This window comes from Peteryoungia ipomoeae (assembly GCF_004912165.1).
GTDB classification, from domain to species: domain Bacteria; phylum Pseudomonadota; class Alphaproteobacteria; order Rhizobiales; family Rhizobiaceae; genus Allorhizobium; species Allorhizobium ipomoeae.
This window is the reverse complement of the sequence record NZ_STGV01000001.1, coordinates 457,965-570,908: the sequence shown is the minus strand read 5'-3', so window position 1 is coordinate 570,908 and position 112,944 is coordinate 457,965. Positions and strand designations below refer to the sequence as shown.

General features: G+C 60.7%; 112 protein-coding genes, 1 tRNA gene and 2 pseudogenes (2 of these 115 running past the window's edge). 50 read left to right on the top strand and 65 right to left on the bottom strand.

Annotated features, from left to right (window positions below; genetic code table 11):
• A protein-coding gene (locus tag FAA97_RS02725) for a trimethylamine methyltransferase family protein (protein WP_136596984.1) crosses the window boundary here: on the bottom strand, positions 1–360 show its beginning. It extends 1,206 nt beyond the left edge of the window; the window shows 360 of its 1,566 coding nt (coding positions 1–360); it begins with the start codon at positions 358–360; its stop codon lies beyond the left edge, outside the window.
• Between the two features lie 274 nt (positions 361–634).
• Here FAA97_RS02725 and FAA97_RS02720 point away from each other — a divergent pair, with 274 nt between their 5' ends.
• Positions 635–1,336 carry a corrinoid protein gene (locus tag FAA97_RS02720; protein WP_136596983.1) on the top strand — a complete coding sequence of 234 codons (702 nt, stop codon included), beginning with the start codon at positions 635–637 and terminating at the stop codon, positions 1,334–1,336.
• Between the two features lie 205 nt (positions 1,337–1,541).
• Here the strand turns inward: FAA97_RS02720 and FAA97_RS02715 are convergent, their stop codons facing one another.
• On the bottom strand, positions 1,542–1,703 hold the full coding sequence (locus FAA97_RS02715) for an entericidin domain-containing protein (RefSeq protein WP_136596982.1): 162 nt from the start codon (positions 1,701–1,703) through the stop codon (positions 1,542–1,544).
• Positions 1,704–1,742: 39 nt separating this feature from the next.
• Here FAA97_RS02715 and FAA97_RS02710 point away from each other — a divergent pair, with 39 nt between their 5' ends.
• On the top strand, positions 1,743–2,360 hold the full coding sequence (locus tag FAA97_RS02710; protein ID WP_136596981.1) for a DUF1638 domain-containing protein: 618 nt from the start codon (positions 1,743–1,745) through the stop codon (positions 2,358–2,360).
• Between the two features lie 18 nt (positions 2,361–2,378).
• Here FAA97_RS02710 and FAA97_RS02705 read toward each other — a convergent pair whose 3' ends face one another.
• On the bottom strand, positions 2,379–2,537 hold the full coding sequence (locus FAA97_RS02705; protein ID WP_136596980.1) for an entericidin domain-containing protein: 159 nt from the start codon (positions 2,535–2,537) through the stop codon (positions 2,379–2,381).
• Positions 2,538–2,756: 219 nt separating this feature from the next.
• Between FAA97_RS02705 and FAA97_RS02700 the strand changes: the two genes are divergently transcribed.
• The 9 genes from FAA97_RS02700 (at position 2,757) to FAA97_RS02660 (ending at position 10,026) form a co-directional block, all read left to right on the top strand.
• Positions 2,757–3,404, top strand: coding sequence for an exopolysaccharide biosynthesis protein (locus FAA97_RS02700; protein ID WP_136596979.1), 648 nt, complete (start codon positions 2,757–2,759; stop codon positions 3,402–3,404).
• A 5-nt stretch (positions 3,405–3,409) separates the two neighbouring features.
• Positions 3,410–4,192 carry a formyltransferase family protein gene (locus tag FAA97_RS02695; protein WP_136596978.1) on the top strand — a complete coding sequence of 261 codons (783 nt, stop codon included), beginning with the start codon at positions 3,410–3,412 and terminating at the stop codon, positions 4,190–4,192.
• 108 nt (positions 4,193–4,300) lie between these two features.
• Positions 4,301–4,603 (top strand): virulence factor, encoded by a 303-nt coding sequence (locus tag FAA97_RS02690; protein ID WP_136596977.1) that lies wholly within the window; start codon positions 4,301–4,303, stop codon positions 4,601–4,603.
• Positions 4,596–5,192: a methylenetetrahydrofolate reductase C-terminal domain-containing protein gene (locus FAA97_RS02685; RefSeq protein WP_136596976.1), complete on the top strand. Its 597-nt coding sequence runs from the start codon at positions 4,596–4,598 to the stop codon at positions 5,190–5,192. The genes FAA97_RS02690 and FAA97_RS02685 overlap by 8 nt, the downstream gene beginning before the upstream one ends.
• A 2-nt stretch (positions 5,193–5,194) precedes the next feature.
• Positions 5,195–6,292: a methylenetetrahydrofolate reductase gene (locus FAA97_RS02680; RefSeq protein ID WP_136596975.1), complete on the top strand. Its 1,098-nt coding sequence runs from the start codon at positions 5,195–5,197 to the stop codon at positions 6,290–6,292.
• An 82-nt stretch (positions 6,293–6,374) separates the two neighbouring features.
• Complete coding sequence (locus tag FAA97_RS02675) at positions 6,375–7,349, top strand: methyltetrahydrofolate cobalamin methyltransferase (RefSeq protein ID WP_136596974.1); 975 nt, start codon at positions 6,375–6,377, stop codon at positions 7,347–7,349.
• A gap of 54 nt (positions 7,350–7,403) precedes the next feature.
• The gene (locus FAA97_RS02670) at positions 7,404–7,691 is read left to right on the top strand and encodes a BrnT family toxin (RefSeq protein ID WP_136596973.1); all 288 of its coding nucleotides are present in this window, start codon (positions 7,404–7,406) and stop codon (positions 7,689–7,691) included.
• A complete protein-coding gene (locus FAA97_RS02665) occupies positions 7,678–7,938 on the top strand; it encodes a CopG family antitoxin (protein WP_136596972.1) in 261 nt (86 codons plus the stop codon). Before FAA97_RS02670 ends, FAA97_RS02665 begins: the two co-directional genes overlap by 14 nt.
• Before the next feature lie 54 nt (positions 7,939–7,992).
• Positions 7,993–10,026, top strand: coding sequence for an ASKHA domain-containing protein (locus tag FAA97_RS02660; protein WP_136596971.1), 2,034 nt, complete (start codon positions 7,993–7,995; stop codon positions 10,024–10,026).
• Between the two features lie 4 nt (positions 10,027–10,030).
• Here FAA97_RS02660 and FAA97_RS02655 read toward each other — a convergent pair whose 3' ends face one another.
• Positions 10,031–10,627, bottom strand: coding sequence for an NAD(P)H-dependent oxidoreductase (locus FAA97_RS02655; RefSeq protein ID WP_136596970.1), 597 nt, complete (start codon positions 10,625–10,627; stop codon positions 10,031–10,033).
• A 101-nt stretch (positions 10,628–10,728) separates the two neighbouring features.
• On the opposite strand from FAA97_RS02655, the gene FAA97_RS02650 reads away from it, so the two are divergent.
• Together FAA97_RS02650 and FAA97_RS02645 are read left to right on the top strand one after the other, a co-directional pair.
• A complete protein-coding gene (locus tag FAA97_RS02650; RefSeq protein WP_136596969.1) occupies positions 10,729–11,331 on the top strand; it encodes a TetR/AcrR family transcriptional regulator in 603 nt (200 codons plus the stop codon).
• A 166-nt stretch (positions 11,332–11,497) separates the two neighbouring features.
• The gene (locus FAA97_RS02645; protein ID WP_246041321.1) at positions 11,498–13,201 is read left to right on the top strand and encodes a methyl-accepting chemotaxis protein; all 1,704 of its coding nucleotides are present in this window, start codon (positions 11,498–11,500) and stop codon (positions 13,199–13,201) included.
• Between the two features lie 23 nt (positions 13,202–13,224).
• On the opposite strand, the gene pdxR is transcribed toward FAA97_RS02645, so the two are convergent.
• Positions 13,225–14,640, bottom strand: a complete 1,416-nt coding sequence (pdxR, locus tag FAA97_RS02640) for a MocR-like pyridoxine biosynthesis transcription factor PdxR (protein ID WP_136596967.1) — start codon at positions 14,638–14,640, stop codon at positions 13,225–13,227.
• Positions 14,641–14,704: 64 nt separating this feature from the next.
• On the opposite strand from pdxR, the gene FAA97_RS02635 reads away from it, so the two are divergent.
• Positions 14,705–15,433, top strand: a complete 729-nt coding sequence (locus tag FAA97_RS02635; RefSeq protein ID WP_168800898.1) for a pyridoxamine 5'-phosphate oxidase family protein — start codon at positions 14,705–14,707, stop codon at positions 15,431–15,433.
• 49 nt (positions 15,434–15,482) lie between these two features.
• On the top strand, positions 15,483–16,106 hold the full coding sequence (locus tag FAA97_RS02630; protein ID WP_136596965.1) for a histidine phosphatase family protein: 624 nt from the start codon (positions 15,483–15,485) through the stop codon (positions 16,104–16,106).
• A 3-nt stretch (positions 16,107–16,109) separates the two neighbouring features.
• Here the strand turns inward: FAA97_RS02630 and FAA97_RS02625 are convergent, their stop codons facing one another.
• Both FAA97_RS02625 and FAA97_RS02620 read right to left on the bottom strand, forming a co-directional pair.
• Complete coding sequence (locus FAA97_RS02625; RefSeq protein WP_136596964.1) at positions 16,110–16,541, bottom strand: acyl-CoA thioesterase; 432 nt, start codon at positions 16,539–16,541, stop codon at positions 16,110–16,112.
• A 55-nt stretch (positions 16,542–16,596) separates the two neighbouring features.
• The gene (locus FAA97_RS02620) at positions 16,597–17,493 is read right to left on the bottom strand and encodes a LysR family transcriptional regulator (protein ID WP_136596963.1); all 897 of its coding nucleotides are present in this window, start codon (positions 17,491–17,493) and stop codon (positions 16,597–16,599) included.
• Positions 17,494–17,612: 119 nt separating this feature from the next.
• Between FAA97_RS02620 and FAA97_RS02615 the strand changes: the two genes are divergently transcribed.
• The 3 genes from FAA97_RS02615 (at position 17,613) to FAA97_RS02605 (ending at position 19,460) form a co-directional block, all read left to right on the top strand.
• Positions 17,613–17,846, top strand: coding sequence for a hypothetical protein (locus tag FAA97_RS02615; protein ID WP_136596962.1), 234 nt, complete (start codon positions 17,613–17,615; stop codon positions 17,844–17,846).
• Positions 17,847–17,884: 38 nt separating this feature from the next.
• Positions 17,885–18,112 (top strand): hypothetical protein, encoded by a 228-nt coding sequence (locus tag FAA97_RS02610; protein WP_136596961.1) that lies wholly within the window; start codon positions 17,885–17,887, stop codon positions 18,110–18,112.
• Positions 18,113–18,431: 319 nt separating this feature from the next.
• The gene (locus tag FAA97_RS02605; protein WP_136596960.1) at positions 18,432–19,460 is read left to right on the top strand and encodes a GlxA family transcriptional regulator; all 1,029 of its coding nucleotides are present in this window, start codon (positions 18,432–18,434) and stop codon (positions 19,458–19,460) included.
• Positions 19,461–19,769: 309 nt separating this feature from the next.
• On the opposite strand, the gene FAA97_RS02600 is transcribed toward FAA97_RS02605, so the two are convergent.
• The 3 genes from FAA97_RS02600 to FAA97_RS02590 form a co-directional block, all read right to left on the bottom strand.
• Positions 19,770–20,591, bottom strand: a complete 822-nt coding sequence (locus FAA97_RS02600) for a sulfite exporter TauE/SafE family protein (RefSeq protein ID WP_136596959.1) — start codon at positions 20,589–20,591, stop codon at positions 19,770–19,772.
• A gap of 198 nt (positions 20,592–20,789) precedes the next feature.
• Positions 20,790–21,527 (bottom strand): hypothetical protein, encoded by a 738-nt coding sequence (locus FAA97_RS02595; RefSeq protein WP_136596958.1) that lies wholly within the window; start codon positions 21,525–21,527, stop codon positions 20,790–20,792.
• A 170-nt stretch (positions 21,528–21,697) separates the two neighbouring features.
• Positions 21,698–23,509: a methyl-accepting chemotaxis protein gene (locus FAA97_RS02590; protein WP_136596957.1), complete on the bottom strand. Its 1,812-nt coding sequence runs from the start codon at positions 23,507–23,509 to the stop codon at positions 21,698–21,700.
• Positions 23,510–23,647: 138 nt separating this feature from the next.
• Here FAA97_RS02590 and FAA97_RS02585 point away from each other — a divergent pair, with 138 nt between their 5' ends.
• On the top strand, positions 23,648–24,034 hold the full coding sequence (locus FAA97_RS02585; RefSeq protein ID WP_136596956.1) for an acyl-CoA thioesterase: 387 nt from the start codon (positions 23,648–23,650) through the stop codon (positions 24,032–24,034).
• 41 nt (positions 24,035–24,075) lie between these two features.
• Here the strand turns inward: FAA97_RS02585 and FAA97_RS02580 are convergent, their stop codons facing one another.
• Positions 24,076–24,855, bottom strand: coding sequence for a helix-turn-helix transcriptional regulator (locus FAA97_RS02580; RefSeq protein ID WP_136596955.1), 780 nt, complete (start codon positions 24,853–24,855; stop codon positions 24,076–24,078).
• 123 nt (positions 24,856–24,978) lie between these two features.
• Here FAA97_RS02580 and FAA97_RS02575 point away from each other — a divergent pair, with 123 nt between their 5' ends.
• On the top strand, positions 24,979–25,416 hold the full coding sequence (locus tag FAA97_RS02575) for a hypothetical protein (protein ID WP_136596954.1): 438 nt from the start codon (positions 24,979–24,981) through the stop codon (positions 25,414–25,416).
• A gap of 61 nt (positions 25,417–25,477) precedes the next feature.
• Here FAA97_RS02575 and FAA97_RS02570 read toward each other — a convergent pair whose 3' ends face one another.
• Complete coding sequence (locus tag FAA97_RS02570) at positions 25,478–25,828, bottom strand: DMT family protein (RefSeq protein WP_136596953.1); 351 nt, start codon at positions 25,826–25,828, stop codon at positions 25,478–25,480.
• Positions 25,829–26,153: 325 nt separating this feature from the next.
• Here FAA97_RS02570 and FAA97_RS02565 point away from each other — a divergent pair, with 325 nt between their 5' ends.
• From FAA97_RS02565 to uvrB, 5 genes are all read left to right on the top strand, one after another.
• Positions 26,154–28,178, top strand: a complete 2,025-nt coding sequence (locus tag FAA97_RS02565; RefSeq protein ID WP_246041320.1) for a putative bifunctional diguanylate cyclase/phosphodiesterase — start codon at positions 26,154–26,156, stop codon at positions 28,176–28,178.
• Between the two features lie 235 nt (positions 28,179–28,413).
• The gene (locus FAA97_RS02560; protein WP_136596952.1) at positions 28,414–31,560 is read left to right on the top strand and encodes an autotransporter domain-containing protein; all 3,147 of its coding nucleotides are present in this window, start codon (positions 28,414–28,416) and stop codon (positions 31,558–31,560) included.
• 157 nt (positions 31,561–31,717) lie between these two features.
• A complete protein-coding gene (locus tag FAA97_RS02555; protein WP_246041319.1) occupies positions 31,718–32,494 on the top strand; it encodes a DeoR/GlpR family DNA-binding transcription regulator in 777 nt (258 codons plus the stop codon).
• 117 nt (positions 32,495–32,611) lie between these two features.
• A complete protein-coding gene (locus FAA97_RS02550) occupies positions 32,612–33,544 on the top strand; it encodes an HNH endonuclease (protein ID WP_136596951.1) in 933 nt (310 codons plus the stop codon).
• A 181-nt stretch (positions 33,545–33,725) separates the two neighbouring features.
• The gene (gene uvrB / locus FAA97_RS02545) at positions 33,726–36,932 is read left to right on the top strand and encodes an excinuclease ABC subunit UvrB (protein WP_136596950.1); all 3,207 of its coding nucleotides are present in this window, start codon (positions 33,726–33,728) and stop codon (positions 36,930–36,932) included.
• A 138-nt stretch (positions 36,933–37,070) separates the two neighbouring features.
• Here uvrB and FAA97_RS02540 read toward each other — a convergent pair whose 3' ends face one another.
• Positions 37,071–38,453, bottom strand: coding sequence for an ATP-binding protein (locus tag FAA97_RS02540; RefSeq protein ID WP_136596949.1), 1,383 nt, complete (start codon positions 38,451–38,453; stop codon positions 37,071–37,073).
• Positions 38,454–39,631: 1,178 nt separating this feature from the next.
• Here FAA97_RS02540 and FAA97_RS02535 point away from each other — a divergent pair.
• Positions 39,632–40,126: a hypothetical protein gene (locus tag FAA97_RS02535; protein WP_136596948.1), complete on the top strand. Its 495-nt coding sequence runs from the start codon at positions 39,632–39,634 to the stop codon at positions 40,124–40,126.
• A 26-nt stretch (positions 40,127–40,152) separates the two neighbouring features.
• Here the strand turns inward: FAA97_RS02535 and FAA97_RS02530 are convergent, their stop codons facing one another.
• Entirely contained in the window at positions 40,153–40,782 is a 630-nt protein-coding gene (locus FAA97_RS02530) for a J domain-containing protein (RefSeq protein WP_206109941.1), read from the bottom strand.
• 434 nt (positions 40,783–41,216) lie between these two features.
• On the opposite strand from FAA97_RS02530, the gene FAA97_RS02525 reads away from it, so the two are divergent.
• A complete protein-coding gene (locus FAA97_RS02525) occupies positions 41,217–41,429 on the top strand; it encodes a cold-shock protein (RefSeq protein WP_136596947.1) in 213 nt (70 codons plus the stop codon).
• A 132-nt stretch (positions 41,430–41,561) separates the two neighbouring features.
• On the opposite strand, the gene dusA is transcribed toward FAA97_RS02525, so the two are convergent.
• From dusA to FAA97_RS02505, 4 genes are all read right to left on the bottom strand, one after another.
• On the bottom strand, positions 41,562–42,629 hold the full coding sequence (dusA, locus tag FAA97_RS02520) for a tRNA dihydrouridine(20/20a) synthase DusA (RefSeq protein ID WP_136596946.1): 1,068 nt from the start codon (positions 42,627–42,629) through the stop codon (positions 41,562–41,564).
• A 72-nt stretch (positions 42,630–42,701) separates the two neighbouring features.
• Positions 42,702–43,433, bottom strand: a complete 732-nt coding sequence (locus tag FAA97_RS02515; RefSeq protein WP_136596945.1) for a hypothetical protein — start codon at positions 43,431–43,433, stop codon at positions 42,702–42,704.
• Positions 43,434–43,798: 365 nt separating this feature from the next.
• Positions 43,799–44,236: a DUF1489 family protein gene (locus FAA97_RS02510; RefSeq protein ID WP_136596944.1), complete on the bottom strand. Its 438-nt coding sequence runs from the start codon at positions 44,234–44,236 to the stop codon at positions 43,799–43,801.
• Between the two features lie 167 nt (positions 44,237–44,403).
• Positions 44,404–45,804 carry an L-serine ammonia-lyase gene (locus FAA97_RS02505; protein WP_136596943.1) on the bottom strand — a complete coding sequence of 467 codons (1,401 nt, stop codon included), beginning with the start codon at positions 45,802–45,804 and terminating at the stop codon, positions 44,404–44,406.
• Positions 45,805–46,418: 614 nt separating this feature from the next.
• Between FAA97_RS02505 and FAA97_RS02500 the strand changes: the two genes are divergently transcribed.
• The 3 genes from FAA97_RS02500 (at position 46,419) to FAA97_RS02490 (ending at position 48,687) form a co-directional block, all read left to right on the top strand.
• On the top strand, positions 46,419–47,111 hold the full coding sequence (locus tag FAA97_RS02500; protein WP_136596942.1) for a DUF599 domain-containing protein: 693 nt from the start codon (positions 46,419–46,421) through the stop codon (positions 47,109–47,111).
• 118 nt (positions 47,112–47,229) lie between these two features.
• Complete coding sequence (locus tag FAA97_RS02495) at positions 47,230–48,201, top strand: acetyltransferase domain-containing protein (protein WP_246041318.1); 972 nt, start codon at positions 47,230–47,232, stop codon at positions 48,199–48,201.
• Between the two features lie 12 nt (positions 48,202–48,213).
• Positions 48,214–48,687, top strand: coding sequence for a methyltransferase family protein (locus FAA97_RS02490; RefSeq protein WP_136596940.1), 474 nt, complete (start codon positions 48,214–48,216; stop codon positions 48,685–48,687).
• A gap of 45 nt (positions 48,688–48,732) precedes the next feature.
• Here the strand turns inward: FAA97_RS02490 and FAA97_RS02485 are convergent, their stop codons facing one another.
• On the bottom strand, positions 48,733–49,119 hold the full coding sequence (locus FAA97_RS02485) for a MerR family transcriptional regulator (RefSeq protein ID WP_136596939.1): 387 nt from the start codon (positions 49,117–49,119) through the stop codon (positions 48,733–48,735).
• 68 nt (positions 49,120–49,187) lie between these two features.
• Positions 49,188–50,600, bottom strand: coding sequence for a magnesium transporter (gene mgtE, locus FAA97_RS02480; protein WP_168800897.1), 1,413 nt, complete (start codon positions 50,598–50,600; stop codon positions 49,188–49,190).
• Positions 50,601–50,780: 180 nt separating this feature from the next.
• Here mgtE and FAA97_RS02475 point away from each other — a divergent pair, with 180 nt between their 5' ends.
• Positions 50,781–51,275, top strand: a complete 495-nt coding sequence (locus FAA97_RS02475) for a peptide deformylase (RefSeq protein ID WP_136596937.1) — start codon at positions 50,781–50,783, stop codon at positions 51,273–51,275.
• 69 nt (positions 51,276–51,344) lie between these two features.
• Positions 51,345–51,836 carry a BON domain-containing protein gene (locus tag FAA97_RS02470; RefSeq protein WP_136596936.1) on the top strand — a complete coding sequence of 164 codons (492 nt, stop codon included), beginning with the start codon at positions 51,345–51,347 and terminating at the stop codon, positions 51,834–51,836.
• 168 nt (positions 51,837–52,004) lie between these two features.
• Here FAA97_RS02470 and FAA97_RS02465 read toward each other — a convergent pair whose 3' ends face one another.
• From FAA97_RS02465 to FAA97_RS02440, 6 genes are all read right to left on the bottom strand, one after another.
• A complete protein-coding gene (locus FAA97_RS02465) occupies positions 52,005–52,643 on the bottom strand; it encodes a hypothetical protein (protein WP_136596935.1) in 639 nt (212 codons plus the stop codon).
• Complete coding sequence (locus tag FAA97_RS02460; RefSeq protein ID WP_136596934.1) at positions 52,610–53,221, bottom strand: hypothetical protein; 612 nt, start codon at positions 53,219–53,221, stop codon at positions 52,610–52,612. The genes FAA97_RS02465 and FAA97_RS02460 overlap by 34 nt, the downstream gene beginning before the upstream one ends.
• Entirely contained in the window at positions 53,214–54,155 is a 942-nt protein-coding gene (locus FAA97_RS02455; protein ID WP_136596933.1) for a CBASS oligonucleotide cyclase, read from the bottom strand. The genes FAA97_RS02460 and FAA97_RS02455 overlap by 8 nt, the downstream gene beginning before the upstream one ends.
• A gap of 1 nt (position 54,156) precedes the next feature.
• Positions 54,157–55,125, bottom strand: a complete 969-nt coding sequence (locus FAA97_RS02450; protein WP_136596932.1) for a hypothetical protein — start codon at positions 55,123–55,125, stop codon at positions 54,157–54,159.
• On the bottom strand, positions 55,125–55,667 hold the full coding sequence (locus FAA97_RS02445) for a 7-cyano-7-deazaguanine synthase (protein ID WP_168800896.1): 543 nt from the start codon (positions 55,665–55,667) through the stop codon (positions 55,125–55,127). The genes FAA97_RS02450 and FAA97_RS02445 overlap by 1 nt, the downstream gene beginning before the upstream one ends.
• A gap of 277 nt (positions 55,668–55,944) precedes the next feature.
• Entirely contained in the window at positions 55,945–56,583 is a 639-nt protein-coding gene (locus FAA97_RS02440) for a recombinase family protein (RefSeq protein WP_136596930.1), read from the bottom strand.
• A 416-nt stretch (positions 56,584–56,999) separates the two neighbouring features.
• Here FAA97_RS02440 and FAA97_RS02435 point away from each other — a divergent pair, with 416 nt between their 5' ends.
• Both FAA97_RS02435 and FAA97_RS20995 read left to right on the top strand, forming a co-directional pair.
• Positions 57,000–57,209 carry a hypothetical protein gene (locus FAA97_RS02435; RefSeq protein ID WP_136596929.1) on the top strand — a complete coding sequence of 70 codons (210 nt, stop codon included), beginning with the start codon at positions 57,000–57,002 and terminating at the stop codon, positions 57,207–57,209.
• 343 nt (positions 57,210–57,552) lie between these two features.
• Positions 57,553–57,789 (top strand): hypothetical protein, encoded by a 237-nt coding sequence (locus tag FAA97_RS20995; RefSeq protein ID WP_168800895.1) that lies wholly within the window; start codon positions 57,553–57,555, stop codon positions 57,787–57,789.
• 161 nt (positions 57,790–57,950) lie between these two features.
• Here the strand turns inward: FAA97_RS20995 and FAA97_RS02425 are convergent, their stop codons facing one another.
• The 7 genes and pseudogenes from FAA97_RS02425 to FAA97_RS02395 form a co-directional block, all read right to left on the bottom strand.
• A complete protein-coding gene (locus tag FAA97_RS02425) occupies positions 57,951–58,484 on the bottom strand; it encodes a Rha family transcriptional regulator (protein ID WP_136597687.1) in 534 nt (177 codons plus the stop codon).
• A 216-nt stretch (positions 58,485–58,700) separates the two neighbouring features.
• Positions 58,701–59,003 (bottom strand): annotated as a pseudogene (locus FAA97_RS02420) (Rha family transcriptional regulator); the annotation flags it as partial.
• Between the two features lie 360 nt (positions 59,004–59,363).
• Positions 59,364–61,646 carry a hypothetical protein gene (locus FAA97_RS02415; RefSeq protein WP_136596927.1) on the bottom strand — a complete coding sequence of 761 codons (2,283 nt, stop codon included), beginning with the start codon at positions 61,644–61,646 and terminating at the stop codon, positions 59,364–59,366.
• 256 nt (positions 61,647–61,902) lie between these two features.
• Positions 61,903–62,106, bottom strand: a complete 204-nt coding sequence (locus tag FAA97_RS02410; RefSeq protein ID WP_136596926.1) for a hypothetical protein — start codon at positions 62,104–62,106, stop codon at positions 61,903–61,905.
• Between the two features lie 121 nt (positions 62,107–62,227).
• A complete protein-coding gene (locus FAA97_RS02405) occupies positions 62,228–62,500 on the bottom strand; it encodes a hypothetical protein (protein ID WP_136596925.1) in 273 nt (90 codons plus the stop codon).
• A gap of 151 nt (positions 62,501–62,651) precedes the next feature.
• Positions 62,652–64,265 carry a tyrosine-type recombinase/integrase gene (locus tag FAA97_RS02400; protein ID WP_136596924.1) on the bottom strand — a complete coding sequence of 538 codons (1,614 nt, stop codon included), beginning with the start codon at positions 64,263–64,265 and terminating at the stop codon, positions 62,652–62,654.
• A gap of 85 nt (positions 64,266–64,350) precedes the next feature.
• Positions 64,351–64,435: transfer RNA gene (locus FAA97_RS02395), tRNA-Leu, on the bottom strand.
• Positions 64,436–64,668: 233 nt separating this feature from the next.
• Between FAA97_RS02395 and lipB the strand changes: the two genes are divergently transcribed.
• On the top strand, positions 64,669–65,388 hold the full coding sequence (lipB, locus tag FAA97_RS02390) for a lipoyl(octanoyl) transferase LipB (RefSeq protein WP_136596923.1): 720 nt from the start codon (positions 64,669–64,671) through the stop codon (positions 65,386–65,388).
• Positions 65,389–65,406: 18 nt separating this feature from the next.
• Here the strand turns inward: lipB and FAA97_RS02385 are convergent, their stop codons facing one another.
• On the bottom strand, positions 65,407–65,862 hold the full coding sequence (locus tag FAA97_RS02385; protein ID WP_136596922.1) for a helix-turn-helix domain-containing protein: 456 nt from the start codon (positions 65,860–65,862) through the stop codon (positions 65,407–65,409).
• Between the two features lie 242 nt (positions 65,863–66,104).
• On the opposite strand from FAA97_RS02385, the gene FAA97_RS02380 reads away from it, so the two are divergent.
• The 11 genes and pseudogenes from FAA97_RS02380 (at position 66,105) to FAA97_RS02330 (ending at position 73,716) form a co-directional block, all read left to right on the top strand.
• Positions 66,105–67,034, top strand: a complete 930-nt coding sequence (locus FAA97_RS02380) for a DMT family transporter (RefSeq protein ID WP_136596921.1) — start codon at positions 66,105–66,107, stop codon at positions 67,032–67,034.
• Between the two features lie 159 nt (positions 67,035–67,193).
• Entirely contained in the window at positions 67,194–68,459 is a 1,266-nt protein-coding gene (locus tag FAA97_RS02375) for an SRPBCC family protein (protein WP_136596920.1), read from the top strand.
• Between the two features lie 63 nt (positions 68,460–68,522).
• Complete coding sequence (locus FAA97_RS02370; RefSeq protein ID WP_136596919.1) at positions 68,523–69,137, top strand: GNAT family N-acetyltransferase; 615 nt, start codon at positions 68,523–68,525, stop codon at positions 69,135–69,137.
• Between the two features lie 103 nt (positions 69,138–69,240).
• Entirely contained in the window at positions 69,241–70,368 is a 1,128-nt protein-coding gene (locus FAA97_RS02365) for an S-(hydroxymethyl)glutathione dehydrogenase/class III alcohol dehydrogenase (protein ID WP_136596918.1), read from the top strand.
• On the top strand, positions 70,365–70,823 hold the full coding sequence (locus FAA97_RS02360; RefSeq protein WP_246041317.1) for a GNAT family N-acetyltransferase: 459 nt from the start codon (positions 70,365–70,367) through the stop codon (positions 70,821–70,823). The genes FAA97_RS02365 and FAA97_RS02360 overlap by 4 nt, the downstream gene beginning before the upstream one ends.
• A gap of 101 nt (positions 70,824–70,924) precedes the next feature.
• A pseudogene (locus FAA97_RS21410) lies at positions 70,925–71,188 on the top strand (BrnT family toxin); the annotation flags it as partial.
• Positions 71,154–71,411 carry a BrnA antitoxin family protein gene (locus FAA97_RS02350; protein WP_136596917.1) on the top strand — a complete coding sequence of 86 codons (258 nt, stop codon included), beginning with the start codon at positions 71,154–71,156 and terminating at the stop codon, positions 71,409–71,411. The pseudogene FAA97_RS21410 and the gene FAA97_RS02350, both read left to right, overlap by 35 nt.
• 4 nt (positions 71,412–71,415) lie before the next feature.
• Entirely contained in the window at positions 71,416–71,862 is a 447-nt protein-coding gene (locus FAA97_RS02345) for a YaiI/YqxD family protein (RefSeq protein ID WP_136596916.1), read from the top strand.
• 46 nt (positions 71,863–71,908) lie between these two features.
• The gene (locus tag FAA97_RS02340; protein ID WP_136596915.1) at positions 71,909–72,553 is read left to right on the top strand and encodes a DUF1345 domain-containing protein; all 645 of its coding nucleotides are present in this window, start codon (positions 71,909–71,911) and stop codon (positions 72,551–72,553) included.
• Between the two features lie 24 nt (positions 72,554–72,577).
• Positions 72,578–73,411, top strand: coding sequence for an S-formylglutathione hydrolase (fghA, locus tag FAA97_RS02335; protein WP_136596914.1), 834 nt, complete (start codon positions 72,578–72,580; stop codon positions 73,409–73,411).
• 41 nt (positions 73,412–73,452) lie between these two features.
• Positions 73,453–73,716 (top strand): hypothetical protein, encoded by a 264-nt coding sequence (locus FAA97_RS02330; RefSeq protein ID WP_136596913.1) that lies wholly within the window; start codon positions 73,453–73,455, stop codon positions 73,714–73,716.
• A 137-nt stretch (positions 73,717–73,853) separates the two neighbouring features.
• Here the strand turns inward: FAA97_RS02330 and FAA97_RS02325 are convergent, their stop codons facing one another.
• The 9 genes from FAA97_RS02325 to FAA97_RS02285 all read right to left on the bottom strand — a co-directional run bounded on the left by FAA97_RS02325 (position 73,854) and on the right by FAA97_RS02285 (position 85,744).
• Positions 73,854–75,461 carry a glycoside hydrolase family 43 protein gene (locus FAA97_RS02325; protein ID WP_136596912.1) on the bottom strand — a complete coding sequence of 536 codons (1,608 nt, stop codon included), beginning with the start codon at positions 75,459–75,461 and terminating at the stop codon, positions 73,854–73,856.
• Positions 75,462–75,648: 187 nt separating this feature from the next.
• Positions 75,649–76,701, bottom strand: a complete 1,053-nt coding sequence (gene mgrA, locus FAA97_RS02320; RefSeq protein ID WP_136596911.1) for an L-glyceraldehyde 3-phosphate reductase — start codon at positions 76,699–76,701, stop codon at positions 75,649–75,651.
• Positions 76,702–76,902: 201 nt separating this feature from the next.
• Positions 76,903–78,036: a Gfo/Idh/MocA family protein gene (locus FAA97_RS02315; RefSeq protein ID WP_136596910.1), complete on the bottom strand. Its 1,134-nt coding sequence runs from the start codon at positions 78,034–78,036 to the stop codon at positions 76,903–76,905.
• Between the two features lie 28 nt (positions 78,037–78,064).
• Complete coding sequence (locus FAA97_RS02310; protein ID WP_136596909.1) at positions 78,065–78,826, bottom strand: sugar phosphate isomerase/epimerase family protein; 762 nt, start codon at positions 78,824–78,826, stop codon at positions 78,065–78,067.
• 60 nt (positions 78,827–78,886) lie between these two features.
• On the bottom strand, positions 78,887–81,346 hold the full coding sequence (locus FAA97_RS02305; RefSeq protein ID WP_136596908.1) for a beta-mannosidase: 2,460 nt from the start codon (positions 81,344–81,346) through the stop codon (positions 78,887–78,889).
• Positions 81,347–81,417: 71 nt separating this feature from the next.
• A complete protein-coding gene (locus tag FAA97_RS02300; RefSeq protein ID WP_136596907.1) occupies positions 81,418–82,506 on the bottom strand; it encodes an ABC transporter ATP-binding protein in 1,089 nt (362 codons plus the stop codon).
• A gap of 4 nt (positions 82,507–82,510) precedes the next feature.
• Positions 82,511–83,455, bottom strand: a complete 945-nt coding sequence (locus tag FAA97_RS02295) for a carbohydrate ABC transporter permease (protein WP_136596906.1) — start codon at positions 83,453–83,455, stop codon at positions 82,511–82,513.
• On the bottom strand, positions 83,448–84,350 hold the full coding sequence (locus FAA97_RS02290; RefSeq protein ID WP_136596905.1) for a carbohydrate ABC transporter permease: 903 nt from the start codon (positions 84,348–84,350) through the stop codon (positions 83,448–83,450). Before FAA97_RS02290 ends, FAA97_RS02295 begins: the two co-directional genes overlap by 8 nt.
• A 158-nt stretch (positions 84,351–84,508) precedes the next feature.
• Positions 84,509–85,744: an ABC transporter substrate-binding protein gene (locus FAA97_RS02285; protein ID WP_136596904.1), complete on the bottom strand. Its 1,236-nt coding sequence runs from the start codon at positions 85,742–85,744 to the stop codon at positions 84,509–84,511.
• 422 nt (positions 85,745–86,166) lie between these two features.
• On the opposite strand from FAA97_RS02285, the gene FAA97_RS02280 reads away from it, so the two are divergent.
• Positions 86,167–87,195: a LacI family transcriptional regulator gene (locus tag FAA97_RS02280; protein ID WP_136596903.1), complete on the top strand. Its 1,029-nt coding sequence runs from the start codon at positions 86,167–86,169 to the stop codon at positions 87,193–87,195.
• Between the two features lie 16 nt (positions 87,196–87,211).
• Here the strand turns inward: FAA97_RS02280 and FAA97_RS02275 are convergent, their stop codons facing one another.
• The 10 genes from FAA97_RS02275 to ccoN form a co-directional block, all read right to left on the bottom strand.
• Positions 87,212–88,186 (bottom strand): GGDEF domain-containing protein, encoded by a 975-nt coding sequence (locus FAA97_RS02275; protein WP_168800893.1) that lies wholly within the window; start codon positions 88,184–88,186, stop codon positions 87,212–87,214.
• A 459-nt stretch (positions 88,187–88,645) separates the two neighbouring features.
• On the bottom strand, positions 88,646–90,067 hold the full coding sequence (gene gndA, locus FAA97_RS02270; protein WP_136596901.1) for an NADP-dependent phosphogluconate dehydrogenase: 1,422 nt from the start codon (positions 90,065–90,067) through the stop codon (positions 88,646–88,648).
• 94 nt (positions 90,068–90,161) lie between these two features.
• The gene (gene ccoS / locus FAA97_RS02265; protein WP_136596900.1) at positions 90,162–90,317 is read right to left on the bottom strand and encodes a cbb3-type cytochrome oxidase assembly protein CcoS; all 156 of its coding nucleotides are present in this window, start codon (positions 90,315–90,317) and stop codon (positions 90,162–90,164) included.
• On the bottom strand, positions 90,314–92,629 hold the full coding sequence (locus FAA97_RS02260; RefSeq protein WP_136596899.1) for a cation-translocating P-type ATPase: 2,316 nt from the start codon (positions 92,627–92,629) through the stop codon (positions 90,314–90,316). The genes ccoS and FAA97_RS02260 overlap by 4 nt, the downstream gene beginning before the upstream one ends.
• On the bottom strand, positions 92,626–93,120 hold the full coding sequence (locus FAA97_RS02255) for a FixH family protein (protein ID WP_136596898.1): 495 nt from the start codon (positions 93,118–93,120) through the stop codon (positions 92,626–92,628). Before FAA97_RS02255 ends, FAA97_RS02260 begins: the two co-directional genes overlap by 4 nt.
• Positions 93,117–94,706, bottom strand: a complete 1,590-nt coding sequence (gene ccoG / locus FAA97_RS02250) for a cytochrome c oxidase accessory protein CcoG (protein WP_136596897.1) — start codon at positions 94,704–94,706, stop codon at positions 93,117–93,119. Before ccoG ends, FAA97_RS02255 begins: the two co-directional genes overlap by 4 nt.
• A gap of 164 nt (positions 94,707–94,870) precedes the next feature.
• On the bottom strand, positions 94,871–95,737 hold the full coding sequence (ccoP, locus tag FAA97_RS02245) for a cytochrome-c oxidase, cbb3-type subunit III (protein ID WP_136596896.1): 867 nt from the start codon (positions 95,735–95,737) through the stop codon (positions 94,871–94,873).
• 2 nt (positions 95,738–95,739) lie between these two features.
• Positions 95,740–95,892 (bottom strand): cbb3-type cytochrome c oxidase subunit 3, encoded by a 153-nt coding sequence (locus tag FAA97_RS02240; RefSeq protein ID WP_136596895.1) that lies wholly within the window; start codon positions 95,890–95,892, stop codon positions 95,740–95,742.
• A 9-nt stretch (positions 95,893–95,901) separates the two neighbouring features.
• Positions 95,902–96,633 (bottom strand): cytochrome-c oxidase, cbb3-type subunit II, encoded by a 732-nt coding sequence (gene ccoO, locus FAA97_RS02235; RefSeq protein ID WP_136596894.1) that lies wholly within the window; start codon positions 96,631–96,633, stop codon positions 95,902–95,904.
• Between the two features lie 14 nt (positions 96,634–96,647).
• Positions 96,648–98,288 (bottom strand): cytochrome-c oxidase, cbb3-type subunit I, encoded by a 1,641-nt coding sequence (gene ccoN, locus FAA97_RS02230; RefSeq protein WP_136596893.1) that lies wholly within the window; start codon positions 98,286–98,288, stop codon positions 96,648–96,650.
• 258 nt (positions 98,289–98,546) lie between these two features.
• Between ccoN and FAA97_RS02225 the strand changes: the two genes are divergently transcribed.
• Positions 98,547–99,050, top strand: a complete 504-nt coding sequence (locus FAA97_RS02225; RefSeq protein WP_136596892.1) for a hemerythrin domain-containing protein — start codon at positions 98,547–98,549, stop codon at positions 99,048–99,050.
• Positions 99,051–99,084: 34 nt separating this feature from the next.
• Here the strand turns inward: FAA97_RS02225 and FAA97_RS02220 are convergent, their stop codons facing one another.
• From FAA97_RS02220 to hemN, 8 genes are all read right to left on the bottom strand, one after another.
• Entirely contained in the window at positions 99,085–99,990 is a 906-nt protein-coding gene (locus FAA97_RS02220; protein ID WP_246041316.1) for a PAS domain-containing protein, read from the bottom strand.
• Between the two features lie 19 nt (positions 99,991–100,009).
• Entirely contained in the window at positions 100,010–100,939 is a 930-nt protein-coding gene (locus FAA97_RS02215) for a lipid A biosynthesis lauroyl acyltransferase (RefSeq protein WP_136596890.1), read from the bottom strand.
• A gap of 5 nt (positions 100,940–100,944) precedes the next feature.
• Positions 100,945–101,973, bottom strand: coding sequence for a zinc-binding dehydrogenase (locus FAA97_RS02210; RefSeq protein ID WP_136596889.1), 1,029 nt, complete (start codon positions 101,971–101,973; stop codon positions 100,945–100,947).
• 158 nt (positions 101,974–102,131) lie between these two features.
• Positions 102,132–103,421: a beta-ketoacyl-ACP synthase gene (locus FAA97_RS02205; protein WP_136596888.1), complete on the bottom strand. Its 1,290-nt coding sequence runs from the start codon at positions 103,419–103,421 to the stop codon at positions 102,132–102,134.
• Between the two features lie 14 nt (positions 103,422–103,435).
• Positions 103,436–104,638, bottom strand: coding sequence for a beta-ketoacyl-ACP synthase (locus tag FAA97_RS02200; protein ID WP_136596887.1), 1,203 nt, complete (start codon positions 104,636–104,638; stop codon positions 103,436–103,438).
• A 103-nt stretch (positions 104,639–104,741) separates the two neighbouring features.
• The gene (locus FAA97_RS02195) at positions 104,742–105,215 is read right to left on the bottom strand and encodes a 3-hydroxyacyl-ACP dehydratase FabZ family protein (RefSeq protein WP_136596886.1); all 474 of its coding nucleotides are present in this window, start codon (positions 105,213–105,215) and stop codon (positions 104,742–104,744) included.
• A 24-nt stretch (positions 105,216–105,239) separates the two neighbouring features.
• Positions 105,240–105,518, bottom strand: a complete 279-nt coding sequence (locus FAA97_RS02190; RefSeq protein WP_007760287.1) for an acyl carrier protein — start codon at positions 105,516–105,518, stop codon at positions 105,240–105,242.
• 106 nt (positions 105,519–105,624) lie between these two features.
• Positions 105,625–106,974: an oxygen-independent coproporphyrinogen III oxidase gene (gene hemN / locus FAA97_RS02185; protein WP_136596885.1), complete on the bottom strand. Its 1,350-nt coding sequence runs from the start codon at positions 106,972–106,974 to the stop codon at positions 105,625–105,627.
• A 188-nt stretch (positions 106,975–107,162) separates the two neighbouring features.
• Between hemN and FAA97_RS02180 the strand changes: the two genes are divergently transcribed.
• Complete coding sequence (locus FAA97_RS02180; RefSeq protein ID WP_136596884.1) at positions 107,163–107,897, top strand: Crp/Fnr family transcriptional regulator; 735 nt, start codon at positions 107,163–107,165, stop codon at positions 107,895–107,897.
• A gap of 27 nt (positions 107,898–107,924) precedes the next feature.
• Here the strand turns inward: FAA97_RS02180 and cbiB are convergent, their stop codons facing one another.
• Genes cbiB through cobA form a run of 4 tightly spaced genes read right to left on the bottom strand, consistent with a single transcriptional unit; the run spans position 107,925 to position 112,033 of the window.
• Positions 107,925–108,893: an adenosylcobinamide-phosphate synthase CbiB gene (gene cbiB / locus FAA97_RS02175; protein WP_136596883.1), complete on the bottom strand. Its 969-nt coding sequence runs from the start codon at positions 108,891–108,893 to the stop codon at positions 107,925–107,927.
• A gap of 3 nt (positions 108,894–108,896) precedes the next feature.
• Positions 108,897–109,892, bottom strand: coding sequence for a threonine-phosphate decarboxylase CobD (gene cobD, locus FAA97_RS02170; protein WP_136596882.1), 996 nt, complete (start codon positions 109,890–109,892; stop codon positions 108,897–108,899).
• Positions 109,893–111,185, bottom strand: a complete 1,293-nt coding sequence (locus FAA97_RS02165; RefSeq protein WP_136596881.1) for a cobyrinic acid a,c-diamide synthase CobB — start codon at positions 111,183–111,185, stop codon at positions 109,893–109,895.
• The gene (gene cobA / locus FAA97_RS02160; protein WP_425467403.1) at positions 111,182–112,033 is read right to left on the bottom strand and encodes a uroporphyrinogen-III C-methyltransferase; all 852 of its coding nucleotides are present in this window, start codon (positions 112,031–112,033) and stop codon (positions 111,182–111,184) included. Before cobA ends, FAA97_RS02165 begins: the two co-directional genes overlap by 4 nt.
• Before the next feature lie 102 nt (positions 112,034–112,135).
• Between cobA and FAA97_RS02155 the strand changes: the two genes are divergently transcribed.
• Positions 112,136–112,944: the 5' portion of a cobalt-precorrin-5B (C(1))-methyltransferase gene (locus FAA97_RS02155; protein ID WP_136596879.1), read on the top strand. 325 nt of this gene lie beyond the right edge of the window; only the first 809 of its 1,134 coding nucleotides appear in the window; it begins with the start codon at positions 112,136–112,138; its stop codon lies off the right edge, out of view.

Genomic DNA, 112,944 nt, shown 5'->3' with positions numbered 1-112,944 from the left:
CGGGTTGCGCGCATGCCAGGTGAATTCGGAAGGGGCGGTCTTCAGCAGTTCGCGGCAAAGCCCCTTGGGGAAATGTACCCGCTGCCCACGCACATCGGCGCCCGCTTCTTTCCAGAGCTCCAGCGCCTCGGCGTCGTCGCGGAACTCGATGCCGATCTCTTCAAGCACCGTGTCGGCATTGGCCTCGATCAGCGACAGGCCTTCTTCGTCCAGCACCTCATAGGTGTTGATCTTGCGGGTGATGTACGGCATCGACGGTCCGGCACCAGCGCCGCTGCGCGATGCGCGCCGTGCGGCAGCACCGCGTCCTTCTCCTCGCGTACGGCGGCCTGCGCCCTGATCTGCCGGTGTCTCATCCATGGTCTGTTTCCTCGCTCAAGCGCTGATCCGCGCTGTTCTCTTCCACCATTATGCTATTCCAATCCATCAGCGAAATCATTCTCTATGCGCCAACCGCTTGCGTTCCACAGACATCGTGTTTTGCTCCACTGGTCTGTCACCGTCGCTTTTCACCTTTGCGACGTCGCTATCGAAAAGAGTTTTTCGCCACGTTGCGGTTTTACTCATCGTCAGGCAGTCTCATGCCGGTTCGCGATTTGAATCGCGAAAGAAAATCCTAGCGGGAAGCACCACCATGGCCGATGACGACATCATTCTTTCCGAACTCTCCGACGAAGAGCTCGTGCAGCAGATGCACGACGACCTCTATGACGGCCTGAAGGAAGAAATCGAGGAAGCGACGCAGATCCTTCTCGACCGCGGCTGGGCACCCTATGACGTGCTGACACAGGCGCTTGTCGAAGGCATGCGCATCGTCGGCATCGACTTCCGCGACGGCATCCTCTTCGTGCCGGAAGTTCTGCTCTCCGCCAATGCAATGAAGGCCGGCATGACGATCCTGCGGCCCTTGCTCGCGGCAACTGGCGCACCGAAGCAGGGCAAGATGGTCATCGGCACCGTCAAGGGCGACATCCACGACATCGGCAAGAACCTCGTCGGCATGATGATGGAAGGGGCTGGCTTCGACGTCGTCGACATCGGCATCAACAATCCGGTTGAGAACTATCTGGAAGCCATGGAACGCGAGAAGCCCGATATTCTCGGCATGTCGGCGCTGCTGACCACCACAATGCCCTATATGAAGGTCGTTATCGACACGATGAAGGAAAAGGGCATCCGCGACGATTACGTCGTGCTCGTCGGCGGAGCGCCGCTCAACGAGGAATTCGGCAAGGCTGTCGGCGCCGATGCCTATTGTCGCGATGCGGCCGTCGCCGTCGAAACCGCCAAGGATTTCATCGCCCGCAAGCACAACAGCATGGGCGCCCGCGCCTGACGCCTGCTCGATTGAGCGGTGACGAAAAAGCCGGCCTTGCGGCCGGCTTTCAAGCAACTGGGGGAGATCCGGTTGACGGTCAGAATTGCTGATAGGCGAGATGGCCCATGGCAAAAACGACGACCGTCATCATGTAGATGGCACTGATCTTGGCGATGTGTTCGAGCGTCATGCTCTTATCCCCCTGTTGAAACCTCTTTTTGCCTTAGCGCGCAGCTGCGCCTTCGACGGTCCGGCCAGCGTCCTGCGTGGCGTTCACGGTGTTGGCCGCATCCTGGCCGACACCGCGGATGGTGTTGCCGCAAGAAGCAAGAGCAAGAACGGTCAATACGAGTGCTGCGCCGGTGGTCAGTTTTTTCGCCATCATGATGATCTACCTTTGTGTCTCTGTGACGGGTGAAATGCGATGGAACAACGCGCCAAAATCGAAAAAGTTCACGTGATTGCGTGCGGTGCGATCGGACGCGAGATTTTGGCCGTCAAGGCCCTCAATCAGCTTGAGCATTTGACGCTGGAATGCCTGCCGGCGCTCTGGCACGTGTACCCGCAAAAAATTGCACCGGCGCTGCGCGAAAAGATCGCCGAAGCGCGACGACAGGGGCACGAAAACATCTTCCTTGGCTATGCCGAATGCGGCACGCAGGGCGAGATCGATCGGATCTGCAGCGAAGAAGGCATCGAACGCTTGTCAGGCCCGCATTGCTACGCTTTCTTCACCGGCACTGAGAAGTTTCTCGCCGAATGCGAAACCGAATTCACGGCCTTTTACCTGACGGATCTCATCACCCGCCAGTTCGAGGCCTTCGTCATAGAACCCTTGAAGCTCGATCGCCATCCCGAACTGCGCGACATGGTCTTCGGCAATTACACAAAGCTCGTCTATCTGGCGCAAACAGAAGATGCAGACTTGCAGGCCAAGGCCAAATGGGCCGCGGATTATCTGAAGCTCGAGTATGAATATCGCTTCACCGGCTACGGCGACCTCGCGCCGGAGCTCGTCGCTGCGGCGAAAAAGGCCTCCTGACCGCGATATTCGGCCTGGTCAGCGTGCAGAGCGTGCCACGCTGCGGCCCGCATCCTGCGTGGCATCGATGACATTGCCCACATCATTGCCGACACCGCGAATCGTGTTGCCGCAGGCGGTAAGCGCGACCAGTGCTAGAAGCGTGACGGACAGGGAAGCGATGCGGGTGACGGTCATGGTTTTCCTCCGGTTCAACGAGATCGATATCCGCCCTTACAACCAACCGCGGTAAAATCAAGGCATCGCGATAGCCCGGTGGCCAACCGGCGCCGAAGAGCATTCATGCCCTCTTCACCATCCTTTAAAATCAGGGGGAAAATCTCACCGCTTTAATCACGCTGTAATCTGCAAATGCCAATCTCGCCTGAGGTCGACAAACAAACATGAGAAGCAAGCATGACCGACGGGGCGCAGACTTGGGTGATAGGGCGGGACACCGCCACAGAGCAGAGTAACCCGGAGCCACTTTCCGATATCTTGGTCCGCCTGGCCCGGACGAGAGACCGCAAGGTCACCATCCGCGACATCGCGATTGCCCTGCAGGATCGCTCCTTCGGTGCCTTTCTTCTGGTTTTCTGCCTGCCGAACCTTGTGCCCCTGCCACCCGGTGCCACCTTCATTTTGGGTCTGCCGCTGATCTTTATTGCCTGGCAGATGGCCGCCTCGCCCGGCGGTAGGGTGTATTTTCCCGCGATGGTTTCCAATTACGGCGTTCAGCCCGAAACCTTTGATGCCATCGTCGCGCGCCTGGTGCCGTGGATGCGCTGGGCCGAGAAACTGGTTATCCCGCGCTACTGGATTTTCGGCAGCCGCATGGTCGAACGGGTCATCGGTGTCTTTGCCCTCATCCTCGCCATCGTCGTCTTCCTGCCGATCCCGCTCGGCAACTGGCCGCCCGCCTTTGCCCTTGCCGTCCTTGGTTTTGCCCATTCGCAGCGGGACGGCTTTGGTGTCATCGTCGGCTGCCTCATCGGCGCCCTCTCGCTCGCCGTGGTCGCCTTTGTCATCTACACCGCCGTCGCGATCGTATCGCTCGCCTTTTGATAAACATGGACGGAGTGAACGCCAGACAGGGGCCGGTGGTGGTGATGACCGCGGGCGGCCTTAACCCCAGCATTGTTGTCCAACACCTCGTACGGGCGGGCATCGACGTCCGGGTCATCCTTGAGAACCCCGAGAGCAAAGGCGAGATTGTTCGCCGCCGCGCCCGCCGCCTCGGTTGGATCAACGCGCTTGGCCAGCTCGGCACGATGATCGCCGCTCGTGCACTGCGCCGCACCGCCGAGCGCCGCGTCGCAGACCTGCTCGACCGGCACGGCTTCGACCGCGCACTGCCGGACAGCGTCCCCATCCACCCCGTCACCTCGATAAACGCCCCGCAAACGGCAGCGCGCGTCGATGAACTCAAGCCCGGCGCCATCCTGCTCGTCTCCACCCGTCTGATGTCGGCCCGTCAGCTTGCAGCAATGCCCTGCCCGGTCATCAACCTGCATGCCGGCATCAATCCCAACTATCGCGGCCAGATGGGCGGTTACTGGTCGCTTCGGGAAAACGATGCTGAGAATTTCGGCGCCACCCTGCATCTCGTCGATGCGGGCACGGATACAGGCGCCACGCTTTACGAAGTCCGTACCCGGCCTGAGCGCACCGACTTCATCTCCACCTATCCGCTTTTGCTGACCCTTGCAGCCCTCGATATAACGCGCCAATCCATCGAAGATGCGCTGACTGGCCGCCTCGCACCAAAAGCGACCGGCGGCCCCTCCGCGCTCCGTTTCCCGCCCACCCTCTGGTCGTGGATCTGGTGCGGCCTGACGCGCCGGATCTGGTAAAAACAACCGGACTCATGGCAGCGTCGTTTTTGGCGACAAGCGACGTCGTGAAGAGCGCAGTCCGGCGAATGCCCCCCGTGCATTCTGGCCCCAAAGGGAGTGAGTGGCATGGCAGACAAGATCGTCGTTTACTGGCGGGATATCCCGGCTCAGGTGATCGTCAAGCAGGGACGCAAATCGGCAAAACGCGAGCTTTCGTTGCGCTTCACCGAAGCGATCGACATGGCGGCGATGCGCTCGGGTGCTGCCGAAACCGACGCCTATCTTGCCGACTGGCGCAAGGCCGATCCGGTGCCGGTTGGTGACGATCTGGAACAAGAAGCCGACACTGCTGCCGCTGAAATCGAGGCCGAATACGACAAGGCACGCCTCGTTGCCCTCGTCCATGCAGGAGGCCGCGACAATGGCTGAACCTGTTCTCGTCGATCCCGGTCCGCCGAAAAAAGGCAATGCCGCCCCTGGCGCAAAGGCCGCCACCGGCGCCTTTACGCCGGCAGGAGTCTCGCCCAACCGCCGCGCCCGCCGCTCCTATACGATCCGGCTGTGGGCCGTGCGCAATTCGCGCTTCCTCGAATGGTTCTATCGCAATTTCGCCAATGCCTTTCTCTTTCTCCACCCGGTCTGGAAGAAGCTCGGCTATAGCAGAGTGGAAAAGCCGGTTACCTTTGTCGAACGCAATGTGAAGGGCCTGCTCTTCGACTGTCGGATGTGCGGCCAGTGCGTGCTGTCGTCGACCGGCATGTCCTGCCCGATGAACTGTCCGAAGCAGCTGCGCAATGGTCCCTGCGGCGGCGTGCGCGCCAATGGCCATTGCGAGGTCGAACCCGACATGCCCTGCGTCTGGGTCCAGGCCTGGAACGGCTCGCGCAACATGGTCGCAGGCGATGCGATCCTGAAGGTGCAGAAGCCGGTCAACCAGTCGCTGCGCGAAACATCCTCCTGGCTGCGTGTGACCGCTGAATCGGCCGCGGAGCGGGAAAAAACGGCGAAGGAAGCCTGAGTATGGCCCATATCGATGAAAATCCGCTCGGAGCCCATCTGCCGCTCGATCCCCTGCCCGGCCACTCCTCCCTCGGCCGCCTGGAGCGTGTGCTGCGGCGTGGCGAATTCGCGGTCACCGCCGAGCTCAACCCGCCCGACAGCGCCGACCCGGAAGACGTCTACGAGCGTGCCAAGGTTTTTGACGGCTGGGTCGATGGCATCAATGCCGTCGATGCATCCGGAGCCAATTGCCACATGTCCTCGGTCGGCATCTGCGCGCTCCTGACCCGCATGGGTTACGCGCCGATCATGCAGATCGCCTGCCGCGACAAGAACCGCATCGCCATCCAGGGCGACGTGTTGGGAGCCGCCGCCATGGGCGTGCAGAACATCATGTGCCTGACCGGCGACGGCGTGCAGGCCGGCGACCAGCCGGGCGCAAAGCCGGTCTTCGACCTCGACTGCATGTCGCTGCTCGAAACAGTCCGCACCATGCGCGACGAATCGAAATTCCTCTCCGGCCGCAAGCTGACGAGCCCGCCCAAGGTCTTCCTCGGTGCAGCCATCAATCCCTTTGCACCGCCCTATGACTTCCGCCCCTATCGGCTCGGCAAGAAGATCGAGGCCGGCGCCCAGTTCGTCCAGAGCCAGTACTGTTTCGATGTGCCAATGTTCCGCGAATACATGAAGAAGGTGCGCGACCTCGGCTTTCACGAGAAGTGCTACATCCTCGTCGGAGTCGGGCCACTCGCATCCGCCAAGACCGCAAAGTGGATCCGTTCCAACGTGCCGGGCATCCATATCCCTGACCATGTAATCGCCCGCCTGGAAGGCGCTGCCGACCAGAAAAAGGAAGGCAAGCAGCTCTGCATCGATATCATCAACGAGGTGAAGGAGATCGAGGGTGTCTCTGGCGTGCATGTCATGGCCTATCGGCAGGAGGAATTTGTCGCCGAAATCGTGCATGAGTCCGGCATCCTGAAGGGCCGCAAACCCTGGAAGCGCGAGCATGCCCGCGCTGACGACATCGCTGCCGAGCGCATGCGCGAGATCGGCGCGGATCCCGTGCAGGATCAGCAGGAACTTGCCGCCCGCGCCGCCCACGCGCAGCAACATTGAACAACCGCATTGCCTTTGTCCGGCATATGCCGGCACATCCCATTTCCGCCGTGCGCGAGCCGGCACCGACCGGAGGACTGAAATGACCCGCACCATCGTCGCATCCGCCACCAAGGAAATCATCGTTGGTTTCGACCAGCCCTTCTGCGTGATCGGCGAGCGCATCAATCCGACCGGCCGCAAGAAGCTCGCTGCTGAAATGCAGGCCGGCAATTTCGACACCGTCATCAAGGATGCGCTGGAACAGGTCGCCGCCGGCGCCACCATGCTCGACGTCAATGCCGGCGTCACCTCCGTCAACCCGAACGAAACCGAGCCCGGGCTCCTCGTGCAGACCATGGAAATCGTCCAGGGCCTTGTCGACGTGCCACTGGCGATCGACAGTTCCGTCACCGCCGCCATCGAGGCGGCACTCAAGGTCGCCAAGGGCCGCCCGCTGGTCAATTCGGTCACAGGCGAGGAAGAAAAGCTCGAAGCCATCCTGCCGCTTTGCGCCAAGTACAATGTGCCCGTCGTTGCCATCTCGAACGACGAGACCGGCATCAGCCAGGATCCGGACGTGCGCTTTGCTGTCGCCAAGAAGATCGTCGAGCGTGCCATGGACTATGGCATCAAGCCGCATGACATCGTTGTCGACCCTCTGGTCATGCCGATCGGTGCCATCGGCTCGGCCGGCCTGCAGGTCTTCGCCCTCATCCGGCGGCTGCGCGAAGAGCTGAAGGTCAACACGACCTGCGGCCTCTCCAACATCTCCTTCGGCCTGCCGCATCGTCACGGCATCAATGCCGGCTTCATCCCGATGGTCATCGGCGCCGGTATGACCTCCGCCATCATGAACCCCTGCCGCCCGCAGGAAATGGAAGCCGTGCGCGCTGCCAACGTGCTCAATGGCACCGACGAGAATTGCTACAACTGGATCAAGACCTACCGTGACTACAAGCCCGCCGAAGGCGGCGCTCACGCAGCCCCCGCCGCAGCGCCTGCGTCTGCAGCCGCCGGCGGCGGACGTCGCGGTGGCCGCGCCGCGCGTGTCGGCGGCGGTGCTGCGACGGAGTAACGCCAGAACCCCGACCGTTTTACATTTGCCTATACAAACGTGTAGTATGGAGAGATGAAGCGATCGATTTACGGCTTTGATTGGGACCGCGGCAACTGGCCGAAATGTGCGAAGCATGGCCTGACGAAACCGGAGATCGAGCAGGTGTTCATGAGGACGCCATCGGTCTATCCCGACCCAACGGTTGGTGAAGACCGAAAGCGTGCGATCGGAACCACTGCGGAAGGCCGGTACGTCTTCGTCGTCTTCACCTTGCGCGAAAGCGAGCTCGGAATTTTGATCCGACCGATCAGCGCACGTTACATGCACGAACGGGAGATCACGCGATATGAGCAACGGTAAGGCTAAGCAGATGCCGGTATTGCATTCTGACGAGGAGGCTGAAGCCTTCGTCGAAAATGCGGACCTCTCGGAATACGACCTGTCCGGCTTTAAGCCCGTCCAGTTCGAGTTCGAGAAGAAGTCGGCACAACTGAATATGAGGCTGCCGGAAGCGCTGCTTTCGGCGATCAAGGCAAAGGCTCAGGAAAGGGGGATTCCCTACACCCGCCTGATCCGGGAAGCACTCGAAAAGACGGTGGCCAATTAAGGCCGCACCAGACAGCCATACCCCGGGGCGCGCCCCCGATTTCGAAAGACCAGAATGACCGACGCCGCTGATCCCCTCGTCCTCTTCATGCCCTCTGGCAAACGCGGCCGTTTCCCCGTCGGAACCACCGTTCTGGAGGCCGCACGCTCACTCGGCGTCTATGTCGAGAGCGTCTGCGGGGGGCGCGCCACCTGCGGGCGCTGCCAGATCGAGGTTCAGGAAGGCCAGTTCGCCAAGCACGGCATCACCTCGTCCAACGACCATATTTCGCCTGTTGGTCCGAAGGAAAAGCGCTACGCCGAAGTCCGCACCATTCCAGAGGGTCGCCGCCTCTCCTGCTCGGCCACGATCCTTGGCGATCTCGTCGTCGACGTGCCGCCGGACACCGTCGTCAACGCCCAGGTCATCCGCAAGGCCGCGACCGACCGCACCTTCCCGCGCAACCCGGCGATCCAGCTCTGTTATGTCGAGGTCGACGAACCCGACATGCACAAGCCGCTCGGCGATCTCGACCGGCTGAACCTGATGCTGGAAAAGGACTGGGGTTTCCAGGACATCCTCGTTGCCCAGCACCTGCTTCCCGATGTTCAGAAGACGCTCCGCAAGGGCAATTGGGGCGTCACCGCCGCCATTCACCGCGATCTCGATACCTCTCGCCCCAACATGATCGCGCTCTGGCCCGGCCTGCACAACGAGGCCTATGGCATCGCCTGCGACATCGGCTCGACGACGATCGCGATGCATCTCGTGTCGCTGCTGTCAGGCCGCGTCATCGCCTCCTCCGGCACCTCGAACCCGCAGATCCGCTTCGGCGAAGACCTGATGAGTCGCGTCTCCTATGTCATGATGAACCCGGACGGACGCGAGGCAATGACCAAGGCGGTCCGCCAGGCGATCAACGAGCTCACGGTCAAGGTCTGCAAGGAAGCCGGCGTCAACCCCGACGACATCCTCGACGCCGTCTTCGTCGCCAACCCGATCATGCACCACCTCTTCCTCGGCATCGACCCGACGGAACTCGGCCAGGCACCCTTTGCGCTCGCCGTCTCAGGCCCGGTCCACACCTGGTCGCGCGAGATCGATCTCGCCATCAACCACGGTGCCCGCATTTACTGCCTGCCCTGCATCGCCGGCCATGTCGGGGCTGACGCCGCCGGCGCCACGCTGTCGGAAGGCCCGCATCGGCAGGACAAGATGATGCTGCTCGTCGATGTCGGCACCAATGCCGAGATCGTCCTTGGTAACCGCGAGCGCACCGTTGCCGCCTCCTCCCCGACAGGCCCCGCCTTCGAAGGCGCTGAAATCTCCTGCGGCCAGCGCGCCGCCCCCGGCGCCATCGAGCGTGTCCGCATCGATCCGGAAACGCTGGAACCCCGTTTCAAGGTCATCGGCGTCGAGCAATGGTCGGATGAGGACGGCTTTGCCGAAGCTGCGGAAAAAACCGGCATCACCGGCATTTGCGGCTCGGCGATCATCGAAGTCGTCGCAGAAATGTACCTCTCGGGCGTCATCTCCGCCGACGGCGTGGTCGATGGCGCGATGGCGGCCAAAAGTCCTCGCATTCTCGAAAACGGCCGCACCTTCTCCTACCTCCTGCATGACGGCGCGCAGAAGATCACGGTGACGCAAAACGACGTGCGCGCCATCCAGCTCGCCAAGGCAGCACTCTATGCCGGCATCAAGCTCTTGATGGAAAAGCTTGGTATCGACACCGTCGACACCATCCGCTTTGCCGGCGCCTTCGGCTCCTTCATCGATCCGAAATACGCCATGGTGCTCGGCCTTATCCCCGATTGCGAACTCTCGGAAGTGAAAGCCGTCGGCAACGCCGCCGGCACCGGCGCGTTGATGGCGCTCCTCAACCGCGACTATCGCCGCGAAATCGAGGACACCGTCACCCGCATCGAGAAGATCGAGACCGCGCTTGAGCCCAACTTCCAGCAGCTCTTCATCGATGCCATGGCGCTGCCCAACAAGGTCGATCCCTTCCCCAAACTCGCAAGCGTCGTGACGCTGCCGGAGCGCAAGGTCTTGGCCGAGGGCGAGGGTGAAGGTGGCGGGCGCAGACGGCGCCGCAGCCGGGAGTGACCTATCAATCGAGAATGGCGGGCGCCCGATCGACATAGCCCTTCAAACGTTCGGGCGTTGCCCCGCGAACGGGCGCGCAATACATGACTTTCAAATCCTTGAAGCCGCAGAAAGCCAGGATCTGCCGCCTGAGCACCTTCACCCAGCCATTGCCATAGACCCATTTCAGGAAGACCGTCGGCGTGTCCGAGGTGATCACCACCCGCGCCTTGCGACCGCTTAAAAGCGGCTTCGGCAACGCCTTTCCCTCAATATATTCGAAGCCGAAACCCGGCATCAGCACCCGGTCGAAGAGACCCTTCAGCCGGGCCGGCGCCGAACCCCACCAGAGGGGGTGCACGATCACCAGCCGATCGCACCAGGTCAGGCTCTCCGCAACCGCTTGCAGATCCGGCTCCCAGTCCATCCGCTGCCGATAGCCTTCCTTGAGGTTTGCATCGAAGGTCAGCGCGCTCAGATGCACCAGCCGCACGCTATGCCCGCCTGCCCTGGCGCGCTCGGCAATACGCTCAGCCATGGCGGCACAGAGCGTCTGCGTGCCGGGATTGCCATTCAAAATCAGGAGCCGCGAAGGTGACCCCGCCGTATCGAGAAATGCCATGGAAGACTCCGCTTAAAAATTGACCGCGGTCAAAATATGAGCTACAATTTGACCGCGGTCAAGAGTTTCTGGCATAGTCCCAGTCAATCCAGGAATCGCAGATGAAACTGAGCCAGGAACGCAGCCGCCAGACCCGTGAGCAGATCCTTGACGCCGCGCGCGCACTCTTTGCCCAGCAGGGCTTCGAGGCGACGAGCATTGAACAGGTTGCAGGCCAGGCAGGCGTGGCCAAGGCCAGCATCTTCGCCCATTTCGGCGACAAGACGAACCTGCTTGCAGCCCTGGGGATCGAACGGATCGAAACATTGCTCGAGACAAGCCGAGCCTATGCGACCGTGCCCGGCCTGCCGGTGACGGCAGATGAAATCATGGCGATCTTCGAGCCATGGCTTGCCTATTTCGGCGACGATCCGGACTTTGCCCGTCTTTATCTCAGCCAGTCCGGATTGACCGGCGGCGCCTGGACAGAACGGTTCCTCGCCGTCTGCCGCGACCTCGAATCCGTGGTCGCCGATTTTCTGTCGTCGGGTCTCCCGGCCTGCTCCGCCGACCGGAGCCTCCTTCTCAGCCGCGGCCTTCAGGCGCTGTTCCATGAAGTCATCGTCTACCGAATCTCGGGCTGGACTGAGAGCCATCGAGAAGCGGCAGACATGCTGAAACGCTTCGTCGTCATCTGGCTTGCCGGCGCCAGAACGGCCGAATGAGCGCAAAACATTCGCGCTTGCTGCATCAGCATGCCTGCGAATTCGGAAATGCGCGGGCACGCTTCAGAAATTGAGCTTTATCAAGTAGCGACCGGAAGCAAATTTAACCGCCATCCAAGTCCCCGCGCCTATTATGGTTTCATCAATCCCAGGGGACCGTCATACCGTGAGCGCCTTATCCATATTTGCATCGCAGGACACCGCAGTTGTCGAGGCCTTGAGCCGTAGCCAGGCCATGATCCACTTCGATACCGCAGGCAACATCCTCGAAGCCAACGAGAACTTCTGCAAGGCAGTCGGATACGACCTCGCCGAAATCCTCGGGCGCCATCACTCGATGTTTGTCGAGCCGGCCTACGCATCCTCCGCTGACTACCGGAAATTCTGGACAGATCTTGCCGATGGCCACTCAGAAAGCCGTCGCTACAAGCGGCTCGCCAAGGGCGGGCGCGAAATCTGGATCGAGGCGTCCTATCTGCCGATCCGGCGTGGTTCGAAGGTGGTGCGGGTGGTCAAGGTTGCTGTCGACATCACTGCCCAGATGACTGAGCAGATGCTCAACACCGGCAAGCTGGATGCCATCGGCCGCTCCCAGGCCGTCATCGAATTCACGCCGGACGGCAACGTCCTGTCGGCCAACCAGAATTTTCTCGATACGGTCGGCTATGACCTCTCCGAGATCGTCGGCCGCCACCACCAGATTTTCTGTGATAGCGCCTACGCCGCCTCCCGCGACTATCAGGAGTTCTGGCGCAAACTTCGCGAGGGGACGTTTTCGTCCGGCGAGTATCGCCGCATCGCCAAGGACGGCAAGTCTGTGTTCATCCAGGCGAGCTACAACCCGATTTTCGATGCCGATGGCCGGGTGATCCGCGTCGTGAAATACGCCACCAATGTCACCGGACGCGTCCAGGCCGTCGAGGAGATTGCAGCTGGCCTGCATCGCCTGTCGGAATGCAATATCCGCATCACGCTGGATGAACCGCTGATCCCGGAATTCGAGCGGCTGCGCAACGATTTCAACACCGCCATCGGGCAGTTCCAGTCGACCCTCGAAAAGGTGCTCGGCGAAACCGGAGAAATGCACGAACACAGCCTGTCGCTGGAAGGCGACGCCTTGCAATTGGGCAACCGCACCGAGAGCCAGGCTGCGGCCCTGGAAGAAGCATCAGCCGCGCTTACCCAGATCACGGCAACCGTCAAGGAAGCCTCCCGCCAGGCCAATCAGGCACGGGATGTCGCCCGCGAGGCGCAGACCGCGACATCCGATACGGTGCGCGTCGTCCAGTCGGCCGTGGATGCAATCGGACGCATCGAGACGGCCTCCGGCGAGATCGCCAAGATCATCGACGTGATCGATCAGATCGCCTTCCAGACCAATCTCCTCGCCCTGAATGCCGGTGTCGAAGCCGCGCGTGCCGGTGACGCCGGCAAGGGATTTGCGGTCGTCGCGCAAGAGGTGCGGGAGCTGGCGCAGCGCTCGTCCAACGCCGCCCGCGAAATCGCAGCCCTCATCAACAATGCCTCGAAGGAAGTCGACCAGGGCGTCCGCTACGTCACCGAAACCGGCAACGCACTCGGCCGCATCGAAAATTTCGTCGATGCGATCAACCGCAACATCGATGCCATTTCTGTCGGCACCACCGAACAGGCAACCAGCCTTTCAGAGATCAGTTCTGCCGTTGATCAGCTCGATCAGGCCACCCAGGCCAACGCCGCCCTGGTCAGCAGCATCGGCAGCGCGGCAAGCGTCATGGCACAGGGCTCTTCGAAGATGAAGACGCTGGTTGATCTCTTCAAGCTCAACCGTCGCAAGACCATCCGCGACAAGCATGGGATCCTGACTTCGGTGAAGCGTCAGGCGGCCTGACCCTGGCGGAGGCCGCGCCATAACTAACCGCCGCGCACATCAAGTGTCGCCACGAAGTCCCGGGCCGCCGCTCCAAGGCGTTCCGGCGAAAAGCCGGAAAATCCGACAACCAGGCCCCTCCGCCGCGTGTTGTCCCGGTAAAGTGGCGAAAGCGCCCTGACACCGAAGCCGACAGCCCTTGCCTGCCCGGCCAGCGCAACATCGTTTTCCGCCCCATTCAGCTCGGCCACCAGATGCAGCCCCTGTTCCGGAACGCTCACCGTCAGCCGATCACAGCGCAAGGCCTCCACCAGCGCATCACGCGCCGCCTTCACCCGTTTTCGGGCCCGCTTCACATGCGCCGAAAAATGCCCGTCCCGCAGAAATTCAGTCAGCGCATCCTCCGCAAGCGTTGATGGAAACCGGTCCGTTAGCCGGCGAACGGTCAGCACCCGATCCCTCAAATGCCGCGGCACCACGAGATAACCGAAGCGGAACCCCGGCAGCAGCGTCTTGGAAAAAGTGCCGAGATAGATCACCCGCCCCGAGCCATCGATACCTTGCAGCGCGCTCAGCGGCGACCCGGAAAACCGGAACTCGCTGTCGTAATCATCCTCGATGATATAAGCACCCGCCGCCCGAGCCCAGTCGATCAGAGCCAGCCGCCGCGCCATGGAGAGCGTCACCCCGAGCGGATATTGATGCGACGGCGTGACATAGACTGCCCTTGCATCCGGTCGTGCCGCGATACCGGCAGCCACGTCGATACCCTGGCGATCGACGGGCACCGGCGTCACGGCAAGCGCCGCGCCCTCGAACAGCTCGCTGGCCGCAGCATAACACGGGTCCTCGATCCACACGGGATCGCCGGGGCTGAGCAGCGCCCTCACGGCGAGATCCAGCCCCTGCTGCGTGCCGGACGTCATGATCACCTGATCCGGCTCGCACACCACGCCGCGTGCCGCCTTGAGGTAGGCCGCCACCTCCACCCGCAGCGCCAGACTGCCTGCCGGATCGTTGTATTGGAAATGCCGCGCCGATGGCTGCGTCAGGTGCCGGTTCATCAGCATGCGGAATATGCGGAGCGTCGTTTCGTCTGCCGTAGAGCAGCCAAGCGTGCCTGGCAGCGGCGCCTTTGCCTCCTCGGTCACAACGGAAGACGGGGCCGGCAAGACCTGCACCAACGGCACGGCTTCGGCAACATAGGTCCCCGCTCCCACGCGCGCCTCGGCGAAGCCGTCCGCCACCAGCATTTCATAGGCCGCAACGGCGGCCCCACGCGAGACGCCGAAGCGTTTGGCAATGTCCCGCGTCGTCGGCAACTTGTCGCCGGGCCGCATCTGACCGCTCTCAATCAGCCCGCGCAGGGACCGATAGAGCGCCAGCCGCCGCGGCCCCTGGGCCGGAAGCAGCGGGGTGGCGGCCGACCAATCGGAATTGGTTCGCGGTTTTTGGCTCATTGTGGATCTTCTTTGGACCAATTGCACAGATTATCCCTGCCGTATCAGCCGTCAGGAGGCAAGCATGAACGACAGACCCGACCCGAATTCCTTCCCCGTTACCCCTCGCAACCGGGCAAAGCGCCTGCATGAGCGCGCAGCCTACGATCGCGAGGCGGTCTACGGCGTGCTCGACGCAGCCCTGCTCTGTCACGTCGCCTATGTCATCGACGGCCAGCCCTACTGCACCCCCACCATCCACTGGCGCGAGGGCGACTGGCTCTACTGGCATGGCTCGTCCGCCAGCCGCATGCTGAAGACGCAGAAGGAAGGCATCCCCGTTTGCCTCACCGTCGCCCATCTCGATGGCTTGGTGCTTGCCCGATCCGGCTTCCACCACTCTGCCAACTACCGCTCGGCCATGTGCTTTGGCACCGCCCGGATCATCGATGATCCCCAGGAAAAGGCAGCGGCGCTGAAGGCCGTCGTTGACCGCTTCTATCCCGGCCGCACCGAGTTGCTGCGTGAAAACGATCCGCAGGAAGCCAAGGGCACCATGGTCATTGGCATGCGCATCGAAGAGGCCACGGCCAAGGTCCGCTCAGGCGGCGTCTCCGACGATCCCGCCGATGTCGACGCAGCGGTCTGGGCTGGCGTCATCCCGGTCGAGACCCGTCTGGGCGCGCCGAAGATCTGCCCCAAGGTGCCGGACGGCGTGGCTTATCCCGACCACCTCGCCCATTTTCGCGAAGGACGCCGCCTCGATGAAGTCTTGACCCAAAGCCAGGCAATCTACGAAAAGCTGAGCGACTAAGTGGATCGCATCGGCGGTTCGCCAAGATCAGCGTGAGGGACCGCCTGCCATGAACGAAATCTTCGTCATCACCCATCCGCAGTCGATCCATCACCTCGAAGGCAAGGTCGGCGGCTGGTACGATACCGGCCTGACCGACAAGGGACGCGACCAGGCGCATGCGATCGCAAAGCAGATTGCCGATCGCTGCGCCGGCCGCCTCCCCTTGGTCATCGGTTCCGATCTCAAACGTTGCAAAGAAACCACCGAGATCATCGCCCGGCAGCTGGAGCGCCCCTTTGATCTCGACAGGGGCCTGCGCGAACTGAGCTACGGCGTGGCGGAAGGTCAGCCGCAATCCTGGCTCGACGCGCGCCGGCAGCCGGTACCGGACCATGGCGCACTGGATGACACCGGCGGCATCGAAGGCGCTGAAACCCGTCGCGACATCGCCACCCGCGTCTATGCCGCCATGCAGCGTTTCGCGCAAACAGGGGACCTCGGCATCGTCGTCACCCACGGCTTTGCGCTGACATTCGTCGTCGCCTGGTGGATCGGCATGCCCATCGCATCCACCGGCGCCGTCAGCTTCCCCGCCCCCTCCGGCAGCATCACCCACCTGCGCCGCGACCCCCACTGGAAAAGCCGCGCCGTACTCTCGCTCGGAGAGGCGAGCCACCTTGTACCGCGATAGCTCTCACACCGCCGAAATCCAGCCCTCGAGCTTGGCCCGCTGCTCCTCGGAAAAAGGATGCGACCTGCGCGTCGTCTGGTCGAAATGCACAACGACAGTCAGCGCCCGCGCGCAGCAGACATCGTTCTGAAAGACCGCCTGTTCCATGGTCACGGACGAGCGCCCCACCTTGACCACGCGCGTGCCGATGTCGACCGTTCCCGGCCACAGGACTTCGGCCAGATAATCGATATCGAGCTTGGCCAGCACAAAGGAAAAGCCTTCCTCCAGCAAGGGGTTTTGCGGATCGTAGATCAGCTCCACCCGGCCCGTTTCCATGAAGGTGGCAAAGACGGCATTGTTGACATGCCCCTGCCGGTCGGTGTCGCCATAGCGCAGCTTGTCATAAGTCCGACCGGCAAAATCCTCGATCCGGAGCCGCTTTTCACCCGTCATACCAACATCCTGTTCGTAATTTCCTATTTCGCCAATTACCGAACTGTCTTCCACATCAGGCGGCAATTCCGATCATTTCTGCAAAGGCATAACGGACGCTGTCGGCCACGGCCTGCACGGTTTCGCTGGTTTCCTTGCCCGTCAGAAGCCGCACCTCAAAGGCACCAAGCTCCGGCAGGCCGTGCTTGGAACCAAGCGCCACCATGTCATCCGTCAGATAGCTGCGCGGCAAGGGGGCGACCGCGAGATCGGCGATCACGGCGGCGCGCTGCGCCATCGTATGGGCCGAGAGATAGGCGATGCGATAGGGCCGCTTATCCTTGTCCAGCCGTCCGAGCGCATCGGCGCGCCAGCAGCAGCCATCCTCCCAGATCGACACCGGCAATGGATCGCGCAAATGCGCCGTGCCGCATTTTGCCCCCGCCCAGACGAGCTGCTCCTGGTGGATCACCTCGCCCTCGTGGATCACCGAGCCTGGCGCGCAATTGACCAGCGTCAGATCGAGCCGCTGTTCCGCGAGCCGCCGCCGCAGCGCGCCTGAGGTATCCACCGTCAGATCCACCATGATCAGCGGATAGAGCTCGGCAAAGCGGCGGAGGATCGTCGGCATGAAGCGCTCGCCGATATCGTCGGGCGCGCCGAGCCGCACGACGCCCTTCATTTCCGGCATCCGGAAGCGCCCGACGGCCTCGTTGGACAGCGCCAGCATCCGCCGCGCATAGGGAAGCAGCACCTCACCGCTTTCGGTCAGCGTCACGGATCGCGCATCGCGCAGGAACAGCGTCACATTCAGCTGCTCCTCGAGCTTCTTGATCTGCATCGAAACCGCCGACGGCGTCCGATAGACCCTGTCGGCAGCGGTGGTGAAACTTCCCGTCTCGGCAATCGCCACAAAGGTGCGCAGGACGTCGTTGTCGAGAAGCGGCAGGGGTTGGCGGAGCATAAGCGTCATGGTCACCGACCTTCAAGAAAATTGATCTTCAAGACGATACAATTGCGTTTGATTGAATGTCAATCACCGGCGACACTTGCAGATGATCATTATCCACGGATCACCAGGGAGTTGAGACCATGGACGCGAACCGCAGAGATCACGGCATCACCGAAACCATCCGCAGCCACCTTGTGCGCTGGCGACGCAACCGTGCGCTTCACGTGGCACTCGGGCAGATTGCGGAACTGCCGCACCACCTGCGCCGGGACCTCGAATTTCACCCCACAGCGATGGATCACATTAATCGATCCATTGGATCAAATACATTCGTTTGCCTGATGCCATCAGGCGGCGCATGGTTGTCATCGTGATCCACCGCCCCAACACCAACCCAAGAAGGAACCACGCCATGTCTGGCACCTGCATGACCACCGCACCCCACTGCCGCGGGGGCTCGCCAGCCCCTTCGCGCAACGAAGCGCTTGCCGATACGGTCAGCCGTGGCCTGACCAGGGTCACCTTTGCCTGGCGCGCCTGGCAGCGCCATCGCGCGGCGATGAGCGCCCTCAACGCCATGCCGCTCGATATGCGCAAAGATCTCGGCTGGCCCGCATGCGACACGCGCAACCCGGCGTGATGCGCCTGGTGAGACCGCGTCACCTGCAAGGCCAGGGGTCGCAAAAAGGCACGCGCGAGCGTGCGATCGACACACGCCGCAAGCTTGACCGCTGGCCGCAGCCATGCCCTGGCCCACGGGCTGCCAGGGCCCGACGGCATATGTGATAAAACGCCTTGGCGACCTTGCCCGCCTGTCGCAGACGGCAAAATCGGAGAAATGTCGCATTTTAGCGTAAACGAATTCTTCCGTGCCGCGCGAAATCATGCCAATGTCGCAATAAGTACATCGCCGCGACCGTTTCCAGTCGAGCATGACGACATAACAAGGGAACACTGGCATGACATCAGCCAAACCGCAGCAGACCCGCAAACGCTCGCTCGTCTTTTTCCTCGTGCCGCATTTCACCCTCCTGCCCTTTGCCGGCGCCATCGAAACGCTGCGCATCGCAAACCGCATGCTCGGTTACGCGGCATACGAATGGCGGCTTGCCTCGGTGGATGGCCAGAAGGTCTACTCCTCTTCCGGCATCGGCATCGAGGTGAATTCCTCGCTTGCAGACGAGCGTCGCCATCTCGGCGGCGAAAACCGCCCGAACATGGCGATTGTCTGTTCCGGCATCTATGTCGAGGAATTCAACAACAAGTCGGTCAACGCCTGGCTGCGCGAAGCCCATAACCGCAATGTCGCGATCGGCTCGCTCTGCACCGGCGCGCATGTGCTTGCCCAGGCCGGCCTCCTGAACGGCAAGCGCTGCGCGATCCATTGGGAAAACCTTCCCGGCTTTTCCGAAACCTTTCCCCAGGCCGAAGTCTATGCCGATCTCTACGAGGTCGACGGCAATATCTACACCTGCGCCGGCGGCACCGCCTCGCTCGACATGATGCTGAACCTGATCGGCCAGGATTTTGGCGAAGGCCTCGTCAACCGCGTCTGCGAACAGCACCTGACAGACCGAGTCCGCTCCGCCAACGACCGCCAGCGCCTGCCCTTGCGCGCGCGCCTCGGCGTGCAGAATTCCAAGGTGCTGCAGATCATCGAGCTGATGGAAGCCAATCTCGCAGAACCGCTGTCGCTCCTCGAAATCGCCGATGACGCCGGCCTGTCGCGCCGCCAGATCGAGCGCCTGTTCCGCCAGGAAATGGGCCGCTCGCCGGCCCGCTACTATCTCGAAATCCGCCTCGACCGCGCCCGCCACCTGCTGGTGCAATCCTCCATGCCCGTCGTCGAAGTCGCCGTCGCCTGCGGATTCGTCTCCGCCTCGCACTTCTCCAAGTGTTACCGCGAACTCTACAACCGCTCCCCCCAGCAGGAGCGCGCGGAGCGGAAGCTGACGATGTCGAGCAACCGGACAGGGGTTGTGGTGTAAGACGCCACCCCCACCCGCTCTCCCCCCCTCGTGGGGGAGATGGCCGGCAGGCCAGAGGGGGCACCCCACGGCAGAACGTCAGCCCGACAGGTCTACAACTCCCGCGCCAACATGCTCGACTGCTCTCTGTTCAAAATTGAGACTGGGAATGCCACCCACCGAAAAAATGCGCCTTCGATCTGCCAACTGAGCAGTCGGATTACATCGACCGTCTCGTCGATGCCGAAACGCTCTTCGCGCGGTTAAGGGCGCATCACGCAATGCGCGTGAAGAGCGAACAATAAGAGGCGCTCCCTCCAAGCCCACACCTCACCCATACAAACTCCAGAAAAACCGCGCCGAGACAAACAGCAGAAACACCGCAAATCCCATTTCCAGCTGCTTCTTGTTCAATCGATGCGCGAGTTGCGCGCCATAGGGCGTCACCAGCATGGCGATCGGGAAAATCACCGCGAAGGCGATCCAGTTGACATAGCCGGTCGAGAACGGCGGCAGGCCGGCCTCGCCCCAGCCGGCAAAAATGAAACCAAAAAAGGCCGGTATGGAAATCAGCACACCGACGCCTGAGGAGGTCGCCACTGCCTGGTGGATCGGCCGTCCATAAAGCGTCATGAAGGTGTTGTTGAACACCCCGCCGCCAAACCCCATCAGCCCGGAAAAGAGCCCGATCGCAGTGCCGGTGATAAAGCGAAAGGGCTGGCCCGGCAGGTCCGTGCCCAGATGGAAGCGGTTGGAGAGGAAGAGCATGCGCGCCGCCAGCACCAGGCCCATCACTGCGAAGAACAGACGAAGACCTTCGCTCGATACATAAGCTGCAACGACGGTCGCGAGAAGCGCCCCCAGCGGAACCGCAATAACCCATCCCTTGAGCAGGTCCTTGTCGATCGCACCGCGTTTTTCATGCGCCCTGAAGGAGCGGATTGAGGTCGGCACGATCAGCGCCGTCGAGGTGCCGACGGCCAGATGCATGATCACATCCTCGGGGATCCCGGCATAACCGAAGACCTGGTAAAAGACCGGCACGAGCACAGCACCGCCGCCAATGCCGAACACACCGGCAAGCAGGCCTGCCACAGCGCCGGCTATGGCGAGCAGGGCAACAAAAAACAGGATATCGGCAATCGGCGGCATGGCAGGCTCCGGGGAGATCGGCCGCACAGGCGGCAGGATGGGGTATCCCGGTCTAAAGCCCCAGCGTCACGGCCGCAAGGCTCGGATGAAGGCAGACGGTACGCTCCTGGGGGATGAAATGGGGAGCAAGCGGAAGCCCGAAGACCGGCAAAGCCGCGAGACCTAGGACGCCCGCAACACCGCGCGATGCATCGGTCGTTACCCCTGCGGGCAGTTGCGCTTGTCGAGATAGAGCGCGCAATCCGCCGCCGGTTTTCGCCGCGCCACCGGCTTCGTCTCCATGCCGGTATTGCCGCTGTCGACGGAGAGCGGCAGGATCTCGCCCTCGCCGATCCCGGCCTCCGGGTCGCCAGCCGCCTGTCCTTCATCCGTCGCCACACCGGTCGCCACCTGAACCGGTTCGTCAAAGCCGATGCCGTCCACCACCGGCTGCGAGGTCGCCCCCTCGGCGATCGCCATGGCACCGGTATCGGTCACGATCTGCGGCTGAACGCCCTGCCCGCTGATCTCGGCGACAGGCGCCCCGGTCGGCGCGTCACCAAGCCCAAGGCCTGCATCCATGTTTACGCCATGTTGGGGGATCGCGATCGAAGCGGATGCGATGGCCGGTTGCTGCTCGCTTGCCTCTGCCGCGGTGGTGGGCTCAGCCGCGCCATAAACCGCACCCTCAGCGCTCATCGGTGAAAGTGCCGTCATCGGCTCCCCGGCAGCCGGATCCGCAGAGGCGGCATAGCCGACGGCCTCATCGACCCGGCCAATCGGCCGGGCGTGATCGCCGCGCCTGTGCACTCGGCCGACCAGCACATCACCCTTCGCCGGCGAGGCGCCGACATCAACGGCTGGAAAGCGTTCGCTGCCGGTGCATCCGGCGGCAAGCGCAAGAATGGTAACGCAGACAATGGCGCGCCAGGCGCGGTTGAGGGACGAAGACTTCATACACATTTCTCCCCGGCCATCCCGAAACGGGTCAGCTCGGAAAGGCTAAACCCGCCGCGCTTAACGCACCATGAACGTGTCGCGCGCTCACCCCGCACCACTGACGTGAAAAAGGCCGGCACAGCGGTGCCGACCCTTTGTGACGAGAGAATACCGCTTCCGGAAGGCGGTCAGGCCGCACGCCGCGCGCCTGCGCCACCCTGTTGGTGGATCGTCAGCTGCGCCAGCAACTGCCGCAAGCGATGGCTTTCCTCCGCCAGCGATTGGCCGGCAGCGGAGGTTTCCTCCACCATTGCCGCGTTCTGCTGGGTCATCTGGTCCATATGGTTGACGGAGGTATTGATCTCCGCAAGGCCGGTCGCCTGTTCGCGGGCAGCCGTGGCAATTGTCTCGACGGTCTCGTTGACCCGGTTGACGAGCGCTTCGATCTCAAGAAGCGCATTGCCGGTCGAGCGTACCAGACCGACACCGGTATTCACCTCGTTGGCGGATGCCTGGATCAGATCCTTGATCTCCTTTGCGGCATTCGCGGAGCGCTGGGCAAGCTCACGCACCTCCTGGGCAACCACGGCAAAACCGCGGCCCGCCTCGCCTGCCCGTGCGGCTTCCACACCGGCATTGAGCGCCAGAAGATTGGTCTGGAACGCGATTTCGTCGATCACGGAAATGATCTGGCTGATCTTCTGCGAGGACCCTTCGATGCGGCCCATGGCATTGACGGCATTGCGCACGATCTCGCCCGAGCGGTTGGCGGAACGCTTGGTCTCCGACACCATGTCGCGGGCTTCGTTTGCACGCTCGGCAGCGGTGCGCACGGTGGCCGTGATCTCGTCGAGCGCAGCCGCCGTCTCTTCCAGTGCTGCGGCCTGCTGTTCGGTCCGGCGCGAAAGATTGTTGGTCGCATCGCTGATATTGGCCGCACCCGATGTCACCACGTCGCTCGACTGGTTGATCGCAACCATCACGCCGGCCAGTGCGTTGACGGCGCGGTTGAAGTCCAGGCGCAGCTTTTCATAATCCGCACCCAGAGCATCGAGCTGCACCGTCAGGTCGCCGTCGGCGAGGCGCTCAAGCGCCGAACCGATGGTGGCAATCGCTTGCGACTGGCGTTCGGCCGCACCGCGCAGATGTGTCTCGGTGCGCTGGCGCTCCCCATCGAGGCTCGCCTGCTGGGCGGCTTCCCGCGCCCGCATGTCGACCCGGTCTCGAACGCTGTCGCGCAGGATTTCCAGCGTCTTGGCCATGCCGCCAATCTCGTCGCGGCGGTTGATATCGGCAATCGGCGTATCCACCCGTTCCTCGGCAATATCCGCCATGGCAGACTTCAGCCGGTTGACCGGACCCACGACACTGCGCACCACCATGTAGGCACAGGCGATCAGGGCGAGCACGGCAGCGCCGATCACCACGCCATATTTCAACGCCGTCTGACGGAAGAGCGCCGCAAGGTCATCCGAATAGACGCCGGTGCCGACAATCCAGCCCCAGGGCTCGAAACCGATGACATGGCTGAACTTCTCAACCGGCGCTTCGAAACCCGGCTTGGGCCAGTAATAGTCGACAAAGCCTTCCTTCTGCGCCTTCACCACATTGACGAACTCAACGAAGAGATGCTTGCCGTTCGGATCCTTGTTCTGGCTCAGATCCTTGCCGTCAAGCTCCGGCTTGATCGGATGCATGATCATGGCCGGCTGCATGTCGTTGATCCACATGTAACCGTCCGGCGCGTAACGCATCGCCGCAATCACCTCCTTGGCCCGCGCCTGCGCCTCCTCACGCGTCAACGTGCCATCGAGTTCCATCTTGTGATATTTGTCGAATATGGCCATGGCATTGTCGTTGATCTGTGCCAGACCAAGACGCCGCTCATGCGTCAGCGAATTGTAGGATGAAAACAGACTATAGGTGAGCGCGCCGATCAGAATCGTCAGTGACAACGCTACCAAGGCATAAAGACGAACGGACAGAGATACCGACTTCATACTAACCCCCCAATAATAATTGAAAACTATTTGCCGCAGCTTCGACCTAAATTTCCTAAATTTTTTTCTACTAAATTCAGGAGTGTCTGTTGCAGGTGAAACAGTTATACAAACCAGACACGCCGCAAAGGACCCCACATGCCGACTGAGACCAAGCCAACCGGTGAGCTGACCTTGCGCACCCTCGCAATGCCGGCCGATGCCAATGCCGCAGGCGATATCTTCGGCGGCTGGGTCATGGCGCAGATGGACTTGGCCTGCGGCATCCGCGCCGCCGAGCGCGCCCGCGGACGCGTGGTCACGGCCGCCGTCAACGAAATGGCCTTCGCCCTGCCGGTCAAGATCGGCGATACGCTGTGCATCTACACGGATGTGGTCAAGGTGGGCACGACCTCGATCACGCTCTCGGTCGAGGTCTGGGCGCAGCGCTATCTGAGCCACATCATGGACAAGGTCACCCACGCAACCTTCGTCATGGTGGCTCTTGACGCCTCCGGCAAGCCGACCCCGGTGCCGAGGGACTGAGACCCAGAGGATCGGTCGCCAGGGCCGCCGCAATCCACCGGTCAGGGTGCAACGGTCGCCGCAGCACCGCGAAACAGGCTTTCGGCATCCGCATCCGCCGGAAAAAACATCTCGATCTTGATGTCACTGAGGGCGATGTCGCTTGCGGTTCCAAACTGCGTAATGGTCGAAAAAAGCGCATACACACCGCCGCCCATCCGCAGCCGTATCGGCAGCACGGGCGGCGCTTCGCTGCGGGGCTGATAGCCGTCAAGCGCGGGATCCTCAGCCAGTCGTACAGACGCAAGCTCGAGAACCGGATCGCCGCCGACATGCGCGCTCTCAAGCCGCAATCGCCCGACCAGATGTCCGGCAAGCTCCGCCCAGTTCTCCACCAGCTCTGCCCCACGCCCGGGCTTCGTCAGAACCTGAAGCAGGCTGTCGCCCCGCTCAAGGCCAAGAAGCGACAGCAGCGCCTCGGCAGGCCGATTGGCATCGATCACCACCCAATGCCGATCGAAAACGAGCGCCGGAAAAGGAGCATGACCGTCGATCATGTGGCGAATGGCGGCCCTCACCGGTGCCATCGCGTCGCTGTCGAGAGGTTTTGCGCTGAACTGGCCGCTGAAGCCCGCCGCATCGAGCATCAGATTGCGCGCCGCAAGCGGCATGTCGAGCGCCTCGCCGAGCTTCAGCACCATGCCGCGGCTCGGTCGTGCCCGGCCCGTCTCCAGGAAAGCGACATGCCGCGCCGAAACCTCTGCCGCGAGCGCCAGCTGCAGCTGGCTCATCCGGCGCCGGCCGCGCCAGTCCTTCAGCTCCTGTGCAAATCCACGGTTCATCGCAAGCCCTCCGCCACGCCTTTCTAGCCGCCACGGCACCTGTCGTCACTTACCTCAGACGTAATTGTGCGCCGGCAGCGGCTCGGCAATGCTTGGCACGTCCAATCGAAAAGGAGAGACATCATGACTTCGGAAACGGCCAGCGTCTGGCTCAAGCTTGCGAGCCTCACCGTCATTGCCCTCGGCCTCATCTTCGCCGCAGCAGCGCATCCGGCAGGCCAGCTGCCGGTCGGTTTACTCACCGACATCGTCTTTTTCCACCTCGGCCATTCCGTGCCCATCGATGCCGCGCCGACCCGGCTTTTCCTCGCCATCGGTGGCGGTGTGATGGTCGGCTGGGGCGCAATGATGTGGATCCTCGTCACCCGCCTCATGCCGCGCGAACCGGCGCTTGCCCGGCTGATCCTGATCGAGGGCACGCTCGCCTGGTTTGTCGTCGACAGCCTCGGCTCCCTGGCGTCCGGCGGCTATCTCAACATCCCGCTCAACACGGCCTTGATGCTGATGATCGTCGCCCCCGCCTGGCTCTCGTCCGGCAAGGGCGCAACCAGCCCGGCCTGACACCTGGCCGCCCCGCGATCGTGAAGAAGCCGCCGGATGCCGTGCGGCGGCTTGATCTGTGTTACGCCCTGAAAACGAAGGCAGCGCCCGTTGCAATCAGCGCAAAGCCGATCGCATGGTTGATCGTCAGGCTCTCCTTGAGAAAGAACACCGAAAATCCGGCAAACACGATCAGGGTAATCACCTCCTGCATCGTCTTCAGCTGTGCTGCCGAATAGACCTCAGAGCCGATCCGGTTGGCCGGCACCGCCAGGCAATATTCGAAGAAGGCAATGCCCCAGCTCGCGACAACCGCGATCCAGAGCGCCGAGGTCTTGTATTTGAGGTGCCCATACCAGGCAAACGTCATGAAGATATTGGAAAGCGCAAGAAGCAGGATCGGCCAGAGAGCGGCGGGAGACAGGAGCGACATGCAAGAGAACCCGGCATTGAGGGAAAGGGAAACGAACCGCCGGGCATTTTGCCGGCGACTCGTCGCGTCATAGTCGCCGCTTTCGCGCCCACCGCAAGCCCTTCTCAAGGTTGCATAAAATGCAACAACCATAGCGTGGGGAGCAGCACTCGCCGGGTCGCACGTGAACCGCCGCGAATATTCGAGAATCATGCCCCTCAAATATGCGAAAACGCTGTTTAATAGGCTAGAATTACTCATTAAATTGTGAGGGTGAGGGGTAACGAGCCGTTAAACCCCCAACTGTTAAGGGGTGATATATTCAAAATTGCACTGGACAGGTTTTATGTATTCTCGCCAGAGCCGAAACGGCCAGGCCATGCCGATCGTTCTGCAAGCACAGGTCGCAGACATCGCCGACGGATTTACCGGCTCCTTGCTGCTCAATCTCGGCGGCTTCTCGGCAACGATTCTGATGTTGCATTTGCGCGACGAAGCCAACTGGCCGGTTTTTCTCTGGTATGCGGTCGGCCTGTTCCTGCTGTCGCTGCGCAAGGTCGCGCTCGATATGGCCACGCGAAGGCGCTGGCTGCGCCATGAGCCGCAGCGAAGCCTGCGGATATTCTGGCTCGGCTCCCTGTCGGTCGGGCTGCTCTGGGCCGCACTGCCGCTTGTGGTGCACGATTTCACCCCGCTTGGCGCCCATGCGGGGCTCATGCTGATCATGGGCGGCGTTGCCGCCGGCGCGGTGGTCAGGCAGATCGGCTACACCCCGGTCTCCCTTGCCTTTTCCCTGCCGATCCTGATCTCCATGATGCTGAGCCTGATTGCGCTCGCCACCCTGGAAAGCTTTCTGCTCAGTGTCTGCCTCGGCTTTATCATCGGCGTCTTCGTTCACCGCAGCCTGTGGGCCGAACGGCTGTTTGTCACCAGCCAGATTACCCGCTTCGAGGCAACGGCGCTCGCAGACAGCCTGACCCAGGCCAATAGCGACATTCTCAGACAGAATGGCCGCCTGGAAGCGCTCGCCAATCGCGACCTGCTGACCAATCTCGCCAACCGCGTGTATTTTCACGGCCGCATGACCTCGGCCATCGGCAGAGCCCAGGCGCTGAATGAAAAGGTCGCCCTGATCATCTTCGATGTCGTGCGCTTTCAGGCGATCAACGACACCCTGGGCCACAGCAGCGGCGATGCGCTGCTGCATGCCATTGCCCGGCGCCTGTCGGATGTCGTCGATGATGACAGCCTGATCGCAAGACTGGGTGGCGACGAGTTTGCCATCATCGTCACCGGCGAGAATGCGGCAACGAGAGCGCGCATCCATGCAGCCCGTGTGCTTGAAGTCTTCCGCGCGCAACTCACCTGGCGTCAACGCCAGACAACCGTCGCGCTCAACGGCGGCCTCGCCCTCTATCCCGACCACGCCAGCAATGCCGAAGAACTGCTCGCCTATTCCGACATGGCGCTCTACGAGGCCAAACGTCAGGAGCGCCGCGGCCTTGTCGAATTCGAGCCGGCATTCAGCCAGGCAGCGGAACGCAGCCGACGGATCGAGCAGGACCTGCCGGAGGCGATCGGCTCCGACGCGCTCGGAGCCTGGTTTCAGCCGCAGACGGATCTGAACACAGGCCGCGTCACCGGACTTGAAGCGCTGGTTCGCTGGCAGCACCCGACGCTGGGTTTCATCTCGCCGCCGGAAATCGTCAATGCGGCCCGCGCCTCAGATCTGTCCGAAGCGTTGACGGCGCGCATCGTGACGGATGCCTGCCGCCTCATCCGCCGCCTCGATGCCGCCGACCGCTCGGACATTACCGTCGCCGTCAATCTCTCGCCGCGCGAATTCGCGCTTTATTCGGTCGATGCCATGCTCGCCCGGGTCACATCCTTGCACGATGTTTCGCCAGAGCGGCTTGAAATCGAAATTACCGAAGAAGCCATTCTCGATCCCGATCTTGCCGATCAGCAGTTGAAGCGTCTGCGCGCCGCCGGTTACCGTCTGGCCATCGACGATTTCGGCATGGGCCATTCCTCCCTCGCCTATCTCATCGGCCTGAAGCTCGACCGGCTGAAGATCGACCGGGAATTCGTCCGCGATGTCGCCCGCTCGGAGCGCAACCAGAAACTGATCACCGCCATGGTCGGGCTCGGTCGCTCGCTGTCACTCGACATCGTGGTGGAAGGCGTGGAAACCGCCGAGGACGCTGCAGCGCTTGCCCGCCTAGGCTGCCAGACGGCGCAAGGTTTTCTTTTTGCCCGGCCCATGCCGGTTCCAGCCCTTCTGGATTGGCTTGAGGACCATGTGGCCCCGGTCTATGTCCCGCCAGCACGGCAGAGCAGAAAGCGCGAGCCAAGGCTCAATCTGGTCTGAGGCAAAACGTCCCGAATTTGCATCCGCAATGACCCCGTTCCGCCTGCGGGGCTTTGTCACGCACCCGCACAAAATGTCACAAAGGTTACATTTAACTTTGCAATAACCCATCTCGATCTGGTGGATCACCTCAGTTTCGATGACGTCCCTCTATTGCGGAGTTATATTAATGTCACAAAAACTACATTTTAGAACAAGGAATATTGCGCGGCGCAGCAGCACTTCGGTTCTCGCCATGGCTGTCTGCTGCGCCGCTCTTTGCGGTCTCTCAGCCCCCGCCCTTTCGGCCGACGGCAGCTTCCGGCTGGTCACGATCAACACCTGGGGCGACCGATTCAAGGGTGATCTGACACAGCTTTCAAACTTCCTCAAAAACGGCAATTACGACGCCTTTGCCTGGCAGGAACTGCAGACCAACAGCGCCTACGCGTCGCAGGTTCCAGCCATCCTCGCCAATCAGGGGCTCGGCAATTACACCAGCACCCAGACCGGCGACACCGGCATTACCACCCGGCTGGATAGCACGCCGGGCACCGTTTCCGGTGGCGGCACCCAGGGCAATCGTTTTGCCTATGTCACCCTGTCAGAGCAGAACATGATGCCGGAGACGGCGCTTGCCTCTGTACATTTTGACTATCGCGATCCATCCAATGACCGCATAAACGAGGCGCGCAACCTGACCAACTGGGCAAAATCGATCGATGGCCCGGTGATCGTCGTTGGCGACTTCAACGCCGGCGATGTCTCCGAGCGCGGCCTGCACCACGTCGATCAGCAGAAGCTCCTGCTGCGCAATTACCTTAAGTCCAACAACAGCTTCTACTATCAGCTGCTGACCGAGTACGCCGTCGATCGGGCAGCGCTTGACGCATTCATCACCGCCAATCGCGGCCTGACACTGACCAATGCCCAGATCCCCGATACGATGTTCGCGCCGGAAACCTATCCGGTTGCCGGCAACACGCCGCAGACGATGAATATTCTCAAAAAGCAGTTCATGCTTTTGCAGAATCCAAGCGAGCGCGAGGGCTTTGCGCCCCACCCGATCAAGGATGGCAGCACCACCTGGCCAAGCGCCGGCGAAGACGCCACCAACACATGGCCGAGCTGGGATCGCGTCAAGATCGACCACTTCATCGTTTCGCGCCCCTACGGCAAGTGGTGGCAGCTTGCCGACGATCCCACCGATCCCTATCTCGGTGTCATCGACGAGGTTGCCTATTCGAACGACGGCAAAACCCCCATCAGCGACCATGAGCTGACCGCCCACACCATGAAATGGGTTGGCCCGGCCATTCAGAAATATACGGATAGCCAGGGTGCGACCGATCAGAGCCGTCTCGTCTGGGGTGAAGCCGCCGCCGTCTTCGACGAGAAGGACAAGGTCTTCTATCTGACGCGCAACAATATGCGCACCGATGTCTATCTCGGCCAGATCGCCGACGACAACGGCATGCCCATCCTGACCGACCTGACGCTGGCAGAAAAGAAAACGCTGCTCGATTGCACCAGCACGGACGCACGCTTGCGACAGGCCATCATCGACTATTGCATCGACGACCATAGTTTCATCGATGAGACGCTGGTGACCGATGGCGGCACCGTGATCGTCGACGAGGATCTGGCGCTCGGCAACGCCACGGCAGAACTGCGCCTCGCCGACGGCCGCCTGCGGATTGCGGGCACCGCGATGAAGACCCTGACGCGCGACATCAGCCTGGAAGGCACCGGCGGTCGTCTCGACATTGCCAGTGCGGAGAATGAAGTCCTGCATCAGGGCGTGATCTCCGGCACCGGCGCGCTCACCAAGGAAGGTGCGGGCGAACTCGATCTGCGCGGCACCAACACCTATACCGGTGAAACCCGCGTTTCCGCCGGCCTGCTCTCGGTCAACGGCTCGATTGCCAACTCGGCTCTGACCACGGTCCTCGACGGCGCCACGCTTGGCGGCGTCGGCACGGTCGGCGACCTCAGGATTGCCAAGGGGGGCACGCTCGCTCCGGGCAATTCCATCGGCACCCTGACCGTCAACGGCGACGTCACCTTCGATGCCGGTTCGACGTTCCGCGTTGAGGTTGATGAGACCGGCAAGACGGACAAGCTTGCAGCAACAGGCGCGATTGCGCTGGATGGTGAACTGTATTTCGTGCCGACCAGCGGCAATTACCTGCCGGCCACCGATTACGACATCCTCACCGCCGGCGCCGGCATTACCGGCACCTTCGCCAGCATCGGATCGAGTGCTGCCTTCCTCTTGCCGGAACTCACCTATGGGCCGAACGGTGTCAGCATGCGCCTCGAGCGCAACACCACGGCCTTCGCCGATATCACGACGACCCGCAACGGTCGCAACGTCGCCGGGGTCGTCGAGAGTTTTGGCATTGCCGACAGCCTCTACAAGGGCGTCGTGACCCTCGATGCGCCCACAGCCGATTTCGCTCTGCGTCAGCTCTCCGGCGAAATCTATCCGTCGCTGGCAGGCGCCCTTGCCGAAGACAGCCGCTTTGCCCGCGATGCGGTCGGCACCCATCTGCGCTCGCTGAACAAGGCCGCCTTTGCCGATGCAAGCTGGCAGCCATGGATCACAGCTTACGGCGCTCACGGCACGACACAAGCATCCGGCGTGGCCGATCTTGCCCGCAACAGCGGCGGTGTCTTCTTCGGTCTGGATACGCTGGCAGCCCCGTCCACCCGCCTCGGCTTCATGCTGGGTTACGGCGCGACAAACATGTCCTCGGACGGCTACGAGGCGTCTGCCGATACCGACAGCCTGACGCTTGGCCTCTACGGCGCAACAGCCCTTGACCGCCTGCGTCTGAGCTATGGCTCCACGGTCGCCTTCGGCAAGGTCGATGTCTCCCGCGATATCCGCTTCGGCAGCCTCAGCCAGGATCTGTCGTCCGACCTCGACACCACGACCTGGCAGGTCTTCGGCGAAGCGGCCTACAGCTTCGAACTGTCGCGCGGCACGATCGAGCCCTTTGCCGGCCTCGCCCATGTGCGCGTCCACAGCGGCAGCTTCGACGAACGCGGTGGTTCGGCGGCCCTGTCCGGTGCCGGGTTCGACTATGACGCCACCTTCACCAGCCTTGGCCTGCGCGCCTCGACGGAGGTGATGATGGGAGACACGGCGGTCCGCCTCAATGGCGAAGCCGGCTGGCGTCATGCCATCGGTGATGCGCCGGAAACCGCGCTTGCCTTTGACCGTGGTGCAGGGTTTGCCGTCGAAGGCACCGGCGCCAACCGCGACGCCGCTTTCGTCAAGGCCGGTATCGGCTTCGATCTGAAGCCCGGCGCCACCCTGTCGCTGGACTATGTCGGCGCCTTCTCCGCCGATGGCGGCAGCCACGGCGTCAATGCGGGCCTCAAGGTTCGCTTCTGATACAGACGCAGTAAAGACGGTCCAGCCAACGACGGAATGCCGAGACAGGGCGGAGCAATCCGCCCTGTTCCTGTGTGCAACGTCGCGGCGTGTGTTGCTGCCTGTACAAGGCTCGGGCTAGGCTGAAGCCCGTCGTTACAGGCATCGGGGGATGGGGTTGATCACGACAATGGACAAGAAGACGCGACGCCAGACCGCGCTGCTGCGGCAGCTCGAACAGGCGCGCTACATTTCGCTGGATGACATCGCCCGTCAGTTCGACGTCACGACGCAGACGGCACGCCGCGACGTGCAGGATCTCGAACACCTGGGCAAGGTCCGGCGCCTGCATGGCGGCGTGACGCTCGCCCAACCGGTCGACCCGAGGGTCCTGCGCGCCCGCCGTGTAGAAAATGCCGAGGCGAAGGCCCGTATCGGCGCCACTGTCGCTGCCCGCATCCCCGATGGCTCCGCCCTCTTCATCGACACCGGCACCACCTGTGAAGCCGTGGCCCAGGCATTGCTTGGCCATCACGGCCTGCGCATCGTCACCTACAGCCTGCGCGTCGCCACGCTGCTGGCCGAGGGCAGCGATTTCACCGTCGCCGTGCCAGGCGGCTTCGTCCGCCCCGTCGATGCCGGCGTCTTTCGCGCCGAAACGCCAGAATTCATCAGCCGCTTCAAGTTCGATCACGCTGTCATCTCTGTGAGCGGCATCGATACCGCCGGCGACATGGGCGATGACGACCACGCCGAAGTCGCCGCCGTCCAGGCCGCCATGCGCCAGGCCGAACGCGTGCTGCTCGCCGTCGACACCAGCAAATACGGCCGCCGCGCTTTGGTGAAACTCGCCAACCTCGCCGATGTCGACGAGATCGTCACCGACGCCGCCCCGCCTGCACCGCTGGACAGGCTGGTCGCCGAGGCCGAGACACTGCTGACGGTAGCCGGTTGACACAATTTTCCCAGCACCATGATCCTTGAAAGGGCTCGCTCTTTCGTCGGGTGATGGGGTTGCAGCCTAGCGCCACACACGCATAGTGGCGGCGAAACGGATGAAGATGAGAGCTGCATGGCGAAGGCGATTTTCTATCACAAGGACGGAAGCGGCTATAAGGACGTGCGAGGCCAGCTCTACCATTTCCCGAAGATGTATCTGTCCCGCGTTCGCCAAGCCGAACATGACTGGTGCGTCTACTACGGCCCGCTGAGCGGTATGCCAGGTCGCTACTATTCGGGGCTCGCCAAGGTCACGGCGATCGAGCCGGACTCAGACCTGCCGGATCATTTCTACGCCAGGCTCGCGGATTACCTCGATTTCGACCGACCGCTCGACTATCGCGAAAGCGGTGGCTACGAGCGCCAGTTGATAGCGGCCGATGGCAGCGTCAATCCGGGTCGCAGCGTTCAGGCCGTCCGTATCATCAGCGATCAGGAATTCGCCACGCTGATCGAAGCAGGACTGTCGGAGCCGGAAGAGTGGCCCTTGCGGCGGGATGCACCCGGCGATGGCGCGCCAGTTCCCGCTCTCGACCGGCCCCTGTCTGAACACCTGAGCGTGGAGGAGCCGGCACAGGCGCCCTATCTGTTCGACGAATTCACCCGCCCGATCATCGCCAGCACGATCAACCGCCCGTTTCGCGATGCCAAGTTCCGCCAGCACATCAGACGCGTCTATGACCGCACCTGCGCCTTCACGGGTCTGCGCCTCATCAACGGTGGCGGCAGGCCGGAGGTGGAGGCCGCCCACATCGTACCGGTCGAGCGCGGCGGCAATGATTCCGTCCAGAACGGCATCGCCCTCTCGGGTACCGTCCACTGGATGTTCGACCGTGGCCTGCTCTCGCTTGCCGACGATTTCACCATCCTGCAATCGCGATATTTGAACGAGGACGTTTCGCATCTCCTCGTGCGCGACGGCAAGGCCCGCGTTCCATCGGCAGCCCATCTGCGGCCACATCCGCATTACCTCGGCTGGCATCGCGACAACGTCTTCAAGCAATAGCGCCAGAGACCCTGCGCGACCATCCTGCCTTTGCCCCACCGCGACCGTGCGCCCCATATTGAGAGGCGTTTTTGCTCCTGCCACCATGCTGGCCATAACCCGCCTCAGCCGTTGCGTTTTTGTTCTGATTTCCCGTCGCCGCCCCTTCCAATCCCACGCGGGCTTCTCCATATTCTCGGCCATGGCCAAGTCACCGAAATCCTCCGCCCCCTCTGATAGTTTCGAGGAAGCCCCGCAGACCGCATTCGAAGGCGCGCCGCTGTCCACTCCCTTGGGCGGCTCGGTTTCGGATTGGGTGAAGCAATTGGAGGCCGAGGCGGAGGCGTCTACGGTCGAGAGCCAGCGTGAACTCGCGTCGAAAGCCGGCAAGCACCGCAAGAAGATCGAGATCGAGGCCCGCCGCCATGCGGAAAAGGTGGCGCTGGAAAAGGCCAAGCCAACAACCGCCAAGAACACCACATCGACGAAGACGTCCCGCGGCGTGTCGATCGGCGCCTCCTCCGACCCGAAGACCCGCGCCGCCGCCGGTCTCAACCCGATCGCCGGCATGGATGTATCCCTCGAAGAGGCCGAATCGCTCGCCACCGGCGCCGTCACCGCGACGGTTGATGCGCTGTCCAAGCTGATCGAGAGCGGCAATCCGCTGTTCAAGAACGGCGAGCTCTGGGTGCCGCACCGCCCGGCCCGCCCGGCGAAATCCGAAGGCGGCGTCAAGATCCGCATGGCCTCCGATTTCGAGCCCGCCGGCGACCAGCCGACCGCCATCAAGGACCTCGTCGAGGGCCTGTCGAACGACGACCGCACCCAGGTCCTGCTCGGCGTCACCGGTTCCGGCAAGACGTTCACCATGGCCAAGGTGATCGAGGCGACGCAGCGCCCCGCCGTCATTCTGGCGCCGAACAAGACGCTGGCCGCCCAGCTCTATTCCGAGTTCAAGAACTTCTTCCCCGACAATGCGGTCGAATATTTCGTCTCCTATTACGATTATTACCAGCCGGAAGCCTATGTGCCGCGCTCGGATACCTTCATCGAGAAGGAATCCTCGATCAACGAGCAGATCGACCGCATGCGCCACGCCGCCACCCGCGCCATTCTCGAACGCGACGACTGCATCATCGTCGCCTCCGTCTCCTGCATCTATGGTATCGGCTCGGTCGAAACCTATACCGCCATGACCTTCCAGATGTCGGTCGGCGACCGCATCGACCAGCGCCAGTTGCTCGCCGATCTCGTTGCCCAGCAATACAAGCGTCAGGACATCAATTTCATCCGTGGCTCCTTCCGCGTCCGCGGAGATACCATCGAGCTCTTCCCCGCCCACCTGGAGGATGCCGCCTGGCGCATCACGCTGTTCGGCGACGAGATCGAGAGCATCACCGAATTCGACCCGCTCACCGGCAAGAAAACCGGCGACATGAAGTCGGTGAAGATCTACGCCAACAGCCACTATGTCACGCCGCGCCCCGCCCTCAACGGCGCCATCAAGGCGATCAAGGAGGAGCTGAAGCTGCGCCTCGCGGAGCTCGAAAAGGGCGGCCGCCTCTTGGAAGCCCAGCGCCTGGAACAGCGGACGAAATACGATATCGAAATGCTCGAAGCCACCGGCTCCTGCGCCGGCATCGAGAACTATTCGCGCTACCTCACCGGCCGCAAGCCCGGCGAGCCGCCACCGACGCTGTTCGAATACATCCCCGACAACGCCCTGCTCTTCATCGACGAAAGCCACGTCTCCGTCAGCCAAATCGGCGGCATGTACAGAGGCGACTTCCGCCGCAAGGCGACGCTTGCCGAATACGGCTTCCGCCTGCCCTCCTGCATGGACAACCGTCCGCTGCGCTTCGAGGAATGGGACGCCATGCGCCCGCAGACCATCGCCGTCTCCGCCACGCCCGGCGACTGGGAAATGGAAGCCGCCGGCGGCGCCTTTGCCGAACAGGTCATCCGCCCCACGGGCCTCATCGACCCGCCGGTCGAGATCCGCGCCGCCAAGACCCAGGTCGACGACGTGCTGGGCGAGATCCGCGAAACCGCGCAGAAGGGCTACCGCACCCTCGTCACCGTGCTCACCAAGCGCATGGCGGAAGACCTCACCGAATATCTGCATGAACAGGGCGTGCGCGTCCGATACATGCATTCGGACATCGACACGCTGGAGCGCATCGAGATCATCCGGGACTTGCGCCTCGGCGCCTTCGACGTGCTGGTCGGCATCAACTTGCTGCGCGAAGGCCTCGACATTCCCGAATGCGGCTTCGTCGCCATCCTCGATGCCGACAAGGAAGGTTTTCTCCGCTCGGAAACCTCGCTCATCCAGACCATCGGCCGCGCCGCGCGCAACGTCGACGGCAAGGTCATCCTCTATGCCGACCAGATCACCGGCTCCATGCAGCGCGCCATGGACGAGACCTCGCGCCGCCGCGAAAAGCAGATGGCCTACAACATCGAACACGGCATCACGCCGGAATCGGTCAAGGCCCGCATTTCCGACATTCTCGATTCGGTCTACGAGCGCGACCACGTCCGCGCCGACATCTCCGGCGCCTCCGGCAAGGGTTTTGCCGATGGCGGCCACCTCGTCGGCAACAATCTCCAGGCCCATCTCAACGCGCTGGAAAAGGACATGCGCGACGCCGCCGCCGATCTCGACTTCGAAAAAGCCGCCCGCCTGCGCGACGAAATCAAGCGCCTCAAAGCCGCCGAACTCGCCGCCATGGACGACCCGATCGCCAAGCAGGAGGCGAAGGATGTCGAAGGCACGAGAGGGAATGGAAAGGGTCAGGCGAAGGGGCAGGAAAGCGGTGGCGGAAACCGCAAGGACGCCGCAGGCACCCACCTCCCCCTTGAGGGGGGAGGTCGCGCGGCACGCGCGGGTGGGGGTGGCCCCGCCGCCCCCGCGACCGCCAAAGATCACCCCACCCCGGACCTCCGGTCCGACCCTCCCCCTCAAGGGGAGGGTGTCCCCCGCATCTCCACCTCAGGCCGCAACAAATCCGGCGTCCCCCAGGGCAAGGGCAGCTATTTCTCCAAACCGAGCCTCGACGACATGGGCCCAGGCACCGAGGGCGCGGTCCCGCTGCCGAAATCCGACCAGCAAGGCTCTTACTTCCGCAAGAACACCCTCGACGAAATGACCGTCGGCCGCACCGAAAAACCTGTCACCGGCAAGCTGCCGGAGAAGCCGAAGCCCGAGCCGGGCCGCAGCCCGCTCTCCCCCCCTGTGGGGGAGATGTCGCCGCAGGCGACAGAGGGGGGTACCCCAGTCTCCAGGGGCTCAGACGACCCCCGCCCCATCATCCGCGCCCGCGCCGGCGCCGGCTCCTACGAGGACCCGATGGATCAAAAGCGCAAGGGACGCACAAAGGGCAAGACGGGACGGCCAGGGCGGTGACCCCTCCTTCCTTCTCCCCGTTTACGGGGAGAAGGTGCCCGAAGGGCGGATGAGGGGGCCGCCTTCGAACCATATGACAAATGTCAGGGAAACCAAAAGAAAGACCTCCACAATGACACCGGCGTCAAGTGAGGCCATTTATGGTGCGGCAGGCTTTCGCCACGCGTGCTTCTTTCCTTTCGTTTTAGGCACTTGCTCAAGCTGGCCAGTCTCCCGCAACCTGTAGAAAACATTTTTCATTGTATTTTCAGACTTAATGCCGGTTAAGTCTCTCGCGATTTGATTGGTGATTTCGTCATTGTCGTTCAAATATTCCAGAACCAAAGATTCAGGGGAAGCCAAGGTTTCATGCCTTAACGTGACTATAACAGATGAATCTGTTTCAACAAATTGAGGTTTTTTCAGCCTTAATTTCTCCATAGCCTCGAAAGCAGTATTAACACCTTCACCAACATCCTTATTCGGAGGATTGCGGTACTTATTAATTAGCCTAACAATCTTCGGATTTCGTGCAAATTGAGTCCTAGAGATATTCTCAACCGTTACATGCCCGGGCAACTTTCCCGGGCTTTCTATTTCAACTCTGTTATCGAAAATCCGAACCTGGACATCCGCAGCAATGCTGTAGTCTCTGTGAAGTACGGCGTTTGTAATTAATTCGTGAACAGCTTCCTCTGGGTAGACGATGCGCTCCATGCCTGAGGGCCCCACCTTCTCGAGTCGCTCAATTATCTCTTTTATGCGATCGACACTATCGTAAATTAAACTATAGAGTGGCCCTTCAATAGTCTCCGGATCTTCAGCAAGGAAATCTCGTTCAGCATCGGTTTTTGTTTGATAACGCAATATCTTCACCGCCGATCTCTTCGGCAGTATCGCCTGAGGACTGTCTGAATAAAGCAAAACTCCGGCTACAGTTGGCCTATCGTCAACAATCACGAATTGCTTTTTTAACCATGCATCTGGTTCACCAGTTGGAATCGTCTCTAAAAGGAATTCTATAATGGCTTCCGAGTTTGTAATTTCGCTGGTATCTACCTGAAGTCTCTCATCTTCATATGTCTTGATTCCCTTGTCATATTTCAGCTTCTCAAGTGCATCCTCCCTAACTGGGAGGTTCTGCGCGTTATTGCGTATGTAGGCCTTACCGTCAGTCGCAAGAAATATTTCTTGCGTTTTCTGAACAGTAACATGAAGTACAAGACCTTTTTCCTCCCTCGAAGCCAGCCACTCAAATGAAAAATCTTTACCGAGTGGATCGAGATTATGCATGACTTGGAAAAAGCTATTGGCTTCCTCTTGATCTACAAAGCCATCCCAGATTCTCTCCTTACCTTCCACGCCGCCAATCTCTTCAATTCCAACAAATATCTCGCCTCCACTTGCGTTAGCAAATGCTGAAATCGTCCGAGTAAATTTCGCTGGCGAAAGAGCTTTTGCCTTTAGATCAACGAAATGGCTCTCATTTACGCCGAGGAGCAATGACAGCTCAGCACTTTCAATGAATTTTGTGTCGACCATTAAATGCACCTCAATTCACAACGAACCCTGATCTAACTCAACACGCAAACCGTTTCGACTTCAACCTATGTATGTATAAATCGCAACTATAGTGCGGCCATCAATCCGGGCCGGCAGAACAAAGCGAGCGCATGTGGCGTACTGGTCGAACGAAAGAGAATTGAAGCCCTCTCCCAAAACCGTGGACGTCGCCGACACATTCTCCAACAAAATCAACACCCCACCCAAAAAATCATCCCCGCTTCCCGCACAGGCCCCATACTCGGTGCTGTCCCGCCCTCGGATACACCTGACGATGCGATGTCAGGCGAGGCGGGATCGGCGCCGGGGCGATGTGCTGTCGCAGGCAGAAAACCCCGGCCTGCTTGCAACGGTCTCCCTCCTGACGAAGGGCTGGACGAGGGTGATGGGGTCGGATGTCTCCAAAACCTGGATACCCTGATCGGAAGGGCGTGCCTCAGAGGCACACAGACAAGGCGCCCGCGCTGTCGCGAACACTCCAGACGGCGGGGCGAAACAAACGGCGGGGATGGGGTCAGTCTTAAAGACAGATCCCATCCCCCGGGCGAGGGTCCCGGTCGGATTGGTGCACCATCCGGCGGGAACCTCCCGGGCCACCGGCCAGGCTATGGCAGACACTTCTTCGGAGGGACTCTGCCTAAGCCGGACCCGCGCCCGGTCAATCTTTGGGGCAACCCGAAGACCGTCGCCGCCTTGCCAGAGAGACGCATGCAAGCGGGACAAAACGCCGAACGGGGCGCCGGAAGGAGCCACATACTACCACTTAGACAGGCTGCTTCTGGCGCCCCGTCCGAGACAAGTTTCAAGCAGACCCGGAGGGAGCGATCCCGACCGGTGGCGAAGCCTGGGGTTTTTAACACATACCAGCCAGCGAGGAGAGGCCAATTGCATATGGAGTTTAAGCGCCGCACGAAGCGGGTTCGGTCTTCTCCCCAGCGGGGAGAAGGTTCCCGACAGGGGGATGAGGGGGTGCGAAGCGCTGACCCTGTGCCGCCCCGCCCTCTCATCGCCTCCCATACGCTCGGCACTTCTCCCCGCCGGGGAGAAGAGGGAGCCCGGAACCGCCACCGGTGCCCCATATGCGCGCCCTCCTGCCATGGAGGGAAAGGAAAAGCCGCCCACCACGCAAATCCCAACCCAACAGAAAGGAGACCGCCATGCCCAATCTTGAGACCGCCAATGGCCCCATACCCGAAATGCTGAATGTGCGCCTGATGCGCGTGTTTCAGGCGCTGAGAGACGCGCCCAAAGCCTGCCACAAGCGTCAATGCCGCCGCGTCGGCCAGTGCATGGGCGACGCCATACTGGTCGGCCCGTCGGTGCCGCATGCCAACCGGCTGCCGCCCTGCCTGCGGCACGCCCCGCCCGACCTCATCGCCCATTCCCACGCGCTCGCGGCAACATTCATGGATTTGATCCGGCTAAGCGAGGCCCAGGCGGCCTGGCCGAAAGACCCTGTCCTCGCGGAGGACTTGCGCAACCTGATGGCCACCCTCAGGGCGGTGTTTCGCCTGCCCGGCCTGCATCTCGACCGCGAACGCGATGCGCTCGCCGCATGGCGGGCGCGTGATCCCGAGCCGCTGCTTTTCGATTCGCTCCCCCAGCCCGATCGCCGGCGAAAACCAAAGGTGGGAAAGGCGGCGCCCCTCTGAGGCGCGAGGCAGACGCCGTGAAACCGCTATTCCGCCGCCTTGGGCAGCTCGATCTCGTCGTCGTTGACGTGTTCCATCTCGTAGGAATAGCCGTCGAGCATGGAATAGGCGCGTTCGATCGCCTGGATCTGGGTTTCCGAGGCACGGATGGCATCGGTGATCGACTGGGTGCGGGCGCGCAGCATGGAGCCGAGCACGTCGGCTTCCGGCCGCTTGCCGAGCCGGTCGATATGCTTGCGCACGCGGCCACGATGGCGTTCCAGCTCGAGAATGTGGAAACGCGCCTTCAGGATGTCGTCGGTCAGCTTGCGGCGCAGCGACGCCACCGGATCGAAACTGCCGGGCTCGCGCTCGTCGAGAATCATGTCGTTGACGAGCGATTCCAGCACCATCAGACCCTTGAGGTCGGTCGGCTCGGCGAGCTGCGGGTCGTAGCCGGTATCGTCATACACCTTGCGGCGCACGGGATCTTTCAGCAGCTCGTAGCAGGCAGACATCTTGGCGAATCTGTCCGCGTCGCCCCCGGCATCCGGGTGTTCGCTCTTCGCAAGCTTGCGATAGGCCGCCTTGATGGCCGCCTCATCCGCTTCGCGCTCCACATTGAGCATTTCGTAGGGATCGATCACTCTGGCACCCCGTCTTGCCTCTGCATTCATCACGCCATCCCGAGAGTGCCTGACTACCGTGTCCTCCCCGGTACTTCAAGCGACGGCGGTCACGTTTCGTTAGTTACACTTAACGTCGACCCTAGCCGGGAAGGATTAACGGAGGGCATACGCGCGACAAAAGCCCCCCTCAATTCAGAGGATTGCGATCGAATGCGGAGGAATTTCGGCAGAGGCCGAACTCTTTCTCTTGTCACAGCCGGGAATTGTCCCTACCTCTTTTGCTGTTCGGGCGCCAAGGACCCCGGAGACTGGACTGGCTGTAGCGACCGCCTGCGCGGTCAGGGGGGCTTCCTCCCCATTGGTAGACGTTCTTTCCCCGTTACCGCGACCACCGACGGTCCCGCCTGGGCGGGACAAACAAAACAGTCCTCTCCGGTTCGCCGGAGGGCAAAAGACAACACGGGACAGCAAGGAATATCCCCATGGCCAGCAAGGGCACCGTCAAATTCTTCAACCAGGACAAGGGTTTTGGTTTTATCACTCCGGAAGGCGGCCAGAAGGACGTCTTCGTCCATATCTCCGCCGTCCAGGCCTCCGGCCTCACCTCGCTCGCCGAAGGCCAGCAGGTCACCTTCGACACCGAGCCGGACCGCATGGGCAAGGGCCCAAAGGCCGTCAACATCCAGGCCGGTTGATCTCGGGACCCGGCGGGCCGATGGCCGGCCATCCACAGAAGCTTTGAAAATGGCGCCCGCGAGGCGCCATTTTTGTGCCCGCGACGGCCCGCCGGCTTTGTCCGGGACAAGCCCAGGCCCGGCGGATTGTGGCTATTCCGCGGCGCCGGCCGAAGCCTTGGGGGGAGCGGCCGTGGCCGCGATTCCCACCGGCGTCGCTTTCGGCCCGCCGGCCAGATCGACGGCGGCAAAGGCCTCGGCAATCAGATCCGGCGTAACCCCCGGCTTCGTCGCCTCCGACGACAGGATCTGCCGGTAGCGCCGCGCCCCGGCAAAGCCCTGGAACAGCCCGACCATATGCCGCGTGACATGGTTCAACCGCCCGCCCGAGGCGATGACACCCTCGGCATAGGCCATCATCGCATCGCGCACCGCATCCCAGTCGACAGGCCTTCCCGCCGCACCATAGATGCGATGGTCAACCTCGGTCAAAAGCGTCGCATTGTGATAGCTCGCCCGCCCCAGCATCACGCCATCCATGACCTGAAGATGCGAAACCGCCTGATCAAGATCGGTGATCCCGCCATTGATACCGAGAAAGACATCCGGGTTCTCGCGCTTCATCCGATAGACCAGATCGTAATCGAGCGGCGGGATCTCGCGGTTTTCCTTCGGCGACAGACCTTTCAGCCAGGCCTTGCGCGCATGGATCCAGATCGCGTCCGCCCCTGCCCCGATCATCCGGGACAGAAAATCCGGCAAGACCTCGGCCGGCTCCTGCTCGTCCACGCCGATCCGGCACTTCACCGTCACCGGCACCGCCGACACCTTTTTCATCGCCTCGATGCAATTGGCCACCACCTCGGGCGTCTGCATCAGGCAGGCGCCGAAGGTTCCCGATTGCACCCGGTCGGACGGACAGCCGACATTGAGATTGATTTCGTCATAGCCGGAATCCGAGGCGATCCTCACCGCCTCGACGAGCTTTGCCGGATCCGAACCACCCAGCTGCAGCGCAACCGGATGTTCGGCGGAATCGAAGGACAGCAGCCTCTCCCGTGGCCCATGAATGATCGCATCGGCCACGACCATCTCGGTGTAAAGCAGCGCATGGCCAGACAGTTGCCGATGGAAGAACCGGCAATGCCGATCCGTCCAGTCGATCATCGGGGCAACGGCAAAAACTTTCGCCGCGGTCTGATACAGTCGCGTTTGGGTCATGGGCTCAAATACCCCGCAGGCCAGCACCCCGCAAGCATGATCGGCACGCCAGGGATGCCGATCAGATCAGGATCAGGGTTTGATCGCCTTGTAGATCAGGTCGTATTGACGGGTGAAAAGCTCCGACAGGATGAACGGTGCAGCCCCCTCGCCCGGTGCCGGCGTGTCGCAGGGGCGGTTCTGGCAGTAATAGGCACGGCACATCGGCTGGGCGATGCCGCCCGGCTGGGCAATGTCGAAGAACATCGACCGATAGCCTTCATCGTTGAACTTGGTTTCGCTGCCGTAGTCGCAGAAATACGGAGTGCGCGCGAAAGCCGCCTTCATGCCGGGGCCAAGCGCATCAAACAGCGTCTTGTGGCAGGCCGCGTCGAGACCGCAGGCCAGAACAGACATGCGGAACGCCTCTGCCGGGGCCGTCAAGAGCGCGCCGCCTTCCCCTTCGCTTTCATGCTCCCGGATTGCGGCGATATAGGCCTTGAAATGCTCCAGGAAGCCATTCTCCTGGCCGAACTTGTACTTCCACAGATCGGCATAGACATTCGTGCCGCTGCAGGCCGCCACGGTCGCTTCGATCTTGTCGGACTTGCCATACTGCGCGCAGATTCCCGGCAGGTTGAGCACAAACGTGTTCGGCACGCCCTTGTCCTGGCAAACGGCCTCGATGAATTGCGGTGCCTGAACCCCGCAGGCCTCATCCAAACGCGCCTCGACGGTCGCAGGCATCGGCGTTGCGGTCTGAGCCAGGGCCTGAGGTGCAAAAATCGACAACACGGAAAGAGCGAGGGGGAACATGCGTTTCATCGGGGGAGCCTTTGTGGCGGACGGTAAGATGGCCGCCCATAGCGCCTCGAAGCCACGTTGAAAACTGCAGGCCATCACACACCAGCCATGCAGAATGACAAGGACAGGTGCGACATCAGAGATGAGCTGGACGCTTTACCGCCACCTGAACAATTTTCAGTCCGTCGGATAATTACCATAAATATCAATGCGATAAAAAGAATGACCAGTGGCAGAGAAGCAAAAAGCGATGGGGAACGCGATGCCCCACAGGAGCGGAATGGCCGCTCAGCGCTCTGCAACAGCGATCCAGACCCCTGTTGCAGGAAAATCACGACCGATGCCGAGTTTGAACCATGGCCAACGCCAGCGCAGATGCCGGCGCCTCACAGCAAACCAAGCTCGGCCAATTCGCGCTTCAGATCATCCGGCATCTCTTCGAGGTTCGCACCGGAAGCCGCCAGATCGCGCGGAGCAGCATCGGCCTCCAGATAGCGCCAGCCCTGGAAGGGACGACGCGGCGCGGGCGCGACTTCGATGACCTCGGGTCCGAGGATCAGTTCGCAGCGCGTGATTCCGTCGCCGCCGGTGAAGGTCTTGATGTCCAAGAGTTTCTGCCGCGCTGACAACTGGCCCTTGATGATCCAGTAGAGCGAGCCGCCATCCAGCAGTTCCTCGACCCGCTTCGGCACCATGCGGGTCACATGCGAGGAATGCGGCTCGAGCCCCGCCGCGACCGCGATCAGTGACCGCTCAGCCACCCAATCGCGCAGATCATCAATGCTATCTGCGCCGACGCAGAGTTTCAGGAGATGTGAAGCCATGCGATCCGAGATAGCCGGTCCTGGCCGACGGTCAAGGGCAAGGGTGTCGCAGGGGTGGCACGCTCAACAGATTCCGCGTGGTAAGGGCCGCCGCGGTTGACGGCCGGGCGCATCCTCGCCCCGTGCCGACGGCTTGGCGATCGTCATCCTCCCCGCCGCTTCCCGCATCAACATTCAACCACGTTGACGGCAAGGCCGCCGAGCGAGGTTTCCTTGTATTTTTCACTCATGTCGTTGCCGGTCTGGCGCATGGTTTCGATGCACGCATCGAGCGGCACGAAATGCACGCCGTCGCCTTTCAAGGCGAGGGAGGCTGCGGTGACCGCTTTCACCGCGCCGAGCGCGTTTCGCTCGATGCAGGGCACCTGAACGAGGCCCGCGACCGGATCGCAGGTCATGCCCAGGTGGTGCTCAAGCGCGATTTCGGCAGCATTTTCGATCTGCTCAGGCGTGCCGCCCATGACGGCGGCGAGCCCGGCGGCGGCCATGGCCGAGGCCGAGCCGACCTCGCCCTGACAGCCGACCTCTGCACCGGAGATCGAGGCATTGTGCTTGATGATGCCGCCAACCGCAGCGGCGGTCAGCAGGTAGTCGCGAATACCCTCTTGGTCGGCATCGGGATGAAAATGCAGGTAATAGCGAATGGTCGCGGGCACCACGCCCGCTGCACCATTGGTCGGCGAGGTCACGACGCGGCCGCCAGCGGCATTTTCTTCATTCACCGCCATGGCGTAGACGGAGAGCCAATCATTGGCGAGCACAGGGTTGAGGCGGTTGGAGCGCCACTCCTCCTGCAGCTTGTCATGGATCGATCTGGCCCTGCGGCGCACCTTCAGACCGCCGGGCAATTGCCCTTCCTGCCGCAGGCCGCGATCGATACAGCTCGACATGGCATCCCAGATGCGATCAAGCCCGGCATCCAATTCATCGCGGCTGCGGACCGCTTCCTCATTGGCCCGCTTCATCTGTGCAATCGAAAGGCCCGAGGAGGACGCCATGGCGAGCATTTCCTTTGCGGACGCAAAGGGATAGGGCACCTTCTGGCTGGACGCCTGTTTTTTCTGCTTCTGCATGGCGAGCAGTTCGGTATCTGTGACCACGAAACCGCCGCCGATCGAATAGTAGATCTGCGTCAACAGCACCCGGCCGTCCTTGTCCAGAGCCGAGAGCCGCATGCCATTGGCATGACCGGAAAGCGGCGTCTTCTTGTCGTAGACGAGATCGTCCTTCGGCTGAAAGTGATAGGACGGGTGACCAGGCGGCGTCACACGGCCGGTGCGCTCAACCTCGACGATGATTGCCTCCATACGATCCGGATCGACCTTGTCAGGCGCCTCGCCCATCAGGCCGATAATCACCGCATTGCCTGTGCCGTGCCCGATGCCGGTATAGGCAAGCGAGCCGTGCAGGCTCGCCTTCAGCGCTGTCACCTGCGCTCCCGCAGGACGCGGCCATTGGTCGGAGAGGATCAGATCGAGAAAACGATTGGCGGCAGTCATCGGCCCCATGGTGTGGGAGCTGGATGGCCCGACGCCAATCTTGAAAACGTCGAAAACCGAAAGAAACATGGCGCTCCCCGCATCTGCATCGTCAGGCCCGAAGGCTAGCGCATCGACTAGCACGAATGCACCTTGCAATCGACATCAGCTTTCACCGCCGCGACATAAACGAGGCACGGACTATCCTGATCCAGCCGTGGCGGGCTCTTCCCTCGCCGCGCAACGAAAAAGGCGCGGTCTGCTCGACCGCGCCCTCCGTAGACGATTGCATGTTAAGCGTCAGATGCTGCCGAAAAGATATGCCAGGCAGAGAACGCCGGCAAACCCCATCAAAGCTCTAAATGTGACGCCCCAGCATGACTTCTGGAAACTGCCTTCCATGTATACTCCAATGGAACCACATGTTGAAGAAAGCCGTCCCCCGACCGCTTTCGCAGACCTGAATAGTGAATTCCTAAACGTCGCGCAACTGCCAAAAAAGGCAAAAGCAAGGCAAAAATTGGACGGCAGTCATGCGCCTCACTCATGGCTGTCAATGAATTCAACGCCTTAATTTCCGACAGAGTTAATCGTCAATTAATTCGTGCCCGTTTGATTTCACAGATCTTTCCAGATGTTAACCAGGCATTGTCGGCGCTGGGTCGCCCGGGTTAAGGACTAGGAGTGCCAAATGGAGCCCGCCGATGACTGTGCCCGATTATGCCGCCCTTGCCGTTTTTGCCCTGCTCTGGCTCGGCTATGCCTGGATCACCGGCGATCGGCGGTTCGTGTCCCGGACAAGCCTGACGACGGCCATGGCCGACCGCCGGCGCGAGTGGATTCTCAACTCCACGCGTCGCGACCTGAAGATGATCGACACGCAGATCCTCGGTGGATTGCAGGCAGGCACCGCCTTCTTTGCCTCGACAACCATTTTTGCCATCGGCGGCTGTTTCGCACTGCTCGGCGCAACGGAACAGGTGGACGCCATTCTGCAGGATATCCCGTTCATCGTGGCCGGCGGCAGGGCCATGTTCGAGCTTAAGGTTTGTGGACTGATCGCGCTCTTTGCCTATTCCTTTTTCAAGTTCGGCTGGTCCTACAGGCTGTTCAACTATTGCACGATCCTGTTCGGTGCCATCCCGATGCTGGATGAGGCGCAAAAGGATCCCGTTGCCGCCAGAATCGCGGCGGAACGCACAATCCGCATGAACATCATTGCCGCCAGCCACTTCAACATGGGGCTGCGGGCAATTTTCTACTCGATCGGTTATCTCGGCTGGTTTGTCAGCCCCTGGCTTTTCATGGTGTCGACGCTCCTCGTCTTCATCGTCCTGCTGCGCCGACAGTTCTTTTCCAATGCGCGCAAGGCGCTGCTGACAGACGGCGAGGAATAAACGGGTTTCTGGGGATGGTCCGCCGCAAGGCCATGAAAACGCCGCGTTTGACGGCCAGCCAGCGACCTCCTGGAACTTGATGCGATTTACGTCGCGCGCACGCGCGAAAGGACAACCCGTGGCAGACAAAAGCCAGCCCCCGTTGGCGACAGCAAAGCCGAGGCTCCTGTTTCTCGATGCCCTCAGGGGCATCGCGCTGATCGCGATGGCCAGCTACCACTTCTCGTGGGATCTCGAATTCTTCGGCTATCTCGAACCCGGCACGTCGACGCAAGGCGCATTCAGGCTCTATGCCCGGGCCATTGCCTCGAGCTTCCTGTTTCTCGCCGGCTTCAGCCTGGTTCTCGCGCATTATCCGCAGCTTCGCCCGTCCGCCTTCCTGCGCCGGCTTGGCATTGTGGCGCTGGCGGCCGCAGCGATCTCTGCAGCAACCTGGTGGTTTACGCCGGATGCCTGGATCTTCTTCGGCATATTGCACGCAATCGCCCTCTGCAGCGTGATCGGACTTGCCTTTCTGCCTGTGCCGCCGATCGTCACCCTTGTTGTCGCCGGCATCGTGCTTGCCCTGCCAAGCCTCGTTTCGCTTCCGGCCTTCGATCACCCTTTCCTTCTCTTCCTCGGATTGTCAGAGAGGCTGCCGCGCTCCAACGATTTCGTGCCGTTGGTGCCCTGGCTGGGTGCCTTGCTGTGCGGGATTGCGGCTGCACGCTTCGCGGCGGACCGCAACATGCTGGATCAGCTGGCCAAGCTGCCACCCGGCCCCGCCTGGCTGCGATTTGGCGGACGCCATTCCCTGACTGTCTACCTTCTGCACCAGCCTGTTCTGATTGCCCTTCTCTATCTTGGCAGCCTTGTCATTCCGCCACCAAGCCCCGACCCTGTGGCGGACTATCTTTCCAGCTGCCAGCAAGCCTGCGGCGTTCAAGGCAACGACTCTGGCTTGTGCACACGTTTCTGCGACTGCACGCTTGACGCGCTAAAAACACAATCCTTACTTGAACCACTCCAGTCTGGCGCAATTTTGCCGGAGCAGGATGCGCGGATTAAATCGCTCGCGGCCGAATGCACGGCTATTAGCCGGGCACCTTGATTGAGAACGACTATGAACGCCTATCGTTTAAAACCTTTGCGCTATCCCTGGCCGCTTGCCGTCTTTGCCACAGGCCTGATCTTTGCCGGTTTCCTGCACCATCTCGCACCCTTGCCGCTGGGCGGCACCGATGCCTGGGGATTGCGGTTCACCGGGCTCATCATATTTCTCGCCGCAACGCTGCTCGACATCTGGGCGATGAAAACGCTTGCAGACCATCACACCCCCTTTTGGGATACCGGCTGCGCCAAACGGCTCGTGACGACGGGCCCCTTCCAACTGACGCGCAACCCGATCTACCTCGGCTACACGCTGGCGGCGATCGGGCTTGCTCTTCTGGCCGACAATGGCTGGATGGTGGCGGCAGCGATCGTTGCGGCGGCGAGCACGAGCTATCTCGTGATCCGCTGCGAGGAGCGGCATCTTCTGGCGCGCTTCGGGATTGAATACGAATCCTACCTGCGCCGCACACGTCGCTGGATCTGAGGAGCCAAACGACCCGGCGGCACGGCGACGCGCTTCGTTTAAAGGTTAGGTGCCGACGCCGATTTCCACCATGCGGGTGAGGCAGGCTTCTTCCGCCTGATCGAGCTCGCTCAGCGTCTCATCGATATCGCGGCGCTTCTGGCGCAGATCGTCACGCTTCTCGTCGATCTTCTTCATCATCAGCTTGAGCTGGCCGATCTCGCCCGGCGGCTCCTTGTAGACATGGACGATCTCGCGAATTTCGGCGATCGTAAAGCCGATGCGGCGACCGCGGAGAATTTCCTGCAACAGCCGACGATCCGCCGCGCGATATAGCCGGGTCCGGCCGCGACGTTCCGGCTGCAACAGACCCTCATCCTCGTAAAAGCGGAGGGTGCGGGTGGAGACGCCGAATTCGCGCGTCAGCTCAGTTATGCTGTAATACTTCTTCACGACATGTCGTCCCTATGAGGGAACACATAATATTGACTTTTACGTACAAGTCAATTTTCCGCCTGCCCTTACATGAACCACCATGTGGCGAGGCCGAGAAAGGCGAGGAATCCGGTGATATCGGTAACCGTCGTAACAAAGACGGCAGAGGCCACAGCCGGATCCGCGCCAAAGCGATCAAGCAACAGCGGAATGAGGATGCCGGCAATGGCGGCCGCCATCATGTTGATCAGCATGGCGGCTGCAATGATACCACCGATATTGGCATCCTGGAACCAGAGGCCGGCGACGAGGCCGATCAGAAGGCCGAAAACAAGACCGTTCAAGAGGCCGACGCCCGCCTCACGCCGCACGACCCGAAAGGCGTTGTGAATGTCGAGATTGCGGGTGGCAAGCGCCCGCACGGTAACCGTCATCGTCTGCGACCCGGCATTACCGCCCATGCCGGCCACGATCGGCATCAGAATGGCAAGTGCGACGATGCGCTCGATGGTCGCCTCGAACACGCCGATGACGGACGCAGCGAGGAATGCGGTCACCAGATTGACGGCAAGCCAGGGAATGCGCGAACGCGAAGTTTCCCGCACGCTGTCGGAGAGTTCTTCGTCACCGACGCCGCCGAGGCGAAGCAAGTCTTCCTCCGCCTCTTCCTGGATGACGTCGACGACGTCATCAATGGTGAGCACGCCGACCAGTCGCTCGTTTTCATCGACGACGGCGGCGGAGAGAAGGTCGTACTGCTCGAAGAGCTGGGCTGCCTCTTCCTGGTCCATCAGGGCCGAGATGGGGTGGTTTGTATCGCGCATGATCGTCTCGATCTTGACCTGTCGCTTGGTGCGCAGGATCTGGTCGAGATTGACGCTGCCAAGCAGCTTGAAGGTCGGATCGATGACGAAGATCTGGGTAAAACTCTCCGGCAAATCCTCCTCGTCACGCATGTAATCGATGGTCTGGCCGACGGTCCAGAAGGGCGGCACCGCGACGAATTCCGTCTGCATACGACGGCCAGCCGAGCTTTCGGGATAGTCCAGGGCGCGCCGCAACCGCACCCGCTCGGTGAACGGCAGTTGCGCGAGGATCTCTTCCCGATCATCGTCATCGAGGTCTTCGAGAATGTAGACGGCATCATCCGAATCGAGCTCGCCGATCGCGGCGGCAATCTGCTCGTTCGGCATCTGGTCGACGATCTGCATGCGGATCGCTTCATCGACCTCGGTCAGCGCCGTCAGGTCGAAGTCGGCGCCCATCAGCCTCACCAGCGCCAGGCGCTGATCCGGCTGGATCGCTTCGATCACGTGACCGAGTTCGGTCTCATGCAGCTTGGCGACATGCTGGCGGAGATAAAGCACGTCGCGGTCGGCGATGGCGGCGCCGATCTGCGTCAGGAAGTCATGGCGGACATGACCATCCTCATCATAGATGTCAGCGAAGCCCTCATCGCTGACAGCGGGGCGGATCAGCTCGTTCTCTGTCTCTGTCATCTCCGCCCCCTTGTCTGTCATGCCTGTTCCGGTCGGGAGAATGGCGGCTGAAACGCCTTTGTCAACAATCGGATAGAGAGAAATCCGGAGCGCCTGCGGCAAACCGGCCAAGTTTCTGCTAGCCTTGGCCAATGCCGCTCGCCGGCGCAAGCCCTACCCGCATCAAAGGACCGATAATCTGTGACGTCGCTGACCATTTTGCGCTATCCGCACGCAGCCTTTGCCACACCCTGCCTGCCCGTAACCGCCTTCGACGCGGATCTCGAGGACCTTGCCGACCGCCTTTATCAAGCGATGATCGCAGCGCCTGGCGTCGGCATCACGGCGGCCCATTGCGGCATCTTCCAGCGCATCGTCATCCTGGACCTGCCAGAGCTTGGCGGACGCCGCGATTTCATCAATCCGGAGATCCTCAGCGCCTCCGAGGAGACGATGACGCATGTCGAAGGCAGCGTCTCCATGCCGGGCTTCACCGAAGAGGTAACGCGCCCGCGCAGCATCATCCTGCGCTATCAGCGGCCTGACGGCAGCCCAGTAGAGGAGGAAAGCCTGTCCGACTTCGCCGCCATCTGCATGCAACACGAGATCGACCAGCTGGACGGCATCTTCTGGATCAAGCGCCTGTCACGCCTCAAACGCGAGCGCCTTCTCAAACGCTGGCAGAAAGCGGGCTGAGGCGCCGGCAGGCAACCATTTGCCGCTGAAACCGTTGTCACTCCATCGAACGCATCAAGGAGCGACAGCATGGCCAGCAAGACCGAATTTTCGCGCGAGAGCGACTACCGCGACTACGATCAGCGCAATGTAGCCGACGGATGGCCCTATGCCGACGGCGCGGGCGCAACCGACAAGCCGGTTGAGAATCGCGGCTATGGCGAGACGGATGCCAATTTCGACCGCGAGCGCAACGGCGGCTTCAGGGTCGAGGCCGTCGACGCAGACGGATTTTCCCCCGACCCGCAAACCCCGGTCTTGCCGATGACCGACCATCGCGAAGTGGAAGACCAGCGGGAAGCCGACATCTTCGAGGCCCTGGGAGACCTTGAGGATGCGATGTTGGCCACACTCGACATCCACGTCGAAGGCCACAAGGCCATTCTCCGCGGCGCAGTCGATACCCCCGAGGAACGCCGCATGATGGAGCTGAAGGTGCTGGGCGTCAGTGGCATCGCAGAGGTCGAAAACCACATCACCACGCTTGGCGTCGACAGTCATATCCCGTCGGACGCAGATTGAGCGAAATCATTGATTAAAAACAAAAAACCCGGCCTAAGCCGGGTTTCTTTGGTGCGGTCGAGAAGAAACTGGCCCCTCGCACCTTACACATTGAAATCATTGAACTTGTTGTCGCGTCATCGCAATCGTTTGTAGTGGCGTTTTGTAGCGGGGTCAACCAGGCAATAGCTACCGATAACGGTGAAGAGATCGCTGCTCCTCGTAGCGCCACAAGACAATATCCAACACGCTGAGATCATCTCCACTCTCGACTTGTATAGCCTCGCACATGGCATCGACATCAACGAAGCCATACTCTGTGGCCAACCGAACAAGGTGTCGATCTGGCTTCACACAAGAGAAGCCCAAATTCTTTGCCAAATGCCGAGCCGTTACAGGGCCGATGAAAGGCAGCGTCTGCAGCCTATCTTGTGGGGCTTCCATGACAACGTTCCAAAAAGAAGAAAAACCTGTACGACTAACAATCGCAGCGGCTTTGACAATTGCTTCCAGCTTCTGGCGGTGATTAAGCGCATGAGCTGCAGCGCGAACGCATACTGAGGCATTAGAGACTATTTCTTCTGCCGAATCCCAATCACAGTAGCATAGAGAGATGTAGTCGAACTTCTTTCTGACGATCATCTCCCGAAATCCGGAATTCAGGACGACCCACGCATACTCACGCAAGAAGTCTGTCTCTGTAACTATGCCCGGCAGGCGCGTGGATTGCCAATTGATCTCAGCGCTGTACTCAGACATGTTCACCCAGCGCTTCGCCTCATGATAATGTTCGGTTATTTTCCGTCCGGAGACTTTAGCGTCCGCCATTTAGAGTTGTCTCTTAAGATGATTAAGGCCGCAGTGAGCCAGATATTAGATCCTGGGTATTCATCGAGTCGCTTACTGACCGCGATCTTCAACCTGTGGGCTTTCTTCAATCGCAGAAAGTCCCTCTCTGGAACCGCAACACCAGCATCGCTTGCCATATCGTAACGGCTGGTTAACCGCTGAAACTCTCTCAGCGGAATTTCCTCACCATCTTTGTTGCTGGCTAGGAGGTAGCCTGCTTCTCGTTTCACTTCCGCATACAGAGAAAAGGTCCTTTTGTGCGCCTCACTAGTTCCCTTCCAGTCCACCTTGAACTGAAAAAGCGTGAGAACAAACACAGCGAGGCCAAGCAGACCAGCCCAGAGCTGGGAGTCGAAACCGTACGGCGTGAGAAAGGCAACGTATCGCTCATCAACAACACTCACTATGGTGACCCATGCCGAGAGCAGCAATAGAAATATGTCCATTACGAATGCGCGTCGGTAAAACTTGTCCCTGAGGGCGGCATGCGAACTGCAAAGCTGATCGGATACCCTTCTGATACGGGAGACTTCGGTTCGGATATCAACATTAGTCATTGTCTATTCCCAGGAGGGCTTGCCACTGCTGGTGAGAGCAGTGGGCACTTGCATTGCGCATTCTCTTCGCAATACGTCCTAAGACGTGGCCCGTGGCTAACCGCTCGGGACTACCTGCTCCACCGAGGTAGCCATCGACATGAACGGATTGGCCGCTGCTATCTTTGATTGGGGAGTGGATCAAGTCCTTAGCCTTATCAAAGAAGGCTGGCAGCATAGAAGCAAGATTTTTAGGGCCACCGTAGTTCTTAAACGCCGCAATGGCCAAGCTTTCTACATGGTAGCCGGTCAAACGCTGCCCTTCCGGCAGAGTGCCCATTACCGCTTTAGCCAGCTTTATCATGGGAACCAACTTGCCCCCGCAGTGAGCATTAGTAGCTGACAATGCCTTCTGGAACCCTTCTGGTGCAATTGACGACCAACCACCGTGGCGGAATGAAGGTACTTTCAGACCACTTTCTGTGCGAAACGCTGGAAGCAGTTGGATTTCCATGCCATCAGAATAAGTCACGGTGACTGCCAACTTTCCCTTGGACACCGATACAGCATCATCAACCTCTTGCCGAACGGCAGTCTCGATGCGCGCTAATGCCGATGCCGGAGATACTGCCTCTAGTGGCGAACCGTTCAGCACCAGAAGTGAATCGATGTCGCTCAGGCCATCAACGTACGTGTGACGCGCAACCGACCCGCCGAACAATGAGTCTATGGTGACCTCAAGGTCGGAGCTGAGACACTCCTTGATTTCGTCAAGTCGCGCCTTCACCAACTCAACATCTCTGCCGTTAGCCTCCGCCAACAGCTCATTGAGCATCCCACCCAGATCGGCTTCAAAAGCCTTCACGGCGGTCTCGTCTTCGGTCTTCTTAACCAGCTTTGCAAATTGCTCCGCAGATCTATTTATGAATGGCCCGCCGCCTCCACCACCTCCCATGTCAGCCCTCCAACTCTGAGATCATCGTTTCATATGCCGCTCGGAAGTGTTCTGCATGCTTCCCTAAATGGTGGAAGCCGTGGTCATTGATAAATTTCGCCATATCGAGCTGCATCTGCACCATGTACTGATAGTTGTGCGACCAGCAACATCCTTCAACTATATCTGAGTTGGTCTTGATAGGCAGCGTCAGGCCTCCAAAGTTATGCCGATACATCGTATCGCCGTCGAGGAAAGCATACCTTAACCACGTAAGACCGTCGAACACGTCAGCTCCAGCCAAAAAAAACAAGAATGTGCTGAACGTATCTAGACTACCGAAGACGTGTATTGGGATATCGTAGCCAAGCCTATCCAGCTCCCGTCGTATCTTTGCGATATTAAGCATTCGATCAAGGAGAGAGTTTCCGACTTCCTTTTCCGTAACTCCGATTACTGCAACACCATCGAGATATTTTATATTCGATAGAACCGCACCAATATTCAACCTTATGCTACTTGAACTCTCGGGCTTGATAAGGAAATTCTTTAATCCGCTTGAGGGAACCTCCAGTTGTCGCGCACGCTCCATCTGCTCCCGCACCGGAAGACGCTCGCTGTGGTGGTCATAAGTGACAAACAGAGTTGGCGACGGACAATCCCACTTACTTAGGACCGCCTGATGGAGATCACGGCTCCATACTCCTGGAACATGATCATTCTCGTATGTCTCTGACATGTCTGTTTCTTTGGACGCCTCGTAACCACCCGAGTCGAGTACGACCATAGATGCAAAATCAAACGGCCCCTGTAGAAGACCGTGATGAATATCATAAGCGCTTACCAGGATCTCCTCAGAGATGTACTCCTCAGACGCTTTGAATATCTTCTGGACCGAAGGAAAGCCCTTGCTTGAAAAAGATGGAAGCAAGATCGGGGTGCGAAACGCAGTGCCGTTCGGGAAAGTTATCACTCTTCTTTTCGCGAACATTAAAGAAGCCTTCTATCTCTACAAGATAGGCAATCACCGCAGGGGCTATCCGTACCTGCTTCACAGCTATAGGTAAGCTGGGGATTGATGCCGGTACTGCGAAAATATGCGTAAACGTCGGCTTTCGTCCACGATAGGAATGGCATGTGGACCTGAAGCCTATCGGAAGAGCAAGCTGACACCAACCGCGCCACCATATCGACGAACTCAGGAGAGCAGTCAAAATAGGGCGAACCAGAATGGATGCCCATCACGAGCAGGCCATCCTCGCACTTTCCCAAAAGCATCGCTGCGAAAAGCAAGAATGCATTTCGTCCGCCGAGTTCACCAACACCGAATTCGCTATCACTTGAGCAGGTGACTTTTGTTGATGGGATACCGAAAAGCCTGCTAACCGCAACCACTTTCGCCCACTCTATGACCGCCGCTGGTTGGCCGAAATCGACGTATATTGCGCGCACCTCGAATGCGCGAGTTTGGAGGAAATGAATGCATGAGGTCGAGTCGACCCCTCCGCTAAGCAACACGGTCGCTCTCGCCATGGCCGCCCCCCTGCCCATAAGCAATCATTCTGTCGCCAATCGTGGACAACTTGCGCTTCCCGGCTGATGCTTTCATGCAACTCCGGGATTTCAACCAACGCTAGCCAGCCTGACGTGGACTATCTTAGATTGCTATTCAAATTGAGGAACACGTCAAGGGGCGGGCGTAAGAAACAGGTTATAGGGTCGCCACATTCCCAAGGAAAAACAATAGATACTCCCCGTCTCCCAGATACGCCAATGCACAATCAGCATGTGCTTGCCTTAAACAGAAAGTTTATGGATCAGCAGCCTTCTGAGCCAAGCCTTCTCCCAGCCGCTTAACGATTCTTGAGAGGGTCGAACGTGAGCAACCGGTAGCTTTGACGATGCTGTTCCAACTGTGCCCGGAGCGGAGCATAGAGAGGATGGCAGCGTTTCGCTCGGCGTTCTCCGGTCGGCCAGCGTAAAGGCCCTTTGCTTTAGCCTGCTTAATACCCTGAGCCTGCCTCCTGCGTCGGTCCTCATAGTCCTTACGGGCAATGGCCGCGAGCATGTCCAGCATCATGCCGTTGATGGCATCCAACATGCGGCTGCTGAAATCATCACCGGCTTGAGCAAGCTGATAGGAGGTCGGCAAATCGAGGGCGACCACCCTCACCCGCTTTGCCGCGATCTCAGCCTTAAGCTTGGACCAGCCCTCAGCATTGAGGCGGCTCAGGCGGTCCACCTGCTCGACAAGAAGCACGTCTCCAGGATGGCAATCCAAAAGCAGCCTGAAAAGCTCAGGGCGCGCCAGGGAGGCCCCGCTTTCATTCTCGACGTACCACGAGACAATCGTGAGACCACGCTCCTCAGCAAAGCTCTGTAGGTCAACGCGGGCACGGGTTGCATCTTGCTCCTTGGTGCTTGCTCGGAGATAGGCACGGACATGCATCTGAAACCACCTTCGGTTCGATTAGGGTGGTTCGGTTATGTTCGGTTCTTTTTGGGTTGTCAATGCGTATTTATCGAACCACGTCTGCAGCGGTTCGGTAAAGGCACACCCAAATGGATAGGGGTCTAACGCCTTCCTTCATCCTCTTGACCATCAACGATTGAAAGAGGTGGTGAGAGATCAGAGGTCCGATTGCTGTCAGCCAGTGGACGCCACGTCATGGACCTGCTCTCTTCCTGCCCCTGGTCTTCACCGTCTATTCGGTAAAGAACGCTCACGGCAACATCAAATGGCTCCTTAGGCCGAGCGGACGAATTAGTTGAAACATTGAACACATAGCTGAGCGCCGAAGGCCGCTCCCCTGGGGTGTGCCCAGGTAAGCGTATAGCAAGATCGAAGTTGAAGTCGCGCCGTTCATGAATGACAGCGTCGATTATAGCCTCAAATGTCTGCCGCTCCTCGGCATGATCTCTAAAGACCCGCATCCCGTCAGGGAAATCGAACTTGATGCGCTCGATGTAGATAGGTCGTCGATTGTGATTGATCACCTCCAGTTCACCCCGCGCAAACGCTCTGTCCCTATCGTCTCGCTGAAAGAGGCTAACGAGCGGCGGAAGATCACCTAAGACGGCGTCCGCTTGCCTGCGGCTCTGTACGGCGGTGTACCAACTAAATCCGGCAGCGAGGCAGGCGACCACAACGGCCACCCAGGAAACGAAAAGGCTCTCCATGCATCCCCCATAATATTCAAGAGGACGCACCATCCATCAATCACCCTTGATGAGCAACCAAAATGAGGCAGCGCAACTGCCAGTGAAGAGCCCCAGGTGCGGCATTACACGAGCCTGCTAGCCAGTTCCTTCCCTGCCTTTGTCGGGTGCAAGGCCGGAGTTCTTCCACCGAGCTCCCTATGCGTTGCTCGACCAGACCTAGCCCAGGCTTCCCTTGGCCGTCCGAAGCGGAGAGGGCGTGAACATTTCGAGAGACAGACGATTGGCTCAGGTTCACGATCTCAGGGAGGTCTCGCTGCAGTATTCCAGGCTTCATGGCGATGACGAGGAAGACCGAGACCATCTGCAGCGGCATCTCGCCACGGACATCACGAAGCGCCTCTATGCGCCTCAGCAGTTCGGTAAGTCCCTCCACGTTCTTGCTCAGTCCGCGTCTCACTGTTGTGTTTTCCATCTGGTTTCCCTGGTTGGTTGAAAGGTCATCAGCATCCCCGACCACTCAGGCAGGAAAGGATGCATAAGCACGGCGTTAAAGTTGGGGGACGGGGGGCAAGGGGGGGCCTTCGCGGCTCCATCTATTCGATTGTCGCCTCGAATTTTTCCGCCGAAAAACTCGCCCTGCCCTCACGACTAGGCTTAGCTTCCTGCCAACTTGCGCAGGTAGTTGTGAGCCATCAGGTCTTTCTTGATGGCCATGGAGTTGATGCCCGGAAGGGTACGGACGAAGCGGTTCAGGGAATGCTCGTGGGATGCAGCTCGCGCACCGATGACTGCCATCGGCTTGAGTTCTGCGACCTGGGCCTGGGCGAGCTGTTTCTGTTCAAACTCTGCGGCCCAGGCACGGGCAGCTTCGGCAGGGTTGGAGAAGTTCGGGATGGCCGGGGAGGCAACCTGTTCTTCCAGCTCCATCCAGCGATCGATGATGCGGGAGCGGAGAGCGACCGAGTATCCCGAGACGAGGATGAGGGTCTCGCGCTTGGGAAGATTGAAGCAGGGAAGCCTGCGGCCTGTTGGGTCGATGTAGCTGCCTGCAAAGTCACTCGGCTGAAAACTCAGCTCAGTGAGCATTCGCCTGACATCTTCGAGGACGTTCTTGTGGAGCTTGCCAGTCAGCTCAGCGATCTCGCGGCTGGACATGGTGAGGGTTGAGGTGGCGTTGAGGGCGATCATGTTCACGGTGCTGTCCTAGTTGTCAGGCGCTTGATGGGGATGGACCGGAAGCCGGGTTCAGATCGCTGTCTCGATGCTTGGAGCGTACTTGCGGTGGGCCTTGGCCAGAGCCGCGACGTCATAGCCAGCAAATCTGCTGACCACTTCATGGAGCTGGCTGAGCTTTAGACGGTTGTCCTGAGCCATCAACATGGTGACCTCGGTCGCGGTCATAGCCTGGGGCTGCTGGGCCTGAGCTTCGAGTTCCATCCAGCGGTCGATGATGCGGGCACGGAGTTCGACCGAGTAGCCTGAGACGAGGATAAGGGTCTCGCGCTTGGGGAGGTTGAAGCAGGAGCGAGCCTCGCCCTTCGCATCCACGTAGACGCCCCCAAAAGTGGGGCCGTTGATTTGGAGGGTTACCAGCATCGAGCGGATGTCCCGCATGACGTGGTCGTGGCGCTTGCCGGTCAGCTCAGCGATCTCGCGGCTGGACATGGTGAGGGTGGAGGCGGTGTTGAGGGAAACGATCTGGTTCATGGTCAGCCTTAGTGAGGACCATCAGGGATGGACTAGCCGCACAGGTGTCGGAGGAGTGAAACAGAAGGATAAGGGGGATCGGAACAGGCAGGGCCGGAGTGACCCTACAGGTTGACCCTCAATGCTCATGACATCCATCATCAGCTGACCACCTGATGGATGGTCATGTATAAGTATATCAAACCGGAGGGGGATTAGGCTTCCTCCTAAGGGGTGGGGTAATTTCAGGTTGCATATTGCGTGGCTACACCAGAGAAGCCGGCAACCCCGAAGAGCTGCCTGCAATTGGAAGAACGCCTTCACATCCGGCGAAGAAACCCACGCTACCGACAGTTGGTCGAGGACCGACCGCAGAGGGTATCACTGGCCTCCGCTGCCGGTCAGGAGCTGATTGATCTCAGCCTGTCGCGCCAGCAGCTCCGCTTTCGGCATGAGCATCAGCGGCCTGTGCTTGGCGTTCATGCCCTCCAGTACCTCGTGACGACGAAGGTCTTTGCCGATCTGCTCCAGCTCGCCCTGGAGGTTGAGCTTGACCTGAGCTGAGGTCTTGGCCTGCTCGTCCATGACGCCCTGCTGGACACCCTGAACTCGCGTCTGCTCCTGCTGGAACAGGGACTGGAGCGTGATACTGCCGTCCTGCTGGTTCTCGACTGGGACTTGGTCCTTGGTGACGATTATCCAGTCCCGGCCATTCTGGGCTTGCTTGATGGTCAAGTCCTCCGCTGCGAGGAACTCTTCATCCCCGTGCTTTTCAGCATAGAGCTTCAAGGCATTGTCCACGAGGTCCGAGAAGTTCGGCGGAACCTGCTTGTCAGCGATGTTCACGAAGTTGCCGTTGACCTCCACGTTGTCCAGCAGGAAGCGCTCTCGTGCCTGCTTGAGGGCGACCTTGGTCGAAAGGCCGCTCTCGATCCCGAACTTTGCCAGCCTGGAAATCTCCCCTGCGACCGTCCCGAGGTTAGTGGGCACATCGCCACCGACCTCAAACCAACTTCCTGCCATCCATGGATCGATCGTGATCTTGCTCACCTCCTTTTCCACATCAACGAACCGGAGCTGGTTCATCGGATTGTTGGTCCGATCGGGGTCAGCCATGATCGCCATGGCATTCCTTACGGCCTGCGTCTGGTCCATGTGCTGGAGCTGCATGCCCATCCGAACGCGCTCGTAGAAGTCCCGAGTGCTTTCGTCAGGCATGTGTCGAGCGACCATTGCCGGGTTCGTGGCGTGGAGCCGCTGGTAGAGATCAACGCCATCCAGCACCGACTGAGGCAGCTCATCCCCGGAGGTGTTCCGAGAGTTGGTCGCCGAGTAGCCAGCCTCAAGCGCCTGCGTCCACGAAGGGAACGTCAGGGCATTGGTAGCGCCAGCTTCGGACAACATCTCGTAGGCCTGATCGGTGGTGATCTCGCCCAGCTCCTGGAGCCGCTTGACGTTGTTATCGAACGCGCTTGCGGTGTCCTTGAACTGCTGCTCGACCGTGATCTCCTTAACCTCACCTTCCTCCGTCAGCACTCTGGCAGGGCCGATGCCATAGAGGGAGCCGGACTGCAGGGTGCTTAGGTTGTTCCTGAGGACTACCTCCTCGCTCTCTTTGGCCTGCTGCTTGAGCTGGAGCTTCTGCTCGTTCTTCGCAGCCTCGGCTTCCTGCTTGTCGAGGAATGCCTGATTGCTTCCCAGCACCGACTGAGCGCCAGCGAAGGTGTAGGCTCCGGGGTTGGCCTCGCTCCACGCCTTGAAGGCATCAGTATCGAGCGTCCCATTGCGGGCTTGGTTCTCGTAGATCAGCCGCTGGTCACGGGTGCGCTCTTCGTTGAGCTTGTTCCGCTCGCCTTTGGCATTGGACAGGATACGTGTGGAGTCCGCTTGGAACTCGCGGTTGGCCGACAGCGGGCCGAGAACGGTCCCGTCAGCGGCTGTGCGTTCCCCGTTGAGGATTGCTTCGACCATGTCGAGATCGCCTGCTGCGGCGTAGCTCTCGGCCAGCCTGACCATCTCCTTGTCCTGCTCGCGGAAGTCCACATGCAGGAGGGAGCGGTTGGCCTCGTATTCCCCACGCAGAGCTGCAACGATCTCCTGAGGAGACTTGCCGTCAGCGCGCATGGTCTGAGCCTTGCCGTGGAAGGTCTCGTAGACGCCACCGATGGTGTCCGTCTTGATCTGCTCGGTCTGGTACTGAGCCTGGGCCTGATTGGCCTTGGCACCCCAGTTGTCCATGATCTGGTTATAGGCGCCCACGAAGTGCGGGTTGTCGCCATACTGATCCAGATCGCCGGCCATGCGTTCACGGATGAAGCCGTCGAGGTCGCCCGAGTTCTTGTCGAAGTTGGTCTCGTATTCCTGGGTCAGCTCGTTGACGCGCTGGTAGGCCAGACGCTCCCCGTACTGCTTCATGAACGCGGCTTTGAACCACGGATTATCCATCTCGGAGATCGAGCCATCGGCCACCGCAGACTGAGCCTCAGCGAAGCTCATGCCTCCGATGCGCTTCATGGCACGGTCCTCTGCGTCCTTCTGCATCGTGGCAGACTGCGTTTCGAGGAAGCCCTGGAGGCTGGGGCTGATTTGGGCCAGGGCACCAGCGAGCTGCTGGAAGTCGTTAGGGCCGCTGTTAGGCTGCACCGGGCGGCTGTAGGTGTCCACCGGGCGAGCCTGAGGCTGGAGGCCCACGCTGCCGATAGGGTTCTTCAACTGGACGCGACCAGTGTTTCCGCCGCCCACCGAGGGGCGATCTTCGTGTCGGGTCAAGCCCGGTACTCGTGTCATATGGGTTCCGATCGTTGGTCATCGTTGAGAGAGGTCTCATGAACGGTTCGTGAGATCTTAGGGGTGGGGTAATCGGCCCAAAACCGCCGAAACCCTATAGACCGCAGGGCATTGCGCCTTGTGGCGAGGCCGATCACGCCACCGCCGCGCCAACAGTCCAGCCCGCCCATGCAGCTGCGGCCCAACATGCAAGCCTGATCGGAAAGGCGAGCGGCGAGAACCGAAGCAGCGCGAGCATTGCGCGACTGCTTGCGCCCAGGAAGCCGTACAGCGCCCCGAAGAGCGCGTTGACGACGACGTAGGTTGTGACACCTGCGAGGATGGCGACCAGCATCATCGAGCCCCCTCGTTTGAAAGGGTGCCCACCGCCTCACCGGCTGGGATGAGAGGCCCCAGCCGCTTGCAGGCCCACTGCAGGGTTCCATTGGAGAGGGTCAGGAACGTGTTGCTGATTTTGCTCATGCCGTGAAGCCCTTAGGCTCGGCGGACAGAACGCCCCTGACGGTTCCGAGGAAGAACTCCACATCGTGATCGCTCGAACGAACAAGACCAAGCCCGGCCCCCGGTATTCCCCACTCAACCCAGGCACTCAATCGCGTGAACGGTAACCGGACGTAAAGGCCCGGCATGCTCCCGCCGATGCTGCACAAGAAATGCCGAGAGAGCACGTCACGGAACCCCGCGTTTAATGCCTGGGCCGCTTCGATGATGATTGTGATTGTATTGCGCATGGTGTTTCCCCGGTTTGCGCTGCACCTCCGCCCTGACGCGAAGACGTGGAAGCGGAGCCTCCAGAAGGAGCCACAGGAGAAGAGGAGCGTCGGCTTGCAACTTTCACTGCCAGCAGCGCGAACGCTCGCCTTTGGCCCCTCCTGGGGGCTCCTATGCTGCTTCTACGGGGTAACGAGGGAAATCCTTGATCGCATCAGCGAGGTCTTCGATGCTGGGACGTTCGTAGATCGAACCTACAGTTCCAGAGCTATGTCCGCAGAAGGCGTCACGCAGTCGCTGCTCGATCTTCGCTCTTGCCGCCCTCCGCTTGAAAGTGTGTCTCCAAGCGTGGTTCGGGCTGACGTCTTTGTCCGTGACCCCAAGCTCGCGCACCCAATCACCTAACTTCTGACGTAGCTGGACATACATCGGACGCTTCGGATTGAGAGGGTCGTCCTCCTTCTTGGAAGCTGAGGCGGGGTTGTAGAATAGCGGCCCCGTTCCTGAGCGCCTTACGAACTCAATAAACCCTTGCTCAACAAGATGCTCATGCATCACGACTGTTCGCGACACGTTGCCCTTAACGGTTCCTGCATCTGTCCTGATGTGGATCATCCAGAAGCCGTTTTTATGCAGCTCAACATCCTCTTTGCGGAGCTGTGTCATCTCGCCAGGACGTGAGCCGGTGTAGGCACAAAGCCAAGGCACCCAACGCCTTGCTGCTTTGAGGTATTCATTCCGCCTCGACGGCTGAGGCTCCAGTGTAGCTTTGAGGATGGTTTCCGCATCAGCATCGGAAAACTCCCCCTTGGTCGAGGTAGAGCGAGGCACTGCAACCTTGAGGCCGTCGAAAGGATTTGCTGACAGGCGTTTCTGTGCCTTCACCCAATTGAAGACCCGACGCGCCGCTGTAAGCCAGACCTCATTGATCGTTCGGCCACCCGCGTTGCCCTCCTGGAGGAGCTTATCCTTCCAAGCCACTGCGTCTTCCTCGGTAATCAACGCGACGTCACGGCTCTCAACGTGGTCGTTCAGATGCACGAAGACCCCACGCCACCTGTTGATGGTAGACGCTTCCGGCTGACGTTCTTTCACCCAAGCCTCGAACGCTTCCCAGGGGCTCCAGCCTGCCAGCTTTGCTGTCGGTGCAGTTTCGGCACTGGAGCGAGGCAAGGTCTTGCGGTGTTCATCAGGAGCATAGTTGCCCCCGGCCCGCCGCCGCAGGAGCGCCATAACGGCGATTAGGTCCGGTTTGAGTCGGTCTAGGAGTTCATCCTGGGCGTGGCTATCGAGCTTCAAGCCTTCCTGGGCCATGAAGGTTGGTAGCTGAGAGAGTTCTAAAACCTTCGCCCGAATGAGCGCCTTGTGCCGAGGGCTCAGCTCTTCATCATCGGACGGGCTCAGGCCTCCAAACTTCTCAACAGCATCTTCAAGCTGACCATAGCGAAAATCCCACTCCTCAACGGAGAACGATTGCTCATGCTGCAGCACGAACCAGTCGTACCAGCGGCCAATCAAAGCATGCATCTGTCTTGTGGAAAACTTCTGAGCGCCTCCTGCTTGGGCAGCTCTGAGTGTCGCAATCCGCCCTTCCACGTCTGCGACCCAACCAGCGAACTCAGCCTTGGCTTGAGTGGCGGTCAGGAGAGAGGTCTTCCTGAACCGCTCTTCCTGGCGGACACCAAAGGCGCTCTGGTAGTCGTCACGAACATCCGAAGGGATGACTTTCCGAGCAAACCAGTCGCCATTCTTGGCACGGGAGAGTGAAGGCATGAGAACTGTCATTTGTAGCGCCCTTTGTAGTGCTAGGGCGACGACAAGCCTCTGATTTCATTTAAGTCTCTGACCCAAAATAAAGTTTGGGAGAGAATGGTGCGGTCGAGAAGACTCGAACTTCCACGGGTTGCCCCACAGCGACCTCAACGCTGCGCGTCTACCAATTCCGCCACGACCGCATCGTGGTAGATGCCGAATTGCTCCGGCGGGGCTGCATGTAGCAAAAGCCCCGGGGGTCCACAAGCCCGCTGTGACAGAATTTTGAAAAAACTTGTGGCGCGGCCAAAACCTGTCGCGGCGACTTTGGCCGGAAGCCTTGCAAGACAGGGGATTAATTGCCAAGTAGAGGGAAAATCAGGACTTTTCCACAGGCTGGGAAAACCTTCCCTCCCCTGTCAGCGGACCCGACACCATGACCCTACGCACCGATCTCGACCACACGATGCTGCCGCTGGATGGCTCGCCACCCGTAAGGTGGCGAATCTCCGAGGGCCTCGTTGCCTATGACGAAGCGGTGGTGGAGATGGAGCGTGAAGTCGCGGCGATTGCCGAGGGGCGGGCCGATGAACTGGTCTGGCTGCTCGAACACCCGCCGCTTTATACCGCCGGCACCAGCGCCGATCCGCGCGACCTCGTCCAGCCCGATCGATTCCCCGTGCATGCGACCGGGCGCGGCGGCGAATACACCTATCACGGTCCCGGCCAGCGGGTGGCCTATGTCATGCTCGACCTGAAGCGCCGTCGCCAGGATGTCCGCGCCTATGTCTCAGCGCTTGAAGAGGTGGTGATTGAGACCCTTGCCTCGATGAATGTGCGTGGCGAGCGCCGCGAGGACCGGGTTGGCGTCTGGGTCCGCAGACCCGACAAGCCGCGTCTGCCGGACGGGAGCGTGACGGAAGACAAGATTGCCGCGCTCGGCATACGACTGCGGCGCTGGGTCAGCTTTCACGGGCTGTCGTTGAATGTCGACCCGGAACTCTCGCATTTCGGCGGCATCGTGCCGTGTGGCATCAGCACCTATGGCGTGACCAGCCTGGTGGATCTTGGCCTGCCGGTGATGATGCCGGACGTCGACATGCGCCTGCGCGAGGCTTTCGAGACGGTCTTCGGTCCAACTGTCAGCATTGGATAGAAGCGGCCCGATTGCCGTTCAGGCATTGCCCGGAACGGCAATGCGGTGTTCGCCAAAGTCGAAATCGCCATCGCCGACTGCCTCTGCGCGCTGCCGCTCTTCGTAACGGTCGATCTGACTGGAGATTTCTCCGATCAGCCTGCCGCATTCCAGATGTGCATCGGTCAACCGCTGCAACTGCATGCGCAAGCCCTCGATCGGAACATCGGAGCTTTCCTGGAGGGGGCCCGACCCCAGGCCCGTCATCAGCCACATGGGCGACACGCCGAGAATGCCGGCGAGGCTTACGAGTTTCGAGGGACGCGGCTCGGACCGATCGGATTCCCACGCAAGCAGCGTATCCCGCTTCACGCCAACTCTGTTGGCGGCATCCGCAAGCGAAAGGCCGATGGAATCGCGCGCCATGGACAGCCGCCCACCCAACGTATCGTCGCTCGCATCGGTAATGCGGGTAAACGTCTTGCGTGTCGCCATGCCATACTCCTTCGATAACGGCGATGCGGTGGCGATCGTGTCGCCGCCCACTCCAGTTGTCTGAGCTTATGTCTCTTCGCTCATGGTATGGGCTCATGGAGCGTTTGGCCACCTTGGCCGCGACGAAAGCCGGCCCGTCGCGACATTTTTGGCTGAACAAGACCGTTCAAACGCTTTCCCGCCTTGATCGATGCACCGAAGCGTGCAGGGATCCGACCCCAACCCCGAAGATGCAGGCAGCCATGCAAAACGCCAGTTCCAATCCCGTTCGCGGCATGATTCTGATGGCTGGCTGCATGCTGGTTTTGCCCCTCATGGACGCGATTGCCAAATACATGGCAACCGTGGAAGGCATGTCCCCGGGACAGGTCACCTTCTACCGATTCTTCTTCCAGCTCGCGGCCACCCTGCCCTTTCTCCTCTGGCTACGCGGTTTCGGAGCCCTCGACGCCCGGCGTCCCTGGCTCAACCTGCTGCGCGGGGTCATTCACGCCGCCGCGAGCCTGCTGTTTTTCACCGCCGTCAAATACATGCCGCTTGCCGACGTCTTCGCAATCTATTTCGTCGAGCCTTTCATCCTGACGGCGCTCTCGGCCGTTTTTCTGAAGGAGCAAGTGGGCTGGCAACGCTGGACGGCAATTGTGGTCGGCTTCATCGGCGCGATGATCGTGATCCAGCCGAGTTACGAGATCTTCGGCGCAATCGCCCTGATGCCGGTCGCCTGCGCCTTTCTGTTTGCGCTCTACATGTTTCTCAACCGCGCGATTGGCGAAGCCGACAGCCCGATGACCATGCAGACCATGGCGGGTGTGGGTGGAACGCTTTTCATGGGCGCAGCCCTGTTGATCGGCCTTTCGGCAGGGGAAGCGAATCTTGCTCCCTCCCTGCCAGCCTCGATCACCGGGCTTATCCTGCTTGTGCTTCTCGGGACGATCTCCGGCCATATCCACCTCCTGGTGGTAAAGGCTTTCCGCATGGCGCCGCTGTCGATCCTGGCGCCGTTCCAGTATTTCGAAATCATCGCGGCCGTCATACTTGGATACTTGCTCTTCGACGACTTCCCGACTGCCTCGAAATGGCTCGGCATCGCGATCATCGTTGGCTCGGGCCTATTCATTCTATGGCGCGAAAGACGCAGATCGCAGGCCGAACTGATCACCAACACGCCATAAGTCGAACACGCGCCAGGGTTGCGCACTCGGATTTCTCTCTCAGACCCATGGTTATGAACAATTTTTGACGCAATTGCTAAAATTCGAACGGTTGCGCTCAGACAATCACAGCCTTTGTGACGTAGATCTCGGGGATCACGAAAACCTGGGAGACGAGACTTGGCGACGTATCAGGCTGCCCTGTTCCTGCTGGCCGTCAATCTCGGTCTCCTCTGGCTGATGATGGCAGCACCACTTGGTGTGCGCACCATCCGCGTCACGCGGATTGTGAAGGCGGGCGCCGAGACTGTTTGGAACAGCATCCGCCCAACCGCCGATCTCAGCGCCTGGCATCCGTCCGTTATCGGCGTAACCCCGGTGGAAGGGGTGCCAGGCCGCCTCGAATTCTCCTATCGCCATCCCGACCGCCACGGCAATCCCACCCGGCGTATCGTTGCCGTAGACCGCACGGCGATGACGGCGGGCTCGCATTTCTCTTGCGACCTCAGGATCGTGGAGGACAGCGCGCTCGACCGCTCCTTCTGGGACGGCTATTCCGAACGCCGGATCGTCGAGCGTGACGGTGCGCGGTCAAGGGTGACATTCGAGATGACCGACGATTATCGCGGGCTTGCCGCCTATCTGTTTCGCCTGCACCTGATCCGCAGGGAGATTACCGCTCTCAAGGATCATCTGGAGCAGCGCCCGGCCTCACGCGCAACGCATCTTGAGCATCCGCTCTGGCAAACCGTCATCATCGTGCTTTCGACGCTGCTGCTCTGGCCCTTTTTCGGCCTGAACAAGGCCGGCCTGATGATCTCGACCTTCCTGACCCTTGTCATCATCCTGCACGAACTTGGCCACATGATCGCCTACCGCACCTTCGGCCATCCGAGCGCGCGGATGATCTTCGTACCCCTGCTCGGTGGGATTGCCATTGGCGGGCGCCCCTATCACAGCCGCTTTGAAGTGGCGACCTGCGCGCTGATGGGGGCCGGCATTTCGGCCCTGCTGGTGCCGATACTGATTGCGGCCCACCAATCGGTGACCTCGGTTGCCGATACACACGACTTCAACGGGCCGATCCTGGTCTTCATGATCATTCTGGGCGCCTTCAACCTGCTCAACCTGCTTCCCACCTATCGTTTCGATGGCGGGCAAGTGCTGCGGCAGGTTTTTGAAAGCGGCACGCTTCTCGCGGTTGCCACCTTCGGCGTCACGGGCGCGATCCTATGGACCGGCTGGCGGATCGGCCTTTCTCCGGTGATGCTGATGGGCGGACTGGCCGTCTTTACGTTGCTCAGCCTGATCAAGACGAAGACGGTCAAGCCGAGCGCCGAACTGATCCCCATGAGTCCGGCCGAGCGCCTGATGACCGGCTTTGGCTACTATGCGGCACTGTCCATGCACGCCTATGCCTTGATCTACGCCTGCCAGAACCTGTGATCGAGCGGAGTTGACCCCAGCCTCGCCTTGACAGGGCCGCTGCGATCGCGCTTCAAACGCTGCATGAACAAGGACAAACCACAGCTTCCCCTCGGTTATTCGGTGCTGCCGGAAGGCTGCATCGCGACCGTCGTTACATGCCTTGAGATGCTGGCGAAACCGGCGCCGCGCCCTGTGCCGGCACCGCCCGATCTGACCATCGAACGCTGGCATCGACCGGATGCCCAGGCCTATCTCGGCCTGTATCGCCGCATTGGCGAGGAATGGCTGTGGATGTCGCGCCTGGTGATGGAAGCCGAAGCGCTCAGCGCAATCCTTGAAGACTCTGATGTAGAAATCTACTCCCTCATGCGTGGGACTGAGCGGCTTGCCCTGCTCGAACTGGATTTTCGCGAAAGCGGCGAATGCGAACTCGCCTTTTTCGGGGTCGATCCTCAGGCCGTCGGCACCGGGGCTGGTCGCTTTCTGATGAACGCAGCCATCGATATCGCCTGGTCGCGACCCATCCATCGATTCTGGGTCCACACCTGCCATCTCGACCATCCGGCTGCGCTCGCCTTTTATCAACGCTCGGGCTTTGCCGTTTACGACCGCTTGGTCGAAGTGTTCCGCGATCCGCGCCTGGACGGAACCCTGCGTCGCGATGCGGGAGCGCACATGCCGCTGATAGAACGCTGATCTCCCTGATAAATCAGACTATTGAGAAAATCGGCCTCGGCTCTTGAGCCGCATGCGCAAGCCGTGCCAAAGTCGCGCCAACGATTTGTCAGGGAGAAAAACCATGGATGTCCGCGCCGCCGTCGCCGTTCAGGCTGGAAAGCCGCTCGAGGTCATGACAGTTCAGCTCGAAGGCCCGCGCGCCGGCGAAGTGCTGATCGAGGTGAAGGCTACCGGGATCTGTCACACGGATGATTTCACCCTCTCGGGTGCCGATCCGGAAGGGCTTTTCCCGGCAATTTTAGGTCACGAAGGTGCGGGCATCGTCGTCGATGTCGGCCCTGGCGTCACCTCGGTGAAAAAGGGCGACCATGTCATTCCGCTCTACACGCCGGAATGCCGCGAATGCTATTCCTGCACCAGCCGCAAGACCAATCTCTGCACCTCGATTCGATCAACCCAGGGCCAGGGCGTGATGCCTGACGGCACCTCGCGCTTCTCGATCGGCAAGGACAAGATCCATCACTATATGGGCTGCTCGACCTTCTCGAACTTCACTGTTCTGCCGGAGATCGCGGTCGCCAAGGTCAACCCCGACGCGCCCTTTGACAAGATTTGCTACATCGGCTGCGGCGTGACGACCGGCATCGGCGCCGTCATCAACACCGCAAAGGTCGAGATCGGGTCGACGGCCATCGTCTTCGGTCTCGGCGGCATTGGCCTCAACGTTCTGCAGGGGCTGCGGCTTGCCGGTGCCGACATGATCATCGGCGTCGACATCAATCCGGACCGCAAGGCCTGGGGCGAAAAATTCGGCATGACGCACTTCGTCAACCCGAAGGAAGTCGGCGACGATATCGTGCCCTATCTGGTCAACATGACCAAGCGCAACGGCGACCTGATCGGCGGTGCCGATTACACGTTTGACTGCACCGGCAATACCAAGGTCATGCGCCAGGCGCTCGAAGCCTCGCATCGCGGCTGGGGCAAGTCCGTCATCATCGGCGTGGCCGGCGCCGGCCAGGAAATCTCGACGCGTCCGTTCCAGCTGGTCACCGGCCGCAACTGGATGGGCACCGCCTTTGGTGGCGCGCGCGGCCGCACCGATGTACCGAAAATCGTCGACTGGTACATGGAAGGCAAGATCCAGATCGACCCGATGATCACCCACACCATGCCGCTCGAAGACATCAACAAGGGCTTCGACCTCATGCACAAGGGCGAAAGCATTCGCGGCGTGGTGGTCTATTGACCACCGCGTCCAGCTACCGGGTCGATGTGCGGGGGCTCTCCGAGTTCTCCGCCGTCGATCTCTACGAGATGCTGAAGCTCCGCGTCGACGTGTTCGTCGTGGAGCAGACATGCCCCTATCCCGAACTCGACGGTCATGATGGCGAATGCCAGCATCTGCGGCTGATCGAAAATGGCGAACTCATCGCCTGCGCCCGGCTGTGGCGCCCGACGCCGGACGTCGTGCCGCGGATCGGCCGGGTCGCGGTGTCTCCGAACCACCGGGGCAAGCGGCTCGGAGACGCGTTGATACGGGAATCGATTGCGGCCTGCGAAGCGCTCTATCCGGGTGAAGCCATCGAGATATCGGCGCAGAGCCATCTGCAGAAATTCTATGGCTCCTTCGGTTTCGAGCGGACTTCCGAGGAGTATCTGGAAGACGGCATTCCGCATGTGAACATGGTGAGAAGGGGTTAGACCTCTGCCGCCAGTGTTGTGCTGCGTATGCATACCCCCGAACCAATCTCTTGTCGGTAGATACAATCGTGGCTACATTCTTTGAATGAGACAATGACAAGAACGCGGCCAACATCGCCAAACATGGCGTTAGTTTTGGCCGGGCCTGCCGTATCTTCGACGGCGTAGTGTTCAGCGCTCCGGACAATAGGCGCGACTACGGCGAAACACGCATAAACAGCATCGGCATGATCGAGGGTCTCGTCGTTCTCGTTGTGACCCATACGGACAGGAACGGACGGATTCGGCTGATTTCGGCCCGTCCCGCGAAACGCAGGGAAAGGGAGCGTTATGCAGAAGCGCTTCGACAAAGAGCTCAGCCTTGAAGAACTGGCCCGGCTGGGCGATGAACAGATCGACACGAGCGATATTCCCGATCTCGACGATGCCTTCTGGGAAGAGGCCGTGATCGTCGAACCCGAGGGCACCGAGCAGATTACACTGCGGGTGAAGAAATCCGTGCTGCAGGCCTTCCGGGCAACCGGCAAGGGCTACCAGACGCGCATGAATGCGGTGCTCGAATCCTATGCACGTAGCCTGAAGAAGTGAGTTGATGCCCGAAATCTATGTCGATGCCGATGCCTGTCCCGTGAAGCCGGAGATCCTGAAGGTTGCCGAGCGGCACGGTCTGCCGGTGACCTTTGTCGCCAATTCGGGCCTCAGGCCCTCGCGCGATCCGATGGTCAAGAATGTCATCGTCTCCGGTGCCTTCGACGCGGCCGATGACTGGATTGCCGAGCGCTGTGGCGAAGGCGATATCGTGGTGACGGCCGATGTGCCGCTGGCAGGGCGCTGCGTGGCGGCTGGCGCACAGGTGACCGGGCCGACCGGCCGGATCTTCGACACGGCCAATATCGGCATGGCGACGGCCATGCGTGACCTTGGAGCACATTTGCGCGAAACCGGAGAAAGCAAGGGCTACAATGCCGCTTTCTCGCCGCGTGACCGGTCCGCTTTTCTCGAAACGCTTGACAGGCTCTGTCGCCGTATCAAGAAGTAGGCCTCTCTTCTTGCGATCAGGACAGCCCGGCGCTTTGAAACATCTGATGGATTCCGTTCTCGATCATCGCTATCGCTCCGTCATGGTGGCGGGCGGCGCAGCCCTCGTGGCACTGCCGTTTGTGGTGCTTTACGAACCGGCCGTCACCGTCGAACTCCCGGCGATCCTGTTCTTCGCAGTCTACCTGATGCTGTCGTTCTTGAGGCTGAGACGCCTGACCCCGAGCTATCTGAAGCAAAGGGCGGATGTGGCCGATGCACCTGCCTTCGTCATTTTTGGCGTCACGATTTTGGCCATCGTGGCCGCTGTTGGCGCCCTGTTTCTCGCGCTGAACCGTGCGCAGCCCGCGGGGCTGCCTGAACTGCTGCTGGCTTTTTCCTCGGTCGTGCTCGGCTGGCTGACGATCCATACCATGGCCGCCATGCATTATGCCCATGTCTACTGGCGGCCGCATCGCGTCACGCCGGCGACGCATCGCGGCGGGCTCGAATTTCCTGGGACGCCCAGCCCCTGCGGCCATGACTTTCTCTATTTCTCGCTGGTCGTCGGCATGACGGCGCAGACATCGGATGTGGTGATCATCTCCACGGCGATGCGCAAGCTGAACCTCTTGCATGCCACGATCTCCTATTTCTTCAACACCGTGCTGATCGCGGCCGCCGTCAATGCGGCCGTGTCGCTCGCCGGCTGACGGCATCAAAACAAGGACAGACCCATGAACATCCTTTCCCAGAACACAGCCTTTGGCGGCATGCAGGGCGTTTTCTCGCATCAATCCGAGGCGACCGGTACCGAGATGACCTTCGCCGTTTTCGTGCCGCCGCAGGCAATTGCCGAAAAGCGGCCCGTCCTCTGGTATCTGTCCGGCCTCACCTGCAGCCATGCCAATGTGATGGAAAAGGGCGAATATCGCCGGATGGCCGCCGAACTCGGGCTGATCGTGGTCTGCCCGGATACGAGCCCGCGCGGCAATGACGTGCCGGATGAACTGACCAACTGGAAGATGGGCAAGGGGGCGGGCATGTATCTCGATGCCACGGAAACACCCTGGGCCGGACACTACCAGATGTATTCCTACATCACCGAAGAATTGCCGGCGCTGATCGCCGAACAGTTCAAGGCAGACATGAACCGCCAGGGCATTTTCGGCCATTCCATGGGTGGCCATGGCGCCATGACGATTGCTCTCAAGAACCCCGAGCGGTTCAAGAGCTGCTCGGCCTTCGCTCCGATCGTCAACCCGATGACCGCCGACTGGACGCAGGACGCTTTCGAAAAATATCTCGGGGCCGACCGGGCCAAGTGGCGGCAATATGATGCCTGCGCGCTGGTGGAAGACGGCGCCCGCTTCCCGGAATTCTTGATCGACCAGGGCAAGGCCGACAGTTTTCTCGAGACTGGTCTTGCGCCGTGGCTGTTCGAAGAAGCGATCAAGGGCACGGATATCGGCCTGACGCTCAGGATGCATGAGCGGTACGATCACTCTTACTACTTCATCTCGACCTTCATGGACGACCACCTGAAGTGGCATGCGGAGCGCTTGGGCTGAGCGGAAGAATGCGTCGAACCTGAGAGAATGATCCAACAGTCATGACGCAGAACAGAGATCTCCTGCTGATGGCCACAGGCCTGGCCGCGATATCGTTTCTGTTGCCGAGATTTGGCATAGCCTCGAACGGTCTGGCTCTCGTTCTGTGGGGTGCAAATCTGTTCGTGAGTTATCTCGGCTTCCGCACCGGGAACTATCGCCCATTCTGGCTGACATGGGCGACCTTGACGGTCGTCGGCTTCATTCTCTTCGGTGTTACCGGTCCGCTCTCTCTGCTCATGGTGGCAGTCGTCCTCGTCGGATGATGGATCGGCCCAATCCCGCTTGTCGGCTTCGGTAAATGCTCGGGCCTGTCCCGAGCATCCGCTGCCCTTGAGTGGATTACGCCGTCAGCAGATCCTCGGGACAAACCCTAGGATGACGCCGGAGACGCTTGCGCCCCTTACCCCCGTCGATAGACGAACTGCGCAAAGTCGGCAGGCTGGCCCCGACCGGAGATGTCGAAGCAGAACATGCCGGCAAAGGCGCCGGTGAAGGAGCCGTGTTCGCCAAAGCCGCCTTCGTCCGAGACCACGCCGGCGTCGAGCACCGGGCCAATGGTCTGCCACTCCCCCTCGCTCGCTACCCGCCAGAAGAATTGCAGGTCGTTATCGGTGATGTCCATGGCAAGATCGATCACGCCGTCTGGAACAGACTGGCCCATGCCGATCGGGAAGGTCAGCTTGCCCGACGGATAATCTCCCGGGCAGGAGAGGATGATCAGCGAGCGGCCGAGCTTTTCGTCGGTCGAGACACCGAGGGCATGGAACTTGTAGCGATTGTAGTAATGCGTCAGGCCTGCGACCTGCTGATAGGTCTCGGGCGAGAATTCGAGGCGCGTCTCGGCGTGGAAGCGGTGATGCTCCTGGCGCCGGGCAACCAGCGACTGTTCGAACCAGGAGCCGATGCTTTCGCGGCCGAAGAGGCGCAAGTGCCCTGCCCGCTCGCTGAGGCTGAACAGGCGCTGCGGCTCAGGCGTGCGTAGCCACTGGAATTCTTTTGGTAAGTCCGGGCTCTCGAACGTCCTGACGATCTCGACCGGCTCCCCGCGCCTCGCCGCACCGCCGGGTGCCGAGACTTCGACTGATGGCACAACGCCGCCGTGTTCGAGATAGAGCCAGCCATCGTCCTTCCAGACGCATTTCTGCAGGCTGGTTTCGCGGCCCAAGGTGCAGCGACGCTTGGGCGCCATGGGGCGGCCGCAGAGATGAGTGTGATAGACCTGACCATCCGGGGTTTCGACATACTGGCCATGGCCGGCGCGTTGCAGCACGGCGTCGGGCGCGTCCTTGGAGGTGATCAGATGCGTTTGCGGATGCATCTCGTAGGGGCCGTGAATCGACCGAGACCGAGCCATGGTAACCACGTGATCGTAACCGGTACCGCCCTCGGCGGTCGTCAGGTAATACCAGCCATTGCGCTTGAAGACATGCGGGCCTTCGACCAGACCTTGGCTGCTGCCCTCGAAGATGTTTTCGATCGGGCCGACGAGCTTCTGCGTCGTCGCATCCCATTCCTGCATGAGAATGCCGTCGAACTTGGCATGGCCGATGGTGTTGCGCGCCTCGGGACGGTGGTTCCACTGCATGTTGAGGAACCATTTGCGGCCGTCGTCGTCATGGAAGAGCGTCGGATCAAAGCCGGAGGAATTGACGTAGATCGGGTCGGACCACGGACCTTCGATCGAGGGTGACGTGACGATGTAGTTGTGCGCGTCCTTGAACGAGCCTTCGAAGCGCTTCACGTCCGTATAGACCAGCCAGAACAGGCCATCGGCATAGGACAGGCAAGGCGCCCAGACGCCGCCGCTGTCGGGATTGCCACGCATGTCGAGCTGGGCGGCACGGTTCAGCGGACGGCAGACAAGGTCCCAATTGGCGAGATCTCGCGAATGGTGGATCTGTACGCCCGGATACCATTCGAAGGTGGAGGTGGCGATGTAATAATCCTCGCCCACGCGGCAGATCGACGGGTCCGGATTGAAACCCGGCAGGATGGGATTGATGATCATGGCCTGTGGTGTCTCCTGCCTGATGGCAAATCATGAATAGGTTTGCCCCTCAACCGGCTCCTGAGCTTGTCGAAGGGCGCCACCTTCTCCCCGTGAACGGGGAGAAGGTCAGTCCGGCCGACGTCTCCACCTTCTCTCCGCCTGCGGGGAGAAGGTCCCGGCAGAGGGATGAGGGGCAACTTCGATGTTACTTCTTCTTGCGCGGCGGGCCCTTGCGCTCGGCAGAGGCGGCCCAGATGTTAATGTCGGCATCCTTGGCGAAGACGTCGATCTCGGCGAGTTCTTCCGCCGTGAAATCCGGCGTCTCGATGGCCTTGACGCAGTCCTCGACCTGGGAGGGCTTGGATGCGCCGATCAGCGCCGTGGTGATGCGCTTGCCGCGCAGCACCCAGGCAAGCGCCATCTGCGCCAGCGTCTGGCCGCGCTTTTCGGCGATGCGGTTCAAGCCCCGGATGTTTTCAAGGTTGCGCTCGTTGAGGAAGCCGGGATCGAGCGACTTATCCTGCGCGGCGCGTGCGCCTTCGGGAATGCCGTTCAGATACTTCGATGTCAGCATGCCCTGGGCGAGCGGCGAGAAGACGATCGAGCCGATGCCGAGGTCTTCCAGCGTGTCGATGAGCCCATCTTCCTCGATCCAGCGATTGATCATGGAATAGCTGGGCTGATGGATGAGAAGCGGCGTGCCCAGGCCCTTCAGGATCTCATAGGCTTCGCGGGTGCGCTTCGAATTGTAGGAGGAAATGCCGACATATTGCGCCCTGCCCGAGCGGACGATGTGATCGAGCGCGCCGCAGGTTTCCTCGAGCGGCGTCTCGGGATCGAAGCGGTGCGAATAGAAGATGTCGACATAGTCGAGGCCCATGCGCTTCAGGCTCTGGTCGCAGGAGGCGATCAGATATTTGCGGCTGCCCCATTCGCCGTAAGGACCCGGCCACATGTTGTAGCCGGCCTTGGACGAGATGATCAGTTCGTCGCGGTAGCCCCGGAAATCCGTCTTCAGGATCTCGCCGAAGGCCTCTTCGGCGGAGCCGGCCGGCGGGCCGTAATTGTTGGCAAGGTCGAAATGGGTGATGCCGAGGTCGAAAGCCCGACGGCAGATCGCCTGTTTGGTCTGATGCGGCGTGTCGTTGCCGAAATTGTGCCAGAGGCCCAGCGAGATCGCCGGCAGTTTCAGCCCGCTCTTGCCGCAGCGGTTATAGGTCATTCGCTCATAGCGGGTCTCTGCGGGGGTGTAGGTCATGGATGGTTTCTCCCAGATGCATATGCTCGGCGGACGCGAATCCCCCCTCTGGCCTGCCGGCCATCTCCCCCACAAAGGGGGAGACTGATCGGGGACGCCTCCCATTCTCCGCCAGCCGCAACTTAGCGGAGACTGCGCAAAAGCCCAGAGGCGACAGAGGAAAAGCCCCTCCCCCTTGTGGGGAGGGGTTGGGGAGGTGAATCAGCGAAGCAGAGCCTGCGCTTCTTCGATACCCAGCGCCGCCGGTTGGGTGCAGGTGGTCGTGAGCGTGACGAACTCACCCGTCTCGCCCGACTTCAGGATCGACACCATGACATCGACGCCGTGCAGTGCACGGTCGAGCGAGCAGCGGGCGTCGCGGCCTTCAAGGATTGCCACCGCCATGTCGGCGAGACCTGCCGTGCGGTAGTTGGCGCGGGGGCCTTGCGGGCTTTCCTGGTTATCGCGACCGAAGGGATGATCCCAGGCTTCGAGCGGCTGGATATCCTTGTTGCGGCCCGAGGCCTCGACGAGACCGCCGAAGAAGTTCGGATCCGGCACGTAGAGCGAGCCTTCGGTACCGTAGAGTTCCGTGTTGGCGTGACGGTGGCTCCAGACGTCCCAGCTTGCCGAGAGCGTAATCGTCGCGCCATTCTGGAATTCGAGCAGCGCATGGATGTTGGTCGGCGTCTTCACCGGGATCTGCTCGCCATTGCGCGGCTGGCTGGTGATGGTGCGGGTCTCGTTTGCCATCGAAGTGAGTGCGGCAACCCGCTTCACCGGTCCGATCAGGTTGATCAGATTGGCGATGTAATAGGGACCGAGATCGAGGATCGGGCCGCCACCGGGCAGGAAGAAGAAGTCCGGGTTCGGATGCCACATCTCCATGCCCGGGCTCATGACGTGGCAGGTGCCCGAGGTGACGCGGCCGATGCCGCCCTTGTCGATATAGGCGCGGGCGAGCTGGTGCGAGCCACCGAGGAAGGTGTCCGGCGCGCAGCCGACCGAGAGGCCCTTTTCGCGGGCGATGCGGCGAAGCTCCTCGCCCTGTTCGAGCGAAAGCACCAGCGGCTTTTCAGAATAGACATGCTTGCCGGCTTCGAGAATCTGGCGAGACACCGGATAATGCGCATCCGGGATCGTCAGGTTGACGACGATATCGACCTCGTCATTGGCGAGGAGTTCATCGATGGTCTGCGCCTTGACGCCGTATTCCTCGGCGCGCAACTGCGCAGCATTCATGTTGATGTCGGCGCAGGCGACGACATTCAAGCCGCGAAACAGCGGTGCCAGTGAGAAGTAGGTGGTGGAGATATTGCCGCATCCGATGATGCCGACGCCGAGGTCGCGTGCCATTGAAAATGTCCTGCTTGCTGCGAGTGGTTCAATAGGTGTTGAAGGATGCGATCGAGCGTGTGATCAGCCGGTCGATATCCTTCGGATTGTCGTGTTCAACGATGAAATGCTTGACCGGGGTCGATTTCAGTGCCGCGACGAGCCCCTTCCAGTCGACGGTGCCGTGGCCGACATCGGCCCAGCCGTCTTCATCGGTGTTTTCACCGGGGGCCGCAATGTCCTTCACATGCACGGCACTGATGCGCTTGCCATAGCTCTCGATCCAGGCAATCGGATCGGCACCACCCCGGATGACCCAGGCAATGTCGGCTTCCCAGTCGAGATCCGGACCACCGGCAAAGATCTGTTCCTGCGGCGTCGAGCCATCGGGCAGCGCCACGAATTCGAAATCGTGATTGTGCCAGCCGAAGACGAGACCGGCATCCCGCAGCGGCTTGCCGGCCGCCTGCAGGCGCTGGCCGAAGGCGAACCAACCGGCCGCATCCGAAGGCCGCTGGTCGGGCATGAGATAGGGGCAATAGACGGCCTCGATGCCGAGCGTCTTCGCGATCTTTACGACGCGATCAGGGTCATTTTCGATCATGTCGAGGCCGAAATGGGCAGTCGGCATGGTCAGGCCGTTGTCGTCGAGTTCCTTGCGGAAGGCACCGAGTTCACCGTCTGCCAGCGACGCATAAAGGGCGCCATAGCCTTCGACCTCGCTGTAGCCGGCAGCCTGAAGCTTCGGATAAATGCCGCTGAAGGGCTGAAAATTGCGGGCGCTGTATAGCTGGAAGCCAAGTTTCGTCATGGGTATTTCCTCCTCGTTTGACCATGGATCGGGCGCCCATGGCCTTGTTGATGTCACCCGTCAGTCCACCGACTGGCAGGAATAGAGATCGTAGATGCGGAATTCCGGCATGGTTCCGGCGGCAAGTGCGGTGTCCGGCGTGAAGATGATGCGGCGGCTTTCGCCGGCGGCAAGATCGAAGGCATTGTCGCTGTAGCGGCCGGGTGTCTGGCTTTCGAGCATGGCGAAAAGCGCCAGACCGCGAGCGGTGACCGTGACCTCGTAGGCGCCTTCGCCGGCCGGGGCGACGGTGGTTTCGAGGCCGGAGGCTTCGAGATCCAGCGCCTTGTAGGTGCCATTGAGGAAATGCCCCTCGCCACTCATGCCGTTCGAGGCGATAAAGCTCCAGGCGAGCAGGCCATCGGCGGGGATTTCAGTGGCATCAAGCGTCACCAGCACGTCGGCGGCATCGGGGCTGCAATCGCCCTGCACGCTTTTCAGCGGAATACGGTCACCCGACAGCGTCAGCACGAAGAGATTGGCATCGATGATAACGGTATCGGGCGTGTCATTGACCATGGACAGTGCAATCGACGTGCCATCCTCCGACGGAATGGCGGCCACTGCGACCGGCTGGAAGAAGCGGCGGACCATATAATGCATGGCCTTCCAGCTGCCGCCGTAGTTGAGGCTGGACCAGGAGGCGACCGGCCAGGTGTCGTTGAGCTGCCAGTAGATCGTGCCCATGCAATGGGGTTTGAGCGAGCGCCAGTATTCCACCGCCGTCTTGATCGCCAGCCCCTGCTGGATCTGGCTCAGATAGACGAAATTGGCGAAATCCTTCGGGAAGCGGAAGTAGCGGAACATGGTGCCCGCGATCCGCTCATTGCCGCCGGCATTCTTCTGGTGCAGCTCCATCACCGGCGAGGCGATGTTCATGTCGCTCTTCTCGGCAAAGCTCTCGATGACCGGCAGCGAGGTGTAGGACTGGAAGCCGAATTCCGAGCAGAAACGCGGCTTGACAGTTCGGTAATTATCGAAACTCTTGTTCTCGTGCCAGACCGACCAGTAATGCATGTCGCCGGAGCCGTCGGCATGCCAGGCATCGCCGTAGTCGAGATAGCCCGAGGCCGGGCTTGAGGGCCACCAGATGCCTTGCGGATAAGTCTTCTTGACGCCCTGCTCGATGGTGCGGTTCAGCCGGTCATAGGCGACGAGATAGCGGTCTCTGTTGTCGCGCGATTCCGGGAACCAGGTGAGCGCGCCGACCAGCTCGTTGTCGCCGCACCAGAGAACGATCGCGGCGTGGCTGGAGAGCCGCTTGACCTGGTACTCGACCTCGTGCGCGACATTGTCGAGGAAGTCCTCGGTGCAGGGATAGAGATTGCAGGCGAACATGAAATCCTGCCAGACCATCAGGCCGAGCCGGTCGCAGAGGTCGTAAAACCAGTCCGCCTCGTAGAAACCACCGCCCCAGATGCGGATCATGTTCATGTTGGCGGCGACAGCCGACTGCAGCAGATCCGTCGTCTTCTCTTCCGAAGAGCGGGAAAACAGCGCATCCGCCGGGATCCAGTTTGCCCCGCGGCAGAAAATCTCGCGACCATTGACCGTGAGCGCAAAGCGGCTGCCGGCTTCGTCCGGATCGGTCAGAAGCTCGACCGTGCGCAAACCGATCTGGCGGGTGACGGTCTCGGTGGGCAGGTCGACGCTGAGCGTATAAAGCGCCTGCTCGCCGGAGCCTGCCGGCCACCAGAGACGCGGGGTTTCGATCTCGAAGACATGGACCACCTTCGTCTCGCCGGCGGCAATGCCAACGTCGAGGCGAACGCGCTCCCCGTCGAGATCAAAGTGGATCGGAACGACGGCGGGGTCTGCCGCGTGCAAGGTGGCCGTGACCTTCAGCTCCACGCGACCATCGGCATGATGCAGCTGCTCGGTCTCGACATGCTCGATCCGGGCCGGATCGAGTTTTTTCAAGGCAATCTGCGCATAGAGGCCGAGCGGCGCAATCGCGATGTTCCAGTCCCAGCCGAAATGGCATTGCGGCTTGCGCAGCATGTTGCCATTCGGGATCGGCGAATTGGCAGTCGAATAGGGAATGTAGAAGGGCTGGCGCGCCTGGCGCTCGGCACCCGCCGTGATGCTGGAATGGAAAAGAATGCGGATCGTGTTCTCGCCCGGCTGCAGCGCATGGCTGACATCGGGACGATAGCGGCGGAAGCAGTTGTCAGCCGAGAGGACCGGCACGTCGTTGACGAAGACGACGGCGACCGTATCGAGATAGTCGATGTCGAGATACCAGCTGCCGGAGATATCGGGGACGGTCACGCGACGCTCGATTGCCCAGTCGCGTTCGGCGACCCACTGCACCGCCTCTTCATTGCGGGCAAAGTAGGGATCGGGAATGATGCCCGCCGCGTGAAGCGCCGAATGCACGTCACCCGGCACCGTCATTGGCGCGCGATGGTCTCCCTCAAGGGACACCAGGTCCCAAACGCCATTGAGATCGTGAGTGCGGCCGAGCGCTGTATCGTTCATCGCTGACATCCTGGACTGCAAAAGAAAAAGGCGTCCCGGCACAGATTGTCCGGGACGCTAGGGAGACAGGGTCAGATGCGCTCTTCGGTCGTCGCATCAAACAGGGAGGCAACGCTCATGTCGAAGCCGAGGCGCACGCGAGCACCCGGGGCATAACGACGGGTGCCGCCAATGCGGACCGACAGCGTGTGCCCGGCGTGCTTCAGCCAAAGCAGGTTATCGGCACCCATCGGCTCTTCGATATCGACGATCGCCTCGTGCAGCTCGGTAATGCCGTTTTCCTCATCGACCTTGATGTGTTCGGGACGAACGCCGAGCACGACCTTGCGTCCCGCAACGAGGGGTTCGGCCGACTGGTAGCCATCCAGCGAGAACATCACATCATGGGTCCGGAAAAGAACCTTGCCGCCTTCGTTGATCAGATCGCCATGCAGAAAGTTCATCGACGGCGAGCCGATAAAGCCGGCAACGAAGAGGTTCTTCGGCTGGTTGTAGATCGTGTTCGGGTCGGCGAGCTGCTGGATCACGCCGCTCTTCATGATCGCGATACGGTCGGCCAGCGTCAGCGCCTCGATCTGGTCATGGGTGACGTAGATCATCGTGTTTTTCAAATTGTGGTGCAGACGCTTGATCTCGACGCGCAGTTCCGAGCGCAACTTGGCATCGAGGTTGGAGAGTGGCTCGTCGAAGAGGAAGACATCCACGTCGCGAACCAGCGCACGCCCGATTGCGACGCGCTGCCTTTGCCCGCCTGATAGCGCCGAGGGCTTGCGATCGAGCAGCGGCCCGATCTGCAGGATATCGGCGGCGCGCTGCACGCGCTTTTCGATCTCGTCCTTCGGCATCTTCGCAACCTGCAGGCCGAAGGAGAGGTTTTTCTTCACCGTCATCTGGGGATAGAGGGCGTAGGACTGGAACACCATGCCGATGCCGCGATCCTTGGGCTCTTCCCAGGTGACGTTTTTGCCCTTGATGAAAATCTGCCCATCGGTCGGCTCCAGCAGACCGGCAATGCAGTTCAACAGCGTGGACTTGCCGCAACCGGACGAGCCGAGGAGGACGATGAATTCGCCATCGACAATGTCGAGATTGAGGTTTTCCAGCACCTTCACGGCGCCGAAGCTCAAAGAGAGGTCCTTGATCGATACACTGTGCTGCATAAGCTTAACCCTTGACTGCGCCGGCGGCGATGCCCCGGACGAACAGGCGTCCGGAAATGAAGTAGACGATGAGCGGCACGGCGCCGGTCAGAAGTGTTGCGGCCATGTTGACATTGTATTCCTTCACGCCCTGGACCGAGTTGACGATGTTGTTCAGCTGAACGGTCATCGGGTAATATTCCGGTCGGGTGAAGACGACGCCGAAGAGGAAGTCGTTCCAGATGCCGGTGATCTGCAGGATCATGGCCACGACGAAGATCGGCAGCGACATGGGCAGCATGATCCTGAGATAGATCTGCCAGAACCCTGCCCCATCGATGCGCGCCGCCTTGAACAGTTCTTCCGGCAAGGAGGTGAAGTAGTTGCGGAAGAGCAGCGTCAGGATCGGCATGCCGAAAATGGTGTGAACGATGACGAGGCCGGTCAGCGTCCCGTAGATGCCGAGTTCACGCAGCACGATGACGATCGGATAGATCATGACCTGATAGGGAATGAAGGCGCCGATGACCAGGATCGTGAAAAAGAGCTCGGCACCCTTGAACCGCCAATTGGCGAGCGCATAGCCGTTCACCGAAGCAATCAGGATGGAGATGAAGGTCGACGGGACCATGATCCGCACAGAGTTCCAGAAGCCGCGCGACAGGCCGTCGCAGTTCAGACCGGTGCAGGCTGTCGCCCAGGCCTTGACCCATGGCTCGAAAGTGATTTCGACCGGCGGCGAGAAGATATTGCCGAGACGGATTTCCGGCATGCCCTTGAGCGACGTAACCACCATCACGTAGAGCGGCAGCAGATAGTAGATCGCAAAGACGATCAGCGAGCCATAGAGCATGATGTTGCGCGCCGAAAAGGTGCGTTTCGGCTTCGCGCCGCGCGGACCGGCGCCGAGGCGATCGGAGACTGCATCGAAACCGGCAGCCGCAGTGTTGAGAGAACCGGGATTAGCCACGCTTCTTTCCTCCGAATTCCAGATAGGCCCAGGGGATGATGATGATGGCAACCGTCAACAGCATCATGGTCGAGGCAGCGAAGCCCTGCCCCAGGTTTTGCGCCTGGAACATGTAGTCATAGACGTATTTTGCCGGAACTTCCGAGGCGATACCCGGGCCGCCACTGGTCTGGGCGACGACCAGGTCGTAGAGGCGGACAATGCCAGAGGTGATGATGACAAGCGTCGTGATGAACACGGGACGCATCATCGGAATGACGATGAAAAGATAGGTCTTCCACATGGGAATGCCGTCAACGCGGGCAGCCTTCCAGATGTCTTCGTCGATACCGCGGAGACCCGCAAGCAGCAGGCACATCACGAGCCCAGTACCCTGCCAGAGACCGGCGATCAGGATGCCGTAGATGACAATGTCGGGATCATAGAGCGGATTGAAGGTGAAGCTTTCCCAGCCAAGCGAGCGCACGATCGACTGCACCCCGAAATCCGGGTTGAGGATCCACTGCCAGACCAGACCTGTCACGATGAAGGACAGCGCGAAGGGATAGAGGAAAATCGTGCGGAACGCGTTTTCGAAACGGATCTTCTGATCCATCAAAGCGGCAAGCACAAACCCGATCACGATCGAAAAAATCAGCGAGAGCAGGCCATAGATCGCAAGATTCTGAATCGACATGACCCAGCGCGGCGCATCCCAAAGGCGCTCATACTGATCGAAGCCGACAAAGTTCGCGCGCGGCAGAAGCTTCGAATTGGTGAAAGAATACACGACCGTCCAGATCGTGCCGCCGAGAAAGATGACCAGCGCGGTCAATATCATCGGAATGGAAGCAATCTTTGCATTGAGATTGCGAAACAGCTTGCTGGGTCGACCGGCACGCACAGCGCTTGCCATAGGTCACTCCTCCTCGTCCTCAGAGACCGGGATCGGCAAGAGGCAGCGCACAGCCCAAGGCACGCAAAAATCCTCGCCGCGAAGCGGACCGCACTCCCGGTAGAAATTGGCCAGTAATCGACCGGGGAAAAACCCCGGTCGATCGTGATCCGGTCAAATCATTCGGCAGATGCGATGATGTCGGCGAAGCGCTTCTGCGCGTCTTCAACCGTCATCGACGGATTTGCGAAGAACTCGGAGAACAGGTCTTCCTTCTGCTTCTGGCTGTCGGCCGAAAGCAACTGGTCGGTCCCCTGGATGACATTGCCCTTGGCGAGAATGTCGAGACCCTTCTTCATGCAGTCGTTGGCTGCAGCCAGATCCACGTCACCGCGAACCGGCAGCGAACCCTTCTTGAGGTTAAAGGCAACCTGGGTCGCCGGTGAAACCAGCGTCGCGGCCAGGGCATCCTGGGCTGCAGACTTGGCTTCGTCGCTCACGGCCGGGAAGTAGAAGGCATCACCACCGGTCGAGATGATCTCGTTGACGCCGAGGCCCGGAAGGCAGGTATAGTCCTTGCCGGCAACCTTGCCGGCGAGGGCGAATTCACCCTGCGCCCAGTCACCCATGATCTGACCGCCGGCCTTGCCGGTGATCACGAGGTTGGTAGCCTGGTTCCAGTCCTGCACGTTGGAGCCCTTCGACATGCGACGGGCATCGTCGGCGGCCTTGAAGACCTTGGCGATCTCCGGTCCGGCAGCGACTTCCTCATCCTTTTCCTTGAAGACCTTTTCAAACGTCTCCTTGCCAGCGATGGCGACCATCAGGACGTCGAAGGCACCGGCGGACTGCCAGGGCTGACCACCGACGGCGAGCGGAATGATGCCCTTGGCTTCAAGAGCCGGAGCCGCGGCGACAAACTCGTCCCAGCTCTTCGGAACGGCAACGCCGGCCTGCTCAAAGGCCGCGTTGGACAGCCACAGCCACTGCCAGGAGTGGATGTTGACCGGGGCGCAGTAGATCTTGCCGTCGATGGTGCAGCTCTCAAGCAGGCTTGCCGGCTTGATGACATCCTTCCAGCCTTCCTTCTCGGCAACAGCCGTAAGGTCCTTCATCAGGCCGGCCTGAACCAGTTCCTCGGCCTGACGGCCATGGTTGAACTGGGTGGCACCCATGGGATCACCGCCGGTGATGCGGCTGATCATGATCGGACGGGCCGTACCACCGGAACCGGCAATCGCGCCATCCACCCACTTATTGCCAGTGGCGTCAAAAGCCTTTGCCAATTCGGCGACGGCTGCGGCTTCGCCGCCAGACGTCCACCAATGGGTGACTTCCAGATCTGTAGCATGAGCCGCTGCAAACGGCATGACGACAGTTGCGGCCAAAGCTGCCGCGAAGCTGCGAATATTCATGAGTCTCCTCCCTCACTGAAACGTTGCCGGAAAAACCTATGCGAACTGTCAGAGGTGCGCAACTCCCCGTCGACGTTTTTTTAACGATTCGGCCCGGGCCACCAAATTCACGGCCATCACACACCAACCTCAAAACAGAATTATTTTGCGTCGCACAGGGATTTTGTCCTATCATTTCAACATCGCGAAGAGATATTTCGATAATATTTTCGCAATGCATCAATATGCTGCACCTCTCATTTTTTGGGGTGATCGAGTGTGGTGGCTGCGTCTGCACGCTGAAGCAGCAAAACAAAATGCTCGACAAATCACCTGTATCGTTTCAGATTTGTTCAGCCAGGCGCCGGGAGGAGGCGCTCAGATGTCGGTTTGCAGTCGCCGTCGCAGCGACTATAAGCGGACGGAAGCAAGTGCGGGGCGACATGACAGAACAGCAGGAACGCGGCGGACAGCACGGGGCTGCGACGTCCGAACGGCCAACCTTGAAGACGATTGCCTTCATGACGGGTCTTGGCATCACGACGGTGTCGCGCGCCCTGAAGGATGCGCCGGACATCGGCGCCGAGACTAAGCAGCGGGTGCGTATGGTAGCACGGCAACTCGGCTACCAGCCCAATCGCGCCGGCGTGCGCCTTCGCACCGGCAAGACCAACGTCATTGCGCTGGTGCTTGGCATCGACGAGGAGATCCTCGGCTTCTCCAATCAGATGGTCGTCGGCATTTCGGAAGTTTTGTCCGGCACCCCCTACCACATCGTGGTGACGCCGCACGCGCATACCAAGGACCCGATGGCACCGGTGCGCTATATCCTCGATACAGGATCGGCGGATGGCGTGATCATCTCGCGCATGGAGCCGGATGACCCGCGGGTCAGCCTGCTGATGGAGCGCAACATGCCGTTCGCCACCCATGGCCGAACCCGCCTCGCCGAGCCGCACCCCTTTCATGACTTCGACAACGAAGCCTTTGGCGAGGGCGCGGTCGACCGCCTCGTTGCGCGCGGCAGGCGCCGCATTGCGCTTCTGCCACCGCCCAGCAAACTGACCTATTTCAGCCATATGCGCGCAGGCTTCATGCAGGCGCTGGCGCGCCACGGAGCCCAGGAAGTGCCGCTTTCCGTCGACCTCGACGCTTCGCTGGAAGAGGTCCGCGCGACGATGCAAGCGCTGATGAGTGCACCAGGCGCGCCAGATGGCATCGTGCTCGCCTCCGGCAGCAGCGCGATCGCCGCCAATGCCGGCATCGAAGCGGCGGGCATGCGGGTAGGCCACGAGGTGGATATGGTTGCGAAGCAAGGCATTCCCATCCTCAAATGGGTGCGCCCCGAAATCATCACGGCCTATGAAGACGTCCGTCAGGCCGGCCGCGAATTGGCCAAGGCTGTGATTGCCCGCATCGATGGCATCGAGCCTTCGCTGCTGCAGAGCCTCAGCCAGCCGCGTTGGGACTGAGGGTCCGCGATCAGCGTCAGACGGGTTGGGGTGCGAGCCCTGTATCCCAGACGACAACGGCGTTCCGGCCACGATCCTTGGCGGTGTGCAGCGCGACATCGGCCCGCTTCAGGAGCTCGTCCGGTGTCACCTGCATGAGGCCATGCGCCACACCGACACTGACGGTCACGCTCACGAATTCGTTGCCGAGGAAGAACATCTGCTGCGCCACCGTCTCGCAAATGGCGTGCCCCAGATCCTCGGCCCCCTCGATGTCGCAATCGGGAACATAGGCGGCAAACTCTGCGCCTGCGAGCCGTCCGATCAGCGCATTCTTCGGCAGTTCCTGCGCCATCAGCTCGGCACAGGTCTTCAACACCTCGTCGCCGCCGGAATGCCCGAAGCGGTCATTGATGCGTTTGACGTGGTCGACATCGACATAGAGGAAGGCCCCCTCGCCGCGGATCTTGTGCGACAAGGTCTGCAGCATGCCGAGAAAGGTCTGTCGATTGACAAAGCCCGTCAGCACATCGGTCGCTGCACTCCATTCGTTTTGCAGCTGAACCCGATCCTTGATCATGACAAAGGCGGCAAGATTGCCGAAGACAGCGTGGAGCAGCAGTTCGAGCGCCAGGATTTCGGTGAAGACGGACTGCGTTCCGGGCTTGATGGCAAAGGCGTCACCCGCAAAGGTCCAGACAAGGCCAGCGAGGAAATGCAGGGCAAACCAACCCACGACCATCGCGCGGCCTGCAAGCTTTTCCGTTTTTGATGAAATCCAGTGTTCGCGCAGGATCAGGCCGCAATAGACCAAGACAACGGCGCCAAACAGCAGCGGACGCGCCGATGCCCCTTCGGCAAAGCTTTCAAAACTTGCCGAAGCCAGGATGTAAAGTGCCGGCCCGATGGCGGCCACGACGGTGCGCGAAGCGCGATGATCAAAGCTGCACAGCGCCTGCCAGGAGAGCGCCAGCGACCACAGCACCGCCCCCTCGCCGAAGATCGTGGCCACGGGATGCCCCCATAGAGAGAGAAGCATACCCAACGCGCCTATCCCTGCTGCGATAGCCCATTGCACGAGTTCAAAGCGTTGCCGTTCCCGCCGATAGGCGTGCAGAAACACCAGACTAAAAAGGGCCTGAACGGCGAAATTTGCCAGAAGCAACGACGGGGAAAATACCTGAAACATCAACCGAGACCTGTAAGGCGATGAATGCACAATCGCCATGCGACGCTAGGTCAGCCCCCTTAACATGGGCCTAATTGCATCGCGTGCATTTTAACGAATACACGCGCGATGCGGGATTATCCAACGGAATTGCCAGGATCGTCTCTCCCCAAGATAAGGGGACCGGCAATTTTCCCCGGGATCCTGCTTATGGCCGGGACACATGGCAAGAGGTCAAAAACAAACCCGGCATGTTTTGCAATGCCGGGTTCGGTGAAGCTGTCAGTCTATGCGTGCGCCCGCCTAGAACTGGCCGGCCCATGGGCCATGATGGATGTCCTTGCCGTCAAGACGATCAAAGCCATGGGCGCCGAAGAAGTCGCGCTGGGCCTGGATCAGGTTGGCGGTGCCGCGGCCGCGGCGGTAGGTGTCGAAGTAGGCAAGCGCCGAGGAAAGGGCCGGAACCGGCAGGCCGGAAAGGGCTGCATGCGAGACGACCCGGCGCAGCGCCCCGTCGGTTTCCTTGACCATGGCCGAGAAGGCCGGTGTGATCACGAGATTGGCGACACCAGGATCCCTAGTGAAGGCCGAGGTGATCTCGTCGAGGAATTGCGAGCGGATGATGCAACCGGCGCGCCAGATGCGGGCAATGGTCGGCATGGGCAGCGACCAGCCGAACTCGGCAGACGCGGCAGACATCACGGCAAAGCCTTGTGCATAGGCGGCGATCTTGGCGGCAAGCAGGGCGTTTTCCAGATCGGCGATGAAGGCGGCGCGGTCCTTGGGTGCCTCGGCCAGGGCCGGCAGGCCGAACAGCTTTTCGGCGGCGAGGCGCTCCGAGCGCAGCGACGAGAGTACGCGGCCGGCGACCGCCGCCTCGATGCCGGTGGCCGCCACGCCAAGGTTCTGCGCCTCGATCGCCGACCACTTGCCGGTGCCCTTCTGGCCGGCGGCGTCGACGATCACATCGACCATCGGCGTGCCGGTTTCCGGATCGGTCGCCTTCAGCACCTTCTCGGTGATCTCGATCAGGTAGGAATTGAGGCGGCCCTTGTTCCAAGTGCCGAAGATCTCGCCGATCTCGGGCGCCGACAGGTTCAGGCCGTCACGCAGGATGCCGTAGATCTCGGCAATCATCTGCATGTCGGCATATTCGATGCCGTTATGGATCGTCTTGACGAAATGGCCCGCGCCATCCGTGCCGAGCCAGGCAACGCAGGGCTCGTCATTGAAGCGGGCGGCAATCGAGGTCAGCACCGGCTCGACGCGCTTCCAGCTCTCTTCCGTGCCGCCGACCATGATCGAGGGACCATGGCGCGCCCCCTCTTCGCCGCCGGAGACCCCCATGCCGATAAAGGTGAAGTCGGTGCCGGCAAGGCGCTCGAAGCGGGCGACCGTGTCGCGGAAATTGGCATTGCCGGCATCGATCATGATGTCGTTCTTGGCGAGATGCGGCATGAGCGCTGCGATCTGCTGGTCGACCGCCTCGCCGGCCTTGATCATGATGATGATCGGCCGTGGCGGGCGGATGGCGGCGACGAACTCCTCGATCGTGTGGCAGCCGATGATCTGCCCGGCCAGATCGCCCGCCTCGCCGAGGAACTCGTCCGTGCGTGCCGGCGTGCGGTTGAACACCGCGATCCGGTTGCCCTTCTCGGCAATATTGAGGGCAAGATTGGAGCCCATGACCCCGAGACCGATCAGACCGATTTCCGCTTGCTGCACGATGAGACCTCCGCATGCATTTCAGGATGCGGCTTTTTCGCATTCGTGAGGACCGGCGGCAAGCCGGAAATTTGACCGAACGGTAAACGCAGTGTCAGGGGCCCGGGTGGTCGTCGTCGGAACTGATCACCCGCCAGGCGGCCCCGTCGAGATCCTCGTACTGGCCGCTCTTGAGCGACCAGAGGAAGGCGACAAGGCCAAGCCCGCCAAGGATGAGCGCGATCGGGATGAGGTAGATGAGCATGTTCATGCGGCAAGCCTCGGTGATGTGCCAAGGGCCTCGGCACCACCCGTGTTGGAAAATTGCGCCACCGTTGGCGGCAGGGACAAGCGGTTCAGCCTGAGCGCATTGACCACAACGATGATCGAGGAGGTCGACATGGCGACCGCGGCAATCAGCGGCGTGGCATAGCCGAGAAGTGCAATCGGCACGGCAATCACATTGTAGCCGATGGCAAGCGCGAAGTTTTCGCGGATCAGGCGCCCGGAGCGGCGGGAGGCTTCAATGGCAAAGGGCACGGCCTCAAGACCATCGCGCATGAAGACGAAGTCGGCGGCCTGGCGCCCCACATCGGCAGCCGTTGCAGGTGCCATCGAGACATGAGCGGCAGCCAGCGCTGGCGCATCGTTGATCCCATCGCCGACCATCAGCAGCCGATGCGCCTCACCGTTTTCAGTGGCGCAGGCGTCCGCCTTGTCGCGCGGCGAAAGCGCTGCCCTCCACTTCGCGATTCCGAGTTGAGATGCCAACCGCTTGACCACCGCCGGCCGGTCGCCAGACAGGATGGTGAGATCAAACCCCTCCTGCTGCAGCGTCTCGATGGCCTCTCTCGCCTGCGGCCGCAACATGTCTTCAAACAGGAAGACCGCACGCTGATCGCCATTGAGGGACAAGACAACTTCCGAATACGGCACATCTTCGCCCGGCGCCGTGCTGGCGTCGCTGACGGGGCATGCAAAACGGCGATTGCCCAGGCGCCAGTGTCCCTCGGGCGTCACAGCTTCGACGCCAGCGCCCGGCACTTCACGCACCCCGTCAAAGGCGGCCGGCTGACCGCCATAGGCCCGGCGCAGGGCGCTGGACAAGGGATGGCGCGAATGGCCGGCAAGACCAGCTGCGATTGCAAAGGCCCCACCATCGATCCACTCGGCATCGATCAGACGGGGACGTCCGAGCGTGAGGGTACCCGTCTTGTCGAAGGCGATGGCATCGACTTCGGCAAGCCGCTCCATGGCCGAGCCATCCTTGACCATGATGCCCGCCTTGAACAGCCGTCCTGCCGCGACCACCTGGACCACCGGCACGGCAAGCCCGAGCGCGCAGGGGCAGGTGATGATGAGAACGGCGATCGCGACCATCATCGCATGTTTCCAGTCACCATTCGACAGCCCCCAGGCAAAGAAGGCGGTGATGGCAAGCAGATGCACGACAGGCGAATAAAACTGGGCAGCGCGGTCGGCAATGCGTCGATAGCGCGCCCTCCCCCCTTCGGCGGCCTCCATCAGATGGATGATCTCGGCCAGGAAGGAATTCTGCGCCGTGGCCGTCGCCCGGATCGTCAGGGACCCCGTCAGGCTCAGCGTTCCCGCCTGGACGGCTGCGCCGGGTTCGACAGGCACGGGCGCGCTTTCGCCATTGACGATCGACATATCGAGATCGCTCACCCCGGACGTGACGATGCCATCGACTGGGATGCGGTCACCCGCGGCAATCGAGATCAGATCGCCAACCTTGATCTCTTCGACGGAACGATAGTCGCGGCTGCCGTCGACGTTGAGCACAAGCGCGCCGCGGGGGCTCAGCCGCGCCAGGCCGCTGATTGCCGACCGGGCCCGGTCCCGCATCACGTGATCAAGCGCGCGACCGATCAGCAGGAAAAACAGAAGCGATGCAGTCGCGTCGAAATAGGCATGTGGGCCGTGATGAATGGTTTCCCAGAGCGAGGCGACGTAGGAAAGCGTGATACCGATGGCAATCGGCACATCCATATTGGTGCGACCGTGCTTCAGCGCATTCCAGGCGGACTGGTAGAAAAAGCGGCCGGCATAAATCAGCGCGGGCGCGCAGATCAAAGCCGAAATCCAGTGAAAGAGATCGCGCGTCGACGCGTCCGCTCCCGACCAGACCGAGACGGACAACAGCATGATATTGGTGGCAGCGAAACCCGACAAGGCAACCGCCCGGATCAGCTGATTGCGAAGCGCATCCGAGGCCTCTTCGGCAGCCGTGAACAGGTGCGAGCTATAGCCGGTGGTCGCAATCGCCTGCGGTATGGTCACAGGATCGACGGCCACGCCATCAACGGCTTCACGCCAGACGACAGAAACGCGTTTGGTCGACAGGTTCACTCGCGCACGTTCCACCTGCGGAAGGGCCTTCAAGACGCCCTCGACCGTGGTGATGCAGGTGCCGCAGTGGACCTCCGGCACGGATAGATCCGTTTGCAGCAAGCCTGGCCCGACGGACCGGCTCGACAACAGCAGTTCTTCCGTTGATGGCAGGGAGCGTCCTGCCCGGTCGAGGTCCAGTGCACCCTCTGTGCCTGCTGCGCAGCAGCTCATTGTTGCTCTCCCGAAACGGTGATGCGCTCCGCCTCATGCATGACCAGCTTGCCATCCTTGACGGCCTGAATTTCCACAATCCAGCTACCGCTGTCTATCGCCCGCTCGGCCACATAAAGGCCGTCGCCCGCCGGCGTCAGCTGCAGTTCAAAGTCCTGCACCGTCCCGACAGGACGCTTGAAGTGAGCCAGCACGCTGTCTGCAACAACCGGCTGATCGCCCGGCAATGTCAGACGATAGCGGATACTGCTTGCACTGACGCTCAGATCCCCCTCAATCCCGGTGGCCAGCATCTCGCGAATGGCTGCGGTCTTGCCGTTGAATTGCTGGCTCGCGACATAGGTGTTTTTCACCACCAGACCGCTCCAACTCGACGAGGCAAGATAGGCCATCGTGACATTGACGCTGATGATGACGCCGAAGAAAGCCACCATAATGGCCAGCATGTGCCATCCGGTAAAGGTGAAGGACTTGCCCGTATTCGTTCTCATCGTTTGGCTCCTGGGCCGATAAAGACTGCATCGTAGACGGCTTGCTCGCTTCCGCCGGCATCCGTTGCGATGAAGCGGAGATCCTGGTTGTCGTCTGTGACCTTGTCGCCGGCCATGGTGACGAAGACCTTGAGTGTCGTCGCTTCGTCAGGTTCGACGGAGACGGTGAAGCGCTGCCCGCTGACACCGTCCATGCCGTTCACCTTGAGAACCGCATCCGGCAGGCCTTCGATGGCAACCTCGATGTCGCGTGGTTCGGCGATCATGTTGAGAATGCGCAGCGTATAGCCGTTGCGGATGGAGCCGTCGGATTCCAGCACATATTGCGGATTGCGATCATGCAGGACATTGAGCTCCAGCCTGTCACGACCAAGTAGCGCAAGCAGCAATCCGATACCGACGGCGGTCCACACACCCATGTAAAGCAGGGTCCGGGGGCGGAAAATGACGCGCCAGTTGAAGTGGCGAACCTTGTCCGAGAAGCTGCCATCGGCATTGCGCACCCTCGCCGGCTCGATTGCCGTCGTGCCGCCATTGGTCGCAAGCGCCATGTTCGACTGGTATTCATCAAGCGTCGCATAGGCGATCAGGCCGCGCGGCTTGCCGATCTTGTCCATCACGCCATCGCAGGCGTCGATGCAGAGCGCGCAGGTGATGCATTCCAGCTGCTGACCGTCGCGAATGTCGATGCCCATGGGACAGACGGCGACGCAGGCATTGCAATCGACACAATCGCCGACGCTCTCGCCGGCTGCCGCCGCCTTCTTGGCATGCCGGGTGCGTGGCTCGCCGCGCCAGTCATTATAGGTGACGACGAGCGAATTTTCATCAAGCATGGCGGCCTGAATGCGCGGCCATGGGCACATGTAGATGCAGACCTGCTCGCGCATCAGGCCACCGAAGACATAGGTGGTGGCGGTGAGGATAGCGACCGTCATGTAGGCGATAGGATCCGCATTGCCGGTGACGAAATCACGCGCCAATGTCGGCGCATCGGCAAAGTAGAAAATCCAGGCACCGCCGGTCAGAACGCCGATCATGACCCAGATGGCATGCTTGGAGACACGCTTCCAGAGCTTGTCGAGGCTCCATGGGGCCGCGTCGAGTTTGATCCGGGCGTTCCGGTCGCCTTCAATGATGCGTTCGATGACGAGGAACAGATCGACCCAGACCGTCTGTGGACAGGTATAGCCACACCAGGCGCGCCCAACGGCAGAGGTGACGAGGAAGAGGCCGAACCCCGCCATGACCAGAAGCCCGGCGACGAAGAAGAACTCCTGTGGCCAGATTTCGATGAAGAAGAAATAGAAGCGGCGATTCGCCAGATCGATGAGCACGGCCTGGTCCGGCGCAAATGCGCCCCGATCCCACCGCAGCCAAGGTGTGAGATAGTAGATGCCGAGCGTGATCGCCATGACGATCCACTTGAACTGACGGAACTTGCCTTCGGCACGCTTGGGAAAGATCTTCTTGCGTGCCTCGTAGAGCGGCTGTCGTTTTTTCGCCGACATGACCGGTTCGGCGTTCAGACGCTCGACGTCTCCCGCCTCCTGGGCAGCCTGCGACTCATTTAATTGCACATTCATGGCACGAGAACCTATTTCTGATGCTCGTCTTGTCCCATCCCCGGCACCAGCGCACCTTGACTTATGTCAAGCAGCGGCAAAGCGCCGCAATAGATAGGATATACACTATACGAAAGGGCGACCGCACCTGATCGGTGTGGCCGCCCCCTCAAGATGTCCGGATCTTACTCGCCGCCGCCCAGAGAATGGACGTAGACAGTCAGCTGCTTGACGGTGGTATCGCCAAGACGCGCGCCCCAGCCGGGCATCACACCGTGCTTCGGCTGCCGGATCTGGGCGGCAATCTGGGCCTCACCCTCAGCCTTCAGCCAGATGGCATCGGCCAGATTTGGCGCGCCCATGTCCTTGATCCCCTTGGCATCCTCGCCATGGCAGGAAGCACAGTTATCGGCAAAGACCTGACGCCCCGGCTCAACCATGGCCGCGTCCAGCGGTGTTCCGGAGAGGCTGACCACATAGGCCGCGACCTGCTTGATCTGCTCCCCGTCGATGATGTCGGCAAAGGCCGGCATTTCCGAAATCCGGGTGTCCGGATCCTGGTCGTAGCGGATGCCGTGCGTGATCGAGGTGTGGATCGAGTCGAGATCGCCGCCCCAGAGCCAGTCGTCGTCATTGAGGTTGGGATAACCGGCACCGCCGGCAGCGCCAGAACCATGGCAGGGCGAGCAGTTGACCTTGAAGGCGGCAGCACCACCGGCAACGGCGAACTGTGCCAGTTCACGATCCGCGACAATGTCCTGCAGCGAAGCGGCAGAAATCTTGTCGAGATAGGCAACCTGCGCCGATTTGGCCACTTCCAGTTCCTGGGCGACCTCTGCCCGGCTGGAATAGCCAAGCAGGCCCTTGGTATTATCGGTCAACAGCGGCCAGGCAGGGTACATGACGGAGTAGCCGATGGCCCAAAGGATGGTCACGTAGAAGGTATAGACCCACCAGCGCGGCATCGGGTTGTTGAGTTCCCGGATCCCGTCCCATTCATGGCCGGTTGTTTCGACGCCGCTGATTTCGTCGATATGTTTTTTATCAGCCATAGTCAGTCCTCCTTGAGAGGGATCTGGGCCACATCATCGGCAATCTTCTTGCCGCCTGGCCGGAAGGTGAAGGCAATCACGCCGATGAAGAAGGCGACCATGGCAAGCAGGGCCCAACTGTCGGCGAACTGGCGCAATGCAGTGTAGGTTTCCATGACAAGACCTCAGCGGTAACCGGTTGCATCGTCATAGGTGGAGAAATCGACAAGCGTGCCGAGCATCTGGAGATAGGCGACAAGCGCGTCCATCTCGGTCAGCTTGGCAGGATCACCGTCGAAATCGCCGACCTTGGCCTTCGGATAGCGCTCCAGGAGACCGGTGGTATCGGCATTCGGATCGGCCTGCGCCTTCAGGTCGGCTTCAGCCTCGGCAATCATCGCGTCCGTATAGGGCACGGTGACGGTGCGGTTGGCTTGAAGCATCATGCTGACATTGGTGATCTTGAGCGGCGTTTCCTTGAGGAAAGCGTAGCCCGGCATGATCGATTCCGGCACGACCGAGCGCGGATCGGACAGATGCTGGACATGCCACTCGTTCGAGTAGCGATCGCCGACCCGGGCGAGATCCGGCCCGGTGCGCTTCGATCCCCACTGGAACGGATGGTCGTACATCGATTCCGCAGCCAGCGAGTAGTGACCGTAACGCTCCACTTCATCACGGAACGGACGGATCATCTGGCTGTGGCAGACATAGCATCCTTCGCGGATATAGATGTCGCGCCCTGCCAGTTCGAGCGGTGCGTAAGGCCGCATACCCTCGACTTTTTCGATGGTGTTCTCGAGGTAGAACAAGGGCACGATTTCCACGATACCGCCGATGGTCACGACCACCAGCGAACCGAGGAAGAGAAGGCTCGCGTTCTTCTCGAGGATTGCGTGTTTATCAAGAATGGACATGTGAGCCTTCCTTCTTATTCAGCAGGCTGGGCGGCAACAGGCGCTGGCGAACCAGCCACCGATGCCTCCTTGCGCTCGTAGCCGAGGATGGTCATGGCGACGTTGTAAGCCATGATGATGCCACCCAGGAGATACATGGCGCCACCGATCGCGCGCAGCACGTAGTAGGGATGCATCGCGGAGACGGATTCGGCGAAAGAGTAGACCAGGAAGCCCTGATCGTCGTATTCGCGCCACATCAGACCCTGCTGGATACCGGCGACCCAGAGCACGGCGGCGTAGACCACGATGCCAAGCGTTGCCAGCCAGAAGTGCCAGTTGACCAGCTGCAGCGAGTAGAGGCGATTGCGGTTCCACAGCTTCGGCGTCAGGTAGTAGACGGCACCGAAGGTGATCATGCCGACCCAACCAAGCGCACCCGAATGCACGTGACCGATGGTCCATTCGGTATAGTGGCTGAGCGAGTTCACGGCCTTGATCGACATCATCGGACCTTCAAATGTCGACATGCCGTAGAAGGCAATGGCGATGACCATCATGCGGATGATCGGGTCGGTACGGATCTTGTCCCAGGCACCCGACAGCGTCATCAGGCCGTTGATCATGCCACCCCAGGAGGGCATCCAGAGCATGACCGAGAACACCATGCCAAGCGTCTGCGCCCAGTCCGGCAGCGCGGTGTAGTGCAGATGGTGCGGACCTGCCCAGATATACATGAAGATCAGGGCCCAGAAGTGGATGATCGACAGGCGGTAGGAGTAAACCGGACGACCGGCCTGCTTGGGCACGAAATAATACATCATGCCGAGGAAGCCAGCGGTGAGGAAGAAGCCGACCGCGTTGTGGCCATACCACCACTGGGTCAGCGCATCCTGCACGCCCGAGAAGGCGGAGTAGCTCTTCACACCCAGGAAGGACACCGGCATCGCCAGATTGTTGACGATGTGCAGCATCGCGATGGTCACGATGAAGGACAGATAAAACCAGTTCGCAACATAGATATGTGGCTCCTTGCGGGTCAGGATCGTCCCCATGAAGGCGATCAGATAGGCCACCCAGACAACCGTCAGCCAGAGATCGACATACCATTCCGGCTCGGCATATTCACGGCCCTGCGTGATGCCGAGCAGATAGCCGGTCGCGGCCATGACGATGAAGAACTGATAGCCCCAGAACACGAACCAGCCGAGATTGCCGCCAAACAGACGGGCCCGCGACGTGCGCTGGACAACGTAGAAGGAGGTGGCGATCAAGGCATTGCCGCCGAAGGCAAAGATGACGGCGGAGGTGTGGAGCGGACGAAGCCGGCCAAAGGTGAACCAAGGCTCGATATAGAGCTCGGGATAAGCCATTTGCAGCGCAACGACCACACCAACGAGGAAGCCGACGACACCCCAGAAGACGGTGGCGATGACGCCGTATCTGACGACATCATCGAAATATTCCGACTGCAGCGCCTTGGGCTGGCCGGAAGGCGCCGACGCTTTTGTCGGCGCGAACTGCATCCGACGGAGCATGACGACCGTGCCCCCCGCGAGCACGAAAAACGCAACCCACATATGGGCTGCAAAAAGGCTGTCGTGGGCAAAAGCCACTCCGAGCAGCGCGGCGAAGGCAAGAAGCGCCATCACCAGGGTTTCAAACGTATAGTTCATTGTTGGTATCCCCCAACGTCTTGCGGATGTCTTCGCGCAGGGTCCTGGTCAAGGAATCCCTTCGCGTCGAATGCTCTTCTCGCATCGGAGGGCGCAAGCCACCTTGATCCAAATCAATGCGGGCAGGCTGAAAATCGCCAAGCTGTGAGACTGTGGCGAAGATGTGCATTGTCACCTCCCCCGAACCAATCCGTAGCGTTGCGAGGCGACTGCGCGCTGGCTCATTCGGAGGACCTCGCCGACGAGGAGAACTGCAAGATGCTGAACAATGCCAACAATCCGGCATTCATCACCAAGGCCAATGAAGGCGTTCCGGGCGCCGGGCGCGATCTGGCCTGGCTGGCGCGTGCGCACAACGAACAGCTTTCCCTCTGCTCAGAGCTTGAGGATATTGCCGATTCGCTGCCGGCTGCCATCAATCGGCAAAAATGCATCTATGCCGCAAAGGCACTCGGCCCCCTGATCAAGGGAATCCATCAGTTTGAAGAATCGGTCGTCTTTCCACGGCTGCTGGCCGATGCCCGGTCGGACCAGATGGATGCCACGGTTGAACGACTGAAATTCGAGCATTGCGAAGACGAATGCTTTGCCGAGGAACTGACCGACGCGCTCCTGAAGCTGGGCTCAGGCGCTCCCGTCAATATGGAAGCCGTCGGCTATATGCTGCGGGGTTTCTTTGAAGGATTGCGGCGGCATATCGCGTTCGAAAGGGAGTTTCTGTTGCGCGATCTGACGGACGATCCGCCGGTCGGCTTGACGTGACGGAGACCTGCCCGAGGTCTCCGACCGGCCGTGGCTAGGCACTCGCGCCGCCGCTTGCGCTGACGATATCGGAATATGTCAGGACGACGCCGTTGATGGCGCCGAGCTTTGCCTTGAGCGGCGCATAACGGCCTTTCAGCTCAATCAGTGAACCATCCAGACGACGAAACGAACTCGTCAACTCGCCGCTTGCCCCGGACAAAGCACGCTCCAGGGTGGCGCGCATCTGGGTCTCGTTGTCCTCGACCAGACAGCATTCGAACACGCTGCGACCAATCAGATCCATTTCGCGCATGTCAAGCATGGCCGCCATCGCAGGATTGGCGAAAACATAACGGTAATCGCGGGTTACGACGGCAACCCGGTCAGGCATGTTATCGAGGATGACCTCGTTCAGATGCTCGTCTTCCGCAAGATCAGCGACGACGTCACGCGCGGAAGCAGGAGCAACCTCCACAGGCGCCTGCGACAGGTGACCGCCGAAATAGCGCTCCACCAGGATCGCCAGCATCGAGGCATGACGCAGGACACAAGAACGATCATCTGCATCTTCGCGCAGCAGGCGCGTCAACAGGCTGAGCTGGAGGTAAATCTGATCGGGATCACTGGCCTTGTGGTTGACCATTTCGGTGATCAATGGATGGATTTCACGATCCAGCGCCGAAACCAGCGCGTCGTCACCATCATGCACAGCCAGCTGCAACGCCCTGTTTTTCGAAGAAACTTCCTCGAACAGGTAAAGCAGATTGGCATTTTGGGTATTGCCCGACATATGCACCTCACAAGACTTGGGTGTGATCGAGAAATTGACCCAATCACAATTACACCCAATATCGGCGTAACATGAGGTGACATCACATTCAACGCTGCGCACGCTTTTCGAGCATCCAGCCCAAAAAATACCCGGGCGGCCGTGATGGCGCGTCCGGGTATAAGTCATTGTTAAAGTAGAGCTATCTTTAGATAGTGTGTTTTATATTCCAGCGGTCATGATACCACAGCCACTGCTCGGGATACGAGCGAACCCAGGCCTCGACCTTGTCATTCAGCAGCTGCGATGCCGCATTGACGTCGATCTGACCCTTGGCATTGCGTGGCAACTCAATGCGAGATTCGATTTCCAGCCTGTAGCGATTGCCGGGAAGACGGATGCAACGCGCCGGATAAACCTCGCATTCGAATTGTCGGGCCAATTTGGCAAGCAGCGGATTGGTCCGGACTGGTTGACCGAAGAACTGCGTCTCGACGCCTTTTCCGAATTTCTGGTCCACCAGCACACCCACGCCGCCGCCCTTTTCAAGCTGGCGAGCGAGAGCGAAGGACGAACCGGCATGCGAAGGAACAAGATCACCCATTCGCTTGCGTCGGAAGTTGAAGACCTTTTCGGCAACATACGGATTGTTCGGCGGCCGGAAGAGTACCGTGACGAAAAGGCCGAAGGCCGCACCCGCAACCGGTAGAAGCTCAAAATTCGCAGTATGGCCTGTGAACACGATGAAGGGACGAGGATTGTCGCGCAGATCGAGAAACTGCTCGACACCTGAGACCTCTACCCTGCCCTCGCCCGGCTTGTCCGGATCGAAATCGAAGAGACGGTCGAGGAAGACATATTCGGCCACGAGCCGGCCCATATGGCCCCAGCTTGCAAGCGCAATCTCGTCCCGTTCGGCGTCCGACTTCTCGGGAAAGGCGTTGCGCAGGTTCACCTGCATCAGCCTGTGACGTTTCGTCTTCGGCCCGATCCAGCGCATCAAGCGATCGGCGAAGTTGATCGCGGCATCGGCTGGCAGGATCTTCAGGACCGTGAGGAAGCCGAAAGCCGCCTGCGCGACCAGCCAGTGGTAGAGATTCCTCAGCGCCAGCACGATGCGGGTGATCACCATCTGCACGGGCGTCAGTCCATCTTGAGGACGATCTTGCCGAAGATCTGCCGCCCTTCCATGCGCTCGAGCGCCCGATCGATGTCTTCCAGGCCGACTTCGGTGTCGATGACGGGATGCACGATGCCACGCGCCATCTTCTGCATGGCATTGGCCATGTTTTCCATACGGCAGCCAAAGGAGCCAAGCAGCTTCAGCTGCTGCTGGAACAGCATCATCAGGTTGATGTCGGTCGACACACCCGAGGTCGAGCCGCAGGTGACCAGACGGCCGCCGCGCTTCATGCAGAGCATGGAACCGGCCCAGGTGTCCTTGCCGACATGTTCGAAGACGACATCGACGCCCTTTTTCTTGGTCAGCTTGCGCACAACGCCCTCGAAGCGGTCGGTCCGGTAATTGATGACGTGATCAGCACCCAGCGCCTTGGCCTTTTCGATCTTGTCGTCGGAGCCGACTGTGGTGATGACGGTGCAGCCGATCTTCTTGGCAAGCTGGATCGCGGCCGTGCCGATGCCGGAGCCGCCGGCATGGACGAGGATGGTTTCACCAGGTTCCAGCTTGGCATTGTCGAAAAGCATATGCTCGACCGTGCCGAAGGTGACCGGTGCGAGCGCGGCGGCAACCGCATCGATGCCCGGAGGGGCCGGAACCAGCTGACGGGCCGGAATGTTCATCTTTTCCTGGGCAAAGCCATCCAGATGGAAGCCGTGCACGCCGCCGACATGTTCGCAAAGATTGTCGCGACCCTCACGGCAGGGCTTGCAGCGACCACAGATGCGCGCGCCGTAAACAGAAACGAGATCGCCCGGCAGGACATTCGAAACACCCGGGCCGATGGCTTCAACCACGCCCGCAGCTTCCGCACCGATGGTGAGCGGCATCTTGCGCTTGGCAAACGCCATGCCGCGCCAGCCCCAGACATCGATATGGTTCAGCGCCACGGCCTTGACCCGCAGCGTCACTTCACCGGGACCTGGAGCCTCCGGCTCCGGCAAATCGACGATCTCAAGCTTGCGGTCTTCGACGAGCTGCAATGCGCGCATGACAGGTTCCTTAACTGGGCTTCGTGGCACTTGGGGCGTCGTCACGCTTCCGTCTTACCCGGAGTTTCCCGGGTCTCTGCCGAGCCTATTATTATTGCGACGTGCGTCATCCTCTGCCAGCAGCTTGAGGATGACGTCCCGATTGGATGGCTGAGGCCTTAGACCGGTTCCCGCGTCATGACAAGGCTGGCATTCTGCCCGCCAAAGCCGAAGGAGTTGGAGAGAACGGCCGAAACCGACACCTCCCGCTTCACATTCGGCACGACGTCCAGGACGATCGACGGATCAGGGTTGGTGTAGTTGATCGTCGGCGGCACTGTCCCGGTCAGCATGGTCTGGATCGAGAACACGGCCTCCACCGCACCGGCAGCCGTCAGCGTATGGCCGATCATCGACTTGTTCGACGAGCAGGGAATGCCATCCTTCAGCCGGTCACCGAAGACCGAAAGCATGGCGCCATATTCCATCTTGTCGTTTTCCGGAGTCGATGTGCCATGGGCATTGATATAACCAATGGCATCTTCGCCGAGACCGGCATCGGCAAGGGCGGCCTTGATCGTCGCAATGGCAGGACCGCCATCCGGGGAAGACCGCGTACGGTGAAAATGATCAGCCTTTTCGCCGCAGCCCTTGATCACGCCAAGCACCTTGGCGCCACGCGCAACGGCTGACTCCAGCGATTCCAGCACGAGTGTTGCCGCACCTTCGGCAATGACGAAACCGTCGCGCTCCCTGGAAAACGGCTTGGATGCCTTTTCCGGCGGGTCGTTCTGCGTGGAAAGTGCGGACAGAAGCGAAAAGCGGATCACGGATTCCGGGCTGATCGAACCATCGGTCGCGACCGTCAAGGCGCGGTCCGTCCTGCCCTGGCGAATGGCTTCGACGCCGAGCTGGATCGCGGTTGCACCCGAAGCGCAGGCCGTCGACAGGGTGACCGGCAGGCCGCGCGTTCCAAACTTGTCGGCGAGACGCTCGGAGATAGAGCCGAATTGCACGGCTTCGAGGAAGACCGGGTCCGGCTTTTCGCGCATGGCGGCAAGGAAACGGACATAGGCATCACCCGGCTCGGTGGAGGCCGGCGCCCGCTCGGCAAGCGCGAAGCGGTCATGCCATTCCGGCTCGACAGGCGGGGCTGCGAGAAACAGGGGGCCTGCGAAATCACCGTTGATGCCGGCCTGGGCCAGCGCCTCGATGGTCGTTTCGCGCGCCAGGGCAAAGGAGCGTTCGACGGCATTGTTGGCCGGCACCGCGACAAAATCGACGGTGCCGCCGATGCGTGTCGACATCCCCTCGGTCTCAAACCGCTTGATGTAGTGAATGCCGGACTGACCGGCAGTCAGCCTTGCCCAGTTGTCGGCAAGTCCCTGGCCGAGCGAAGTGATGACGCCCATGCCGGTGACGGCGACGATCGGACGCCCGAGATGATCCTTGAAGCGGGTTTCGGTCATGGATCTTTCCTTGTTCAAACGTCGGCCGACAGGACCGCAAGGCCCTCGCCGCGAATATAGCCGACGGTGGACACGATGGCATGCTTTGCCGGAGAGGCCTGAGCGATCTCGTTCTGAGCATCGAAGGCGGGAACAATTGCGCCGGAATCGATAGCAAGAGCGGCGAGTGCCAAGCCCGCCGGGAACTGCGCCTCAAGCGAGTGACCAATCACGCCGCCATAGCCACGCAAAGGCATTCCGGCGAACCGGTCCTCGAGGGCAGCTTTCTCACGTTGTGTGAGGTCAGCCATGCCGGATGCGCCAGAGAAGACCACAGTATCGGCGGCAGACAGTGCGCCCGCTTCCGGTGCGATCCGATTGAGGCGTTGCTCCAACCCGCCGCCATCACGGTTTCCGCGGTCGCCTTCGACCGCATCAAGCACGGCGTAGATATGCGCCCCACGGGCTTCGGCGTGCTCGCGCGATTCCAAAACGAGGAAGGCTCCGACGGTTCCCAAGATCATGCCGCCACCGGACGAGCCATCACGGGACCAGAGGGGCTGGAACGCATCCGTCTGGTGGGCACGAATGCCCTCGACCAGGAGAAGGATATCCGAACGCTCGGCGATAAAGGCGCCACCGACCAGCGTGTGCGTCGACTGGCCGGCCTTGATGCGGGCAAAGGCTGTTTCAATGGCGGAAATGCCGGCCGATTCCTCACCCATGAAGGTGCGCGAAGATCCGGTGACCTTGTGGACAATCGAGATATTGCCGGCGAGCAGGTTCGAAAGTTGGGCGAGGAACAGCGTCGGGCGCAGTTCCGTCTTCAGCTTTTCGATCAGCAGACGTTCACGATCATTGCGCGTCAGGGCCTCGTCGACGATCAGGCTATCGACCGCGATATCACGTTCACCACCCCCGGCCGCCACGATCAGGTCCATGGAGCCGCAGGCATCCATGTCGTCCTTCATCTTGGCATCATCGAGCGCAAGACCGGCGGCAAAGACGCCGAGGCGCTGCCAGTTTTCCATCTGGCGCTGATCCTTGCGACCAACCTGCTCGGACCAGTCGATCTCGGGCAAGGGATGCACGATATAGGGCTTGAACTTGTCGGTTTCGAGCACCGGTTCCGGTGCGGCAGGTCCCGAGAGCAACGCAATATGCGGCTCCTTGCCTGTTCCGTGGCAGGTGACAATACCGATACCGGTAATCACCACATCATTCGGCTGTTTGACCATAAGCAATCCTCTCGCCGGCAGCCCTGCCGACGTCAAAAGCGGGTTTTCCCGAATAAGCCCCCAAGGTCAAGAGCAGATCGCACACTGGCGATCTGCACAAAGCTCAGGCTCCGGCAGCCATTGCCGCAAGAAGCCCGATTTCTTCGGCACGTTTGCGCACGATCGGCGCGAGCGGCACTTCGGAGAACGGCATGGTGCGAAGCTTCAGCTGTGCATCGCAGACCTTCTTGCCGCCACTGGTGATCCGCGCCTTGGTGACGGCAAAGCCCGAACCGTCGTGCTCCAGCTCCGCCTCGATATCGAGCACGGCACCGGGCTCGACGAAGGTGCGCATCTTTGCACCATCCACCGACATCAGGAAGGGCATGGCGTCGAAGTCCTTGACCGCAAGCAGCAGCATGCCGGAGGCCTGCGCCATGGTCTCGATCAAGAGAACGCCGGGTACGAGCGGCATGCCGGGAAAATGCCCTTCAAAAACAGGGCTTTCCATCGGAACGGTCGAGGTGGCCTTCAAACGACCAAGGCCGAGATCCACGCTCTCGACCTTGTCAATCATCTGGAAATATTCAAGCAGCATACGGTGTCTCCGCCGCGTGGCGGATCAGCCCTTGGCGGCCTTGAGTTCGTCGATCTTGGCGCAGAGGTTCTTCAAGACGAAGTATTCCTCGGTCGAAACCTTGCCTTCGTTGACTTCCTGCGTCCACTGCTCAAGCGGGATCTTGATGCCGAATTCCTTGTCGATCGCAAAGACGATGTCGAGGAAGTCGAGGCTGTCGATGCCAAGATCATCAATGGTGTGGCTTTCCGGCGTAATCGTCTCGCGGTCGATTTCGCTGGTTTCAGCAATGATGTCGGCAACTTTGTCAAATGTAGCGGTCACGCTCGGTACCTCATAAGTCTCGAATTCTGTGTTCCACATAAGGAAAACACGCAGAAATGCCAATGGCCGTTTTTCGCAACTGCATCATTTGCCCCTTTGGTGTTGCTTAAACAGCAACCGAGTGGCGGCCTTTACCATTGCCGAGATAGTCATCGAAGACGGCAGCAATGGTGCGGGCAAAGGGGCGACCGAGCTCCGTGACGACAAAATTGCCGTCGATAAACTCACAGATGCCGTCACTATTGCTTGCGGCAAACTGTCGGGCCTCTTCGATGACAGCGCCAATGCCGGCGGGAAACTCCTGGCGAAGCGCGTCGAAATTGAGGCGGAACCGACACATGATCTCCTCGATCACGCGACGGCGCATCCGGTCGTTCTCACTCACGGCGATGCCGCGGACAGCCGCCAGCCCACCCTGATCGACCATGCGTTGATATTCACCGGTTGCCGGCATGTTCTGCACATAGCCTTGCGGCAACTGACCAATCGAGGATGCGCCAAGGCCAATCAGGGCATCGGCATCATCGACCGTATATCCCTGGAAATTGCGGCGCAGCTGCCCTGTCCGCGCCGCAACGGCCATGCTGTCGCCCGGAAGAGCGAAATGATCGATGCCGACCGCCTCGTAGCCGGCCGCAATCAGCCTCTCCGCCGCAAAGGTCATCTGGTCGAAGCGCTCCTGAAGTCCTGGCAATGCCGCCTCGGGGATCATCGTCTGGTGCTTCTTCATCCATGGCACGTGCGCATAACCGAAGAGCGCGATCCGGTCGGGCTTAAGAGAGAGGATGGCATCGACGGTCTCGGCCAGCGTTGCCTCGGTCTGATACGGCAGGCCATAAAGAATATCGCAATTCACCGAGCTGACACCACGCGCCCGCACGGCATCCACCACCGACTTTGTCTGCTCGAAGGTCTGAATGCGGTTGATCGCCTTCTGCACCTCAGGGTGGAAATCCTGCACGCCAAGGCTGGCACGCGTCATGCCGATCCGGGCCAGCGCATCGTAGCGCGGTTCATCAAGATCATTCGGATCCATCTCGACGCTGACCTCAACATCCGCAGCGAAGCGAAAGGCAGCCCTCAGCGCCCGTATGAGGTCGACCATATCTTCGGGCTTCAGCATGGTGGGCGATCCACCGCCGAAATGAACAGCCGAGACCTCGACGCCGGGCGCGATTTTCGCCCCGACCGCAACGATCTCTTTTTTCAGCGATTCCAGATAGTTGGCAATAGGTTCGTACTTCAGCGTATGCTTGGTATGACAGGCGCAGAACCAGCAGAGACGGTCGCAATAGGGAATGTGCAGATAGAGTGAGAGCTTCTGCCCCTCCCCCAAGGCCCCGAGCCACTGCGCATAAATGCCGCAGTCCACGCCCTCGTGGAAGTGTGGCGCCGTCGGATAACTCGTATAGCGTGGCACCGCACCGGAATACTTGGCGAGAAGTGTATTTTGCATGATGAGCGGCGTCCAGAATTGATTGAATTGCGACCCATGATAGCGTTCCCCATCGCATTCGCCTTTGACTTCGATCAATTCGATGATAGGCTTATAAACAAGACCAGCCATTTCAAATCAGCAATTTTCGTGCAATCGATTGGCGGATGTGCGTGCCGTTTGAGCCGCCGAGCAACGGGATAGCGACAATGGATACCTATCGCAAACCACAGCCCGAAGCAGAGGCTCCGGTGGTCTGCCGCTCCTGCGAGGCACGCCATGGCGGCCTGTGTTCAGCCCTCACCGCAAGCCAGCTTATCGAACTCAACAAGCACTCCTTCCGCAAGCAGATCGGGTGCGGCAATGAGGTGATTGGCCAGGGTGAAAGCGTCGGCACCTACAGCAACATCTTGAAAGGCGTGATCAAGCTGTCGAAGATGATGGCGGATGGCCGCCAGCAGATCGTCGGCCTGCAATTCGCGCCGGATTTCCTTGGTCGCCCGTTCCAGAGCGAGAGCACGATGACGGCTGAGGCCGCGACAGACATGGAGATCTGCTGCTTCCCCCGCAACGTTGTCGACCGCATGCTCAACGAGGTACCGGAATTCGAGCGGCGACTGCACAGCCAGTCGCTGAAAGAGCTGGATGAGGCGCGGGACTGGATGTTGACCCTGGGCCGCAAGACCGCCCAGGAGAAGGTTGCGAGTTTCCTCTACCTGATCGCGACGCATATCGACCCGGAAGAGGGTGACCAGCAGAACTTCGACCTGCCCCTGTCACGCGCTGACATCGCTGACTTCCTCGGCCTCACCATCGAGACGGTAAGCCGCCAGATGACGAAGCTGCGCAAGGAAGGCGTGATCACCATCGAAAACAACCGTCATGTCTCCGTGTCCCGCTTGGAGCAACTGCGCCAGGCAGCGGGCATCGATTCGGACTGGTAGAGCGGCAGTCAGCTTTAGCGAAACGAATCAGATCGTCACCGCGACGATGACAACAAGCGTAAACATTGACGCCCAGGCAGCATGAAAAATGCTGACGGCCCGCTCAATGTCAGCCGTCGTCGCCTCTGCCCTGCCCGCTGCATGCATCATCGGTTCACTGACCCTCTCGCCCGCGTAGATCCGCGGTCCGGCGAGTTGAAGGTCGAGCGCGCCGGCCATGGCCGCCTCTGGCCATCCCGAATTGGGAGAGCGGTGCAAACCGTGATCGCGCAAGGCCGCCGACAGCGACATCCGGGCCGCCGATCGGCCTATGCTGACCAGTGCCCCGGCGGCGATCAAGAGAGCCGAGAGCCGGGCTGCGGGCCAATTGGCGACATCATCCAGGCGCGCTGCCGCCCAGCCGAAGGCGCGGTAGCGATCACTCTTGTGACCGATCATCGAATCCGCCGTGTTCAACATCTTGTAAGCGAGCAGACCCGGCAGGCCGCCGACGGCATACCAGAAGGCCGGCGCAACGACGCCATCGGCAAAATTTTCCGCCAGACTTTCGATTGCAGCCCGCACCACGCCCGACCCGTTCAAGGCGGCGGGATCACGCCCGACAATCTTCGAGACCGCCCGACGACCAGCATCGAGCCCCTCGCTGCTGAGCGCGCGATAGACCGCCATCACGTGGTCCGCCAGACTTTTGTGGGCAAGGAAGATCGCGACGACGATGGCCTCGAGACAGAACCCCAGAAGGCCGAGTTCGCGCAACAGAACCTTTATGGCAAAGCCTGTGACGGCCGCCAGGCAAAGCAAGCCAATTGCAGTGACAACACCATTGCGCCGCCGCGCCGCGAAACTGAGGCTTTCCCGATTGAGGCGTCTCTCACAGATCTCGATCGCCTTGCCGAAGAAGACGACGGGATGAGGCCACCGCCTCCACAGCCAGTCGGGATCACCGACTACACGGTCCATCGCAAGGCCAAGGGCGAGAATGGCAAGGGTGGTCATGCGTCACCGGACATAGGTTGAAAGCGCTGCGGCCAGACGATCGTCGGCATCTGCATCCGGCGCAAGGCCGATGCGCAACCATGTATCGCAGTAGTCAAATTTTCTTGTGAGGATATGGTTTACACACAGATGCTCATGCAATCTCTGAGCGTCAGGAAGCGTCACGAGAGTGAACAAACCCGCTGCCCCACGCACTTCAAGACCTGCTGATAAAACGACCCTTGCAAGCGCTTCCGACCGGACCCGGATTGCGGCGCGAAGCTGTTCTGGATCCCGCGTCATCAGATGGCTTGCGTAATACAGCGCAGGCCCGGAGACAGACCATGGCCCCAACCAATCGGAAAATGCCGCTACCACATCATCGCGGGCAATGACGAAGCCGAGGCGTATGCCGGCCATGCCGAAGAACTTCCCGAAGGACCTCAGGACAATGAGATTGGCGCGCTCGCTCGCCGCAAGGCTGATCTCTGGGGAAAGATCGGCAAAGGCTTCGTCGACGACAAGTAGTCCGCCCCAGCCATCAAGCCGAGCCGCAACGGCTTTCAGGTCGTCGGGCGCATAGACACGTCCGGTCGGGTTGTTGGGATTGACCACGACCACGAGTCCATGGCGGTCGCAGACCTCATCGAGATCTGCAATGAGGTCCACAGCAAGCCCAGCGGCGCGCAAGCAGCGCTCGTATTCGCCATAGGTCGGGGCGAGGATCGCGACGGACCGCGCGGTCTTCACAAGCCGCGGCAGCAGCTGGATGACCGATTGCGTGCCGGGAACTGGCAAAGGCAAGCGCGCACCGCTTTGGTAGAAACGGCGGGCCGCAACACGCACGGCCTCCTCCAGTTCGCTATCCGGCAGCCGCTGCAGGACCCGGATCGGAAGCGTCGGGAGATCCGGTGCGTGGGGGTTGATGCCGGTTGACAAGTCAAGCCAGTCGGCGGGCGCTCCGCCATAGACAGAAGCCGCCGCAGCAAGACCGCCACCGTGAACGATACGTCCGGCCATTCAGGCCTCCACCCTGTCAATGAGATGCATGTAGGAACCGAAGACCGAGCCGCGCCGCAAGCCGCACGTCCCCAGGCTTTGGTCGAGCGCATCATGCGCATCGAAAAGCCGATCCGCCTCGCCTTCATAGATCGCCGAGGAATAGTGGAATTCGTGGCCTCGAAATGATCCCGTCAGGATATCACCCGCAAGCGAGCGGAGCTTGCGGTAACCGAGATGGCGTTTGCGCATCTCGAAGCTGGTAACCAAAGGTAAAAGGCCAGCCATGCGGTGGCGTGTACCCTGTGCATCCACCAGACCTTCTCCCAGCACCATGTAACCACCGCATTCGCCGTAAATCGGCACACAACGTGCAGCGGCAGCGGTCAGGGATTGTCGAAATCCTTCGGCAGCCGCCAGGCGTTCGGCATGAAGTTCGGGATAGCCTCCGGGCAGGAAGATCGCATCGGCCGTATCGTCTGGCGCTTCATCAGCGAACGGCGAGAAGAAACGGATCTCTGCCCCTTGCGTTTGCCAGCCACGCAGGAGATGCGGATAGGCGAAAGCGAAGGCGACATCGTGTGCCACGGCAATCCGCTGACCGAGCGGTGGCAGGGGCTTGGCGCTGGCGAGCGCGGGCTTTGCACCGTTTGCAAGATGGCGCAACGCCTCCAGATCCACGCCAGCCGTCACAGCATCCGCGGCACGCTCGATGAAGGCGTCGAGGGCGACATGTTCGCCGGCTTGCACAAGACCGAGATGGCGCTCGGGCAGGACAAGAGCGGGATCAGTCTTGATCACGCCGACGACAGGAATGCCAAGCGGCTGCAGCGCCTGACGCAGCATATGCTCGTGCCGATCGCTGCCGACCTTGTTCAGGAGAATGCCGGCAATCCTGACACCGGGCCGGAATCCGGCGAAACCGCTGACGACAGCGGCAATCGAATGCGACGTCTTTGCGCAATCCAGCACCAAGAGGACCGACAAATCGAGAAGCTGGGCGAGATCGGCCGCACTGCCGCTGCCATCGGCGGCGCCATCGAAAAGCCCCATCATCGCCTCGACGACCACAAGGTTTTCCCTTTGCAGCTCTTCGGCGAGCGCGCCGAGCAAGCCGGGACGCATGGCCCAGGGATCGAGATTGCAGCAGAGCTTCCCGGAGGCCGCCGCATGGAAAGCGGGGTCGATGAAATCCGGCCCGGCTTTGGCGGGCGAAACGGCGATACCGCTGCGTTTGAACGCTCTGAGCAGGCCCAGCGTGACGACGGTCTTGCCAGAGCCCGAGGCCGGCGCCGCAATCATCAGGCCTGTCATGCGCTATGTTTCCTGCCTTCGGCAAAAGGGTCCGGCAGAAGCTTTCGTCCCTCGAGAGCACCAAGCCAGTCGAGCGAAGCGCGAAGCCGGACGACCTCACCGACAACGACGATGGCAGGCGGCTCGATACCGGAAGCGAGCATATCGGCCTCGGCACGGCCGAGCGTCGTTTCCATGACGCTCTGTTCGGAGGTCGCCGCATTGCAGACAAAGGCGACGGGCTCGTCGGCGCGGCGACCGGCGGCGATCAGATTGCCAGCGATCTGGCCGATATGTTTCATCGCCATATACATGACGATGACAGGCGATCCTCGACCAATCGCATCCCAGTCGATTCGATCCGGCACAACGCCGGCAGAATCGTGCCCGGTGAGGAAGGTAACGGCGTGATTGACCTCGCGATGGGTCACCGGAATACCGGCATAGGCAAGACCGCCAATGCCGGCAGTCACGCCCGGCACAATACGGAAAGGCACGCCATGTTCGATCAGTGTCATGGCCTCCTCGCCGCCACGCCCGAAGACGAAGGGATCGCCACCCTTCAGGCGTAGAACCCGGTGGCCTGATCTCGCCAGTTCCACAAGCCGCAAGGAAATGTCGCGCTGTTTGGCAGACGGTTTGCCGCCGCGCTTGCCGGCATATTCCAGCATGGCATCGGCGCGCGCGAGCTTCAGGCATTCTTCGTTGACCAGCGCGTCATGCACGATGACATCCGCCTCGCTCAGCGCCTTGGCCGCAAGGAGGGTCAAAAGCCCGGGATCGCCAGGACCAGCACCTGCCAACCAGACATGGCCGGGCTGGATCGCCGGAAGCGCCGCAGGCAGGGCAAGGCGTGACTGTTCATCCATGCTCATGCTGTAGGACCCTCCCGCGGAAAATGCAATTGTCGCGCATCAAACATGCGCACGAGCCGGCTTCCGCGATCCTCCGTGCTCGCCTATAAGCATGCCATGCGCGACGTTGAAAATCCTGATAGCAAAACGGGACAGCCCGAACGGATCGACAAGCCGGAAGGGGCCCCCTTACGGAAAGGCTGGACGACCGGTGCCTGTGCAACCGCGGCAACAAAAGCGGCACTATCGGCTCTTTTCACCGGGGACTTCCCCGATCCCGTCAGCATCACCCTGCCACGCGGTGAAACACCGGCTTTTGCGCTCGCACACCACGACCTGGGCGGCGACTTTGCCACAGCCGGGATCGTCAAGGATGCCGGCGACGATCCCGACGTGACCCATGGCGCGACAGTCGTCTCAACGGTCCGCCGCGGCCCGCCCGGCAGCGGCCTTGTCTTCAGGGCGGGAGATGGTGTCGGCACCGTCACCCGCGCCGGACTGCCGATCGGCGTTGGCGAGCCGGCCATCAATCCCGTTCCCCGCCAGATGATGCGCGACGTCGTGGAGACTGTCTGTCACGCTTCCGGCGTCAGCCCCGATATCGAGGTCACCATTTCCGTACCCGGTGGCGCTGCGCTCGCAGCGCAGACCTGGAATCCGCGGCTTGGCATTGTCGGGGGGCTGTCGATTCTCGGCACGACCGGCATTGTCAATCCATTCTCCTGTGCGGCCTGGATCCATTCCATCCACCGAGGGATCGACGTGGCACGAGCGGCGGGTCTGACGCATGTGCTTGGCGCCACTGGATCGACCTCGGAAAAGGCAGCCCAGGCCCTTTATGACCTGCCCGAGATTGCCCTTCTCGACATGGGCGATTTTGCCGGCGGCCTGCTCAAATATCTGCGTCAGCACCCCGTAGCGCGCCT

What these genes read in the sequence shown, in the direction of transcription:
- FAA97_RS02210 (WP_136596889.1), bottom strand. Translation starts at nt 101,973, where the DNA reads ATGCGCGCATTGCAGCTCGTCGAAGACCGCAAGCTTGAGATCGTCGAT.
- FAA97_RS02490 (WP_136596940.1), top strand. Translation starts at nt 48,214, where the DNA reads ATGAACGCCTATCGTTTAAAACCTTTGCGCTATCCCTGGCCGCTTGCC.
- FAA97_RS02455 (WP_136596933.1), bottom strand. Translation starts at nt 54,155, where the DNA reads ATGGGAGGTGGTGGAGGCGGCGGGCCATTCATAAATAGATCTGCGGAG.
- FAA97_RS02240 (WP_136596895.1), bottom strand. Translation starts at nt 95,892, where the DNA reads ATGGAAACCTACACTGCATTGCGCCAGTTCGCCGACAGTTGGGCCCTG.
- FAA97_RS02580 (WP_136596955.1), bottom strand. Translation starts at nt 24,855, where the DNA reads ATGAACCGTGGATTTGCACAGGAGCTGAAGGACTGGCGCGGCCGGCGC.
- FAA97_RS02345 (WP_136596916.1), top strand. Translation starts at nt 71,416, where the DNA reads ATGCCCGAAATCTATGTCGATGCCGATGCCTGTCCCGTGAAGCCGGAG.
- FAA97_RS02665 (WP_136596972.1), top strand. Translation starts at nt 7,678, where the DNA reads ATGAGCAACGGTAAGGCTAAGCAGATGCCGGTATTGCATTCTGACGAG.
- FAA97_RS02585 (WP_136596956.1), top strand. Translation starts at nt 23,648, where the DNA reads ATGCCGACTGAGACCAAGCCAACCGGTGAGCTGACCTTGCGCACCCTC.
- FAA97_RS02625 (WP_136596964.1), bottom strand. Translation starts at nt 16,541, where the DNA reads ATGACGGGTGAAAAGCGGCTCCGGATCGAGGATTTTGCCGGTCGGACT.
- uvrB (WP_136596950.1), top strand. Translation starts at nt 33,726, where the DNA reads ATGGCCAAGTCACCGAAATCCTCCGCCCCCTCTGATAGTTTCGAGGAA.
- FAA97_RS02285 (WP_136596904.1), bottom strand. Translation starts at nt 85,744, where the DNA reads ATGAATATTCGCAGCTTCGCGGCAGCTTTGGCCGCAACTGTCGTCATG.
- mgrA (WP_136596911.1), bottom strand. Translation starts at nt 76,701, where the DNA reads ATGACCTACACCCCCGCAGAGACCCGCTATGAGCGAATGACCTATAAC.
- FAA97_RS02380 (WP_136596921.1), top strand. Translation starts at nt 66,105, where the DNA reads ATGCAAAACGCCAGTTCCAATCCCGTTCGCGGCATGATTCTGATGGCT.
- FAA97_RS02410 (WP_136596926.1), bottom strand. Translation starts at nt 62,106, where the DNA reads ATGATGCTGGTCGCCATCCTCGCAGGTGTCACAACCTACGTCGTCGTC.
- FAA97_RS02650 (WP_136596969.1), top strand. Translation starts at nt 10,729, where the DNA reads ATGAAACTGAGCCAGGAACGCAGCCGCCAGACCCGTGAGCAGATCCTT.
- FAA97_RS02370 (WP_136596919.1), top strand. Translation starts at nt 68,523, where the DNA reads ATGAACAAGGACAAACCACAGCTTCCCCTCGGTTATTCGGTGCTGCCG.
- FAA97_RS02530 (WP_206109941.1), bottom strand. Translation starts at nt 40,782, where the DNA reads ATGAATGCAGAGGCAAGACGGGGTGCCAGAGTGATCGATCCCTACGAA.
- FAA97_RS02695 (WP_136596978.1), top strand. Translation starts at nt 3,410, where the DNA reads ATGGACGGAGTGAACGCCAGACAGGGGCCGGTGGTGGTGATGACCGCG.
- FAA97_RS02705 (WP_136596980.1), bottom strand. Translation starts at nt 2,537, where the DNA reads ATGACCGTCACCCGCATCGCTTCCCTGTCCGTCACGCTTCTAGCACTG.
- cobA (WP_425467403.1), bottom strand. Translation starts at nt 112,033, where the DNA reads ATGGATGAACAGTCACGCCTTGCCCTGCCTGCGGCGCTTCCGGCGATC.
- FAA97_RS02610 (WP_136596961.1), top strand. Translation starts at nt 17,885, where the DNA reads ATGTCTGGCACCTGCATGACCACCGCACCCCACTGCCGCGGGGGCTCG.
- FAA97_RS02385 (WP_136596922.1), bottom strand. Translation starts at nt 65,862, where the DNA reads ATGGCGACACGCAAGACGTTTACCCGCATTACCGATGCGAGCGACGAT.
- FAA97_RS02690 (WP_136596977.1), top strand. Translation starts at nt 4,301, where the DNA reads ATGGCAGACAAGATCGTCGTTTACTGGCGGGATATCCCGGCTCAGGTG.
- FAA97_RS02290 (WP_136596905.1), bottom strand. Translation starts at nt 84,350, where the DNA reads ATGGCAAGCGCTGTGCGTGCCGGTCGACCCAGCAAGCTGTTTCGCAAT.
- FAA97_RS02565 (WP_246041320.1), top strand. Translation starts at nt 26,154, where the DNA reads ATGTATTCTCGCCAGAGCCGAAACGGCCAGGCCATGCCGATCGTTCTG.
- FAA97_RS02660 (WP_136596971.1), top strand. Translation starts at nt 7,993, where the DNA reads ATGACCGACGCCGCTGATCCCCTCGTCCTCTTCATGCCCTCTGGCAAA.
- FAA97_RS02460 (WP_136596934.1), bottom strand. Translation starts at nt 53,221, where the DNA reads ATGACTAATGTTGATATCCGAACCGAAGTCTCCCGTATCAGAAGGGTA.
- FAA97_RS02600 (WP_136596959.1), bottom strand. Translation starts at nt 20,591, where the DNA reads ATGCCGCCGATTGCCGATATCCTGTTTTTTGTTGCCCTGCTCGCCATA.
- FAA97_RS02255 (WP_136596898.1), bottom strand. Translation starts at nt 93,120, where the DNA reads ATGAGAACGAATACGGGCAAGTCCTTCACCTTTACCGGATGGCACATG.
- FAA97_RS02280 (WP_136596903.1), top strand. Translation starts at nt 86,167, where the DNA reads ATGACAGAACAGCAGGAACGCGGCGGACAGCACGGGGCTGCGACGTCC.
- mgtE (WP_168800897.1), bottom strand. Translation starts at nt 50,600, where the DNA reads ATGACAGAGACAGAGAACGAGCTGATCCGCCCCGCTGTCAGCGATGAG.
- FAA97_RS02680 (WP_136596975.1), top strand. Translation starts at nt 5,195, where the DNA reads ATGGCCCATATCGATGAAAATCCGCTCGGAGCCCATCTGCCGCTCGAT.
- FAA97_RS02200 (WP_136596887.1), bottom strand. Translation starts at nt 104,638, where the DNA reads ATGGTCAAACAGCCGAATGATGTGGTGATTACCGGTATCGGTATTGTC.
- FAA97_RS02180 (WP_136596884.1), top strand. Translation starts at nt 107,163, where the DNA reads ATGGATACCTATCGCAAACCACAGCCCGAAGCAGAGGCTCCGGTGGTC.
- lipB (WP_136596923.1), top strand. Translation starts at nt 64,669, where the DNA reads ATGACCCTACGCACCGATCTCGACCACACGATGCTGCCGCTGGATGGC.
- cobD (WP_136596882.1), bottom strand. Translation starts at nt 109,892, where the DNA reads ATGGCCGGACGTATCGTTCACGGTGGCGGTCTTGCTGCGGCGGCTTCT.
- FAA97_RS02550 (WP_136596951.1), top strand. Translation starts at nt 32,612, where the DNA reads ATGGCGAAGGCGATTTTCTATCACAAGGACGGAAGCGGCTATAAGGAC.
- dusA (WP_136596946.1), bottom strand. Translation starts at nt 42,629, where the DNA reads ATGACCCAAACGCGACTGTATCAGACCGCGGCGAAAGTTTTTGCCGTT.
- FAA97_RS02620 (WP_136596963.1), bottom strand. Translation starts at nt 17,493, where the DNA reads ATGACGCTTATGCTCCGCCAACCCCTGCCGCTTCTCGACAACGACGTC.
- FAA97_RS02205 (WP_136596888.1), bottom strand. Translation starts at nt 103,421, where the DNA reads ATGACCGAAACCCGCTTCAAGGATCATCTCGGGCGTCCGATCGTCGCC.
- FAA97_RS02615 (WP_136596962.1), top strand. Translation starts at nt 17,613, where the DNA reads ATGGACGCGAACCGCAGAGATCACGGCATCACCGAAACCATCCGCAGC.
- FAA97_RS02365 (WP_136596918.1), top strand. Translation starts at nt 69,241, where the DNA reads ATGGATGTCCGCGCCGCCGTCGCCGTTCAGGCTGGAAAGCCGCTCGAG.
- FAA97_RS02675 (WP_136596974.1), top strand. Translation starts at nt 6,375, where the DNA reads ATGACCCGCACCATCGTCGCATCCGCCACCAAGGAAATCATCGTTGGT.
- FAA97_RS02440 (WP_136596930.1), bottom strand. Translation starts at nt 56,583, where the DNA reads ATGCATGTCCGTGCCTATCTCCGAGCAAGCACCAAGGAGCAAGATGCA.
- FAA97_RS02590 (WP_136596957.1), bottom strand. Translation starts at nt 23,509, where the DNA reads ATGAAGTCGGTATCTCTGTCCGTTCGTCTTTATGCCTTGGTAGCGTTG.
- ccoP (WP_136596896.1), bottom strand. Translation starts at nt 95,737, where the DNA reads ATGGCTGATAAAAAACATATCGACGAAATCAGCGGCGTCGAAACAACC.
- fghA (WP_136596914.1), top strand. Translation starts at nt 72,578, where the DNA reads ATGAACATCCTTTCCCAGAACACAGCCTTTGGCGGCATGCAGGGCGTT.
- ccoN (WP_136596893.1), bottom strand. Translation starts at nt 98,288, where the DNA reads ATGAACTATACGTTTGAAACCCTGGTGATGGCGCTTCTTGCCTTCGCC.
- FAA97_RS02655 (WP_136596970.1), bottom strand. Translation starts at nt 10,627, where the DNA reads ATGGCATTTCTCGATACGGCGGGGTCACCTTCGCGGCTCCTGATTTTG.
- FAA97_RS02470 (WP_136596936.1), top strand. Translation starts at nt 51,345, where the DNA reads ATGGCCAGCAAGACCGAATTTTCGCGCGAGAGCGACTACCGCGACTAC.
- FAA97_RS02605 (WP_136596960.1), top strand. Translation starts at nt 18,432, where the DNA reads ATGACATCAGCCAAACCGCAGCAGACCCGCAAACGCTCGCTCGTCTTT.
- FAA97_RS02465 (WP_136596935.1), bottom strand. Translation starts at nt 52,643, where the DNA reads ATGGCGGACGCTAAAGTCTCCGGACGGAAAATAACCGAACATTATCAT.
- ccoO (WP_136596894.1), bottom strand. Translation starts at nt 96,633, where the DNA reads ATGTCCATTCTTGATAAACACGCAATCCTCGAGAAGAACGCGAGCCTT.
- FAA97_RS02400 (WP_136596924.1), bottom strand. Translation starts at nt 64,265, where the DNA reads ATGACAGTTCTCATGCCTTCACTCTCCCGTGCCAAGAATGGCGACTGG.
- FAA97_RS02710 (WP_136596981.1), top strand. Translation starts at nt 1,743, where the DNA reads ATGGAACAACGCGCCAAAATCGAAAAAGTTCACGTGATTGCGTGCGGT.
- FAA97_RS02720 (WP_136596983.1), top strand. Translation starts at nt 635, where the DNA reads ATGGCCGATGACGACATCATTCTTTCCGAACTCTCCGACGAAGAGCTC.
- FAA97_RS02405 (WP_136596925.1), bottom strand. Translation starts at nt 62,500, where the DNA reads ATGCGCAATACAATCACAATCATCATCGAAGCGGCCCAGGCATTAAAC.
- FAA97_RS02540 (WP_136596949.1), bottom strand. Translation starts at nt 38,453, where the DNA reads ATGGTCGACACAAAATTCATTGAAAGTGCTGAGCTGTCATTGCTCCTC.
- pdxR (WP_136596967.1), bottom strand. Translation starts at nt 14,640, where the DNA reads ATGAGCCAAAAACCGCGAACCAATTCCGATTGGTCGGCCGCCACCCCG.
- FAA97_RS02325 (WP_136596912.1), bottom strand. Translation starts at nt 75,461, where the DNA reads ATGATCATCAATCCCATCCTGCCGGGTTTCAATCCGGACCCGTCGATC.
- FAA97_RS02595 (WP_136596958.1), bottom strand. Translation starts at nt 21,527, where the DNA reads ATGAAGTCTTCGTCCCTCAACCGCGCCTGGCGCGCCATTGTCTGCGTT.
- FAA97_RS02220 (WP_246041316.1), bottom strand. Translation starts at nt 99,990, where the DNA reads ATGACTTATACCCGGACGCGCCATCACGGCCGCCCGGGTATTTTTTGG.
- FAA97_RS02450 (WP_136596932.1), bottom strand. Translation starts at nt 55,125, where the DNA reads ATGTTCGCGAAAAGAAGAGTGATAACTTTCCCGAACGGCACTGCGTTT.
- FAA97_RS02310 (WP_136596909.1), bottom strand. Translation starts at nt 78,826, where the DNA reads ATGACGAAACTTGGCTTCCAGCTATACAGCGCCCGCAATTTTCAGCCC.
- FAA97_RS02715 (WP_136596982.1), bottom strand. Translation starts at nt 1,703, where the DNA reads ATGATGGCGAAAAAACTGACCACCGGCGCAGCACTCGTATTGACCGTT.
- FAA97_RS02635 (WP_168800898.1), top strand. Translation starts at nt 14,705, where the DNA reads ATGAACGACAGACCCGACCCGAATTCCTTCCCCGTTACCCCTCGCAAC.
- FAA97_RS02195 (WP_136596886.1), bottom strand. Translation starts at nt 105,215, where the DNA reads ATGCTGCTTGAATATTTCCAGATGATTGACAAGGTCGAGAGCGTGGAT.
- FAA97_RS02515 (WP_136596945.1), bottom strand. Translation starts at nt 43,433, where the DNA reads ATGAAACGCATGTTCCCCCTCGCTCTTTCCGTGTTGTCGATTTTTGCA.
- FAA97_RS02510 (WP_136596944.1), bottom strand. Translation starts at nt 44,236, where the DNA reads ATGGCTTCACATCTCCTGAAACTCTGCGTCGGCGCAGATAGCATTGAT.
- FAA97_RS02300 (WP_136596907.1), bottom strand. Translation starts at nt 82,506, where the DNA reads ATGCAGCACAGTGTATCGATCAAGGACCTCTCTTTGAGCTTCGGCGCC.
- FAA97_RS02685 (WP_136596976.1), top strand. Translation starts at nt 4,596, where the DNA reads ATGGCTGAACCTGTTCTCGTCGATCCCGGTCCGCCGAAAAAAGGCAAT.
- FAA97_RS02260 (WP_136596899.1), bottom strand. Translation starts at nt 92,629, where the DNA reads ATGAGCTGCTGCGCAGCAGGCACAGAGGGTGCACTGGACCTCGACCGG.
- FAA97_RS02330 (WP_136596913.1), top strand. Translation starts at nt 73,453, where the DNA reads ATGACGCAGAACAGAGATCTCCTGCTGATGGCCACAGGCCTGGCCGCG.
- FAA97_RS02305 (WP_136596908.1), bottom strand. Translation starts at nt 81,346, where the DNA reads ATGAACGATACAGCGCTCGGCCGCACTCACGATCTCAATGGCGTTTGG.
- FAA97_RS02435 (WP_136596929.1), top strand. Translation starts at nt 57,000, where the DNA reads ATGAATGACAGCGTCGATTATAGCCTCAAATGTCTGCCGCTCCTCGGC.
- hemN (WP_136596885.1), bottom strand. Translation starts at nt 106,974, where the DNA reads ATGCAAAATACACTTCTCGCCAAGTATTCCGGTGCGGTGCCACGCTAT.
- FAA97_RS02570 (WP_136596953.1), bottom strand. Translation starts at nt 25,828, where the DNA reads ATGTCGCTCCTGTCTCCCGCCGCTCTCTGGCCGATCCTGCTTCTTGCG.
- FAA97_RS02525 (WP_136596947.1), top strand. Translation starts at nt 41,217, where the DNA reads ATGGCCAGCAAGGGCACCGTCAAATTCTTCAACCAGGACAAGGGTTTT.
- FAA97_RS02445 (WP_168800896.1), bottom strand. Translation starts at nt 55,667, where the DNA reads ATGGCGAGAGCGACCGTGTTGCTTAGCGGAGGGGTCGACTCGACCTCA.
- FAA97_RS02575 (WP_136596954.1), top strand. Translation starts at nt 24,979, where the DNA reads ATGACTTCGGAAACGGCCAGCGTCTGGCTCAAGCTTGCGAGCCTCACC.
- FAA97_RS02535 (WP_136596948.1), top strand. Translation starts at nt 39,632, where the DNA reads ATGCCCAATCTTGAGACCGCCAATGGCCCCATACCCGAAATGCTGAAT.
- FAA97_RS02350 (WP_136596917.1), top strand. Translation starts at nt 71,154, where the DNA reads ATGCAGAAGCGCTTCGACAAAGAGCTCAGCCTTGAAGAACTGGCCCGG.
- FAA97_RS02700 (WP_136596979.1), top strand. Translation starts at nt 2,757, where the DNA reads ATGACCGACGGGGCGCAGACTTGGGTGATAGGGCGGGACACCGCCACA.
- FAA97_RS02315 (WP_136596910.1), bottom strand. Translation starts at nt 78,036, where the DNA reads ATGGCACGCGACCTCGGCGTCGGCATCATCGGATGCGGCAATATCTCC.
- FAA97_RS02560 (WP_136596952.1), top strand. Translation starts at nt 28,414, where the DNA reads ATGGCTGTCTGCTGCGCCGCTCTTTGCGGTCTCTCAGCCCCCGCCCTT.
- FAA97_RS02165 (WP_136596881.1), bottom strand. Translation starts at nt 111,185, where the DNA reads ATGACAGGCCTGATGATTGCGGCGCCGGCCTCGGGCTCTGGCAAGACC.
- FAA97_RS02500 (WP_136596942.1), top strand. Translation starts at nt 46,419, where the DNA reads ATGACTGTGCCCGATTATGCCGCCCTTGCCGTTTTTGCCCTGCTCTGG.
- cbiB (WP_136596883.1), bottom strand. Translation starts at nt 108,893, where the DNA reads ATGACCACCCTTGCCATTCTCGCCCTTGGCCTTGCGATGGACCGTGTA.
- FAA97_RS02340 (WP_136596915.1), top strand. Translation starts at nt 71,909, where the DNA reads ATGGATTCCGTTCTCGATCATCGCTATCGCTCCGTCATGGTGGCGGGC.
- FAA97_RS02630 (WP_136596965.1), top strand. Translation starts at nt 15,483, where the DNA reads ATGAACGAAATCTTCGTCATCACCCATCCGCAGTCGATCCATCACCTC.
- FAA97_RS02425 (WP_136597687.1), bottom strand. Translation starts at nt 58,484, where the DNA reads ATGATCGCCCTCAACGCCACCTCAACCCTCACCATGTCCAGCCGCGAG.
- ccoG (WP_136596897.1), bottom strand. Translation starts at nt 94,706, where the DNA reads ATGAATGTGCAATTAAATGAGTCGCAGGCTGCCCAGGAGGCGGGAGAC.
- FAA97_RS02505 (WP_136596943.1), bottom strand. Translation starts at nt 45,804, where the DNA reads ATGTTTCTTTCGGTTTTCGACGTTTTCAAGATTGGCGTCGGGCCATCC.
- ccoS (WP_136596900.1), bottom strand. Translation starts at nt 90,317, where the DNA reads ATGAACATGCTCATCTACCTCATCCCGATCGCGCTCATCCTTGGCGGG.
- FAA97_RS02225 (WP_136596892.1), top strand. Translation starts at nt 98,547, where the DNA reads ATGCTGAACAATGCCAACAATCCGGCATTCATCACCAAGGCCAATGAA.
- FAA97_RS02670 (WP_136596973.1), top strand. Translation starts at nt 7,404, where the DNA reads ATGAAGCGATCGATTTACGGCTTTGATTGGGACCGCGGCAACTGGCCG.